Origin of the sequence: Chryseobacterium sp. BIGb0232 (assembly GCF_024810195.1) — a bacterium.
Classification (GTDB): Bacteria; Bacteroidota; Bacteroidia; order Flavobacteriales; family Weeksellaceae; genus Chryseobacterium; species Chryseobacterium pennae.
In genome coordinates this window covers 346,028-461,370 of record NZ_JANUEH010000002.1, presented here as the reverse complement: position 1 = coordinate 461,370, position 115,343 = coordinate 346,028, and the positions used below count along the sequence as shown (strand labels likewise).

Below are 115,343 nucleotides of genomic sequence, written 5' to 3'. Positions count from 1 at the left end.
CCAGATTCTGTCTTTTGTTTCGCATTTCTGCTGTTACAATACCTGTTGGAACTGCAATAATAGAATAACCGGCCAGCATCAGAACAACGGCGAAAAACTTGCCAAGGGGAGTAATAGGGGAGACATCACCATATCCTACGGTAGTCACGGTTACTACAGCCCAATAGATTGCCTGAGGAATGGTTTCAAATCCCTGCCGGCCTCCTTCCACCATAAACATAAGAGAGCCTACGATCACTGAAAATATAATCAGAAACAGCAGAAATATATAAATTTTTCTAGAGCTGTTTTTTAAAGCCCTTACAATAAGGTAGCCGTCATTCATGAAATCCAGCAAATTGAAAATTCTGAAAACTCTCAGCATTCTCAGCATTCTGAAGATCAGAAAATATTTGGTAACAGGAAAAAAGAAACTTAGATAAAAAGGAACTAATGCAAGGAAATCTATGATCCCGAAGAAGCTGAATATATAGTGCTTTTTATTTTTTAGTACTGCAATCCGCATGGAATATTCTGCGGTGAAAAAAATAGAAATAATCCATTCAAGAATGAGAAAAGTATAATGAAATCTTTTATCAAGCTGAGGCACACTTTCCATCATAATAATAGCAGTGCTCACAAGAATTAAGGACAATAAGATGATATCGAACAGTTTTCCGAGCCTGGTATCGGAACGATAAATGATTCGATAAAGGTATCTTTTCCAAAGTTTGTCTTCAGGAACAAGATTGTGTTCTCTTTCCATTCTGAATGTTTTTTAAAATTAACAAATTATCGTTATTTTCGTAGCAAACATACAGAATAAAATGACAATAAGAAAAGTAATCTCAGAAATAGACAGGCTCATTCCGTTGCAGCAGGCAGAAGATTTTGATAATGTAGGACTGTTATGCGGAGTTCCTGACCGTAACGTATCCGGGATTCTGATTTGTCATGATGCATTGGAAAATGTAGTAGATGAGGCCATTGAGAAAAACTGTAATCTCATTGTATGTTTTCATCCTATTATTTTTTCCGGACTGAAATCTTTAACCGGGAAAAACTATGTAGAAAGAGCAGTCTTAAAAGCAATTGAAAATAAAATTGCTATTTATGCCATTCATACAGCTTTTGATAATGATTTCTTTGGAGTGAATCATGGAATATGCAACCAGCTGGGATTAAAGAATATGAAAATTCTTCAGCCGAAAGAAAATAATTTAAAACAGCTGACGGTTTTCGTACCTAAAGACTATTCAGAAAAAGTAAAAGAAGTGATGTTCTCTGCAGGAGCAGGAAGCATAGGATTTTATGACGAATGTAGCTTTACTGTTAATGGAAATGGTACATTCAGACCTGTTGAAGGTTCAAATCCGTTTTCAGGGCAACAGAATATTCGGGAGAATGCCGATGAAGACATGATTTCTGTAATTTTTGAAGGATTTAGGCAGGGGCAGATTGTGGGGGCAATGAAAGAGGCACATCCTTATGAAGAAGTAGCTCATCAGATATACAGTCTTGATAATAAAAACCATCATGTAGGACTCGGGATGTACGGTGAGCTGGAGGAAGAAATGGATGAAAAGGATTTCCTGAGGTTTGTGAAAGAAAAATTCGGCATTGAAGTTATTAAACATTCAGATTTTACGAATAAAAAAATTAAAAGAGTAGGGGTTCTTGGCGGTTCCGGAGCCAGTGGAATACGATCTGCAGTTTCCAGGAAATGTGATGCTTACCTTACCGGAGATCTTAAATATCATGACTATTTTTTAGCAGAGTCTAAAATGTTGTTGTGTGATATAGGACACTATGAATCAGAACAATTTGTAAGTCAACAATTATTTGAAATTTTATCACAAAAATTTAGTACATTTGCAATTTCAAAATCTATTGAAAAAACAAACCCAGTAAATTATTTCATTTAAATATGGCAAAAACCAACGATATTTCAGTTGAAGAAAAATTAAGAGCTTTATACGATTTACAGATCATTGATTCAAGATTGGATGAAATCCGAAATACTAGAGGAGAATTGCCAATTGAAGTTGAAGATCTAGAGATCGAGATTGAAGGTCTTGAGAAGAGAGCTGAAAAATTTCATGCAGACATCAAAGATCAGGACGATCAGATCAAAACAAAGCATGAAGTGATTAACCATGCAAAAACTTTAATTGAGAAATACAAGTCTCAGCAGGATAATGTAAGAAACAATAAAGAGTTTGAAGCATTAGGAAAAGAAATGGAATTCCAGGATCTGGAAATTCAGCTTGCTGAAAAAAGAATTAAAGAGTTCGGAGCTAAAATCGCTCACAAAAACGAAACTTTAAGCGAACTTACTTCAAAGATCGACGATTTAAAAAGCCACTTGAAATTCAAGAAAGAAGAGTTGGATGGTTTGATCTCTGAAACTCAAAAAGAAGAAGAGTACCTTATTGAGCAGTCTAAAGAATATGCAGGTAAAATCGATGAGAGATTACTGGCTTCTTATAACAGAATCAGAAAAAGCTCTATAAACGGACTTGCAGTTGTAGGATTAGAAAGAGGAGCTCCAAAAGGATCTTTCTTCACTATTCCACCTCAAAAACAAATGGAAATTGCTCAGAGAAAGAAAATCATCATTGATGAGCACTCTGGAAAAATCCTTGTTGACGATGAGTTGGTAATGGAAGAAAACGAAAGAATGAAATCTGTAATTAAATTCTAATTACTAATTTTAAAAATATAAAGCTGTTTCAGAAATGAGACAGCTTTTTTATTTTGTTGAACCATGAATGACACAAATGTTTCACAAATGCCACAAATTACTTGGCTGTTTTCTTGTCATTACGACGAAGGAGGAATCTCAACATCGTAAGATAAATAAAAACAGCCCTCTATTTCTAAAGAAATGGTAAAGATTACGCTTGAAAATCTGCTAAATCTGAGAGTGAAAAATTCAATAGAAATGGCTTAAGCCTATTTAATAAAAATAAACAAATTCCATTGGCTTTAGCCAAAACCTAATTAGTTTATCAGATTAAAATCCACAAAAAAACCGCTTCAAACGAAGCGGTTATATTTTTATTTATTCATGATGATCATACATCTTATTGTACAGGGCAATAAACTTCTCTTTTACCGCCTTTCTCTTCAGTTTCAGCGTAGGAGTAAGAAGTCCGGATTCAATGCTCCATATTTCAGGAGTAAGCTCGATCTTCTTAATTTTCTCCCAGTTTCCGAGATGCTCATTGATACCTTCAATTTCTTTTTCAATCCTTTGTTTCAGTTCAGCGCTGTTTGCAATTTCAGCTGGATTGGAACCGATATTCAGGTTATTTCTCATCGCCCAGCTTTTTGCAAACTCAAAATCAGGCTGTACCAGAGCGCATGGCATTTTCTCACCATCACCTACCACCATGATCTGCTCGATGAATTTAGAGGCTTTTGCTAGGTTTTCAATCGTTTGAGGAGCAATATATTTACCACCGGATGTTTTGAACATTTCTTTTTTACGGTCTGTAATCTGTAGGAATCCATCAGTATCAATGTGGCCGATGTCTCCTGTTTTAAAGAATCCGTCTTGTGTAAATGCCTCTCTTGTCATTTCTTCATTTTGGAAGTAACCTTTGAAAACAGATGGTCCTTTTACCGTAATTTCACCATCTTCCTGGATTTTTACCTGTAGGTTATCCAAAGGTACACCCACGGTTCCCACTCTCATTTTTTCAAAACTGTTTACAGAAATTACAGGTGAAGTTTCCGTTAAGCCATATCCTTCCAAAATAGGAATTCCAGCATTCTGGAACATTAAATTCAGTCTTGTAGATAAAGCAGCAGATCCTGAAACTAATGTAACAATTTCACCTCCTAAACCTTCTCTCCATTTAGAAAACACCAACTTGTCTGCAATAAGTTCCTGAATTCCGGATGGTTTGGAAACAGATTTCTTTTTGGTGATCAGATTCAGAGCCCAGAAGAAGATTTTTGATTTTAAACCTCCGGCAGAAGAACCGGTATTGTAGATCTTATCATATACTTTTTCTACCAATCTTGGGACCACGGTCATGTAATGGGGTTTCACTTCCTTTACATTTTCACCCATTTTATCGATGCTTTCAGCAAAATAAAGAGAAAAACCATTGTATTGGTAAAGATAGAAAAGCATTCTTTCAAAAATATGACAGATAGGAAGGAAGCTTAATGCTCTTGTTTCCTTATAATCCAGACTTTTTTTCTTAGGAATTCTAGGAATAGAACCTAATACATTGGAAACAATATTATTATGGGTCAGCATAACCCCTTTAGGTCTTCCTGTAGTTCCTGAAGTATATATAATAGTAGCCAGATCCTCAGTATTGATGGCATTGGAAAGATCTTCCACCTCAATTTGAGTGGATTCATCCTCACCAAGATCCAGAATTTCGCTCCAGTTGGCAGCACCGCTTATTTTATCAAAAGTAAAAATTCCCTGTAAGCTGGGAATATTGTGTTTTACCTTCATTACTTTGTTGAGAAGCTCCTTATCAGAGACAAAGCAGTATTGTATTTGTGCGTTATTGAAAATAAATTCATAATCCTCCGGAGAAATACTTGGATAAACCGGTACCGAAACAACACCAATCTGGGAAATTCCAAAATCCATAATAGCCCATTCTGTACGGGAATTGGTGGTTATCAAAGCGATCTTATCACCCGGCTTTATACCTAGCTTCAGTAATCCTCTGGATATCTTATTGCCTTCATTAATAAACTCCTGTGTAGAAGTTTTTTTCCATTCACCATGATACTTCGTTGCAAACATATCCGTTTTAGGATATTTCTCTAAAGCGTAGTGCGGAATATCGAATAATCTCTTGATCGTCATGATTTTTTAAATAATTTATAAAGAAATCTAAATATAAGCATTTTTTTTAATTGAAAAAATTGAATGGTATGAATTCAAGATTATTAAAATGCTTAACATATTAATTTAAAATCCAGGCCGGAAAATATATTACTTCTTATTTCTTTTCAACTATTCATTAAGCCCATCTGTTTTTTATGAAAATATAATTTATTGATTACCTGAAAATTTTATTTCCCTGTTTCTATCAACCCAGCCGGCAAGGAAGAGGATAAGAGCCATAAGAATTACAAAAGATATAAATAAAACTTTCACAGAATCAGGAGGAGGTGGTCCAAATGTATTGGAAAGCGTTACGATAACAAGTAATACTGCCAGTCCCCAAAGTCCCCATTTACCTTTCTTATTTTTTGCAGTGGTTGTAGATATATAGACAGACAGGCCTCCAAAAAAGATAAGAAATTCAATAATGAGAGTAGCCGCAATATGATTCCATAATCCGAACCCCATTTTATAATTGCCGAATGGTGTAATGGGCAGATCTGTAGTGTGAACTATCAAATCAAAGAACCAATGGCTGAGAACACATAAACCAATGACCACAGCGCTTCTGATATCTTTTTTTATTAAAAAATAGATGAACGTGGCAAGGATTCCCCATACAATTCCCATCAAAAGACTGTGGGTAAACGGGAAGTAAAGAAAATCGTACGCATTGACTTTAGTATACCCGGGAACAACTGCTACTTTTTCTATATTAAAAATGAGCATAAAAGGCCAGAGGATATCTACAAACTGAGTAGCCGCGAATAAGGTAATTAATGAAACCTTTGGAGCTGCTTTTTTAGCAGCAAATGATAAACCGAAGTGTCCTATAAACATGATTGTATTGTTTTTACGTTTAATAACGAACACAAAGTTAAAATATAGAAGAAGGCGTACACTTGATAAAAATCAAGAATTACATAAGCTGTCTTTTTCTGATTCTGCTGAAAGTCTCAGGTGTCATTCCCAATATTGAAGCAATATATTGTAATGGAACCTGATTAAATAATTCTTTGTTGCTCTCAAAAAAAGAATTGTATCTCTCTTCCGCAGACATAGACAAATGGCTGAAAATTCTATCCTCCATATAAGTTACACATTGGATGATGAAATTCTTTTCCAGTTCATTCCATGTCGGAACTATATTGATGATTTTGTTATAGTCATTGTGGGTAATAAAATAGATTTCTGTATCGGATAGAGCCTGAATGGTCCAACGGGATGGAATTTTAAAATAAAAACTTGACAGGTCTGTTCCAAAATATCCTTTGGTTGCAATCCATTGGGTAACTTCCTTATCATATTTTGTTGTAAAGACTCTCAATAGCCCGGATTGAATAAAACATAATTTATCACATATCCTTCCTGCTCTTAGAAAGTTATCTCCCTTTTTCAAAATCTCTGATTTGAAAAGTGAACTTACCTGATTCAATTGCTCCGGCTGAATAATTTTAAAATGAGATTGGATATATTGTTCAAGTTCTTTCATCATGCAGAAATTAAAATATTCTTATGGCCAAATCTACACATTAAATCAATAGTTTATATGCTTTGTGCTTTAACCCAATAGTTGTTTTTTGGTAATATTTGTGCAGCCGGATAATTAATAATGGGCAATTACCAATTCTATTTTCAGATTTCGTTAAAAAGTGTAAATTTACGGCTATCTAATTATTTTTTTTATGGACTTTAATTTATCGGAAGAACAGCTGATGATTCAGCAGGCGGCAAGAGACTTTGCACAGAACGAACTATTACCTGAAGTTATTGAAAGAGACCGTGACCAGAAATTTCCTGTAGAACAGGTGAAGAAAATGGGAGAAATGGGACTTTTAGGAATGATGGTGGATCCAAAATACGGTGGTGCAGGTATGGACAGTGTTTCTTACGTGCTGGCAATGGAGGAGATTGCAAAAATAGACGCTTCTGCAGCTGTTGTAATGTCTGTAAACAACTCATTGGTTTGTGCCGGTCTTGAAAAATTTGCTTCTGAAGAGCAGAAAGTAAAATATCTTACACCATTGGCAAGCGGAAAAGTGATCGGAGCATTTGCATTATCTGAGCCGGAGGCTGGTTCTGATGCAACTTCTCAGAAAACTACTGCTGAAGATAAAGGAGATTACTATCTTTTAAATGGGATCAAAAACTGGATCACCAACGGTGGAACGGCAACTTACTATATTGTAATTGCACAGACTGATCCTGAGAAAAAGCATAAAGGAATCAATGCTTTCATCGTAGAAAGAGGATGGGAAGGCTTTGAAATCGGAACAAAAGAAGATAAACTGGGAATCAGAGGAAGTGATACACACTCTTTGATCTTCAATAACGTTAAAATTCCAAAAGAAAACAGAATCGGTGAAGACGGGTTTGGTTTCAATTTTGCAATGGCTGTATTGAACGGTGGTAGAATCGGTATTGCTTCTCAGGCATTAGGTATTGCTGCAGGAGCTTACGAATTGGCGTTGAAATATGCTAAAACAAGAAAAGCTTTCAAAACTGAGATCATCAATCACCAGGCGATCGCATTCAAATTAGCAGATATGGCAACTCAGATCACAGCAGCAAGAATGCTTTGCTTCAAAGCAGCTTGTGAGAAAGATGCAGGAAAAGATATCTCTGAAAGCGGAGCTATGGCAAAATTATACGCTTCTCAGGTAGCAATGGATACTACTATTGAAGCTGTACAGATTCACGGTGGATATGGATATGTGAAAGAATACCATGTAGAAAGATTAATGAGAGATGCAAAAATCACTCAGATCTACGAAGGAACTTCTGAAATCCAGAAAATCGTGATCTCCAGAAGTATTGCAAAATAAGAATTTATAAAACACACACACGCTATGAAAAAATCTTTGTGGATCACCCTCGGTGTCGTACTGCTGTTGTTAGGAGTATTTGTATGGTATAAGTACTTCTTCGTTTTCGGAGAAGGCGTGAAATCCGGATACCTGAACTATGCCATGAAAAAAGGCTATGTCTTCAAAACCTATGAAGGTAAATTGATTCAGGAAGGTTTCGGAAAAGGTAAAGCGGGAGGTATTACAAGCTATGAGTTTGAATTTTCTGTAGATGACCCTGAAGTTTTCAAACAATTGGAGACCAACAGTGGTAAAACCTTTGACCTCCATTACAAAGAATACAATGGTGCTCTTCCGTGGCGCGGAAATACAAAGTTTGTCGTAGACAAAGTTGTGAATATGAAATAATCTGAAAGGCTTCCGTTATGGAAGCCTTTTTTGCAGGGCAGGATGCTTTATTGTTTTCAAAACAGTTGTCATCATATCATTTTAATAGGGTTCTGTGTCTTTTGGTGCTATCTACGATCAAAGATTATTGTGTATTGAATAGTAAAAAAAATTAGATTTATTTATTGGTAATCAATAATTTAATTATATTTAATATCACAAATAAATCACACTATGATGAGAATTTTATCTCTATTGTTCCTTTTCGGAGCAGTAACATTCGTTAGTTCCCAGATTGGAATTAACACAGAGAGACCTACCGAAACACTAGATGTAAACGGTACGGTACGCATACGAAACATCAAACAAACTGGTCCCCGTACTTCAGCAAGAGATTCTATCGTTGCATTTGATAACGGTGGTGTACTTAAAAGAGTAACAGCTGCACAGATTGTTGCTGAGGGAAATGGATTAGTTTCTGTCGTAACGGCAAGTCCACTCACAGGAAATGGAACGGCTGCCAATCCTGTTGTTCTGGGACAAAATGGAGCATCCAACGAGCAACTTCTTCAATGGAACGGAACCACATGGATCCCTGTCTCTGCTTCTGCTTTAGGAACCATATCACTGAATGTGGGAACTTCCGGCAGCAATATCAATGTTTCCGGTTCACCAGCTTCTTTAGGAGGAAGTATGACACTTAATATTCCGGATGCAAGTCCCACGGCAAGGGGAGTGGTTACTACAGCCAATCAGTCGTTTGCAGGGGTGAAAATATTTTCAACAGTAGGTATAAACACTACTGCCCCTACTGCCTCTTCGAGATTAGATGTTAATGGTGCTTATAAGCTGGGAAGCACAGGAACAGTTCATAAAAATATGATTAGTTTCTCAACAACAGTCAATAGTTCCATTTCTTCCGGAGATTCAACATTCTTAGGCAATTTTAATTCTTCCGGAGTTTTGGATGTCAATGTGGCCATTCCTGCAGCAAGCAGGCCTGGGTCTTCACAGGCAGTAGTAGCAGTATCTCCAAATTTTGACCTACCCGGAGCTGTTTCAATAGCTTCTGCAAGGCTTACTTCACCCACCAATGTAAGAGTTCGCTTTATTAATACCGATAGAAATAATGGGCAAACCATTTCCGGAACACTGTTTATTACGATCAGTGAATTTTAATTTGGCTTTTTTCTTATCATCTTCCTCTTGGGAAATAACTTGTAAAAGTATGATCTTACTGAGAGGAAGGTGAGTTTTTAGACTGTTGGTTCTTATTTTTAATTCAACTTTTGAAAACTGATATTCTAAATACAATTAAATAAACTAAAAAATCCATCACACAGGTGACGGATTCAAGAATCTATTCTATTGAGAATCCCTATCAGGAGTATTGGAATTTCTCTTTTTATAGAAATAGTATCCAATGCCACCAATCAGAAATACAGGCCATAATGGAAGAAGGAAAAGAAAGATGGAAGTAATCACATCCCAGCCTGATTCAATAGCTGCCAATGATTTTCCGCCAAAAGTTTTAGGCTCCTTTTCCACTTCAGTTTTATCCGTGATATTGATATCAATACTGCAGATGGTGTTGTCTGTATAATTAAGTCCTGTAACCTGAATATCTCTGGTTTCAATATCCCCGATAGTACTGTTCAGGGCTTCCATTAATCCATCGAAATGCTGGATAGGTACTTTGATGTCCAGAGTGTATACTTTTTGATTTTCATCCCGTTGATTCGCTGATTCAATATAGGACTGGTTCTCACTTTTAATGTAACCATTATTTTTAATAGCTTCTTCTTTAATGATTTCTTTTACCGTTTCAATATTATCTGCTCTTATCGCAAGATACCCTGTTTTTACCATTTTATCTTTTGGCATATTCAGCTCATAGCTGTCATTTTTTTGCTTTTCCTTGTAAATGATTTTGGTCTCTTTAATAACTTTGGGAGCTGGAGTATTTGTGGCAATTTTCTCAGTTTTCTTTGCTGTAGAATCATTTTTCTCAACTTTTGATTCCAGTTTTGTAGATGCAATTTTATCAGATAGAGAATCTACCATTTTGGAAGTACGTTCTATTTTCTCCTGAATATCATTTTTGGCACCTTCAATATCTTTTATTCTTATACTGGCTGAATCAAGAGCCCGGTTTGCTGTTTTGCCTGCATTGTCAATAGCTTCTGAAGTAACAGTAGCAACACTGTCTATACTCTGGGCAGCATCCTCTATATTAGATTGAGAAGCTCCTCCTTTTTGACTACACGCAATAAAAGCGCCTGATATAGCAACCAGTAATATGTACTTTTTCATAACATTAATTTTTTGATGAAGTAAAATTAGTGACGAAGCAGCTGAAGTACTTGTAAATGGAATGTATTCTGGTCGTAAAGTTATAACTGTAATATTTTCAGTTGGTTGTATTTGTTTTACAAGAGATTTACAAAACGCCTTTTTTGTTCAACACAGCTAAATTTAAGCTGTATCAAGAAAAAGATTACAATGGGAAATGTGTAATTTCTATCCTATGGAGGGAGCAAAAAAATCCGCAGAAATTCTCTGCGGATCTATATCTTTAACAACTTCGCTGTTTAGCGATTTTGTCTGTTCATATTAGTTTTCTCTGAATTCACTGATAAAGTGAAGTTTCACATTTGGGAATTTCTCCTGTGTCATATGAATGGTGAAAGAGGAATCTGCCAAAAATACCAGTTGATTGTATTTATCTTTGGCAAGGAATCTCTGTTTTAATCTTGCAAACTCTTTAAACTCTTCTGATTTTTCATCAGCTTCCACCCAACATGCTTTATGCATTGAAAGTGGTTCGTAAGTACATTTTGCACCATATTCATGTTCCAGACGGTATTGAATAACCTCGTACTGAAGGGCTCCTACAGTTCCAATGATCTTTCTTCCGTTCATTTCCAACGTAAATAGCTGGGCAACCCCTTCATCCATCAGCTGATCAATACCTTTAGCCAATTGTTTAGCTTTAAGCGGATCATTGTTATTGATATAACGGAAATGTTCCGGAGAGAAGCTTGGAATACCTTTGAAACTTAGCTTTTCACCACCAGTCAAAGTATCACCGATTCTAAAACTTCCCGTGTCATGAAGACCAACGATATCTCCAGGGAAACTTTCTTCTACAACCTCTTTTTTATCGGCAAAGAAAGCATTAGGGGAAGAGAATTTCATCTTTTTACCTTCTCTTACCAACAGATAGTTTTCATTTCTCTTAAAAGTTCCGGAAACGATTTTTACGAAAGCCAGTCTGTCTCTGTGTTTAGGATCCATGTTAGCGTGGATTTTGAAAACAAATCCTGTGAAAGTACTTTCTTCCGGTTTTACCAAACGGGTATCACTTTCTTTAGGCTGTGGCATCGGAGCGATGTCAATGAACGCATTCAATAATTCACGAACTCCAAAATTGTTCAATGCAGAACCAAAGAACACCGGTTGTAAATCACCTTTCATATAATCTTCACGATTAAATTCAGGATAAACGGACTGGATCAGATCAAGCTCTTCTCTTAAAGTAGCGGCAGCTTTTTCACCAATAACATCATCTATTGAAGTATCATTAATATTATCAAACTTAATAGAATCTCCAACTTTCTGCTTTTTCTCTTCTAAGAATAACTGAATATTGTTTTCCCAGATATTATAAATTCCCTGAAAATCACTACCCATACCAATCGGTAGAGAAAGCGGACAAACTGTTAACCCTAATTTCTGTTCCACTTCATCCAAAAGATCGAAGGCATCTTTACCCTCACGGTCAAGTTTGTTGATGAATACCAACATCGGAATGTTTCTCATTCTACAAACCTTAACCAGTTTTTCAGTCTGTTCCTCAACTCCTTTTGCTACGTCAATCACAACAATTACTGAATCTACAGCGGTTAGCGTTCTGTAAGTATCCTCAGCAAAATCCTTGTGACCCGGAGTATCGAGAATATTGATTTTATGATCTCTATATTCAAAAGCCAATACGGAAGTCGCTACAGAGATCCCTCTCTGTCTTTCAATTTCCATAAAGTCGGAAGTAGCTCCTTTTTTTATTTTGTTGGATTTTACCGCACCTGCTTCCTGGATTGCCCCTCCGAAAAGAAGCAGCTTTTCAGTAAGCGTTGTTTTTCCGGCATCCGGGTGGGAAATGATCCCGAAGGTCTTTCTTTTTTGTATTTCTTTGATTAAGTCTGACATATCGTATTTTGAAGTTGCAAAAATCGTGATTTTTTACGAGGTTTTCAAATTTAAATTAATACAATACTGATTAGAAGAGAAAGCAGGTAGATAAGAAGGATTGAGAATACCCAATAAAAGGAATAAAAGCATCCTTGTAATTTATAATTATAAAGCTGGTAATAACACTGAAATGTACTATAAAATTCACAATCGCAGCGAATTGGCGATTAATTATTCACCATTGCGGTTTCCGGTTATCAGAAAAGAATTCTTACTAATAATATCAGGACATAAATCAATCCTAAACCCACAAGAAAAATAAATGCAGATATAAATAAATCAAACTTTTCATATTTTTTCATCGGTGGGGAATCTGGAGAAAGATCATACTCTTTAATGGTCTGCTGGCTTATTTTTAAGTCGGGACGAAAATATTGGATTCCAATTAGAAACTGACGATACATCTCAATTTGATTGCTAAGAAGAACATATTCAAAGTTGAAATCTATACTTGTCAATATACTTTCGCCTGCTTTATTTCGAAGAAAAACATTCAGATAGCTTTTGGGATATCTTGATGTAGTACTGTACATATAGGCGTCATGTGATAAGTTTATAGACTGTTGCAGTTCACTATATAAAATGGTATTGATAATATTATCCCGGCTGTCATAAAAAGTAACTCCTTTCTCATTAATAATGGCTTTCCGGATTTTTCCTTTTTTTCGATTGGTCAAGGCTAGAATCAGAGCTAAACAACAAAGTATAAGAAGAAACAGAGCAATAACAAGAAGGGAAAAAGTGCCAAGGTCGTTTTCGAAATACTGGCTGATATTGTTATACATATTTTCGAAAACAGTTCCGATGACCATAATAATCATGATAATAGCTATCCACATGATTCCCATCAGAGAATAAGTGGCCGTTTTATTGACTTTAGAGACTATGGTTTGAAACTTTTCCGTCATATCAGTTTTTTAATTCAGCTAATAAAAATACAAGGCCAAAAATGGCTGCACTGATCACAAATACTGCAAGAATTAAAAGCCAGCCTCCTAATGAAGTTCCTTTTCTATTGACTTTCCAAGTAGTCGGATCAATAGAAAAGCTACTGACAGCCATCGGATCTATTTTTAAATCCGGACGAAAAATAGTGATTCCATGCATAAAATGAGCATATAAAGTAAATTTATTCTTTACAACATGAAGAGGTAGGTTCATATCAATACGTCTTTTCGTTTCTTCTTTTTTTTCAGGTTTTAAAGTTACTTCAAGAAAAGGGACAATGCTGCCACCAACTGTTGTTACCGTATAAATATCAAAATCTTGCTTTGAAGAACGAAGCTCTGTGTACAATATCTGTTCTACGATTTCATTTTTTGAATTGTAAAATAAAAGTCCGGTATTATCAACAATGATCTTTCTTGAAATATTTTTTCTCTTTATGATATAGTAGCGTGTAGAAGGAATTAAGATAAGAAGCGAAATTCCCCAGCATATCAATGCGGGTGTTAACATTGCTTCAAATCCTCTTTTATAAATCCCATAAACGGGGCCAAGGACAAAAAGACTGAATAATAAAAACAGCATCCCGAAAAAAGTGGACTGAAGGATGAAAGTGGCCAGCCTGTTAATTTTAGATTCAACACCGGCGAAAGGAATTGCTGTATTTGTTTTGATGATATTCATGGTACTGGGGCTAATTTAAGTATTTTCTTTTTTAGTTGCCTGTAGCATTCAAAAAAATTATCTTTGTTTCAATAAATTTTTACAGAAAAAAGAATGGAAAATAGCAGGTATCCGAAGTTTACTTTCACATGGCTGGGCGCTGTTACTTTAGTGGTTGGATTGTTTGTAGGGACGATGGCTGTTTCTTTATTCAGTACCTTTTGGAAGGTGGCTTTCAAAGAAAATCTTGAATTGAAAGACTGGTTTCTGATGGTGGCCAATTCTGTAGGATTCGTCACATCCATTGCATTCTTCGATTTTTTCATTGTGAGAAGAACCACACAGCAGAGGCTTAATTTTAATCTTTCATCCGTTAATTTTTATACCTATCTCCTTATTTTTCCAATGATGGCAGGGATGATGTTTATTTCAGAGTTTACAACAACACTGATTCCTACATCAGGTCCTTTTTTCGGAGATTTCTACGAATATTTCATTCAGCTTATGAGCCAGCTGACCGATAATCCTGTGGTTATGATTATCATGACAGTAATTATGGCTCCCATTTTTGAAGAAATCATATTCAGAGGGATTATCCAGAAAGGACTGATCAATAAAGGAGTAAAACCATGGAGAGCTATTTTATATGCATCTATTATTTTTGGAGTAGTTCATGGAAACCCATGGCAGTTCATCAGTGCTGTGATGCTGGGGTGCGTGTTAGGATTGGTATATCACAAGACAAAATCTTTACTGATGCCGATATTGTTGCATGCATTTAATAACCTGACCTTGTCATTACTGGTACTTTATGGTAAAGATGAAAGTTTTGCAAAAGTTTTTAATGTTTCAGAATGGCTGATTTTAGCCATAGGAATTCTACTTTTTTCTTTGTTTTACTATCTTTTTATGAAGAAATATAAAGTACATTATTCTGAAATATAATCAACAGCAGTTAAAAAGTAAAATTGAAAATGAATATAGAAATGGAATTATTGGTAGCTACCCACAACGAGCATAAGAAAGAAGAGATTCAGCAGATTTTAGGAAATGACTGTACCGTTAAAAGTCTTACAGATTATAACATTCACGAAGAAATTATAGAAGATGGAGATTCTTTTCATGCTAATGCTTTAATTAAGGCGAAATATTGTTTTGAAAAGACTGGAGTTCCGAGTTTGGGAGATGACAGCGGGCTTGTTGTAGAATCTTTAGACGGAAGACCTGGGATATTCTCTGCCCGTTATGCCGGAGATCATGATTTTGCTAAAAATATTGAAAAGGTATTGGAAGAAATGAAGGGAGTAGAGAACAGGAAAGCTTATTTTGTGACTGTTTTATGTTATTATGATGAAAATGGGGCCCAATATTTCGAAGGAAGAGTTCACGGAAATTTACTGACTGAAAATAAAGGATTCAAAGGATTCGGGTATGATCCGATTTTTGTTCCGGAAGGATATGACAGAACTTTTGCAGAAATGGATCCCGCAGATAAAAACAAGATCAGCCACCGTAAGCAGGCATTGGATCTGTTTATGGATTTTTTAAAAGTAAAGTAATCAATACTAAAGATAAAAAGAACCACTTCTCTTTCCCGGAGAAGTGGTTTTTTTATGCTTTTCCTGCTTAAAAGTAAAGGTAAAATATATGTTTTAAAATTTCTGTCGTACATTTGTTACAATAAACAATTGATTTGAGTACTTATTTAACAATATTAGGTTTTAATTCAGCGATTCCGACGATCAATACCTCACCCACAGCCCAGCTGTTGGAAATGGAAGAAAGGCTCTTCCTGATCGATTGTGGAGAGGGAACACAGGTACAGTTGAGAAAAGCAAAAGCCAGATTTTCAAAAATCAACCATATTTTTATTTCTCATCTTCACGGTGATCATTGCTTTGGTCTTCCGGGGCTTATTGCCTCTTTTCGTCTTTTGGGAAGAGAAAACCCATTACATGTTTATGGTCCGAAAGGGATTAAGAAGATGATGGAAACTATTTTCCAGATTACGGAAACGCATCGTGGTTTTGAAGTGGTATATCATGAATTGGATAAAGATTATTCCGAAAAGATCTATGAGGACAATAGAGTGGAGGTATATACCATTCCTTTAGATCACAGAATCTACTGTAATGGTTATCTTTTTAAAGAAAAGCCGAAGGACAGACATCTGGATATGAAGGAAATTGCCAAATACAGTGAAATTGAAAGCTGTGATTATCATAATATCAAAGCAGGAAAAGATTTCGTTTTAAGTGATGGTTATGTTCTTAAAAATGAAGTACTGACTCTTGATCCGGCTCCATCTGTATCTTATGCATTCTGTAGTGATACCCGTTATCTTGAAAGTGTAATTCCGATTATTAAAAACGTGACGGCTCTGTATCATGAGTCTACCTTTTTGCATGATTTAAAAGAAATGGCAGATTATACAGGACATACTACTGCATTGGAGGCAGCAACCATTGCACAAAAAGCTCAGGTAGGAAAGCTTATTTTGGGGCATTTTTCCAACAGATATGCAGATCTGACGGTATTTACCGATGAAGCCAGAACCATTTTCCCTAATTCATTCCTGCCAAAAGCTCTGGAGAGTGTAAAAATTTAAATAAATATGTTGAAGTTTGAAGAGCTTAAAAGCTTTCTGGATGAAAAGGCCAACCAATACAACGCTCCTGATTTTATAGAAAATGATCCGATACAGATTCCGCATCGTTTCTCAGTGAAGCAGGATATTGAGATTGCAGGCTTTCTGGCTGCAACTATTTCCTGGGGAAACAGAAAATCGATCATCAACTCTGCCAATAAAATGCTGGATCTTATGGGGAATTCTCCCTATGATTTTGTGTTGAATTATTCTGAAAGAGATTTGAAAGACATTCAGGATAAAAGCATTCACAGAACTTTTAACGGAGAAGATTTTTCTTATTTTATCAAACAGTTCAACAGAATTTATAAAGATCATGAAAGCCTGGAAGAACTGTTTAGAGTAAAAGATTCGGAAACTAATTTCCAACACGCCATAGAAAGATTCAGAAGCAGTTTCCTGCAGGTGGAGAAACATAGAAGTCATAAGCATATAAGCTCACCGTATAAGAATTCCTCAGCCAAAAGAATCATTATGTTTCTGAGGTGGATGGTACGTAAGGATAAACGTGGTGTAGACTTCGGTATCTGGGAAAATATAGATCAGAAATACCTGTCTATTCCATTGGATGTGCATACCGGGAATATCTCAAGAAAGTTGGGGTTGGTGGAAAGAACTCAGAATGACTGGAAAACAGTGGAAGAACTGGATGTAGCCATTAGAAAATTTGATGAAAAAGACCCTGCAAAATATGATTTTGCTCTGTTTGGATTAGGCGTGACGAAAGAACTGTTGTAAAAAATAAAGGATGAAAAAATATAATGAAAAAGCAGAAGTTCTCGAAAAAATAGCAGATCGTATTACCTCATGGATAGGATCTATTCAGTCTCTGATTGTACATACTTTGCTGTTTGTTACTTCGTTTTTGCTTCCGATGCTGAAAATTGTTGATTTTGATAAGATGCTTCTGATTCTTACTACAGTACTTTCTCTGGAAGCTATTTATCTGGCAATTTTCATTCAGATGTCTGTGAACAAAAGCCACGAAAAAATTGAAGATATCCAGGAAGACATCGAAGATATTCAGGAAGATATCGAAGAAATCAGCGAAGATATTGAAGAGATCAGTGAGGATATTGAGGAAATTAATGAAGATATCGAAGATATTCAGGAAGACATCGAAGAAATCAGTGAGGATATTGAAGAGATTAATGAAGATGAAGAAGAAGAGGATCATAATGAAAAGGCTAAAAATGCTATCCTAAAAAGCAATGTAAGTTCAAATAAAAATGAAATAAAAGCTTTGAAGGACATTATTGCTCAACTTCGGGATGAAATAGATCAGTTGAAAAAAGATGAATAGGAGATTGGAAGATCTCTGAGAATATAAGAACAGGTCAGCTTTGCTGGTCTGTTTTTTTTATGATTGAGTATTGTTTTTTACAGTAAATTTAAAAATAAAAAGTATTTATTGTGAATTTTCATTAAAAACAGAGATGTAAGTGTCTTAAATACTGATAAGATATAATTATTTTTGCTACATTTGGGCAAAATGAAATCAAAATGTTGAATTATAGATTGAAACACTACTTTTTTCTTTTAACGTTTTTACTGAGTTCTATTTCTGTATTTTCCCAGGTTGTTCCTGAAAGAAAGACAACAAAGGTGAAACCTACGGGAGCAAATCTTAAGGCTGGCAACTTTATAGATGTAAATGTTCCTCCTTATCCACCTTCAGGTTTTACTCCTGAACAGCTGGTTAAACAAATTTTGATCAATGGTGGAAGTTCCTGTACATCAGCAAATGTTACCAATGTTACCATCTCTCCTAATCATGCCGTAAATAAGCCCGAAAGATTTTGGGGCTACTTTAATAGAGGAACTGCAAATTTTCCTTTTAAAGATGGAATTGTACTGACTACTGGTCATGCAAAAGATGCAGGAAATAGCTTTACTGATGATGTGAGCAAATCGGTAGGAACAGAAAGTGATCCGGATCTGGTGGCAGCAACTAATCCTCCTGTAGCCCTGAAAGATGCAGTAGCACTTGAGTTTGACTTTGTTCCAAGCTCTACCCTGGTAAAATTCAATTATATATTTGCTTCTCAGGAATATGATCCTGGTGGGGATTATCCGTGCGGTAATTACGCTGATGCTTTTGCGCTTCTGCTTAAAAAAGTAGGAGATCCTGCATATACGAATCTGGCTGTATTACCTGGAAGTGCAGGACCTGTAAGTGTAACGAATATTGTTCCGGGAGGAGTGGGCTTCAGTTGTGGACCCATCAATGAAACTTATTTTGGAGGGTTGAATATGCCACATATAGGAATTAATTATAACGGAAAAACTATTCCTTTAACGGCTGTTGCTAACGTAATTCCTGGAGAGACTTACCATTTCAAATTGGTTCTTGCAGATGCATCGGATACACAGTTAGACTCTTCTGTTTTTTTAGAAGGTGGATCATTTGATATCGGTGTGAAAATCGTTGATGAAACAGGAGCTGTTCTGCCATCTACAATTAATATGTGTGATAATACTCCTAAGGCATTAAAGGCACTGTTAGCCGACATCCCAGGGATGACTTATCAGTGGTATAAAGATGGCGTTGTGATTCCGGGAGCTACCAATTCTGTTTATACTGCTGTGGAACCAGGCGTATATTACGTAAAAGTAATGATTCCCGGAAACCAGTGTCCGGGTGAGGCTACGATTACCATTGTCGGAGGAACCAGCCCAACGGTCCAGGATGCAGTACTAAAGCTTTGTATAACGCCTACTGTTAAAACTTTTAACTTAGAGAGTGCAATCCCTATGATCAGTACAACACCAGGAATTGTAGTCCGTTTTTATGCGAAGCTTTCAGATGCTCAGGCTCAAAATAATAATTATATTAAGAATCTTTCCAATTACGATGGAACGGATGGTCAGATATTATATGTTCTTGTATCTAATGGAGCATTTTGTAGTAAAATTCCAACATTAACACTGAGAAAAGAAGAAACCCCTATTGCGGGTCTTAATGTTGCAAAGCTGAAGATATGTTTGGGAGAATCTGTGTTGATGACAGCAACCGGCGGGGTAACTTATGAATGGAGTGATACAACTTCTGTTACAGATGGAACAAGAACGGTGAGCCCTACCAAAACAACAACGTATTCCGTATATGCTGTAGGAGCTCTGGGATGTAAGTCTTCAAAACCGGCTGAAGTTACCGTTGAGGTAGTACCGGCTATTGTTTCTACACTGAAAGGCGGACAGATCTGTGAAGGTGACAGAATTCTTTTAGATGCCGGCTCAGGCCCCGGATATACCTATGAATGGAGTACCGGAGATAAAACACAGACTATTACAGCAAATAAACCTGGAGAATATAGTGTAACGATCAGTAATGGGGTGTGTTCTAAAGAATTTAAAACCAAAGTGATACAAGCCGTTATTCCTGAAATTATTAATGTGAACTATAATGACAAGGGAACCATGGTTCTTACAGCCACCAATCCTAGTAATGGTATATTGGAATATTCCGTAGATAATGGCCTTACATGGCAGAATTCCAATGTATTTACAAATGTGCCTAAAAATGAAGTTATTGCCATTCGTGTAAGAGTGAAGACTACAAGCTGTGTAGGATTCCTGGAGTACTTTACCTTTGTTATGAGAAATGTAATTACTCCAAACGGAGATAATATTAACGATATTATCGATTTTAGAGGAATCGTAAAATATAAAGATTTCAGCGGTAAGGTCTTCGACCGTTATGGAAAAGAAGTATTCCGGGCTGAAAGGTTCAGACCTTATTGGGATGGATACTTCCAGGGAAAACGATTACCGTCCTCATCTTACTGGTATCAGGTTACCTTTGAAGATCCGGCAAGCAAATTGCTTACCGTGAAAACGGGTTGGATCCTGCTTAAGAATATAGAATAATTCAAAAATATTATTGAAAGACTGACTGCCTTGTCAGTCTTTTTTTTTGATATTGAAATAAATTAAGTTGATATTCTACGATTAATAAATTTGAATTAGTAACAATGTAAATTATGTTAAACTGAATTTAAATCAAAAAAAATAGTATTTTTGTTTAAAATACTATAAAATGTTAAATAGGAGGAAAGGAAGTTTATTTTTAGTGTTGTTTTTTGTTTTTATGGGAAGCTTTATTTTTGCTCAGGAGAGAAGCAAAATAGGTGCGGCCAAAAAACCTAGCACTGCCACTATGAAAGCAGGTGCTTTTATTGATGTTAATACTTCCAATTATCCTGAGTCTTCCTATAGTATTACTCAGTTGGTGAAAGATGTTCTTATCTCAGGTGGGGGATGTGCTAGTAATAATATAAGTAATGTACTTGTTTTTCCCAATTTACCACCCACTAATCAGAACCGAAGCTGGGGTTACTTTAATAAAGTGGCAACGAATTTTCCTTTTTCTAAAGGGATTATTCTTTCTACCGGATTTGCTAAAAATGCAGGAAATTCTTATATACCCGACCTTAATGATGACTTGGGTACAGGAGGAGATGTAGATCTGGCAAATGCTTTGGGAATTAGTAATGCGAAGCTGACCAATGCTACCTATATTGAATTTGATTTCGTAGCTGTTGCCTCTGAGATTACCTTTAAATATTTATTTGCTTCAGAAGAATATCAGAAAACATTCCCGTGTAATATTACTGATGGTTTTGCTTTATTGCTGAAGAAAGTTGGTGATCCTAATTATACGAATTTAGCGGTACTTCCGGGAGGAGCAGGACCGGTAAGTGTAACGAATATCCACCCGGCTAATATTAATTGTGGTCCAAAAAACGAAATATATTATGGAGGAACCAATACTGCTCAGATTGAAACCAATTTTGAAGGCCGTACCGTTCCTTTGGAGGCAAAAGCAACCGTTATCCCTGGGCAGACCTATCATTTTAAGATGGTTTTGGCTGATTTTCAGGATGGGAACTATGATTCGGCTGTGTTTTTAGACGCAGGATCCTTTGATATAGGAGTGAAAATCCTCGGTCCGGGAGGTGTACAGCTGCCAAGCTCAGTGAATATGTGTGATAATACACCACAGACTTTCACCGCTTCAGTTCAGTATCCTAATGTGACATATCAGTGGTTTTTAAATAATGTACTGATCCCAGGAGAAACCAATGCCAGCTATACAGCAACACAACCCGGGGTCTATACGGTGAAAGTATTGATACCTGGTAGTACCTGTCCGGGAGAGGCAAAAATTACCGTTGTGGGAGGAACTTCTCCTACAGTGCAAAACGCTACATTGACAGCCTGCTACAGTGCAGGAAATGCGACATTTAATCTGCCTGCAGCACAACCTGCAATAAGTACAACAGCGGGAGCAGTCTTTACTTATTATACAACATTAGCAGATGCCAATGCAGGTGGTCCTGCTAATATAATTCCTAATCCTACAGCCTATCAGAGTGCCGGAGGAACGGTATATGTAAGGGTACAAAATGGCTTCTGTGCTAAAGTAGCTGAGCTGAATCTAGCTAAAGCACCACAGATGACAGGTTCTATTGTACCTCCTGCAATATTGACCTGTGCTAATTCGCAGATTACACTGGATGCATCAGCTTCAGTTTATCCTGCCGGAGCTACATTCAACTGGACTACTACAGGTGGAAATATTGTTTCAGGAAACACTACGCTGAATCCTGTAATCAATGCGCCGGGAACTTATACATTGACAATATCAAAAGCTTATCAGCCTGGAAATATCAACTGTACAGCGGTTGCAAACGTGACGGTGACAGGAAATAGTGCTCCGCCTAATACAACTTTAACAGCTCCTAAACTAAAAATCTGTAAGGGAGAATCTATAACACTTACAGCTTCAGGGGCGGCAACTTATAATTGGGGTGGTGGCCTTCCCGGAAATGGAAATACACAAACTGTAACTCCTACAGTTACTACAACATATACTGTAATCGGTGTGGGAGCTAATGGATGTGCATCTGCCAACCCTGCGACACTTACCATCGAAGTATCTGAGCCATTCACAGCACAGAATGCAATACTTCACAAATGCTATCAGCCAGGATTAACTTTTAATCTTCAGGAATCACAGGGCCAGATCACAACAGCAACCGGGGTTACTTTTGCATATTATGTAAATCAAACCGATGCTGATGCCGGTAATGGTAACGTTATAGCAACTCCTACAGCGTATTTACCTACTTCGGCAAACCAGACAGTCTATGTAAGAGTTAGCAACGGAGGTTGTAGCTATGTGGTTTCTCTGCAATTATTGAGAGCTGCAGAAACTACCTTAACGATAGTTGCTCCGCAGACTATTACCTGTACAACTCCCCAGATTACTCTTAATGCATCAGCTTCTGTAATACCGCCAGGATCTACCATTACCTGGACGACAGTTGGGGGTGTTATTCAGTCAGGAGGGAATACCCTTACGCCTGTAGTAAGTGTGGGAGGTACATATACATTAACTGTTACCAATATATCCCAGCCGGGAAATCTAAATTGTCCATATAGTTCAACAGTAACAGTAACTCAGGATAAAGTGGCACCTATTGCAGCTCTTGTATCGTCAGAAGCTCGTATATGCGTTGGTGAATCAGTAACATTAACTGCATCTGGTGGAGCTACCTATACCTGGGGGAATGGTCTTACAGGTACCGGAAATACTCAGGTTGTTTCACCTACAGTTACGACAGTGTATACAGTACATGCAGTAGGGGCTAATGGATGTGTTTCTGCTACACCTGCAACCGTTACTGTTAAAGTAGGACCTCCGATAGCAGGAGTTTCTGCAGATAAAGTGAAAATATGTGCCGGAGAATCTGTTACCCTTACCGCTACTGGTGGAGTTACTTATAATTGGGTGGGTCTTACGGGAACCGGAGATACACAGGTAGTAAGTCCTACCACCACTACCATTTATTCTGTGTTTGCATTAGGAGGGAACGGGTGTATTTCTGAGAAAGCTGCCGAGATAAAAATAGATGTAGTTCCTGCTATTGTTTCTACGTTAGAAAATGTATATGTCTGTGCCGGAGATAACGGTACTCTTGATGCCGGAGCGGGGCCTAATTATACCTACCTGTGGAATACCGGAGCTACCACGCAGACAATTACTACAAAAATTGCCGGAACGTATTCTGTAACAATAAGTAATGGGGTGTGTTCCAAAGTATTTACAGCACAGCTTGTCAATCCTGATCTTCCTGAGATCATCAATGTTGCTTATGATAAGAATATCATGACCCTTACTGCAACTAATCCTACAGGTGGGGTGTTAGAATTCTCCATAGATGGTGGGCTGACCTGGCAGGGATCAAATGTATTTAACGGTATCTTAAACAATACAATGTATCATTTGATGGTTAGGGTGAAGAATGCGAAATGTGGAACTTCAGTGGATTATTATACCTTCGTACTCAGCAACGCTATTACTCCTAATATGGATGGAATAAATGATACGATAGATTTCTCCGGAATTAGTGGATATAAGGACTTTTCTGCGTCTATTTTTGATAGATACGGAGCAGAAGTCTTTAAGGCAACAAAAGGAGATGTAATATGGAGAGGCTCTCTAAAAGGAATCAATCTGCCTACGGGCACTTACTGGTATAGAGTTCAGTGGGAAAACCCAGCGAGCAAAAAACTGGAGCAACGCTCAGGATGGATACTTTTGAAAAACAGAAATTAAGTTATAATATAAAATAAACAACAAAACCCTTCGTAATTGAAGGGTTTTGTTGTTTATTTTGGTTGATTTTGTTAATGTATTTTTTGAATTGTAGTGAAGTTTATAAATTGTGTTTTTATTTTATATTATCATTTTCTTAAAACACCTTTTATTACTATAAATATTGTTTTGTGCCTATAAATGTTGTTATTTTTTTATAAAAAATATAAATATGTGTATTAGATATTTAAAAAAAAATTAAATTTGTTGAAACAGAAATATTATGATAAGATACCTACCGATTTGTTTATTATTTTTATTTATCTCAAATTTTTCATTTTCACAAAGTCAGCAGCCCAGATCAGTGTTAAAGAAACAAGCGTCTATTCAGTCTAAAAAAGCAGGCGCTTTTATTGATGTGAATGCACCGGGATATTTGGAATCCGCTTATAGTATAGAGAAACTAGTAAAAGATGTATTGATTTCATCAGGAACCAATACCTGTATTACTCCCAATGTATCCAACGTAAAGATTACCCCTAATCATGCTGTAGGTGATGCAAACAGGGCATGGGGATATTTTCATAAGGCAACAACCAATTTTCCTTTTAAAGATGGTATTGTACTTTCTACAGGGTATGCAAGAAAGGCAGGTAATAGTTTTGAATCCAGTAATAGTGATACCAATGGTGGTGGGTCAGATGCTGATCTGGCACAGGTGCTTGGTGTTACTGAAAGCAAATTATATGATGCAGTACTTCTGGAGTTTGATTTTGTTCCTACAACTACTCAGATCAAGTTTAATTATTTAATTGCATCCGACGAATATACCGGGACATTTCCCTGTAATTATGCGGATGCCTTTGCTATATTACTGAGACCTACATCAGGAGGAGCAGCCTATACCAATATGGCGATACTGCCTGGAGGAGCTGGACCAGTAAGTATTACCAATATTCACCCTGCAATTGGATCCACTTGTGGAGCTGTTAATCAACAGTATTTTGGAGGGTATAATACTACTAATGTTGAGACGAACTTTAATGGAAGAACGGTTCCGCTTACTGCTGTAGCAGATGTAGTGGCAGGACAGGAATATCATTTTAAAATGGTAATCGCTGACTTCAATGACCATAGCTTCGACTCTGCCGTATTTCTGGAAGGAGGTTCTTTTAATATCGGGGTAGACCTTTTAGGACCTGGCGGAGCAAAATTACCTAGTGATATTAACGTATGTGATAATGTACCTCAGGTACTTACTGCTTCTGTAAGTGATCCGAACTTATTGTATCAATGGTATTATAACGGAACCCTGATTCCTAATGCAACAACCAATGTAGTTACTGCTGCACAGCCGGGAACCTATACAATTGAAGTAAGTGTACCCGGAAACCCATGTCCAGGTAAAGCATCGATAGAAATCCACGGCGGAACAACGCCTGAAGCATTTGATGCTACATTATTGCTCTGTACTACACCGGATATTACCACTTTTGATTTAAGTACCATTAAGTCATCAATCAGTACAACACCAGGAGCTATATTTAAATTTTATGAAAATCAGGCTGATGCCGTTGCTGAGAATAATAATTATATCAAGAATATCCTGAACTATAATGGTACAGATGGACAGATATTGCATGTAGTAGTTTCTAACGGGGGTTTCTGTAGAAAATTGGTAGAGTTGAAATTGTTGAAAGAAGAAACACCTACTGTCCAACTGAAAGCATCAAGCATTCAGGTATGCCCGGGAGAAACCGTAACCCTTACAGCAGAAGGTGGAAATACCTACCTTTGGAGTAACTTTCCGGGAACAGGCAATATGCAAGATGTTACTTTATACCAGAGTACAGTATTCACAGTGTATGCAATAGGAGAAAAAGGGTGTAAGTCTCTTAACCCTGCAACTATCAGAATTGAAGTTACTCCTGAAATCATAAGCCCGTTAGCAGATGTTGAAATGTGTGACGGAGACCGTGTTACCCTTGATGCAGGAGCTGGACCTAAGTATAAATACAAGTGGAGTACAGGAGCTACTACACAGAAAATAGACGTAGAAAAATGGGGGATTTATACCGTTGAAATTGATAACGGATACTGTAAAAAGACCTTTTCTGCCAAAGTGATGGGAGCTGCAATCCCTTATGTCATCGGAATAGATTACCAAACATCTAAAAAAACTCTGACGATTGCTGCAGAAAACCCTCCGATGAATAATACCCCAAGCAGTATTGAATATTCTATTGATAACGGAATTACATGGCAGCAGTCTAATATATTCACAGGGCTTTTAGATAATACCAATTATACAATCCAGGTGAGAAGAGTAGGAACGCACTGTATAGGAACATTTGATTTCTTTACTTTGCAGATCAACAATATGATTACTCCTAATAATGATGGAATTAATGATGTACTTGATCTGAAAGCTTTAGGTCAGTTTAAAAATTTCACAGGTTCTATCTATGACCGGTATGGAGTGGAGATGTTCAGATTCTCAAAAGACACTCCAACCTGGGACGGTACTGTATCTGGTAAGAGATTGCCTTCAGCGACTTACTGGTATAAGTTTACCTATGAATATCCAAAATCCAAAACCCAGATGAACTGGTCTGGCTGGATCATGCTAAAAAACAGAGAATAATAAAGAGTAAAGCCTTTCAGTCAGAAAGGCTTTATTTAAATAAATTTCATAAAAAAGCTCCTTAATGAGGAGCTTTTTGTTATATGTCTTATTGGTTTTCTTTCCATAGATTCGCAAAGTGGATGAAATCATACACGCTGAGTTCCTCTGCTCTTTTATCTAAAAATTCATGACCTTTCAAGGCTTCAGGTATAACCAATGACTTCAATGCATTGGAAAGTTTTTTTCTTCTCTGGTTGAAGCCTGTCTTTACTATCTGTTTAAAAAGAACCTCATTACCGGCCAGACCTTCTTTAGGATTTCTGGTAAGGCGGATTACTCCGGATTTTACCTTTGGTGGCGGATTAAAGACATTCTCATGAACCGTAAACATATAGGATACGTCATAGTAGGCCTGAATAAGAACAGAAAGAATACCATAATCTTTGGTTCTTGGAACCGCAGCAGTTCTTTCAGCTACTTCTTTCTGGAACATTCCTACCATTTCAGGAATCATTTCGTAATGGTCAACGATCTTAAATAATATCTGCGATGAAATATTATACGGGAAGTTCCCGATAATAGCAATCTGCTCATCCTTGATAAAATTAAAGTCCTGTTTCAGGAAATCCCCTACAAAAGTATTTTCCGTAACTTTGGAATAGTTGTTTTTCAGGTATTCGATGGACTCTGTGTCGATCTCTGCAAGATAAATGTTCTGTTCCTTTTCAAGAAGATATTTGGTAAGAACTCCCATTCCGGGACCTACTTCCATAATATTATTATAGTTCTCAAAACTAAGACCTTCTACGATTTTTCTTGCGATATTTTCATCTGTCAGAAAGTGCTGCCCAAGATGTTTTTTTGCTTTTACACTCAAAGTTTTTTATGATTTTATTAACAATGATTTTCTTTATTTCGTCCCAAATTTCGGAAGATTTTTTCTATTTTAGCCAAAAATTTTAATATTAATGGCTAAATCTGTAGATGAGTTTAATAAGAAAAGGCTTCGGTCCAGCAATATTACAGTAGTGATAAGTATTGCCTTAGTGTTATTTTTGTTAGGATTAATGGGGCTTATTTTAATTAATGCCCAGAAGTATTCTGACTATATCAAAGAGCAGTTGGTAGTGAACGCTTACTTTGATGAAAACTATGATGCTAAAGACTCTGTGAAAATTGCAAAACTAGAGGAAGAAACTTTTAAAAAGGTACAGACGTTAGCTCCTGTAAAAAAAGCAACCTATATTTCCAGAAGCATGGCTGCCACAGAAGCCAAAAAGAGTATGGGAATTGATAGTGACGCATTGTTTGAAGAAAATATCTTCCCGTCGTCTATCGAAATTGCTTTAAAACCTGAATATGTAGATCCTGCGAAAATTGATGAAGCTATCAAGGTGATCAAGTCGGTTCCGGGTATCATTGATGTGAAGAACGACAGTACTTTGATGGTGGATGTTTACAACAACCTGAGCAGAATCTTAAAATGGATTTTTGGATTTTCGTTGCTGTTTTTAGTATTGGCAGTGGTGTTGATCAATAACTCTATCCGTCTGAAAATTTTCTCCAAGAGGTTTATTATTAAAACCATGCAGCTGGTAGGAGCGAAAAGAAGATTTATCCTTAAACCTTTTATCATTGAAGCGATTATTTTAGGGGCCATTGGTTCTCTAATTGGTCTTATTGCTTTAGGTGGTATTTGGTATTATTTCACAAGCCAGATCGGATCGGCTTTTGTACAAGACAATAATCAGTATGTCTGGTTAGTAATTTTAGTATTAGGAGTAGGAATTTTTATTTCTGTCTTAAGTACTATCTTTGCTACATGGAGATTCTTAAAATCAAACGTTGACGATTTATATTACTCTTAAAAATGAGCAAAAAAACAAATAAACTTTCTGCTTCAGACTTCGGAAGTGAAGCGGAAGTACCACAGGAAAATGCTTTCTATTTCGGACAGCAGAACTTTAAATGGATGTTGATCGGGTTAGCTTTTATTGTGGTAGGATTTCTTTTGATGATGGGACCTGATGCTAATACCGTAGACGGTAAATTTGATCCTAACTCATGGAATGACGATATCTTCTCCATCAGAAGAATCAGAATCGCTCCGCTATTTGTTGTGATAGGTTTTGTAATAGAAGTCTACGCGATCTTAAAAAGGAAATAAATAGAAATTTATATTTAGAGATTAAGAGATTAAGAAATTTAAAGCCAGCTTTAAATCTCTCAATCTCTTAATCTTTTAATTTTTGTAAAAGAATATGGATTTAATTAAAGCAATTATTATTGCCATTGTAGAAGGACTTACGGAATATCTTCCTATTTCATCTACAGCACACATGGGATTCACTGCCAATTTATTGGGAATGCCTGATGATGAATTTTTGAAAATGTTTCAGGTATCCATTCAGTTTGGAGCCATTCTATCAGTTGTAGTCGCCTATTGGAAAAAGTTTTTTGATCTGAATAACATTCAGTTTTACTTTAAACTGGCCTTTGCCGTAGTTCCTGCATTGGTTTTGGGATATTTATTTGATGATAAAATTGAAGCTATTCTGGGAAATCAGATTGCAATTTCTTCAGTATTGGTTTTGGGCGGAGTTGTTTTATTATTTGCTGATCAATGGTTTAAAAACCCTACCATTGATGATGAAAAAGGAATTACGATAAAAAAAGCAATAACCATAGGATTCTGGCAGTGTCTTGCGATGATGCCGGGAACCAGCCGTAGTGCAGCTTCCATTATTGGAGGAATGGCACAGGGGCTTACAAGAAAAGCTGCGGCAGAATTCTCTTTTTTCCTTGCAGTACCTACCATGCTGGCGGTAACTGTATATTCGGTTTTTGTAAAGACCTGGGGAAAAGAAACTGCTAATCCACAGAAAGGATATGAGATGATTATGGCGTCACAGGATCACATTATGATCTTCGTAATCGGAAATGTGGTGGCATTTATCGTAGCATTAATTGCGATCAAAGCATTCATCGGGGTGCTTAATAAATATGGTTTCAAACCTTGGGGATGGTACCGTATTTTTGTTGGAATTGCTTTATTAATCTATTTTTATTTCTTTAAATAAAAAATATTCATATATCCATTCATGACGGCGGAAGAACTGAAATCAGGATACATATTTTTATTAGACAAACCTTTGGACTGGACTTCCTTTCAGGCTGTCAATAAAATGAAATATAAACTTAAAAGGGAGTTTGATCTTCCTAAAAAATTTAAAATCGGACATGCAGGAACTCTGGATCCAAGAGCTACGGGGCTTCTGATCGTATGTTGCGGGAAATTCACAAAGAATATCCCTGAAATTCAGGATGCACCTAAAGAATACTGGACAGAAATTAAAATAGGAGTACAAACTGAATCCTATGATACTGAAAAGCCGGAAATTCTTCATCAGGATTTTTCGCATATCACAGAAGATCAGGTGAAAGAGGTTTTAGAAAAATTTGTTGGAGAAATTGAACAGAAACCACCTGTATACTCTGCCATAAAGATTGATGGGGAAAGAGCCTATAATCTGGCAAGAGCAGGAGAAGAAGTGGAAATGAAATTCAGAAAGACAACGATTCACTATCTCAACGATATTAAAATAGATTTTCCTTTGATAAGCTTTACAGTTGGATGTTCAAAAGGAACTTATATAAGAAGTTTGGCTCATGATATAGGGCAGGAATTAGGAGTAGGTGCTTACCTTACTCAATTGAGAAGAACAAAAATCGGAGATTATAAAATTGAAGACGCTACAGATCAGTTTTTAAACAATGATTTCAGATTTCAAGGTGAATGAAAAATGATACCAATTACGGTAGAGACTAATGGAAAAGACACGTATTAATAAATATTTATCAGAAGTAGGATACTGTTCAAGAAGAGCAGCAGATAAGCTGCTGGAGGAAGGCAGAATAAAGATTAATGGTAAAGTACCTGAAATGGGAACCAAAGTTTCTGATGAAGATCTGGTGGAAGTAGACGGAAAACCTATCAGAGAGCCACAGGATAAGCCTGTTTATATTGCTTTTAATAAACCGGTAGGAATCGTATGTACAACCGATACAAAACGCGAACAGAACAATATTATAGAGTATATCAACCATCCTAAAAGGATTTTTCCGATCGGAAGACTGGATAAACCCAGTGAAGGACTTATCCTCTTAACCAGTGATGGAGACATCGTAAATAAAATTCTAAGGGCGAGAAATAATCACGAAAAAGAATATCTGGTGCGGGTAGATAAACCGATAACACCAACGTTTCTTCAAAAAATGAGAAATGGAGTTCCTATTTTGGACACAGTCACAAAGAAATGTGAGGTGGAAAAGATTGATGATATGAATTTCAGAATTATTCTTACTCAGGGACTCAACAGGCAGATCCGTAGAATGTGTGAATACCTTGGCTATGATGTAAAAAAGCTGAAAAGAATCCGCATCATGAATATCAAGCTTGATCTTCCCGTAGGAAAATGGAGAGATTTAACAGATGATGAGCTTAGCAATTTAAATTCTCTTTTAACAGATTCAACTAAAACAATCGATTAAGAGTATAGTATAAAATAAAAAAGATGGCAGGTAGAAAATTTCTTCTTGCCATCTTTTTTATTTGTTTTTCTGAACCAAAAGTAAAGCAGAGTATCTGTTTTATCCTATTTTGCATAGATTTTTATACGGATTATCATGCCCATTGCTGTATAGGAAGTTGGTTTAAAAGATCTTGAAAGGATTGTTTTTATTAATATTCACATATTAGTGTAATATTTTTAGTTTTTTAGTCAAATTGTATTATATTTATAATGAAAAATACTAAAAACCTGAAAACCATGAAATTAAAATTTAATCCCGTTTTTTTACTTGTCATTTTACTTCCATTTTCTAATTGTCAAAATGATAATCATAACCCAGAACTTCCCCATGATACTGCTTTTTATATCGATTATAGAAGTCTGACAGGACAATCTGATGGAATAGCGGTCATAGAGCTGGATCCGGAAGCTCCCGATTTCGGAAATATCAGCAGTAAACTTGAATTAGGTGCCGGTGTTCTGCCTCACCATCTTTATTATAACCAGAATGCAAACAAATTATATACAACAGCTTTAGGAGGAAGCTATCTCTATCAGGTGAAAACTGAAAAAGATAAAAACGGACAACCAAAATTAGTGAGTGCAACCCCAATTGACACAGGCGAAAATACGGTAGGCGAAAACTTATTTTTCACCAATGACGGAAGGTTTTTTATGACCTTTATGGGAGGAGCAGGAGGGCTGAAAGATGGAAGTGTAGGTGTTTTTAATGCTAATAACAATCAGCTTATCAAAACCATTAAAGCTCCAATTCAGGACAATCCCAATAAATTTATTATGTACCCGCATGGTATTTCTGTTAATGAAGAAAAAGGGCTGATGATGGTAACTTCAACTATTCATCCGGATCTTACCAGTGGTTTTGGAAATACCTGTACTTTGATAGATTTAAAAACGTATGAGTTAAAAGAGACCTATCAGGTTGCAGACTCACCAACTGATTTGTCAAGTCCTGTTGAGGTTTTATTGCTTCGTGGACAATTTCCACAATATGCTCTTGCTACAACCATGCTTGGAGGAGATATCTGGATTGCTCCATATAACGCTGCAACTAAGAAATATGATGCTTTTACCAAAATATTTGACGGAAGTACACAAGGCTTAGGCTGGACCCTCGAAATGTATATTGATGATAACAACAGGCTGTATGTAAGTTTTGCCGATCCCGGAAAAGTTCTGGTTTTTGACATCAGTAATCTTCCTCAACTAAAACTTTTAAAAACCCTTACTGCAGATAAAGGAGCGCATCATATGGTTTTCTTTAAAACCAAAAAAGGAAAAGAAGTGGTAGCCGTACAAAATAATCTGCTGGATATTCCAAACTTAAATTCCGGCACCATTAGTGTCATTGAAATTCAGACTGGAAAAACCTTGGGTACAGTTAATTTACGCTCCAAATATGGAATACTGCCCGAATCCATTGAAGGTACCAATGGGCCGAGTAATTATATGCATCACTAAAGTATAAACTGATATATCAGATTAGAAACTATCCGAAATAGAAGATCTGTTTTGGATAGTTTTGCATTAACCGATATGGTATTTTTGTTATTTTAAATATAATTTCATCCTTTCTTCATATTCTGGTTTTAATTTCAAAAATTTTAAAATCTTCTTATCATCAGGATAGGTAATCCTGTAGAAGATGATCTTGTCCGCAGAATATTTGAAATAAGGATGATCCTTCAGCCATTCTTCAGGGGCATCAGCTAAAGTATATTTAGGAACGCCGGAGACGTCCAACGGGGCAATATTGATTAACTTTTGAACTAAATCTTTATCAATATTATAAGTATCTAAAATCTGCTGTTTATTGACAAAACCTCTCAGCTTTTTTCTGAAGCCAATAATTGAACCTGAGCTTTTTTCGTCAAGTCCAAACTCAATAAGCTGTCTGAAGGTAATAGTATTGAGATCTGTTTTCGCAAAATCTGTTTTTTCCTGCTTAATTTCTTCTTTCTTTATTGCCTCAGGACTGAGCCTGATGAAAGATTTAATCTCTTGAAATTTTTCCGGAGAAATGACAAAACATTTTTGAAGATCTTCAGGACTTTTAAAGTTGCCCCGAAGGTTTCTGTCACGATAATTGATGATAATCTGAGCCTGCTTTTCCGAAAACCCAAGGTTTTTCCATCCGTTAACATCTAGGCTGTTAGGGTCAAAAGTATGATATTGCACCTTTATCTTTTCCGGATAACGAGTACCGACAGCTTTAAAACTTTCCGGAGTTTTCACAGGTAATAGTAAATAGGGCTCCAGTTTGCTGTAATTTTCAGGGGAAATAATAAAACATTCTCTGAATTTCTCTTTGCTGATGAAACTTCCGCCCAGATAATTTTTATACTTTATAATGGCTTCTGCCTGCCTTTCACTGAAACCCATTTTGATCCAGTCCTGAGCAGAAACAATATCAGGATTGAATTTCCCGTTAACAATGACTTCCTTCTTTACAAAACTGCTAAACTTTTTGGAATTATTTTTTTCAGCCGTTTCAGGAAGGAGAATAAACTTTTTTAATTCTTCAAATTTTTCGTTGGAAATTGCATAGCATTTTTTCAGCTGTTCCTTTGATGTAAATGTTCCGCCCACAATATCTTTATATTTAAGAATCGTTGTGATCTGTTTTTCAGAAAATCCGAGTTTTTGCCATTGTTCCTGATTCAGACTGTTAGGATCAAAATCAGATAGATTGGCTGAAACAGAAGAGTTGGCAATAAATTTTACTTCAGGAAAAGTGCCCTTGTCCTTGCTGGTGTATTTCTGGAACGCTAATAAAATAGTCAGTAAAATGACCATAAAAGCCAGTTTTTGGTAATAGTTTTTTCTCATCATGTGTATAAACATATTGATAAAAACCATGCATTGCAATAGCCAGAACTAAAATGGTTGATTTTAGAATATAAAAAATTGTAATTTATTTAAAATTAAACGTTTATATCCTTTGGTGTAGAAATATTTAAAGAGATATTTTGAAGAAAACGGCAACAGAAAAGCTCTTATTCAGAATCATTTTCACCCAGCGATTCTTTCAGTTTTAAAAGTTCAGCTTTTACAAATTCAAGACGGTCAATAATGGTAATGGTTTCTGAAATTTTACTGTTGGTAGTGAGAGCCACTCGTGCACCATCAAGTGTGTATCCTTTTTCTTTAACCAAATGATAGATCATCTGTAGGTTCTTGATATCTTCAGGAGTGAAGTAACGGTTCCCTTTTTTATTCTTTTTAGGTTTGATGATAGGGAATTCCTGTTCCCAATAGCGTATTAATGAAGTGTTTACATCGAATGCTTTAGCAACTTCTCCTATAGAATAATACAGTTTATCAGGTAAATTTATTTTCATTTTACAACTCCTAAACTTCAAAGATAAAAATTTTTTAAAGTTTCATCCAAATATATCTTGAAAAGTCCTGTCATAACCCCGTTTTTTTAACCGGGAATAAAATATCATGATGTTGTGAAAAAAATAAAAAAATGAATGGTTTTTTTTATAACTTAGTGAAACACAAAAAAATATAATGATATGAAGCAACATTTATTCATTTTTGCATTGATGATTCCTTTCTTTGGATTTTCTCAGTGGACAAGAACCGAAATTAAGAATCAAAAAGTTAAGAAATCACAGGAAAAACTTGAATTCGCAGGACTTTATTCACTCAATGCTGACCAGTTCAGACAAAGTCTTAAAAATACACCAGCACGCTTTTCAAGCCCCAAAGGAACAGTCATCTCTCTTCCAACGGCTAAAGGAGGATTGGAGAAATTCCAGGTTTGGGAGTATTCCAATATGGCTCCGGAATTGCAGGCAAAATATCCTGATATTAAATCGTATGTAGGAACTGCATTGGAGGATCCTTCCGTATATTTAAGATTCAGTTTGTCTCCGGTGGGGTTTTCCTCAATGATCACTCGCTCTGGAATTTCTGAATTTATAGAACCCTATACTGAAGACAGAACTGTTTATGCTGTTTTTGATTCCAATGCAAGAAGAGGTCAGGAAAAAGAACCGTTTGAATGCTCTACAATAGAAGATGTAGAAAAGAATGCAGCCGAAAAAAAAAACGATGCTGTAAATAAAAAAGCGGCAGGATTTAATATTTTCAGATTGGCATTATCCTGTACAGGAGAATATGCCCAGTATCATTTAACTGCTGCCGGAACTCCTGCTACAGCAACTGATATTGAGAAAAAAGCTGTAATTGTGGCTGCTATGAATGCTAGCCTTACCCGGCTTAACAGTGTTTTTGAGAAGGATCTTTCTTTTCATTTTAACCTGATTGCCAATAATGATAGTATTATTTTCTTAGATCCAGCGTCTGATCCCTATACAAGTGGTGGTCCCAGTGAAGCCCACGCACAGATATCAGCAAGAATCCCCGCTTCAGATTATGATATGGGACATCTGATTGATAAAGAAGGAGGTAACGGATCTGCCGGAGTAGGGGTTATTTGTAATAATAATTCAAAAGGAGCAGGGTGGACTGCCCACAATTTTCCGGAAGGAGATACATTTGATATAGACTATGTAGCCCATGAAATGGGGCATCAGCTGGGAGCGGGACATTCTTATACATACAGATCTTCACAGGCAGACCAAAAGGTAGAGCCTGGAAGCGGTAGTACAATAATGGCATATACCGGAATTACTACAGCATCTGATGTTCAGTTTAATTCCAATGATTACTATCATACCAATAGTATCAGCCAGATAAGAACTAAATTAAACAGCCTTACTTGTGGTACAAATACTCCTTTTGTAGATCCTTCTCCCAATATTAATGCCGGACTGGATTATACAATTCCTAAATCAACACCATTTGTTTTAAAAGCATCTACTACCGATGCGAACAATGCTTCTTATACATATATTTGGGAACAAACCGATCAGGCTGCAGCAGCTCAGATTGGTGCGGGTGATATTTCTTCAGCTTACCCCGCAAAACCAACAGGACCTACTTTCAGATCATTTGCTCCTGTAAATTCATTGGTAAGATATTTTCCGGATTTTAATAAAGTATTGGCAGGTGTTTTATCAACCCGTTGGGAAAGTGTATCAAGTGTAGCCAGAAACCTTAATTTTGCAGCTACCGTAAGAAATAATAATCCTTTGCAGCCTCAAGTCTCGAAAGATGCAATGACAATAACAGTAAATGCTGTGTCAGGACCTTTTCAGGTAACAGCACCTGTATTTGGCCAGTCATTAAGCTCAGGAGCATCTGTAAATGTTACCTGGGATGTTGCCGGTACAAATGTTGCACCGGTAAATACTGCTAATGTAAATATTAAACTATCTACAGACGGTGGCAAGACATTTAGTGTTATTTTGGCCAATACTCCCAATGACGGGAGTGAAGAAATCGTGATACCATCCGGCTCTAAGTCTGCCAATGCCTATATTCTGATTGAGGCGGTTGATAATATTTATTATACAGTGAGTCCTAGTTTTGTAATTGATTATAATGTAACTGGTGAAAACTGTAATACCTATACATACAGTGGAGGACCTGTAGCGGTTACAGACGGCCCTGGCGGCAGCGGTATATCAGCACCAAGAATAACAATCCCTTTAATGGTTAATAATAATGGGACTATTACGAAAATAAAAGTGACTCCAACTGTTGTTCATCCAAGTGTAAGCCAGTTGGCTATTGGTATTGAAAGTCCGGTAGGATCATCAGCTCTTTTCTGGAACAGACAGTGCTCAGGGCAATCGGGAATTACAGCTTCATTCAGTGATTCCGGAGCAGCGGTGAACTGTATTTCTCCAGTTCAGGGAAATGCTAAATCAAATGAATCTCTGGGTATATTTAAAGGTCATTCGGCACAAGGAGAATGGAAGCTTTTTGCAACAGATAATAATGCAGGTAATGCCGGAACCATCAATGGATGGTCACTCGAAGTATGTACAAGGGAAACTCAGACTCTTGCCACCAGAGAAGTCTCTTCTCCATTAGCAGAGAGTATTAAAGTATACCCTAATCCGAGTGATGGTAATTTCTTTATTAAATCTCAGAATATAAAAGGTGAGGTGAAAGTTACTTTATTTGATTCAAGCGGAAGACTGATCTATTCATCGGCTTATCAAAGTGAAGGAAATAATACCAAAGAACTGAATGTTAATGTACCGAAAGGAGTATATGTCATCAGCATCAGCTCTTCGAAAGGAGTATACAACAGTAAACTGGTTATAAAATAATTATTTATAAAATATTATAAGGAGGATCGGCAATAGCCGGTCCTTTTTTGTATCGGATTTGTAGCTTGGCTTTATTTATAGTATTTTTATCATCCATTTACTAATCCGTTTTATAGGATGAATTCTATTTCTGTTCTTCATATTGATCTTTTTCAGGGTAAGAATCTTTCAGATTTTTATTTTAATACCATGAAAAACCATTTGGTTGTGGGACATCAGCACATAGAAAAGCCTCACAGGCATGATTTTTATGCTGCTGTACTTTTTACCAAGGGAACCGGTATTCATGAGATTGATTTCCAGAGGTACGATGTGTCGGAAGGAAGTCTGTTTTTTCTCTCACCAGGACAGATTCACAGTTGGGAACTGTCAGCAGATATAGATGGTTATATCTTCTTTTGTTCTCAGGAATTTTATGAAATGCATTATGTGAATCAGAAACTGAGAAATTTTCCTTTTTTCGGATCCGTATCATTTCCCAGAAAACAGCAATTGGATGAAGTAGAATTGGCGAAGAATATTCAGTTATTTCAGGAATTGGGAAATGAACATCAGTCTGACAGTTTGATGAAAAATGGGCTTATTCTCTCATTAATGTCTCAGATTTTTATCAACTCCACCCGGTTATTTTCAAGGGATTTTGATACACTTACTTCTTCTGCCGGGCTTTCTTATTTTAAGCATTATCAGGATTTTGAAAGTCTTATTGAACAACATTTTACGGAGCATAAATCAATTGCCTATTATGCATCGTTATTAGGGATTTCTTCAAAGCACCTGAACAGAACTGTGCAGGCTGTAGTACAGAAAACAGCTACAGAAGTGATCACCGAACGGGTAGTATTGGAGGCCAAAAGAATGTTGATGTACCTTGATGAGAACCTTGTTGATATTGCTTTCAGACTGGGGTATGAAGAATATTCCTACTTTGTAAGAGTCTTCCGGAAAAGTTCCGGAATGACCCCTACTCAGTTTATGAGGAAATATAAGGCCTGATTTGTTTGAGATTCAAAGTTCAATATTTAAAAGCTGGTTATTAGTTTTTATCACGTCTGTCACAAATATTTGAACCTCTTGTTTTCCTAATCTATTACAACGCCAGTTGAAATGGTCCTTCAAACGTAGTATCAAATGAATCTACCAATTCTCCTTTCTCGTCAAAAACACCAATAACCATATTCTGCTTGGAAAATTTGATTTTATCTTCAGGGAAAGAGATATTGATATTTCCTTTTAAGATCTGGTCGCCTTTCAGAATAATTTTCTCAGGGCCGAAGTAAGTAATTTCAGCATTATCAGGGGCTATCACTTTAATGGTGAGTGTTTTTTTCTCATTCGATTTATTCAGAAGGGTATAAATAAAAGTATTGGTGATTTTACCGTCTTTAATGAAGAAAGTAGAGCCTGCTGGCTTAATGAACTTAGCTTCCATAGATCCACGGTCATACATTAAAAAGCCAAGGAACCCGACTAATAGAGCCAGAATGGCAGTAGTAGCCTTCATTCTCGAAGTGAATTTGAATTTCTCACGATTTTCAATTTCAGATTCAGTGGCATAACGGATTAATCCTTTTGGCAGGCCTACTTTATCCATTACTTCATCGCAGGCATCAATACATGCTGTGCAGTTTACGCACTCCAATTGTTGTCCATGTCTGATATCAATTCCCGTAGGGCAGACTACAACGCATTGATTACAATCTATACAATCTCCTTTACCAGCCGCTTTTCTATCTTCATTATTTCTCCACTTTGAACGGCCTTCTCCTCTTTTAAAATCGTAATATACGTTGATCGTCTGCTTATCAATTAAAACTCCCTGAAGTCTTCCATATGGACAAACCAGAGTACATACCTGCTCACGGAGCCATGCAAAAACAAAGTAGAAAGTCATCGTGAAAAAAATCATGGTGACAAACTTTAAAGGATGTTCTGCCGGTCCTTCAATCATAATCTGAAAAACCTGTTCATAACCTACTATATACATGAACATAAAAGTAGAGATGACCATAGAAATCAAAATAAATACAGACCATTTTGTAATTCTTTTTCTGATCTTTTCGGCATCCCACTCCTGTCTGTCGAGTTTCATTTGTTTGTTTCGGTCACCTTCAATCCAGTATTCTATTTTACGGAAAACCATTTCCATAAATAAAGTTTGCGGACATAGCCAGCCACAGAATATTCTTCCAAAAACTACGGTGAACAGCATAACAAAGATAACAGAGGTAACAGCTCCAAGGGCAAGGATAAAAAAGTCCTGAAGATAAAACGGCTGTCCAATAATAAAGAATTTCCCGTCGATAACATTAAATAGGAAGAAAGGATTGTTATTAATCTTTAGAAAAGGCAATCCAAAGAAAAGGGCAAGTAAAGCGTAACTGGTATAATTCCTGTAATTGGTATATTTACCTTTGGGCTTTCTGGGGAAGATCCATTTTCTTTTTCCGGTCTCATCCATTGTTCCTACCGAATTTCTAAAATCTTCATTTTCAATTTCCAGGGATTTGATGTTGTTGGACTCTGCGCTCATTATCGTATGCTATAAAAGTATTTTGGTAATATTTTTCATCCGAACCAATACCTGTTTTCCAAGCTGAATCTCTATAGATAAACGGTATTGATTCCTCTACTGCAAAGCTCTGGATTATATCCTTCAACTACTAATATGATCTACTTCAAAAATAGTACAATTGGGACATTTTAGATTTTGATTAATCATAAATCAAAGGATGAAAATATTTTTGAAATCGATAAAGCATATCGTAAATTGCATATCTAAAAATGAAGTATGAAGAATATCTGTAAAGTTGGCCTGATTGGTTTGGTTTTCGCATTAGTAAACTGTCAATCAGTAAATAGTAGTAAAATGTTTTATGAAGGTGTACAACCACAAATGGTTTCTGATAAGTTTAGCTTTACAGAAGGCCCGTCAACCGATGAAGAAGGAAATGTATATTTTACCGATCAGCCTAATGATAAGATCTATTACTGGGACTGGAAAAGGAATCAGATCATTGAATTTTTAGATAAAACAGGAAGGGCAAACGGAACTCATTTTGATAAAGATGGTTTCCTGATTACCTGTTCCGATGATAATGGAGAGATGTGGAAGATCTCAAAAAATAGAAAAGTAGAAGTCCTGTTTAAAGATTTTGAAGGGAAAAGATTAAATGGTCCTAATGATGTTTGGAATGATGTTTTTGGGGGAATGTATTTTACCGATCCTTTATATGAAAGAGATTACTGGATAGATTTCAAACAGGAATTACCTAATAAAAGTCTTTATTACAGAAATAAGAATGGAAAGATTAATAAATTAGACACTTTCACACAACCCAACGGAATTGTAGGAAGTGAAAAATTAAGAAAACTGTACCTTTCAGACATTGATGCCGGAAAAACCTATGTATATGATATTCTGGGAGAAGGAAAGTTATCAGAGAAAAAACTCTTCTGTGAAATGGGTTCGGATGGAATGACATTGGACAAACACGGAAACCTTTATTTAACAGGAGACGGAGTACATGTTTTTAACCGTGAAGGAAAGAAAATTTATCACATTTCCATTCCGGAAAAATGGACTTCCAATGTGACATTCGGAGGAGAAAATAACGATATTTTATTCATTACCGCTTCAAAATCGGTGTATACTTTTCCAATGAGAGTGAGAGGGATCAAATAAAATATTGCCACGAACGCATAAATATTATTCGTGCATTCGTGGCAATTTAAAACAACTCTTATTAGCAGTATTCAATTTATCGAAGATAAATCCTGAGCTTATCCTTTAATAAGCAACTTCCATTTTTACTTTTTTCCCTTTCAGTTTTTCATTCTGAAGCTTTTTCAAAACAGTATTCACCTTATTTCTGGCAACCGCAACATAGGAAGTAGTGTCTTTTACTTCAATAGTACCTACATCTTCTTTTTGTAGTTCTCCTTTTTTAAGCAGATACCCTACGATATCAACTTTATTTACTTTATCTTTTTTTCCTGCGCTGATATAAATAGTCTGGAAAGGTGTTTTTTGCGGAACCTGGGTGAATCCGGCAACACTTTCTTCAGGCGTATCATTTTTGATGAACGGGAAATTTTCCTCTTCTGTCATAATCAGGTAGACAAAACCTTTAGCATTCATTCTGGCAGTACGTCCGTTTCTGTGGATGAAAGCATCTTCTTTTGGAGGAAGCTGATAATGTACGATAGATTCCACTTCAGGAATATCCAGCCCACGGGCAGCTAAATCTGTTGTGATAAGGATTCTTGCAGAATCGTTTCTGAATTTCAGTAATGCACGTTCTCTTTCATCCTGTTCCATACCGCCATGGAAGGTTTCTCTGTCGATACCCATTTGATTGAGAAGTTCAGAGATACGGTCAACAGCATCACGGTGATTACAGAAAATCAGAGTTCTCTTGTTTCCGATTTTACAAACCAGATTGAAGAGAGTATCCAGTTTTTCCTCAGAAATAGTCATTACTTTTCTTAACTGAATATCCGGTTTTACTTCATTCTCTTTAAGGAAGCTGATGATTTTTTCATCTTTCAAGCCTGTAAATGCAGGAATTTCATCCATTGCTGTTGCAGACGTTAAAATTCTTTGAGAAAGTCCTTTTAAAGAATTACAGATAAATTCCATATCATCATGGAAACCTAGCTCCAATGCCTTGTCAAATTCATCCAGAACCAATGTTTTGATCGTTTTAGGATCAAAATTATTATTTCTTACGTGATAAGTAACTCTACCCGGAGTTCCGATTAAAACAGCCGGAGCTTCAATTAAATTATTGACTTCAATTTTTTTATCATGTCCACCATAGCAAACGGAAACTTTAAAATCTGTTCCCATCGATTTGAAAACCTGTTCAATCTGTAACGCCAGTTCTCTGGCAGGAACTAATATCAATGCCTGAACTCCCTGAACATCTTTTTTCAGATTTCTGAGAACCGGAAATAGAAAAGCAAGGGTTTTCCCTGATCCGGTAGGAGAGAGCAGTACAATATCAGTATTGTTTTCAGACGCTTTATAAGTAGATTTCTGCATCTGATTCATATCCTGAATCTGCAGCTTTTGATAAATTGATTGTAGTTCCATGGCGCAAAGATAATGAATTTTAGAGTTTGAGAATGTTAGAGTTTGAGTGTTTTAGGCTGATAGAGTCATAGTCTGTGCTTCTGTCATTCTGAATGGAATGTAACGCAGTGAAGAATCTCAAAAGCAATAATGGTCTGCAACATCATCTATACTTATTGAATTATTAAGACTTTTTTCTTTCTTTCAATTATAGATGCTTCAACTTCGTTCAGCATGACAGCTCTAATGTTATGCTGTTTAATTATACATTCTCAGACTGAGCGGAGTCGAAGCCTTTTAATATAGAGGTAACAGATTTTTAAATAATAGACAATCCGCTGACTGAATAATAGACAATTCACTTGCGAAGCAAAATTAACTATTGACGTTTTATGGGAAACCGTAAGTGTTTAAGTTTTAGAGGGGATAAATTTGAAGCAACAAAACTTACTGCTATGAAACTCTATCAAACCTTAGAAAATCAAATTAAGAAAGAACCTAACTACGTTTCCGATAACGGAGAAATAAAAAAATGGGTGGTACTCAACAAAGCACAAAACTTCGATGAAGAACTGATTGGATTGTTATTAGAAGACGCAGACTTAAAGGAGAAATTTTTCATACAAATAAAAGAGGTCTGGGTATTTAAACAAAATCTTTTCATCCAGTTTCTTGAACAGAAGAATTATCTCAACGACAGTTATACCCAGTTTAAAAATAAAGTAGGATTAACCATTGATGGCAAGCATCTGAAACAGCGTAACGAAGTATCATTGGTCTGGCCATTTAAAGACTGTATTCTGGAGGGGGGTCAAAGCCGTGAAGAAGATAAAAGAGAAGAAATTTTCTTTAATGAAACTCTTGCACAGGATGAAATTACCGAATTACTGGATCCAAAAGTATTGACGAATGCCAAACGGTTTGATAAAGACGGGGAACATTCTTTTGATCAATTCAATAGAAATGAAAGTGGGATCATTACAGATAACCTGATCATCAAAGGAAACAATCTTTTGGCACTGCATTCTTTGAAAAAAGAGTTTGCGGGAAAGGTGAAGCTGATTTATATAGATCCGCCTTATAATACGGGAAATGATGGGTTTAAATATAATGATAGTTTTAATCATTCTACCTGGCTGACTTTTATGAAGAATAGGTTGGAAATTGCTAAAACATTGTTAAAAGAAGACGGTGTTATATTGGTACAATGTGATCACCATGAAATGGGATATTTAAACATTCTTTTAGATGAAGTTTTTGGAAATGAAAATAAAATTCAACAAATAGCAGTTAAAGTGGCTTCAGCATCTGGTTTTAAGGCTGTAAATCCAGGGCCAATTGATGTTTTGGAGAATATTCTTTTCTATGCGAAAAATAAGAAAAAAGTGCAGTTTAAAAAGAATTATGTAGTAACAGGGTATCATAAAAATTATAATCAATATTTAGATAACAGTGATCTTGAAATTGAAAAATGGAGACTAACTCCTCTAAAAGAAAAAGTTATTAAAGAAAATGGTTATTATAATGAGAAAGATATGAAAAGTAAATTGGGAAATAGTTATTTAGCATCATTGGAGCTAATGATAGAAGAATTTGCTTATAAGAATGCTGAAAATGTGGTAAGTGTTAGGGATTTACATAAGCCAACACAACATGTGAGAAATTTACAACAAGTATCAAAGATAGATAGGAATAAAATATTTGTCTATGATAAGCAAGATGGGGATAAAACATATATTATTAATGGAGGAGCATTAGCTTTTTACTCTACAAAAATTAGAGAAATTGATGGAGAAATGAAGGTAACCGAATTATTAACTAACTTTTGGAATCACATCTCATGGGCTGGTATAGCAAACGAAGGAGGTGTAAAGTTAAAAAATGGCAAAAAGCCTGAAAAGCTTATCAAACAAATATTTGAGCTTAATACAAATGAAAATGATATTATTCTGGATTATCACTTAGGTAGTGGTACCACAGCAGCCGTTGCTCACAAGATGAACCGTCAGTATATCGGTATTGAGCAATTAAATTATGGAGAGAATGATAGTGTTATTCGATTAAAAAATGTAATTGAAGGTGATAAAACTGGCATCTCCAAATCCGTTAACTGGCAAGGCGGTGGCTCTTTCATCTACCTCGAACTCAAAAAATACAATCAAACCTTCATTGAAAAGATAGAAGAAGCAAAAGATGAAGAAACCCTTCTTCAGGTTTGGGAGGAAATGAAAGCAAAATCTTTTCTGAACTATAATGTAGACATTCAAAAACAGGAACAATGTATTGAAGATTTTAAGACATTAACCCTACAGGAACAGAAACAACATCTTTGCGAGCTGCTCGACAAAAATCAATTGTATGTCAATCTTTCTTCCCTTAATGATGGGAATTTTGAATGCACACCGAAAGAGCAGAGTGTAACCAGAGAATTCTATCAACTTAAAAACTAAGCAGATGGCATTTTTACACGAAATATTCAATAATCCGTTTGCCCGTAAGGCTTTGGCAGATGTTGTTTTGCCTAATGTGATTGCTGATAATCTGAAATTTGGGATTCGTCCTTATCAGGAAGAAGCCTTCAGACGTTATTTATATACTGAAAGGGAAGATTTTGACGGCAAACCTAAGAAACCCCTGCATCTCCTTTACAATATGGCAACAGGAAGCGGGAAAACAATGGTGATGGGTGGTTTAATGCTTCATCTTTATGAAAAAGGATATCGTGATTTTCTGTTTTTTGTCAACAGTAATAATATCATTCAGAAAACGAAAGATAATTTTCTTAATCCACATACGTCCAAATATTTATTTAAGGAGAAGATTGTCGTCAATGGGAAAGAAGTTTTTTTGAAACAGATCGATAATTTTGACGAGTCAGACCATGAAAACATCAATATCAAATTTACCACAATCCAGCAGCTTCATATTGATTTAAATAATACCAAAGAAAACAGTGTTACCTATGAAGATTTCCAGGATAAAAAGATCGTTCTGATAGCTGATGAAGCCCATCATCTGAACAGTGGGACAAAGAGCGGAAACCTTTTTGGAAGCTGGGAAGAGACCGTTCTGGAGATTCTGCGGCAGAATTTTGAAAATATCCTTTTGGAATTTACTGCCACCTTAGATTATGAAAGCCGGGAAATTGCCGAAAAATACAAGGATAAAGTCATTTATAAGTATGATCTTGCCCAGTTCAGAACTGATAAGTTTTCCAAGGAAATTAATCTTGTCCGCTCCATGTATGATGAACAGGAAAGAATTATTCAGGCATTGATTTTAAATTTGTACCGTCAGGAATTGGCGGCCATTCATCATATTAATCTAAAGCCCGTTATTCTTTTCAAAGCTAAAAAAACGATCAAAGAATCGGAACAGAATAAAGAAAATTTCCATAAGCTGATTGATGATTTTTCTGAAAAACTGATAGAAAAGATCAGAAAAACTTCCACAGTTTCTATTATTCAAAAGGCTTTTGATTTTTTTGAAGCCAGAAATATTTCGAAACATGATATTGTAAAAAGGATACAGGCTAACTTCAGAGAAGAAAATTGTCTGAGTGCCAATAATGATTCAGAAGCAGAGAAAAACCAGATTTTACTCAATACGCTGGAAGAAGAAAATAACCCGATCCGTGCCGTATTTGCGGTCCATAAGCTCAATGAGGGCTGGGATGTACTTAATTTATTTGATATTGTACGATTGTATGAAGACCGCGACGGGAAAGATGGAAAGCCAGGAAAAACAACCCTTTCCGAGGCTCAGTTAATTGGTCGTGGAGCAAGATATTATCCGTTTGCTGTGGAAGAAGGAGAAGATAGATTTGTACGGAAATATGATGATGATATTTCAAATGATCTGAAGATTTTAGAGGAACTGTATTACCACACCAAAGAAGACAGCCGTTATATTTCAGAACTTAAAAAGGCATTGGTAGACTCTGGGATATACGAAGATGAGACCAATCTTGAGACAAAGCAGCTAAAATTAAAACCTCTATTTAAAACCTCAGAATTATATAAAAATGGAGTGGTATTCTCTAATAGAAAAATTCCCAAAAATTTTAATCAGATAAAGTCCTTTAAGGATCTGGGAATTATTAAACCCAGGTTTAGTCATCAGTTATCTTCAGGAAGTGGAAGAACATCCAATGTCTTTTTTGAATTAGAGAAACCGGTTCCTTCTGATGAAGGAATAAAGTCTGAAGGAATCAAAATTCAGGATATTCAGAAGCATGTAGTCAGATATGCCTTAAGCCGGAATCCTTTTTACTACTTTGATCATCTTTCGCGTTATTTTCCCAATATAACATCTATCTGGGATTTTATAGTGGATGAAAAATATTTGGGCGGAATGGAAATCATATTCTATGGAACTCAAAACCGTCTCCAGGAAATTTCACATTTTGATTACCTGCAGGCACTGAACGGATTGTTGCAGAATATAGAAGCGGATATTAAGCATAATGCTCCGGATTATGAAGGGTCTTCATTCCAGGCACAGCCTATTCGTGAAGTTTTCAGAGATAAAGAAATCAGGGTTAAAAAAGATAGTGAAAGAGCAAAAGGGCAGGAAAGTGTGGTTTTAGATGAACCTTGGTATGCCTATAACGCGAATTATGGAACCAATGAAGAAAAAAGATTTGTAGAATTATTTGCCAGACGCTTCAAAGGTCTAAACCAAAAGTTTCAGGATATTCATCTGATCCGTAATGAAAGGGAAGTTAAGATCTTTGATAAGTCAGGACGTGCTTTTGAACCGGACTTTATTCTGTTTTGCAGTCAGAAGAAAGATAAGCAGCTTACTTATCAGGTTTTTATAGAGCCTAAAGGGACTCATTTAATTGATTATGACAGGTGGAAAGATGATTTTTTGAAAGAAATAGGAGATGAAAAAAACACCATTACCATTCATACTGATCATTATTTAATTACCGCTGTACCATTTTACAACCACGAAACTGAAAGAGAGTTTGAACAGGCTTTGGAAAAAATATTTATATAATCTCTGAATGTTCTTTTATTATTAAATGTTGACAATCAATTGTTTGTAGAGTAAATTAGCGAATTTGAAAATATTGTTTATCTCAAATAAAATTTCTATCTTTGCACCCACTTTTGTGGCGAAAAGGTTTGAAAGGTAAATTACTTACAATTAATTACTTCCGTATTTTTTAATCCTCATTTATTCAAACCGTTAAAAAAGAAGGAATACAAATTTTATTAGAAAATGTCAAAAGAGACAAATTCAGCAGAGGTTTTATTAAACCACAACGTAGCACCAGAACAATTTGATTGGGATTCTTTCGAATCAGGTCTTGATGCAGATGCGAGAAAAGAAAAAAGCGATTTAGAAGAAATCTATAACGGATCTCTTAACAGCCTAAACGATAATGACGTTTTAGTTGGTAGAGTTGTAAGATTAACTGATAAAGAAGCTATCGTAGACATCAACTTCAAATCTGAAGGTGTTATTTCTCTTAACGAATTCCGTTACAACCAAGGCCTAAAAGTAGGTGACGAGGTAGAAGTAATGGTTGACAAGAGAGAAGACAAAACTGGTCAGTTACAATTATCTCACAGAAAAGCTAGAACGCTTAAAGCTTGGGATAAAGTAAACGAACTTCACGAAACTGGAGAAATCGTTAACGGTTTTGTTAAATCAAGAACTAAAGGTGGTATGATCGTTGACGTTCACGGAATCGAAGCATTCTTACCTGGTTCTCAAATTGACGTTAAGCCAATTAAAGATTACGATCAGTTCGTAGGAAAAACTATGGAGTTCAAAGTTGTGAAAATCAACCCTGAGTTCAAAAACGTAGTTGTATCTCACAAAGCATTGATCGAAGCAGATATCGAAGGTCAGAAAAAAGAAATCATCGCTCAGCTTGAAAAAGGTCAGGTTCTTGAAGGAACTGTTAAGAACATTACTTCTTACGGTGTATTCATTGACTTAGGAGGTGTTGATGGATTGATCCACATTACAGACCTTTCTTGGTCTAGAGTGAACCACCCATCTGAAATCCTTGAGGACGGACAAACTGTAAAAGTTGTAATCCTTGATTTCGATGATGAGAAAACAAGAATCCAATTAGGTATGAAGCAATTAGAAGCTCATCCTTGGGATGCTCTTTCTGCTGACATGAAAGTTGGTGACAAAGTAAAAGGAAAAGTAGTAGTTCTTGCTGACTATGGTGCATTTGTAGAAATCGCTCCAGGTGTTGAAGGATTAATCCACGTTTCTGAAATGTCTTGGTCTACTCACTTAAGATCTGCTGGAGATTTCGTAAAAGTAGGTGATGAAGTAGAAGCTGAAGTATTAACTTTAGATAGAGAAGACAGAAAAATTTCTCTTGGTATCAAGCAATTGTCTAAAGATCCATGGGAAAACATCGAAGCTAAGTATCCACTAGGATCTAAGCATGTAGGAACTGTAAGAAACTTCACTAACTTTGGTGTATTCGTAGAGTTAGAAGAAGGTATCGACGGATTAATCTACATCTCTGATCTTTCTTGGACTAAGAAAATCAAGCACCCATCTGAGTTCTGTGCAGTAGGTGATAAATTAGATGTTGTAGTTCTTGAATTAGATATCCAAGCTAGAAGATTATCTCTAGGTCACAAGCAATTGACTGAAAACCCATGGGATAAATTCGAAACTAAATATGCTGAAGGAACTATCCACGCTGGTAAAGCAGTAGAAGTTCACGATAAAGGAGCTTCTGTACAATTCGAAGATGCTGAGGTTGAAGCTTTCTGCCCTTCAAGATTATTAGAGAAAGAAGATGGATCTAAAATCAAGAAAGGTGAAGATGCTCAATTCAAAGTAATTGAATTCAACAAAGAATTCAAGAGAGTTGTAGTTTCTCATACAGGGATCTTCAGAGACGAAGAAAAGAAAAACGTTAAAGAATCTTCTTCTAGAAACGTATCTTCTTCTTCAAATAACGAAGAAAGATCTACTCTTGGAGACATCGATGCATTAGCAGAGTTGAAAAGAAAAATGGAAGAAGGTAAATAATCTTTGAACCATTTATAAATAAGGAGCCGCTCATTTGAGCGGCTTTTTTTGTGCTGTATTTTCAGGAGCTGTTTCCCACTATCCACCCATACTCCTCACGCCACCCATTCCTATGCTCAAAACCCTTAAACTCTCCAACGCATGCTGCGGGATAACCGTTGCTATCGGGGCTAGGAAGAGGCCGGGTAGTGGGTGTTTGTTATTTTATATATTTACTTTGCTTTTTATTTATATTTTTCTGTTTATTATTTAATTATGTTAAAATATTTCACTAAATAAAGAAAAAGTGTTATTTTCATCACACTAAATTTAAAACTTTAACTATGAAAAAAACATGTTTGTTTTTCTTCATGATATTTCTGATGTCATGGAGTAATCTTAGCGCACAGCGTGACTATATCATTATGGTGGATAATGGCGGTTCGATCAATAAACAGGATTATGTCCTAATGAGGCGCGGTGTTATTAAGTTAATAGAGCAGCTTTTAGCCTGTAATCCAGAAAACAGAGTAGCGGTAGTGCAATATGGAACCGGTATATTGGATAATGATACCGGAATATATAAGCCCTTAATTTATATTGAGTCTGATTTTACCAACGATTTTTTTACTGCACAGAATTTTGAACGCCGTTTGGATTTTGGAGATTATTTTCAGCAATCTCTGGGGTTGATTAGAAATGCTATGTTGGGGATTTCGAACCCTGATATTGTAAGCCCTCAAAAAACACTGAATATAGAAAAGGACCCTAATTTTATTGTATTTACTGATGCAGAGAGGGCGTCAGGTGGTCTCAGTTCTTATCTTGTAGATCCTGCTTATGCATCCAATTATGGTTCTTATGATGCATTTGCTGATGTGATGGATTTTAAAAAAGGACTTTCTGTAGCTTTTCCGATGAGATTTACTGTAATTCATGCGAATATAAACAATGATGCCATTAAGGCTGCAGCATCTATTGCAGACGGTGACGGGCCGTATTCTGGCCCTCTTGAAGCGGTTCCTGGAGATCCAAGTAATGGTCATTCAAGATTGTATTTTAATAGGGATAATGGGTTTCATATGGTGCCAAGTGAAATTAATTATTGGAAGAATATTGCGGAAAAGATATGTCATTCTGGTAATATTGGAGCCTTAGATTTTCTTTACGAACCAGGGCATTGTATATACCAGGCTGGTACTATTGTTGGAAGTTATTATCTTCCGTCTGGTGCTACTTTGCAAGAGCTTAAGGTTGATATGATCAATTTGGAAACTGGTGAAGTGTATCCTGTAGATTCTCATCCTGTGTTTGAAGCGGGAAATCATTTTAAATTTTATTTGAATCTTAATAGTTTTGACAAGGCGGTAATTGCAGGTGCAACAGGCTGGTATAAGCTCAGGCTGACGATGATTTCCAATGCTTCCACTTCTCCAATATATAGCTGGAATAGATATCCGTACTTCTTTTATGATGTTGATATGGATTTAGGTATGGATTGTCCGGGACCTATGGTAGCAAAATCTTTATCAGAAGAAAAGCTCTTCAAGCTGACTCCAAATCCTACCAATGGATTGTTTAAAGTAATGATAGATAAAGAAGTGAAATCAGGAACATTGGAAGTAAGAGATCTGGTTGGAAATACCGTTTACAATAAAATATTACGTGGAGAAAAAGAAATAGAGGTAGATCTGAGCTCCCGAAAAGAAGGAGTTTATATTGTTAATGTAACAACAGGTAAAAACGAAATTTACTCAGAAAAGATCATCAAGAAATAATTAAAATTAAAAACTGTCTCTCGAGGCAGTTTTAATTTTAATAAAGCAATTTTATTGTAAAAATTAAATTAATTTCAATGATTATGTGAAAATTTTAAATCATTTTAATAAAATTAAATTTAAAACTTTTAACTATGAAAAAAACAATTTTATTTTTCTTCATGACATTGATGATGTCGTGGAGTACTCTTAGTGCGAAGGCTGACTATATCATTATGTTGGATAATGGAGGTTCTACAACTAAACAAGAATATATCAAAATGAGAAGGGGTGCTATTAAGTTAATAGAACAGCTTTTAGCTTGTAATCCTGAAAATAGAGTAGCGGTGGTGCAATATGGAACCGGAGTTTTTGATAATGATACCGGGGTGTATAAACCTTTGATTTATATTGAATCTGATTTTACTAACGATTTTTTTACCGCCCAGAATTTTGAACGGCGTTTGGATTTTGGAGATCATTTGCATCAGTCTTTAGGGTTGGTCAAAAATGCAATAATGGAAGTTCCGGATCCTGATATTATAAGTCCTCAAAAAACACTCAATGGGAATAATATTGAAAGGATTATAGTGTTTACTGATGCAGAGAGGGCTTCAGCTGGTCTTGATTCTTATCTTGTAGATCCTGTTTATGCATCAAATTATAATTCCTATGAGGCATTTGCCAATGTAATGGAGTTTAAAACGAATACGACAATGGGTGGCTCAATAAGATTTACTGTAATTCATTCAAATACAAATAATGATGCTATTGAGGCTGCAGCAGCTATTGCGAGCCCTGATGGGCCCTATTCCGGGCCACTTGAAACGGTTCCTGGAGATCCAAGTAATGGTTATTCAAGATCTTATTATAATAGGACTGCCGGATTTGGTTTGCGTGATTATGAAATAAATTATTGGAAAGATTTGGCTGCATATATATGTTATTCCAATAGTAGAGGAACTTTGGATTTTCTTTATGAGCCAGGGTGGTGTACATATCAAGCTTATAATCTTATTGGGAAATATAATCTTGCGGCTGGAGTTACACTGCAGGAGCTTAAGTTGGAGTTAATCAATTTACAGACTGGTGAAATATATCCTGTGGAATCTGATCCTGTGTTTGGAGCTGGAAATTCGTTTACTTTTAATTTCTCTCCCTATAGCTTTTCTCATGTATTGAATGCAGGATCGACAGGTTTGCATAAGTTCAGGGTAACGATGTTATCCAATTCTTTAAATGGCCCTGCAGCATATAGTTGGAATGGATATCCGTATTTTGACTATGATATTAATATGGATTGTCCAGAACCAATAGACAGAAAGTCTTTAGCAGAAGAAAAGATCTTTAAACTTACCCCTAACCCTACAAGTGGTTTGTTTAAGGTAATGTTCAATAAAGAAGTTAAATCAGGAATTATGGAGATCAGGGATTTAGTTGGAAATACTGTATGTAACAAAGTACTTCGTGGAGAAAAAGAAATAGAGGTAGATCTGAGTTCCCACAAAGAAGGAGTGTATATAGTGAATGTAAGAACAGACAAAAACGAAACCTACTCAGAAAAAATCATCAAAAAATAAATAAAAAATTAAACTGTCCATCCGGGCAGTTTTTTTTCTGGATTTATTAATGAAAAAAAATAGTAATTCTCGCAAATAAGGTTGGAGAGCATGATAGCAGAATCGAATTCTCTACTTTGAGAAAAAAATAAATTATTAATTAATTTTTTTTATGCTTTGTTTATTTATTTTTAAATTTTAACATAAAATATTTGTAGATTAGCGCTTTTAATAATGGATATGAAAAATAAAACTCTACCTCTTCTATTTGCGGTGTTTTCTGTATTTCCGGCTATTGCTTTCGGACAAGATAATGAAAAACTAATTAAGGATTATATTTCTCAGAATAAAATGAGAGAATATAAGAAGTCTGATCTTAATAACTTTATTGTTGATAATGTAGATTCGTCAAAATCATTAAATGGTAATGTTGTGAAGTTTATACAGACTTATAACGGCTTACCGGTATACAGTTCAGTAGGAACGGCACTTATTAAGGATAATAAAGTGGCATATTATACAGATAACTTTATCAAAGACTATGTGACGGTTTCTGCTAAAAATGCATCAATAAGTGAGAAAGCGGCACTTCAGAATATTGCAGCTGATCTGGAGAATAATAAAATTTCAGACCTTCCAATCATAGGTTTCTTTGAAAAAAGTGAAGCTAAATTACTTTCAGCAAAGCAAAGACTTGTCTACATCAGTAATGAAAATAAAGAGCTTCGTTTAGCCTATGAATTTGTTTTTAAAGAACCGAATGCTGTTAATTCATGGGATATCCTGATAGATGCCAATACTGGGAAGATCATCAGTAAAATGAACCTGAATCTTTCATGTAACTTCCACGACGATGCTTATGGGCATGATCATAGTAACAGTCAGGTGAATATGATGCCACAACTGCAGGATTTTTATATCCATGATAATATCCAGAAAAAGAATATGATGTTTCTTGCTCCGGATAATGCATCATACAACGTCTTTGCCTTACCGTTGGAATCACCCACTTTTGGCTCACGTTCTTTAGTTAATAATCCTTGGAATCTGACTTCTTCACCTGAAGGCTGGCATTCTAACGGAACTACTCATTATACGATTACAAGAGGTAATAACGTATATGCTTACGATGATAAAGATAATAATGAATCTACTTTCGGAACTTCACCTGATGGAGGAGCCACAAGAAATTTTAATTTTACATATGATGCCAATGCGCTAACGTATAATAATTTGCCGGCAGCAACCACCAATTTATTCTATATCAGTAATATGGTACATGATATTTTTTATAAATTCGGGTTTACGGAGTCTGCAAGAAATTTCCAAAGTAATAATTTTGGTAATGGAGGGCTAGATGATGATGAGGTTTTTGCTCAATCCCAAGATGGAGGAGGTTTTAATAATGCAAATTTTGCAACTTATATGGATAGTTATAATCCGATAATGCAAATGTACCTTTGGTTAGGTTCTAATAGAAAACTTTGGTATAATGCCCCTTCAGATGCTACTGCCAGAGTTGTAAATGCTGGAATAGCACAGTTTGGTTCTCAGCTTAATGATATAGGAATTACAGGTGATGTTAAATTATCAAGTGTTTTAGAAGGCTGTACAAGTATTCCTGCAGGTGAATTAACCGGTAAGATCGCTTTAATTCAAAGAGGAACATGTGGCTTTGCTATTAAAGTTAAAAATGCTGAAACAGCTGGAGCTATAGGAACTATTATTTATAACAATGCTGCAAACGGTGCTACAATTGGTAATATGGCAGGAGATGGAGTGGTTTCTCCAACTGTTACAATACCTTCTATATTAATTACTGAGGCTGAAGGATTGTTTATGAAAGGTAAACTTGATGCCAATACAGTAGTAAATACTACGTTGAGAGCCGATACAAAATACGATGGAAGCTTTGATAATGGTATTGTTACGCATGAATATGGTCATGGAATATCCAACAGGTTAACAGGAGATGGCTATACCTGCTTAAATGCAAGACCTTATGGTACAAATACAACCTATTCTACAGAACAAATGGGTGAAGGATGGTCTGACTTCTTTGCTTTGATGCTGACCAACAAACCAGGAGATAACTCTACTGTTGCCAGAGGGATAGGAACTTATCCAATGGGACAGCCAATAACAGGTAACGGGATCAGACCTGCAAAATATTCTCCGGATTTTACTGTGAATGATTTTACTTACGGTGATACAAACGGAATGGAGTATTCGGATAACGGGACAATGGTTCCGGATTCACACTCTATTGGCTTTATCTGGGCATCTATGTTATGGGATCTTCATTGGAAGTATGTTGAAAAATATGGGTATTCATCTGATGTAATGGCGAATGCTACAAACGGAAGTTCGAGAGTATTACAATTGATTCTTAACGGACTTAAACTGCAAACTTGTGATCCTAGTTTTATTGAAGGTAGAAATGCAATATTAGCAGCTGAATTGGCAGCAACAGAAGGTCAGGATAAATGTATGATCTGGAAGGTTTTTGCAAAAAGAGGATTAGGGGTAAATGCATCAGCAGGACTTAAAACGAATATCAACGATCAGGTGCAAAACTTTGATGTACCTTCAGACTGTGCTTCACTAGGTACAGATGAGCTTACTTCAATTAAAGATAATAAGATTTCTGTTTATCCAAACCCTGCAAAAGATGAGTTTTATATTAATTTCCCAAGCAAAACCCTTGGAAAAGTAAGTGTAGAACTGTATGATATGTCTGGTAAACTGGTTTCTTCTGAAGATAAAATTTCACCTGAAAACAAAAAGGCAATCTCTACAAGCAGTTTAGTTAATGGAACTTATATTGTAAAAGTAAAAGGACTTGGTTTTGAAGCCAATTCTAAAGTGATTGTAAAAAAATAACCAATTTATATAATCAATATAACAGATCGCCGCAAGCAAAGCTTGCGGCGATTTTATTTATATATCATGATAAGACTTCAAAGTACTTTAATTTATATGTCGTAACTTTGCAGGCTGTTAAAAAAATTATGAAGAAGAAAAATATACTAAAAGGTGTTTTATTTGTAGGGATTGGAGCTAGTATATACGGTATGTTGGCCACTTTTGTGAAAATGGCTTATCATGATGGTTTTACAACGTCTGAAGTAACAACATCCCAATTTGTACTAGGTTTAACCGGACTTTTGATCCTGAATCTTATTCAAACCCTGACATCAAAAAAGAAATTATCAATGCCCAGTTCCAAAGAGGTCAGAATGCTGATGCTTGCCGGAACGTCATTGGGAGGAACAAGTTTGTTTTATTATATAGCGGTTCAGTATATCAACGTTTCCATTGCTATCGTATTGCTGATGCAGTCGGTTTGGTTTAGTGTAGTAGTAGAAAGTATTATTACCAAAAAGTTTCCGAATGCAAGGAAAATTGTTGCTGTAATGATCGTATTGCTGGGAACGGTTTTAGCGACCAATCTTATCAATATGGAAATCGATCTTGATTGGCATGGAGTCTTCTGGGGACTGATGGCGGCAGCTTCATATACATTAACGATGTTTACTTCTAATACATTGGCTACCCATTTACCTGTTTTCAGAAAAAGTATTATTATGTTGGTAGGAGGTTCCATTGTGGTTTTTGCATTCCTGTTTTTTGCACAGATAGGACCCATGTATTTTGATGGATTAAAAGCTTTTTATCTGAATTTTACAGAAAATACAGAGCATATCCACTCTTTCAATTATTCGATATTTTTAACATATGGTTTTGTTCTGGCTTTATTCGGAACTATTATTCCCCCAATTCTGTTCAATGTTGGTTTCCCGAATGCAGGATTAGGTCTGGGAAGTATTGTTTCTTCCTTGGAACTTCCGGTTTCCGTAACCATGGCCTTCGTTCTGTTAGGAGAACAAGTGTTTTTAATACAATGGGTAGGGATTGCGCTAATTCTTTTTGCAATTGTTTTAATGAATCTTCCATCCAAAAAAGAAAAAGAAGTTTCTATGGCAGAAGTATCTTAAAAGATAATATTTAACTAAAAATAACAGTTGAAAACCGTTCCTTTTGGAGCGGTTTTTTTAATTTTAAAAGCTTAAAATAAAGTACCATGAGATATTTCAGAAATATAGCCTCAGCAATAGTATTCGTGGCCGGATCAGGATTATTGTTTTCACAAATAAGACCGTTGGATGCGATGCTGTCTGATTATCAATATCCTTACGAAGTTCATTTTTTAGAGTTAAAATCCCAGGATAACAATCTGAAGATGGCCTATATGGACGTAAAGCCACAAAAGACTAATGGAAAGACAATCCTCCTTCTTCACGGAAAAAATTTTAATGGAGCTTATTGGGAAAAGACCGCCAAAGACCTTTCGGAGAAGGGATTCAGGGTGATTATTCCGGATCAGATCGGGTTTGGGAAATCATCAAAGCCTCACAGTTACCAGTTTTCCTTTTCACAATTGGCAGAAAATACAAAAGCAGTTCTGGATCAGTTGGGAATTGATAAAACCATTGTTCTGGGACATTCAATGGGCGGAATGGTGGCTGCAAGGTTTACTTTGCTTTATCCTGAAAAAGTTCAGAAGCTGATCCTTGAAAATCCTATCGGACTTGAAGACTATAAAGTATTTGCTGCTTATCAGACTATAGATCAGGCCTACCAGTCTGAGCTTAAAAATACTGCTGAAACCTATAAAAACTATCAGCTGAAATTCTATTATGACAACAAGTGGAAAGAAGAGTATCAGCCCTGGCTTGATCTTATTGCAGGGTGGACTGTTCATAAGGATTATCCACAGGTAGCTTGGGATGCAGCCCTTACTTCCGATATGATCTATAACCAACCAGTCTGTTATGAATTTAAAAATATAAAAACTCCCACCTTACTTATTATAGGGACCAGAGACAGAACAGCGATTGGAAAAGACAGAGCTCCAAAGGAACTCCAATCTAAAATGGGACAGTATCAGGAGCTGGGAAAGAAGACACAACGTGAAATTCCCGGGTCCAAACTGGTGGAAATTGAAAATGTAGGCCATCTTCCCCATATTGAAGTGTATCCCAGGTTTTTTGAAGCTTTGTATGATTTTATAAAATAATCTGATGAATCTGAAATATATCAAACGAATGATGGTTGGGAGCAGGAGTTTATTATAGGAATATACCTTTTCAAATAGAATATTGGTGTAATGGCAGAGAAAAATAGATGAAGAAAATTTTTTAACTTGTAACAATGATGAAACTTGTTTTTTGTACTGTATTATTTTTTGGTTCTATCAATAGTTATGCTCAGAAGCCGCATAAAATAATAGAATATCAAAAAAATGGGCTGCAGTTTGATTTGAAATATGAGCATGGTGATTGTTCATATGAAATTTTAATCAATGATATGCCTGTGATTACTTATTTTGGTATAGGGGGAAGATCCGGGCAGACAATAGATCTTAATCCCTATATCCTGCAGCCGGGGAAGCAGGATATAACGATAAGAATGTCTCCCTCAAAAAAAGAAGAAAATGCTTTTGCTTCATCCCTCACTACAAATTCTTTTGTGAAGATAGAGCTTTCAAAAAATAAAAAGCCAATGTCTATGCTTGATCAGCTCAATGCAAAAGATAAAGGAGAGCAGTATAAATGGATGTTGCTGTCGTACCAGACGCCAGCATTGAAAAAAAATGCCTCTTATGCGGAATACAAAACCTCATTTGAAGTAGAAGCTAAAGATATTAATTGGAAAATAATAGGATGGAGTGAAAGTAAAGACCTGAAAAACGATCCGGATATAAAAAAAGAAGTTGATGCTTTTTACGAAGATTTCAAGAAAACCCTGGAAACCGGAGATGGGTCGAAATACCTTTCTATGTTGAAAAATAACATCTATGAAGAGGCTGCATCTGTTCCCTGGGATAAAACTGCTGAATCACAGATAGTTCAAAATAAGGCTGAGTACGCTGTAGAAAAAAGGAATTTCATTTATCCGTGCAGACAAACAGAGTTAAAGTTTTTTGGAAATGGAAAAGTGGTTACTCTGGTATGTACGGATAGCCTTACCTTCGGGTACTCTCCATTGATATCGAAGACATCTAAGAATATGATGCCTAAAGTACATACTTTCTATCTGCATAAACCCAAAGGAAGTGATCAATTAGAAATTATCCGATGATAAAAGATTATTTTTTTATCTCAATCTAATTTGCAAAATTCATATTCCAGGTAATATCATAAAAAACGAGTTCATTTTGAAATTACCAGAAAATAAATTTGTCAGGACAATAGGTTCCTTTACTCCGGTATTTAAATATATTGGAATTGTTTTCACGTGGATCAGTCTGATCAATGAAACAGACGCTCAAACCTTTCTTACGGTTTTTGAAAAAAAGATAGGATTGGAAATATTTCTCTTGTCCGTCAGTTTCTTCCTGATTGGTCTGGGACAAAATACCAAGAGAAAAAAAGATGCTGCAGATTTTAAAGTGTATGTTGTTCTTTTCTCTTTATTTACAATAGGTTCTGTGATTGCGGTTGGGGACAATATTCAATTATTATTATCTGTTCTTATCATCATGGTGTCTAATTTTGTAGGTTTTATAAGCCGGTCAGGTGAATATGGGGTAACTGCCAATGATATATTCATCAGTGGAAGAGGAGCTGTCTTCTGTTTTGTTTTGGCTGTAATCTATGGAATTCCTGTCGGACTGATGCTGAAACATTTTAATATATCGGGAAATACAGTTATTTTAGGAGCTGCAGTTATCGGATACTATGTGATCCTCTTATTTTTTGAAATCCGGTTTTTACTAAAATCAAGGTGATAAATAATTAAAATCTAATAATTGATGTATGTTTTATAAGTTCTCTTTAAATGATTCTTTTCTTGTTATTGAAAATACCTTTCTTTCAGAAAAAATAGATATCAACTCAATTGATGATATTGTCATTTCTAATGAATTTCCTGCCAAAAAGTATTCTTTATATATGTTTTTCACCAAGCCAATACAATATGAACCGAAGAAAGGATGGCTGAATAAAATGATCTTTTTAATCTCTAATAACAATAGTAATCCCTATGAAATCAAGAGAACCTATTATGATCATGAAATTGAACCCCTGCTTATATTGATAAAAAAAGGAGTGCCGGATGCCGATCTTCCCGAACTGAAAAATAGCCTGTTCTGGAGAACAGATGACGGAACAAATGTATTTTCCAAAATGAAAGTGATGTACAGCAGAGAAAAACGTTCTTTGACCGATATCTTTAAAAAACATGGAATGATGATGGAGTAAAGTAACTGGGCTTATTCTATAGATACGGAAAATTTGTTACCTCCGGAACAAAATGAATTTACAGAGTATATCTTAAATATTATATCCATGTATTATTCAGAAGACAGGACCGTTTATAGTTAAACAGTCTTATCTTTTGAATAAAATACCAGCAAAGTCAGGACCCCAATTCCTGAAAAAATTAAACATGAGATCCCCAGATTCTGAATAAATCCTATAGTTGCCAATCCGGTTCCTATCAGTATATAGTAAATGAGACCCAACAAAGCTCCGGCACTTCCTGTTTCGTTTTTATAATGAATCAATGCAGTACTTAGAATATTAGGAATAGCGATACTGAAAGCCATGACGATAAAGAAGTAAGGGATCAGAAAATAAATTCCATAACCGATTAGCATCCACACAAAAACAGAAGCTATAAATGCACCTATTACACTTGAAGTCACTAAAATCTTAGGTGCAATATTCCTTAAAAGCAGAAATCGGTTAAGTTTAGCCCCGGCAAAAGTTCCGGCAGCCAGTATAATGCTGCTGTACCCGAAAATATAAGATGAATATTGCTGTTGCTTGAAAATAAAAGGAGCCAGTGAATAATAAGAAAATAAGAGCACATTAAAGCTCATGATCAATAAACAGCATCTGATGATTTCCCAGTCTCTTAGCATTCGTTTTAATAAACCGGTCAGTATTTGGAAGTTGATTTCTTTTACCGAATGATGAGTTTCAGAAATGTTTCTCCTGGAAAGAATATAAAATACAGCTGCCAGCAGATACAAAGTAATAAAAACTCCCTGGTGACCTGTTAAAGCTGCCAGTACTGAGCCGGTAGTCATGCCAATGACCGGGCTGATGGATAAGCCAATTCCGATCCATGAAAATACCTTGCTGATATGGTCTTTGTCATAAGTGTCACGCAAAATAGTCTGGGTGACAATGGATCCTACGGCAATTCCAAAAGCCGAAATAATTCTGGCAGCAATCAAAACCATGAAACTAGGAGCGAAAACCGCCGCAAAAGTTCCGATTCCATACGTGATCAACCCATATTCCAGAGACTTCTTTCTTCCGATTCTGTCACATTGTATACCCCAAAATGCTACGCCCAGAGCGAAAGCAATAAAATACATACTTATCGTTAAAGTGGCAGATTCTTCATTTACCCCAAATTTTTCCTGAACCATTGGCAAAACAGGACTGTAAATGGTTTCCACAAACTGAGGAAGCATTACAAGTAATGTCAACAGCCAAAGAGGATTTGTCTTTTTCATTTTTTTCTGCAAAGGTTTGAAAAAATAAGAGTATATTTATAATGATATAAAAACAAAAAATATCAAAAATAAGACATGGCAATATTAAAACAGAATGATGAATTTAATGCAGATGCTCTTAAAGAAAAAATTATTGGAATAGCCTCCGATATGGTTATGCATGATTCCGGATTTCATGACCATAAAATCAAGGCGCAGCTGCTGTACGCACCTTCCGGTTGTATGACGGTAACTACTTCTGACAGGCAGTTTGTACTACCGCCGTTCAGGATGTTGTGGATACCAGCTAACGAGATTCACCGGGTGAATTTCAGGAATATTGTAGCCTACAGATCTGTTTATTTTGACAATGAATATGCTGAAAAATACATGGACTCAAGCCTTAAGGTTTTGCATGTCAACTCTTTGTTGAAAGAAATTATCGAAAGAATCTGCTTCTGGGAATGGACTGCTTTGAATACTGCTCAAAAGAGTCTTTTAAACGTTTTCTGGGACGAAATAAAACAAGCTCCTGAAGAAAAATTGAAACTTAGAATGCCCACTGACAGACGTTTTAAGAGGATTGTGGAAGAGTGGACAACCCGAACTTCCATACCTCCCATGCTGAAAAACCTGGCAGAAAAAACCGGAGCTGTTGAAAAAACGATTACCCGAATTTTCAAAAAAGAAACGGGTCTTTCTTATCAGGAATGGAGGCAGCAATGGCGTCTTCAGCGGTCAATAGAACTTTTGGTAGATGGAAACTCAATAGGAGAGGTGTCCCATATCTTAGATTTCTCCTCAGACAGTGCCTTTATTGAATTTTTTAAAAAACATACCGGATCTACACCACTACAATATCTCATGAAAAACGAATAAATATGCAAATTATTCCCAATATCCCAATTGAAGACGTAATCATTTCCCGCTGGAGGGGTGTCAAAAATTCTTTGAATTTTTGACGGGGTGGTTAACTTATTACCCTTGATCCCATTTCTTACCCTATGCAAAGTCCTCTGAGAAATAATTTCCATAAAATTGTATACACCAACCAAAATAGATAATATGGAAAATTACACCAATACAATAGAAGTAAAATCTACTGCAGATAAAGCATATGAGGCTTTAACTCATCAGGTTCCGCTTTGGTGGACTGAAATGTTTGAGGGATCTTCCGTACAAACAGGAGATGTATTCACGATAAGATTTGGAGCTGCTATTCACAAAACGATGCGGGTGAAGGAATCAATCCCCAAATCAAAGATGATCTGGTATGTTGAAGATTCACTCATTGCTCTTCCTGAATTAAAGAACCAGAAAGAATGGATTGGAACAGGAATCGTTTGGGAAATAAAACAAATAGAAGAAAATACTCGGATAACAGTTATACATATCGGCTTGAGCCCGGAAATTGAATGTTACGATATATGCTCCAATGGCTGGATACAATTTCTGGCCAGTCTGAAACTCTTCCTGGAAACCGGAAAAGGGACTCCATACAAAGAATAATGAGTATTCAAAAATGATAATAAGCCATACTTTGAACACTTAGGATACAAAACTCCATATATAGAATATTACTGATTACTCATGTCATTAACTACAGATGACATAAATTTTCATAGATGTTTGAGAATAGAAGTAAACTGGTTCTTTAATTGACCTAGGAATTAGGAGCGTTAAGAAAATTTGAATGTAATCCGTTAAGAAATTTCCACTGTCTGAGCATGGTCTTCAATTTTGAATCAAAGCAGTACCAACTGATCCATGCGAGTTTGGAAATTTTAGGAGTACATTTAAATTTTTAGCGGATAATTCCAGTCTTGAACTTTTGTATACTTTTGTTTCAAGACAAAAGTATAAGTGAGATAAAAAGAAAAATATTGTACATTAAAAGTATGACAAAACTTGTAGGAAATACAAAACCTGTATATAGAATATTGCTCGTTACAGATTACCCATAAAAAAAGAAGCTGTTTACATGTAAACAGCCTCTTTTTGTATTTATTGTTGTCTGAATTATTTCTTCTTGTAAGCAGCGTCTTTAATTCTCGCTTTTTTACCTCTAAGATCTCTGAAGTAATAGATTCTAGCTCTTCTAACTCTACCTCTTCTGTCAACCTCGATTTTTTGAAGTGCAGGTAAGTTGATAGGGAATACTCTTTCTACACCTACATCACCAGACATTTTTCTGATCGTGAAAGTTTTTGTAGAACCAGTACCTCTTAATTGGATAACTGTTCCTTTGAAGAACTGAGTTCTAGTCTTTTGTCCTTCTTTAATTTCGTAATACACAGTAATTGTATCACCTGCTTTGAATTCAGGGAATTCTTTTTTCGCAATGTACTTGTCTTGAACGTACTTTAATAAATCCATTATTAATAAAATAAAATGTTAAAGCTAAGCAACTTACACGCTTATCGTCAGAGGTTGAATAACAGGTTGCAAATGTACAAAATAGTTTTTGAATACACCAAATATTTAATGTGCTAAAAACTATAATTTTTTCATTCAGGTTTTGGTGAAAAATTAACAGATTCTTTAAGATTCCATCAGATTGAGTTTATACTGGAATTATACTTTTGCCCAAAGTAAAAATTCAATAAACGTTTTTCACTTATTTTTGAATTAATTATTTGTTACTTTGTATTTAACTACTTAAAATTTAACTATATATGAAACATTATTTCTTCTTTTTTTGTTTCGCGGTCCAGATGGCATTCGGGCAGGTTTTGTTCCCATATCTGCAAAACCCAACTCCGAGTTCCATGATCGTCAATTGGAAGACAGCTTCCGATAACGAAACTACCGTAATCTACGGTGATTCCCCAACCAATCTGAATGTGACGGTAACCGGTACTACAAACATCTTTTCAGATACAGGATACAACAACAACTACTATTATCACACGGCAAAAATTGCCAACCTGCAGCCGAATACCAAATACTATTATAAGATAAAGACCGGAACTAATGAATCTGCGGTATATAATTTCAGAACGCTTCCTTTACCGGGGCAGCCTGTAACAGCCAATGGAAAGATCCGTTTCCTGATCATGGGAGATAACCAGATCAAAGCAGAACCTAGATATGACAGTCTTACTTTGAATGCTTTTAAAAAATTAAAAGAAAAATTCGGAGCGACCTCAGATCCATCGGATAATATTGCCCTTACTTTCATGGTTGGAGACCAGGTGGATGTAGGAACATTGGACCATTATGAGAATGTTCACTTCAAAAAGAACATCAAATTATCACCTTACCTGCCCATCCAGACCACTGTAGGAAACCATGAGACGTATGGAACTCTTGGAATGAATTCTTACTATGCACATTTCTATATCGATGAGATTAAGTATAAAGGGATAACTTCAGGAAATGAGAATTATTATGCTCAGCAGGCAGGAAATGTACTGTTTATCAGTTTAAGTTCTGAGCATACAGGGGCTGCTCAGCAGACCTGGCTACAACAGGTTTTAAACGAAGCCAATAATGATTCTACAGTAGACTGGATCATCTCATTAAGCCACAGACCTTATCAGGCCGAACAATATGTAGGGGATATTTCCACTTGGGTAAGAAACAATGCAGTTCCACTTTTGGTAACGTCTGACAAATACCTGATGCACGTTGGAGCCCACCATCACTTGTACCACAGGGGACAGTTGAAAAACACGCCGAATTACCAGATTATTTCAGGAGGAACAGCCTGGGATCAGTATTGGGGAATGTCTAATGAACAGGATTTTGACGATGTTCAGAAGACCCTTACAGATTGGACCTATCAGATCGTTGAAGTAGATATTCCAACCGGAAAAGTAGATATAGAGTGTTACTCTATTGGTGGAAAATATACCAAGAAAAATAATGAACTGGTGGATTCATTCCACAGGTATAAAAATCAGCCAAAGCCTGCAAAACCATCTATTACCAATACATTTTCAGGTCCAACCACGTTGCCTTTAACATTGGATGGGAGTGCTTTCTCCTCATCTAATGGAGAACTTTTAAATACAACGCAGTTTCTGATCAGTAAAGCAGCCGATTTTTCTGTGATTGAAAAAGAATTCTACCGCGATTTTGAAAACTGGTTCGGAAAAGATGGAAACGGAAATCCGGATAAAGCCAAGAATTTAAATGAAGGCGTAGATATTACCAAGGCAAGTTTAGCCGCAAACTCAATTCCGAACGGAATTTATTACGTGAAAATCCGCTATAGAGACAGAAACCTGGAGTGGAGCGACTGGAGTGAGGTAAAGCAGTTTGAAATTACAGGAAGCGTGGTTTCAAACCCTACCTTTACTTTAGATAAAACGGAATATACCCCAAATGAACCTATTGTTGCTACTTATACAGGAGGTCCTGGAAATCAGCAGGATTGGGTAGGGATCTATAAAAAAGGACAGACACCAGGAGGTTCTACCACTTCACAGACCTACGTTTACACAAACGGACAAACCGCTGGAACAGCTACTTTCAATAATGGTTTGCCTAATAAAGGACAGTATTTTGCAGGATTTTTTGCCAACAACGGGTATACAGATATTACTTCAAGAAAAAGTTTCTATGTAGGCCCGAAAGTACAATTACAGGCTACAGCAGATACCTATCCGGTGGGTGGAACAGTAACGATCAACTTTACGAATGCTCCGAGCCTTCAAAAAGACTGGATCGGAATTTATAAAATGGGACAGACGCCGGGAACAACTACTTCCATAAAATGGAGTTATGTAACTACAGCATCGGGAACTCTTAATTTTACAGGTCTTCCAAAAGGGTATTATTATGCTCAGTACTTACTGGAAGATGGCTATAACGGAATTGGAGAAAAAGTATTCTTTAAAGTAGGGGATATTGTTACTGAGTTATGGATCAACAAACCTGTATATTCATTGGGAGAGAATATCACTGCTTCATGGACAGATTCTCCGGGAATTATTAAAGACTGGTTAGGAATCTATCCTCAGAACATTCAGACACCTGATGATAACTTTGTTTCATATACTTATTTTGATGGAGTAACACAAGGAACCAAAGCTATTACAGGAAATGTAAATGGCGTACCAACTACCCCAGGAAACTATTATATGGTGATGTTTACCAACGATTCTTATACTGAAGTTTCAAACAGAGTACAGTTTCAGGTAAGCTCAGGGTCTTTAGGAGTGGAAGAGGCGAAAAGTACAGAGAAAAACGTTATCCTCTATCCGAACCCTACAAAACCGGGTGAACCAACCTTTATTAAGAGTGATTATCCAATTGAAAAAATAGAATTGGTATCAGCAGCAGGAGAATTATTATATGAATCAAAAAATATTCATAACCAACGGTTCTCTTTAGTGAATGAAAGCCTTCCGAAAGGATTGTATTTTGTAAAAGTTCACGCAAGAAAACTATTTACTTTAAAACTGATTATCCAATAACAGAATAAAAATAACCATGAAGTAAACAGGCTGTCAGAAATGACAGCCTGTTTTTTTGTCTGGTATTAAATTTCCCACAGATTACACAGATTTAAAATGTTACATTTAAAACATAAAAGCTTTACGTTTGAGCCTTGTCAAGGTTTAAAACCTTGACAAGGCTGCACCATCTGCAAAATCTACATCATCTGCGAGAACAAAATAAAAAAGCAGTTTCGAAAACTGAAACTGCTTTTTGATATTATCAAATGATCCTATTATTATTCAAAATCGCTGTACAAATTATCTTCCTGAATGACAGTGTCACTATCAGAAGAGAAGTAGCCATCTCCGGTATCAATCAAAATTTTAGAATCCTGAATCAGTTTTCCCTCTATGTTATATATCTTTAACAAGATCCATTTACCACTACGTTCAAGCTCTTTTGTTCCGTTGTAGGTTTTTATTTTTATTTTTCCGTTTTGAAGAATACCTTCTTTTACAGAAGATTTGTTGGTAGGTTTCCCTTTTACATACTGTACAATCTGCGCAGTGAAAGCGTAATCATCTTCACTTACTGGTTGGTTATAAGTGTATAAAATACCTCCTTTATTATCGTAGATTGTTGCATCATAAGCGTTTTGTTTAGCGTTTAATTTCTTCTCAAACTTTAGCTTGTTCTCTTCATGAAATTTTCTGGTATTAATCAAAACTCCGTTTTTATAATGCATTTCGTCAAGACCATCATAAGAAATACCGTTATAAGGACTGTCTTCCTGGTAAGTTAACGTAGATTTTAGCTTTCCATCCGGAGCATAATATTTAATCTCCTGAATTGCTTCATCCTTTAGAGTTTTCTCTGTAGAAAGTTTTCCTTCTTCGTTAAATTCTTTATTCAGGATAACTGAACCATTTTTATAAACATCTATGGTTGAAATATGGGTGTAATCATAACTAAGCTGATAATCTTCACCATCCATTGGCTTATACATATCATTTTCTTTATCATATTGATAAATCAAATGGGCAATTTTCTTTCCGGATTCATCATAAGTGGTTTTGAAACCGTCCTTTTTTCCTCTCTTCTGTTCCTGTAAAAGATTGCCGTTTTTAGCATAGATAACACCTTCCTTGATGGTGCCATCGCTCTTATACTTTTCAATTTTGGAAACCCTCATAGGGTTATAGTAATATTCTACCTGAATACCTTCACTGTTACCCTCTGAGCTTACACTGCCAATAAATTTACCTTTATCACCATAGTATTTGTTTTCGTAGCTGCCGTTTTTACCGGTAACACTTTCTGTTCTGATTCCTTTGATATCCTCATCATAAATAATCGTCTGAGAAGGGCTGGAGTTTTCATATACGGTGATTGAGTTATAGTAATACTCGCTTTCCGGATCTTTATAAGTAAACATTTTTCCGGAAAAAGTACCATCAGCTTTATAAACCATATCTTCCATCAATCTGCCTGTAGTATCGTAAGACTGAGAGACTCCAACCTGTTTTCCGTTAGAATAAGTAACAACACTCATTGTCTTTCCTTCAGGAGTGTACCATGTTACTTTCCCATCAAAAACCTCATTGCTCGGAGTGGTATCAGAAGCAAGCCCCTCCATTTGAAGTTTCCCGTTTTTATAAAAATCTTTGATTAGGATAAGTTTACCTTTTGGGGACGTTTCACGGTAATATTCCATGTTTTCTTTGGTCGTCTTTTCCCAGTTTTCATCAAAATAAGTTTTTTCCTGTGCACATACGTTGATGCTGAGTACCAGTGCAAGCAACGCTGATGTAAATAATTTTTTCATGTTTTATATTAAGTTCTGATTTTAAGTTTGTGATGATTTGCTTTTGTATACCAATAGGGTGAAAGGAAAAGGTAAAAGCGTTGAAGAGACAGCAGCTAGACTGTCAGAAATAATTTTACATTAAGATTGTGTTTATATCAATTATATCCGAAGATTAAATAATATGTAGTTTTTTTGAATTTAAGCCCCAAATATAAATCAATTTTACGAGATTTATAGAAAAAATGAACCGGTTTGTTCACTTTTAGCTGTAAAAATCTGACTATAAAAATCTTAATACATAAAATCAGGTATTCAGAATAGGATAGGCATCAGGATCTTTTTCCAGCCATAGCAGATACGATAAATTTTTATTAAATTTAGCCAACAGAAAAATCTAATATTTCATGATAGATAAAAGAGTAAAAAATGCAAAGGAAGCCATCGAAGGAATTAAAGATGGAATGACGCTGATGCTAGGCGGATTTGGACTTTGCGGAATCCCTGAAAATTCAATCAACGCCTTAGTGGAAAGTGATGTAAAAGATCTTACCTGTATTTCAAACAATGCCGGTGTAGATGATTTCGGATTAGGATTACTGCTTCACAAAAGACAAATCAAGAAGATGATCTCTTCCTATGTAGGGGAAAATGCCGAGTTTGAAAGACAAATGCTTTCAGGAGAACTGGACGTTGAACTTACTCCACAGGGAACATTAGCTGAAAAATGCAGAGCTGCTCAGGCAGGAATCCCGGCTTTTTACACCCCTGCAGGATATGGAACAGAGGTGGCGGAAGGAAAAGAAGTGAAGGAATTCCACGGAAAACCTCACATTTTGGAACATGCCTTTGAAGCAGATTTCTCAATTGTAAAAGCATGGAAAGGAGATCATGCCGGAAACCTTATTTTCAAAGGATCTGCAAGAAACTTCAATCATCCGATGGCTGGAGCAGGAAAAATTACTGTTGCTGAGGTAGAAGAACTGGTAGAACCAGGAGAGCTAGACCCCAACCAAATCCATATTCCGGGCATCATGATTCAGAGAATTTTCCAGGGTGAAAAATTTGAAAAAAGAATTGAACAAAGAACAGTAAGAACTAAAGAATAATTTCTGAAGAGATACGATTAACCATAAAAAATAAAGCGCTGAATATATTTTCAGCGCTTTATTTATTTTTATGATGGTAAAACTGTTGTTTTTCTTTCTCCGATCTGCTGTCTCCACATGGCGTAATACAGACCTTTTTCGGCAATCAGATGATCGTGGGAACCTGTTTCTACAATTTGCCCGCGTTCCAATACATAGATTTTATCTGCATGCATGATTGTACTTAATCGGTGGGCAATAAGAACTGTAATTTGCTCTCTTTCCTCTGAAATACTCTTGATTGTAGAGGTGATTTCTTCCTCGGTGATGCTGTCCAGTGCAGAAGTGGCCTCATCAAAAATCAGTAAATGAGGTTGTCTTAAAAGTGCCCTTGCAATAGCGATTCTCTGTTTTTCTCCACCACTAAGCTTCAGTCCGCCTTCACCAATGACGGTTTCTATTCCCTTTTCTGCTCTTTCCAGCAATGCAGTACAGCTCGATTTCTGTAATGCAATTCTGAGCTCCTCTTCAGTAGCGTTAGGATTCACAAAGAGAAGATTTTCTTTGATGGTTCCTGCAAAAAGCTGCGTATCCTGTGTGACAAAGCCAATCTGATTTCTTAGCTCATCAAAATCAAATTCCTTTCCGTTAATTTCATTGTAAAAAATATTCCCTTCTTGAGGTCTGTAAAGTCCAACCAATAACTTTACCAGTGTACTTTTTCCAGATCCGCTTGGTCCTACAAAAGCAATGGTTTCTCCATTTTTAACATCAAAAGAAATATTATTCAATGCTTTATACTGAGCCGATTGATGTTTGAAAGAAACATGTTTGAATTCCAATTCTTCAATCGCACCAATCTGTTTAGGATGAAGCGGTTTTTCTTCCACATCTTTTTTCATTAAACGGTGGAAATTCTGAAGGGATGCTTCTGCTTCTCTATAGGAAATAATAATGTTTCCTATCTCCTGCATAGGCCCGAAAATAAAGAACCCATAAAACATCAGCGAAAGGTATTGTCCCGGAGTTACAACATTTTTAAAAATTAAATACAGAAGAGTCAGGGTAATCATCTGTTGAAGAAAATTAACCATCGTTCCCTGAATAAAGCTTAAAGAACGGATACTTTTTACCTTTCTGAGCTCAAGTCCAAGAATTTTATACGTATTGTTGTTCAAACGGCTGACTTCCTGATTCGTTAATCCTAAACTCTTAACGATTTCTATATTTCTAAGGCTTTCCGTAGTACTTCCTGCCAATGCTGTCGTTTCCGAAACAATATTCTTCTGAATACCTTTTATTCTTTTACTCAATAAATTAGTAATAAAAGCAATTAGGAAAATTCCACAGATATATACCGGCATAATGGACCAGTGCAGTCGGATAGCATACACCGAAACGAAAATAATACTTACTAAAATCCCAAAGAAAATATTAATGAAATTGGTTATAAACTTAACCGAATCCTCTCTTACTTTAGTTAAAATAGATAAGGTTTCACCACTTCTCTGATCTTCAAACTCCTGATAAGGTAAAGCCATTGAATGCTTTAAACCATCTGTGAAGATTTTAGCCCCAAATTTTTGAGTAATAACACTCACTACATAATCCTGAAAAGCTTTGGCTATTCTGCTTATCATAGCAGTTCCGATAAGCAAACCTAAGAAGTAGAAAGCGCCATGATACACTGAAGTTCCGTAAAGATATTCATCAATATCTCTTGGTAAAAGTTTTTCCTTATCGAAAAAATTGGGGTGAGTGACCAGCTGGTCCAGGATATTCCCTGTGATAGCCGGAGCAAATAAAGAGAAAACCTGATTAACGGTTGCCAGCAGTAAAGAAATGACAATCAGCCATTGGTAAGGTTTAAGATATCTTAAAAGTATTTTCATTCTGTTAAATAATGATGCAAAATTAATGATATTATTTTTACTAACGATGTTAATTATTAATGGCAATGATCTGCAGTTGAGGAAGATTGGAAACCATATTCAGATATAAAGCATATGAGTAATATTAGGGTAGTATACTAGTTCTTAGACTAAAACTCACTCCCAGCTTCCTTCTTCCAGCTCCACCTCTTAGAAATCCCTTTTGTATTCGACTGAAAATAATTAAATTGCAGTCTAAGTTTTTATTATGCTTACAAAAGAACAAATTGCCAAAAGAATTTCAAAAGAACTGAGAGACCGTTATTATGTAAACCTGGGAATCGGAATTCCTACTTTGGTTGCCAACTATGTACCGGAAGGTATTTCCGTAGAATTCCAGAGTGAAAATGGAGTACTGGGAATGGGACCTTTCCCTTTCGAAGGTGAAGAAGATGCTGATGTTATCAATGCCGGGAAGCAAACGATTACTATTTTAGATGGAGGTTCATTCTTCGATTCTGCCTTTAGTTTCGGGATGATCCGCGGACAGAAAGTAGATCTTACCATCCTTGGAGCTATGGAGGTTTCAGAAAACGGAGATATTGCCAACTGGAAGATTCCGGGGAAAATGGTAAAAGGAATGGGTGGAGCTATGGATTTAGTAGCTTCTGCAGAAAATATCATCGTTGCCATGATGCATGTGAACAAAGCAGGAGAAAGTAAGATCCTTAAAAAATGTACCCTTCCTCTGACTGGAGTAAACTGTGTGAAAAAAGTGGTTACCGAATTAGCTGTACTGGAAGTAACTCCAAAAGGATTCAAACTTCTGGAAAGAGCCCCGGGAGTTTCAGTAGAAGACATCATCAAAGCAACGGAAGCAGACCTTATCATTGAAGGTGAAATTCCTGAAATGCAATTCTAAATACAATACAAACCTTGCCATCCGCAAGGTTTTTTTTATCTCATATCAAAAAATATGTGGATTTTTAATGCCATGAATGCACGAATAACCTTATTCTATGTGACCATGTGGTGAAAAAAATTAAACAACATAGGTTTTACATAGGCTTGTAAAGTATCTGTAATTATTTTATTCGTGCATTGGTGGCCAAAGAAATAAAAACAGAAAAAGGTTGCTTCACACCTGAAACAACCTTTTATATTTTATCTAAACCTGGTTTTTAATCTATCTATTCCCATCCTGAGCTCCGAAAACCTTCTGCAAGATGCTTGTAGTTCTCATTGCCGGACTATTTCTGATTCCACTTTCCTTATCAGCTACCATTTTAAATACTCCGTTAATGGTTTCTGTAGTCACATATTCATTAAGATCTGTGGTTACAGCTTGGCCTGTAAAGGTGTTGTATTTTGAAATCAGATTTTTCCAAACTGTATCAGCGCCTACTTTTCCTAGAGAAGCCTTTACTTTTGGCTGAAAGGCTGTAAATAGCTGAGATTGGGTTTTACCCTGTAAATAACTTGTTGCCGCATTATTGCTCCCTAACAGGATATTTTTAGCATCCGTGATCGTCATGGAAGTAATAGCGTTGGTAAAAATTGGTGCGGCTTCAGTCACTGCATCTTCAGCAGCTCTGTTTAATAATTTTACCCCTTCATCAGCAAGGCTGCCTAATCCTACAGAACGTAATGTTGCATCAACCTTTCTTAATTTTTCAGGCATTAGAATTTTTACCGCTTCATTTTTCAAAAAACCGTCTGTTAATGCCAGTTTCTTCACTCCATCCGTTACTCCGATACTTAAAGCTTCCTTTAATCCGGAAGAAATCTGTGTTGAGGTAAGACTTCCAACATTGAGAGGAGTTGTTTTCGTAGAGGTTGGAGTCGTGGTAGTGGCAGGCGTTGTTGCCGTTGCCGTGGAACCTTTAGTTGCCTGTGGATTATTAAGATCAATTCCTGTTTTATCTTTAACTGTTGATTTTAAAATATCAAGAAGTTGTGCCTGTGTAGAAATTGAAAGGAATAATCCGGCTGCTATAAAAATGCTTTTTCTCATTGTATTTTTTAGAAATTTAGATATTTAATCTTTTAAGTGATGTAAGCTTATCAAAAAATAAACCACATTTTTTTTTGAATTTAAAAAAGATGATATTGTAGGCTTAAGTATTTGATTTTTAATTTTATGTAAAGTTAAATAAATATTGTGCATTCATTGAGTTATTTCTGGATATTAATAAACTTTCAAAAAATAGAATATCCTTTTTACGCAATTAAAACAATATTTTTTTATATGGTTGCAAGATAGATTCTGGATTACTTAAAAGTTTTGAAAAATAAGTATATTAGTATCAACTTAATCTGATTCCATGACCCGTATTTTATTGACTCTGCTACTGGTAATTTCGAATATTGTTTTATCTCAAAATAAATTGAATTTGATTCCTTACCCTCAAAATGTACAGCTTAGCGAAGGAAGCTTTATAATTCCTGATATCTTAAAACTTGGTGCTAACTTGCCTAAAAATGAGACTGGATATTTTAAAAAGCGGTTAAATTCTACATTAAAGTTCCAGGATTCAAAGCAAAGTGAAGCCGAGTTGGTGTATGTACCGCTATCCAAAGCTCAAACGGAAAATAAAGAATTTTATAGCCTTACTATTAATTCAAAGCAGATTCTGATCCAATCGCATACTCAGCAGGGATATTTCCTTGCGCTTCAGACTTTGATCCAGTTGTTTGAAGAATATAAAGAAGTTGGGGAAATTCCTGCGATGAAGATCGAAGATCATCCAAAATTTGCCTGGCGCGGAATGCATTTGGATGTTTGCCGTCACTTCTTTACAGTAGATGAGGTGAAACAATACATTGACTATCTGGCGATGTATAAACTGAATACTTTTCACTGGCACTTAACCGATGATCAGGGGTGGAGAATTGAAATCAAAAAATATCCGAAGCTTACGCAGATTGGTTCAAAACGTAAAGAATCCATGATTGGAGCTTATGTGGATAATACCTTTGATGGAAAACCTTATGGACCGTATTTTTATACTCAGGAACAGATTAAAGATGTGGTGAAATATGCTCAGGAAAGACATATAACAGTAGTTCCGGAGATCGAAATGCCGGGGCATGCTTTGGCAGCATTATCTGCTTATCCCGAATTAGCCTGTACCAAAGGACCTTTTGAATCTGCTACTAAATGGGGTGTTTTTGATGATGTCTTCTGTCCTAAAGACGAAACATTTAAGTTTCTTGAAAATGTGCTGGATGAGGTTATGCAGTTGTTTCCGTCTCAGTATATTCATATCGGAGGAGATGAGTGCCCTAAAACAAGATGGAAAGAATGCGCCCATTGTCAGGAATTAATCAAAAAGAATAACTTAAAGGATGAACATGGGCTGCAAAGCTATTTTATTCAAAGAATTGAAAAATATATCAATGGTAAGGGGCGTAAAATTATCGGTTGGGACGAGATTCTGGAAGGCGGATTGGCTCCTAATGCTGCTGTAATGAGCTGGACAGGGGTAAACGGAGGAATTGAAGCCGCAAAAGCGAAACATTTTGCTGTAATGACACCGGGAGCATATTGTTATTTTGACCATTATCAGGGCGATCCACAGTCTGAACCTAATGCATTCGGAGGATTTACTCCATTGGATAAAGTGTATTCTTATAATCCGATTCCTGCTGAACTGAATGCTGAACAAGCGCAATATATCCTTGGTGTTCAAGCTAATTTATGGACAGAATATATCCTGGATTTCAAGCAGGTGCAGTATATGATTTTTCCAAGATTGATGGCACTTTCTGAAGTAGGCTGGGGAACTTCGGATCCTAAAAATTATAAAGATTTTGAAAACAGGGTCATCAGCCATTTCAAAATTCTGGACAAAATGAATGTTAATTACGCGAAAAGCATTTACAATATTTCAGGAAAAGTAATTCCTTCAAACAACGGGATTGCCTACGAACTTTCTACTTCTCAGAATCCAAACGGAATTCGGTATACACTGGATGGGAGTACTCCAACAATAAATTCAAAGACCTATCAGAATCCTGTTTCTATACCTGGCTCATTAACGATTCGATCTGCTTATTTTGAAGCGGGACAGTTAAAAAGTGCTGTTTCTTCACAGCAGTTTACCATATCAAAAACAACCGGAAAAAAAATTACCCTTGAGCAGCAGCCCAGTGAAAATTATTCATTTGGCGGAGCTTTTACGTTGGTAGACGGAATTATCGGAAACGTAAAGCAATTGGGTAAAACATGGTTGGGTTTTCAGGGAAAAGATGTAACAGCAACAATAGATCTCGGACAGAAAACAGACTTTTCAGAAGTTTATTTTAATACACTGGAAAACAAAGGAAGCTGGATTCATCTCGCAAAATCTGCGAAAATTTTTGTTTCTGATGACAATACGAATTTTAAAATGATCAAAGAAACAGGAAAGGAGGAAATTCAAAATACCAAAGGAAAAATAAAATTGAATCTGGGAAAACAAAATGCAAGATACCTGAAAGTTATTATTGAAAATGCAGGAATTATTCCAGCCGGAAATCCCGGTGCAGATTCTAAAGCGTGGCTGTTTGTTGATGAAATTGGCGTAAATTAGCCCTATTCAATGTAACAAAATGCAGGATACAATACTTTCTACCGAATTCTCCTCTTCACCGGATCTGGTTGAAAAATTATACCAGTACGGGATCACTAAGAATTATCATGAGGGAGATATTATTTTAGATGAAAACGCTTCTATACGCTCTATTCCTATTGTGATGAAAGGAATGCTGAAGGTCATCAGAACAGAGGAGGATGGGCGTGAAATTCTATTGTACTATATCAAGGCAGGAGAAAGCTGCATCATGTCTTTTCTGGGCGGGATGCATAACGAAAAAAGTATTGTAAAAGCAGAAATAGAAGAAGATGCTGAGATTCTTTTCCTTCCCGTAGACAAAGTTTCTCTATTCATTAAAGAACATCCGGAATGGCTGGATTATATTTTCAGACTTTATCATAAACGATTCGAAGAATTACTGGATATTATCAATGCAATCGCTTTCAAAAAAGTAGACGAAAGACTATTGAATCTTCTCCAGAAAAAATCAGAACTTACAGAATCTGATCTGATTACGATCACTCACGAACAGCTTGCTAACGAATTGGGAACTGCCAGAGTAGTGGTATCTAGACTTTTAAAACAATTGGAAGAAGACGGAAAGGTAAAGCTTGGAAGAAACAAAATCACCCTCCTGAAAACTACAAATTAATTCAATTTCTCCTTCTATTCAATAAAAAACGCTCATACTCCCATCCTCCGGAGGGGTGGCGAAAATTCAATGAATTTTTGACGGGGTGGTTTAACATAAACTAAAACCACAAAAGATTCATAATACTTAAGTGTTAGAAAAAAAACTTTTGTGATTAAAAAATAGGTAAGCATTAGCATTAAAATTCTGTTATGTAACAAAAGTAGCTGTAGTTCTGCCTAAACATTTCCATTTTTGTATCAGAATAATTTGAATAATGGAAATCATAGGATATATAGCATCTGTTTTAATCGGTATTTCTTTAGGATTAATAGGCGGTGGCGGAAGTATTCTGACTGTTCCGGTATTGGTGTATCTTTTTGGGATTGATGCTTTGCTGGCAACAGAATATTCTCTTTTTATTGTTGGAGTGAGCAGCGCAGTGGGCTCAGTAACCTATTTTAAAAAAGACCTGGTTGATTTTAAAATGGCTTTGATTTTTGGAGTTCCCTCTATTATTTCAATCCTTTTAACCCGAGTCTATTTGCTGCCGTTAATTCCGGAAGAACTTCTTAAAATAAAAAACTTTACAGTTACAAAAAATATTTTTTTACTGTTGATTTTTGCTGCTTTGATGATTCTCGCTTCTTATAAGATGATTAAAAATCAGACTTCAGAAAATACAGATAGAAATGAACTGAACAGAAATAAAGCTTTGCTGGCTGCCGGAGAAGGAACGGTAATAGGTGTTTTAACCGGATTGGTAGGTGCGGGAGGAGGTTTTATGATTATTCCGGCTTTGGTAAATCTTTTAAAAGTTCCGGTAAAAAGGGCCATAGGAACTTCACTGGTCATTATTTCCTTCAACTCCCTGATCGGTTTTTCCTCTTCCATCAACAATATAAAAATAGAATGGAACTTGCTCGTTTCTATTGCGGCAATTGCCGTAGTTGGAATTATCATAGGCTCTCAAATTTCAAAAAAGATTGATGGTAAAAAACTAAAACCTGCCTTTGGATGGTTTATTCTTGTGATGGGAATTTATATCATCACCCGGGAAATATTCCTCTAGGTTTTTATAGTAAGGTAGAAATTATGAGATAACGCTTAAGTAATGATAAGTTATTATGTATGCTGTTGAAAAGGACACTTCAGTTTTTATGAAAATCTTTGATTTTCATCTTCTGTGAACTTTTATGCAGTAATTTTTTAACTTTTTAAAGTGAACTAAAGTGTTATAAAAAATAAACTTTTATGCCTTTTGTATTTTAGAAAAAGTAAATATTAACAATGTCTACACTCAAAATGCTGTTATGTAACAAAAGTAGCGGTAGGGGAAAATAGAAATCAGGAAATTTGTATATGAAAATCAAAAATAAATAAAATGAAAATAGAACAGATATATACAGGGTGTTTAGCCCAAGGTGCTTATTATATTACTTCAGCAGGAGAAGCTGCTATTATTGATCCTTTGCGCGAAACCCAACCTTATGTGGAAAGGTTAAAAAGAGATGGAGTACAATTAAAATATATTTTTGAAACCCATTTTCATGCTGATTTCGTCAGTGGACATGTTGACTTAAGCAAAAAAACAAATGCTCCAATCGTTTATGGACCAACTGCAAATCCTGAATTTGCTGCGATTATTGCTGAAGACAATCAGATATTTGAAGTAGGAGATATTAAAATAAAAGTTCTTCATACACCAGGGCATACCTTGGAGAGCTCATGTTATCTGTTGATTGATGAGCAGGGAAATGAAAAAGCATTATTTAGTGGAGATACTTTATTTCTGGGAGATGTTGGCCGTCCGGACCTTGCACAGAGATCAGCTGATATGACACAGGAAGAGCTGGCAGGGTTACTGTATGATAGTTTATACAATAAAATTTTACCTTTAAATGACAGTGTTATTGTATATCCGGCCCATGGAGCAGGTTCAGCCTGTGGCAAAAATATGCAGAAGGAAACGGTTGATACATTAGGGAACCAAAAGAAAACAAATTATGCGCTTAATCAGAACAGAAAGGAAAGCTTTATTCAGGTTGTAACAGAAGGTCTTTTACCGCCGCCGGCATATTTTGGAATGAATGTAATGATGAATAAAAAGGGGAATCACAGTTTTGATGAAATATTATCAAGAGGGCTACAGGCTCTTACCCCTAAACAGTTTGAAGAGGCAGCAGAAATTTCCGGAGCTTTGATATTGGATGTGAGAAACAATAGTGAATTTGCCAAAGGATTCATTCCACAATCAGTCAATATAGGATTGGACGGTGATTTTGCGCCTTGGGTCGGTACCTTGATTGCAGATGTTAGCCAGTCCATTTTATTGGTAGCAGAACCAGAAGATGAAGAAGAAGCGGTAACCCGGTTAAGCAGAGTAGGATTCGATCATATTCTGGGGTTTTTACAAGGAGGTTTTGAAGTCTGGAAGAACAGTGGAAAGGAAACCGATTCCATCAACCGTATTTCTGCCGGAGAGTTTGAAAAAGAAATAGAAGGCAGGGAAGTTAAAATTATAGATGTAAGGAAAGAAAGTGAATATGCTGCAGAGCATGTAAATGAAGCTTACAGCAAACCTCTGGCTTATATTAATGAATGGATAGATGAGATCCTTCCGGATGAGCATTTCTATCTGCATTGTGCAGGTGGTTATAGAAGTATGATGGCTGCCAGTATCCTTCAGGCAAGAGGATACAGAAACTTCACTGAGATTGAAGGTGGTTTTAAAGCTATTATTTCTACAGAGATTTCCAAAAGTGATTTCGTATGTCAGACTAAAGTTTTAAAATAAATTAATAAAAATAGATATGTTGGAGATTATAAAACAACCGTGGCCATGGTATATAGCGGGACCTTTGATTGGATTAACTGTCCCTGCTTTGCTGATCATGGGAAATAAATCCTTTGGAATCAGTTCTTCACTGAGGCATATTTGTGCAGCCTGTATTCCCGCTAATGTTAACTTTTTTAAATATGACTGGAAAAAGGAAGCCTGGAACCTGTTTTTTGTATTGGGTATTTTCTTCGGTGGAATGATTGCTGCTCATTTGTTGCTTAATCCCGCTGAAATAACGATTAATCCCAATCTGAAAGCTGAATTGGCAGGGTATGGAATTACAGATTATTCTAACCTTGTTCCCACTCAGCTTATGAACTTTGAAAGTCTTTTGACCCTAAGAGGATTCATCATGATGGTTGTAGGTGGATTTTTGGTAGGCTTTGGAACCCGATATGCCGGTGGATGCACCAGCGGACATGCGATCATGGGGCTTTCCAATCTGCAATGGCCTTCTTTGGTTGCTACTATTTGCTTTATGATCGGTGGATTTTTGATGGCTAATGTTATCCTGCCTATGATCCTTTCCTTGTAAGTCTAATTTTTTAAGAATCAAATCAATGATAAAAGAACAAGAAGAAAATGTAGTTTGTATCAATGAAACTAACCCGGCGCATCCATGGTATTACAATTTAAAATATCTGGCAGCAGGAATCATATTTGGAATCATCTTTGTGAAAGCTGAGGTTATCAGTTGGTTCAGAATTCAGGAAATGTTCCGTTTGCAATCATTTCATATGTACGGAATTATTGGGAGTGCAGTTTTAGTAGGGATGATTTCAGTGTGGCTGATTAAGAAATTCAATATCAGGACAATCTATGGTGAACCCATAACATTAACACCCAAAAAATTCAATAAAGGCCAGATTTATGGAGGATTGATTTTCGGTTTTGGCTGGGCCATTACCGGAGCCTGTCCCGGACCATTGTTTGCTCAGATAGGAACAGGAGCTTTGGCTGTATCTGTCACTCTTTTAAGTGCTGTTGCCGGAACCTGGGTGTATGGATATTTCAGAGATAAACTCCCATATTAAGGCTAATTTAACTGAATAAATAAAGACTGTTGATGATATTTCAGCAGTCTTTATTGAGTATAAAATTATGAAAATATGAAGTCTTTTGCACCCAAAGCCATATAAAGGTTAATGCGTTCCATTTTGTCCTGAAGCTCCAGATTGATGAGGTTCATCTCATTTTTAAGAAGATCCCGTTGCTTCCGGATCAGCACAAAACTGTTATTGGTTCCTACTTTAATTTGTTTTTGAGTAAGATTAATATTATTTTTCAGTTCATTGATGGCCTTACCGTTAAAATCGCTCTGCTTTTCAATAGAGTTCAGATTCGCTAATGATGATTCCACTTCATTCAACGCATTCAAAACTGCCTTTGAATATTCTTCTACAACCTGCTTTTGCTGAGAAGTTTTTATTTCTACATTCTTTTTCAGTTTTCCGTTATTGAAAATAGGAGAGACCAATCCACCACCGACTCTGAGCAGAGGATTGGAAAATATAGAATTGATAGATTCTACATTACTGCCTGCTGCCCCTAAGGAAGAGTTTATAGTTAGAGAGGGAAGCCTTGCTGCCTTGGACTGCTGTACTTCATAAAAAGCTTTTTCTATCTGAAAATGATAAGCCTGTATATCCGCTCTGCTTTCCAAAAGCTCTAATGGAAAAGAAGAAGGAATAGTATGATGTACAGGATTGAAAAAGTTTTGGGTCGTCAGCTTTCCTTCAGGATATTTTCCGGTGAGAAGCTCAAGAGATCTTCTGGATTGAGTATTGGCATTTCTGATCTTTTCAAGATAACCCTCCAAAGAAATAATTTCAGCAGCAATATTAGATAAATCCAGAGCATTGGCTGTTCCTACTTTTTTCTGAACAGCATATATTTTCTCAAGCTCCTTTGTCTTCTGAATATACCCTTTAATCATATCTTCCTGAATGTTTCCGGTAATATTGAGATAATACGCCTTTGCAATCATAGCAGCTATGGATTGATGCAACAGTATGTTTTGATGTTTAGCCGAAAAATAATCGCTGGTGCTGGCCATCTGTGCGGATTTATTTTTACCCCACAAATCAATTTCCCAATTGGCTTTCAATGCAAGACGGCGGATCTGGCTTTCACTCACCAGATTATTGGATGTATTGGCAACAGCACTCACACTCGGATAAAGATTGCTTCCTGCAATTTCCATAGCCAGCTCAATCTGATTGAGCTTTTCTTTAGCGATAATAATATCTGCATTATATTGCATTCCTTCATTAATAAGAGCTTCCAGCTGAGGAGTTTTAAGATCTGTAACCCAGTCATAAGAAAGCGACCTTGCATTAGCATTCCGGTCAAAAATCCAATCATCAGGAATGGTAATGTGAGATGCCACTTCACTATTTTCCTTTAATTGGGCTATATTTTCTTTGGTAGGTTCTTTGTAGCCTATGCATGAGCTTACACTTAAAACAAGAATTCCTGCCATGATGAATCTTTTATACATATTAATGAAGTTTTGGGATCAGGAAGTTAATTTTACTGTTGATGCGTACCATTACTTTTCGGATAAGATGTAAAGGTTTAATATGATCCGAGTAAATAACAGCCGTTCCTCTGGCTCCAACAGTTAATTGTTTTTGATTGTCCTCCAGTATAAACTTAGCAATCAGTTTTCCGTCTGTTTCCGGTAATTGTCTGGCAGTATCAGGAAGTCCTGCAGTAGACCCATTTCCACCAAGCATTCCTCCGGCATTGTTCATGATTCCCTGGCTGGTAGCGTCAATAACGTATTCTAGTTTAGCCTTAACCACTTTTCCCGGTTCCGTTTTAAGAGCCAACTCTACTTCATCTCCGTCTTTTACAGCTTCAAGTTCATTTTGTGCAAAGAAACCAATTACAGACTGTTGTTTCTGAATCAAAACAAAGGCAGATTTAAAAGGGGCCATTATTGCTCCTTCATTAAGCTGAACATTGGGAATAACACCATCTGTAGGAGCTAAAACAACCGTTTGTGACAGATTCCATTTTGCCTGATCCAGTTTTGCCTGAATTTCAGATACTGAAGAGTTTTCTCCATTGTAAGAAGCATTAGACTTTGTTTCAAGAGACTGTTGCTGTGACTGTGCAGCACTGATACGGGATTGTAAATCCTGAACATTGGTCATTGCCTGTTCAAGATCAAATTTGTTGGCAGCACCAGCTTCCACCAATTCTTTATATTGGCTGACTCTTTTATTAGCCAAGTCAAGCTGTGACTGCAAACCCGTAATGTTTTTTCTGGAAGCAGAAATATCTGTATTGTAAGAGCTCACCGTAGCTTTCATATTGCTGAGTTTCGCTTCCAGTGATTTAATTTCTTGAATATAAGGTTCTCTGTCCAGTACAAATAAGGTATCACCTTTCTTTACTTCCTGATTGGTCTTTACATATACCTTTTTTACCTTTCCCAGAACCTGAGTGGTAATATCTACACTTCTGTTTCCTACTTTCACATCGGAAGTAATGGGACAGTAGTAGTTAAGACTTAATATTAAAGCTATAGACCCAAAAATTGGAAGAGAGTATACCACAACCTGAGTGGTAAACGTCCATGGAATTAATTTTAATTTTTTGATGAGAAGCCAGCAAATCCCGGCATATATGGCAATGAGTAGTTCTAGCATATCGGTTAATTTTCAATTGTGTTTAGTTCTTTTTCTTCTTCAGGAATGTCAGGGTCATTTTTGGATTGCTTTTGATTGTCATAATCATAATTGGCCCAGATTAAAGCAATCGGCCATAAAAGGCCTCCAAAAACAAGGGAAAGGAGGCACATACTTTTTATGGCGTTGAGCTGAGGGTGATTCTTTTTTTCGGCTACTTTCTCCGGATAAATGTGAACTTTCCAGAAAAGATAGATCCCGGCAAAAGGTAAAACAAGTAGAATGAGCCAGGATGCACCATCAGCTATATGGTCTTCTATGCCGCCTGTAGAGGCCTGAACAAAATTGCATGAAAGTAACAGGCAGAGAAGGATGAATATTCTTTGCATAATATAATTGTATAAGGTATAATGAAATGTAAAACAACATGGTAACCGAGCCGTTAATCAATATCAGCCGGCTAGCTTAAAGTCCTCGTAATGTTTCTATAATAGGTAATGTTTTGTAAATAATATCTTTCTCATTTTTGCTTTTAATGATTTGTGTAACAGTATTTTGAGTAAGCAAAAATAAATCGAATAAAGTGAGAAAAAGTATTCCTAAGTTATTTTTTTCTTTCGTTCCTTTTTTTATGAACCCTTGCAGTCATCCTTGAAAGTGAGTTGGGAGTAATGCCCAGAAAATTAGCAATATACTTTCTGTTGGCATTTTGAGAAGTGAAAGGACGGGTTTCCAGAAAATCTTCATATCGTGAATGAGGAGAGGTAGAGCAAAGCTGTTCGGTGCGTACCTTTAATGTGTTGATGATCTGTTTTAAAGATTTCAGATAAGCATTATAAATTCCCCTGTGTTGGAATGCCAATTCTTCAAATTCAGTTTTGTTAAATAAAAAGATCTGAGATTCTATAACAGCTTCAATCGTATATTTTCTTTCACTTTCTCCCGAAAAGGATTCCGGACTCTCCATAATGGCAACTTCTTTTTCTGAGGGTAAAAAAAGGTTAGTCTCAATACCGTTTTCGTCATCAAAGAAAAATCTCAGTAATCCGTTGGAAAGGATAAATAAGTGATTAAAAGACTGCCCAGGCTCTGCCAGTTTTTCTTTTTTTTGAAGAAGTCTGGGAGTGCTGATGCTGATCAAAACATTAATTTCCTCATCAGATAATTCCTGAAAGAAAACAATATTCCTGAAAGTCTTAAATAGGTCCATTACAGCAGTAAAGATAATTAAAAATTGAATACAGATATTCGTTAAGCTATACCAAGGTTTTCAAAGAAGTTTTTTTTAGATTTGTTGATACTATAATTTTGATATACAATGAACAATAACCGAAGAAGTTTTATCAAAAAACTGGGAATAGCAACCGCAGCATTGGCTGTAAATCCATTGGATTTAATGGCGAAAGAATTACCTGAAAATATTACAGTTACCAATCAGCCCATTGTTCTTTCAACATGGAACTTTGGAATAAAAGCCAATGAAGAGGCCTGGACAATCCTTGGAAAAGGAGGAAAGGCCCTGGATGCTGTTGAAAAAGGAGTTCGGCTTGTAGAACTTGATCCCAAAGAAAGGAGTGTTGGTTATGGTGGACGCCCAGACAGAGATGGCAGGGTGACATTGGATGCCTGTATTATGGATGATAATTACAATATCGGTTCAGTGGCATGTCTGGAGCATATCAAAAATCCGATTTCCGTAGCCAGGGCAGTGATGGAAAAAACGCCTCACGTCATGTTGGTAGGAGACGGAGCATTACAGTTTGCCCTTTCACAAGGTTTTAAAAAAGAAAATTTATTGACTCAGGAATCCGAAAAAGAATGGAAAGAATGGCTGAAAACAAGTCAATATAAACCCATTGCCAATATCGAAAATCATGATACTATAGGAATGATCGCTCTTGACGCCCATGGAAATCTTTCCGGAGCCTGCACCACCAGCGGAATGGCTTTCAAAATGCATGGGAGAGTAGGAGATTCTCCTATTATTGGAGCGGGTTTATTTGTAGATAATGAAGTAGGAGCGGCAACAGCAACCGGACATGGTGAAGAGGTCATAAGAACCGTGGGAACACATCTTGTGGTAGAACTGATGAGACAGGGAAGAAATCCGCAACAGGCCTGTAAGGAAGCGGTAGACAGAATTGTGAAGATCAATCAGAGAAGAAATAAAAACCTTAAGGGCATTCAGGTAGGTTTTATTGCCATCAATAAAAAAGGAGAATATGGTGCTTATTGCATTCAGGACGGATTTAACTTTGCGGTATACGACCAGAAAGGAAACCGTCTTGAAACTCCGGAATTTGCAGTGAAATAATATGCAATTTTCTTATGGCCACGAATGCACTAATGAATTTATTCGGGCATTCGTGGCTGAAAAAAACAGGAAATCTTTGATTTACCTGCACCTTTATACAAACCAATACATTGAAACTAAATATAGGTGGCACCGCCAAAAAAATAGACAGATAGAATATGAAAAGAACGATTATCGCTTCCCTGTTTTTAATAATAGGATGTAAAGAAGAAAAGAAAGAAGCAACAACCCAACCGGAACCGGAAGTAAAGGAAAATGTAGTTCAGGAAACTAAGCCTCAGGTCAATGAAGCAGAAGAAGCGAAAAAATGGGTAGAAAAAAGTATTGAAGAGTATTTTAAATCAGATCTTGGCAATCTGGATAAGAATATGCAAAAGATAACAACCAAGGAATATTACGATTATAAAGGTGATGCCATGAGTGTTGATATGGATGTTGACGGAAGCCTTACACAAAAAGAATTCAATGATAAATGGAAAGGAAAGTTCGATACTCAAAAAGCGGGTGTAGGCGTTGGATTTTTAATCGCAGGACAGGATTGGGATAAAGTACAGGTAACTAAATGCCAGCTGATTTCTGAAAATGAAAACAATTATTTGTTTGATATTGTTCTTAATGATAAAGCATTAAAAGCTGTATATCCTGTCAAAGTTAGGTTGAGTAAGGAAAATAACACCTTCCTGATTGCCGATGTACTGCAAGATACTCCTGAATTTAATTAAAAGATAAAAAAAGACCATGTCAAAAATAGAAATAGCATGCTTTAATCCTGAATCAGCGATCATTGCTTTTGAAAATGGAGCTGACAGAATAGAATTATGTTCCGGATTGAGCGAAGGAGGAACAACTCCTGATTTTGAATCTACAAAAAGCTTAAGAGAGAAAATAAATATTCCAATATTTGTGATGATCCGCCCAAGAGGAGGTGATTTTACCTATTCAGATACTGAATTTGAGCAGATGAAAACCGACTTAACTGCATTGAAATTATTAAATGTTGATGGTTTTGTATTCGGTATTCTGGATGAAAATGATGATGTGAATAAAGCGCAGAATAAAATTCTCGTAGAATTGGCATCCCCGCTTCCCTGTACATTCCATCGTGCCTTCGACAGAGCAAATGGTTTGGAAGAATCTTTAGAAAAAGTAATTGAGTGCGGTTTTACAACCATTCTCACATCAGGCCAGAAACCCAATGTTTCAGAGGGGAAAGAGAACCTGAAAAAATTAGTTGCTCTTTCTAATGGTAGAATTGAGATTCTTGTGGGTGGTGGCCTGAGATCCTCAAATATTGAAGGAATCAGAGAAGCTACAAAAGCTGGATATTTCCATTCTTCAGCAATTACAGACGGCGGATCTTTTGCAAATCCTGATGAGGTGGTAGCATTGAAGAATAAATAATCATTATATAGTTAATTTGTCATTCTGAATGGAGCAAAACTGAATGAAGAACCTCAAAACATTGCAGAGATCCCTTGTTCCTCAGAATAACAAACTTCTATTATCTTCTTTTGAAGACTAAATGGTATTAGAATTAATTTAAACGCAAAGTTTTATTGGGTATATCATTATATCTTTAAGGAAGCAAAGTAATGTGGCAAAGCCGCTGAATAAGCTGTGGATAACATTCGCTTCATCATAATCGATTGCAAATCGATTCCTTCTTTGCCCACTTAAAATAATGCATTCTCAAAATAAAAACTTTGCGTTTAATAAAGCACACACACAAATGACCGAAAACGAACTATCTTACAAAATAATAGGTGCAGCTATATAGGTTCATAAAAATTTAAGAGTTGGATTATTAGAAAGCGCATATGACACAGCTTTGGCTTACGAATTAAGAACTTTAAACCTTAATGTAAAACAACAAGTTGCATTACAATACAAAGAAATATCAATAGAAAATGCATATAAAATTAATCTTATTGTAGAAGACAAGGTAATTGTTGAAGTTAAATCTGTATTGGAATTACATCCAATTTTCAATACTCAGGTATTAACTTATTTAAGGCAGACTGATCTGAAACTCGGACTTCTTATTAATTTTAACAGTGAAATCATTAAATATGGAATCCATCGAATTGTAAATAAAATTATTGATGCATAAAAATCTACTTTTTGCCTTTCTTCTCATTCAGAATGTTCTTTTTGCACAGTATGCTGAAAGAAGTCTGTCTTCTGAAAAGTGGCAGTTCAGAAATTCAAAAGATAAAAACTGGCTTCCAGCGACGATCCCGGGAACGGTACATTTGGATCTGATGAATAATAAGCTTATTCCGGATCCTTTCAAAGACGAAAATGAAAAGAAAGTTCAATGGGTGGAGAATGAAGATTGGGATTATCAGACCAACTTTGAAATCTCCCCTAAAGAATTTGATTTTACTAATATTGATCTTGCTTTTAATGGGTTAGATACATTTTCAGAAATCTATCTTAATGGAAAACTGCTGAAGAAAACAGATAATATGTTCAGAAAGTGGGAAATCCCGGTGAAAGAATATGTAAAGCTTGGAGATAATCTGCTACAGGTAAAGTTTAAGTCTGCTGTTCATGAAGGTAAAGAGCTGGCAAAAAAAGTTCCGTTTACGATGCCTGAATCACCACGAAGTTTTGTAAGAAAAGCTCAATATCAGTTTGGTTGGGATTGGGGACCAAGATTGGTGACAGCTGGAATCTGGAAAGATGTAAAGCTGGAATTCTGGGGAAATGCAAAGGTTAAGAACATTCAGGTTCAGCAAAAATCTCTCACCAATACATTGGCTGAGGTATCATTTAATATGAACATTTTTGCTGAAGAAGAAGGCGAATATTTTACATGGTTTAACTTAAATAGAGGAATGCATAAATTCCACCTTAATAAAGGTTTTAATACCATCAAACTTCCTTATAGTATTAAGGATCCAAAGAGATGGCAGCCTAATGGAAGGGGGAAGCCTCACCAATATGCAACAAAAATTACTTTGTATAAGAAAGGAGGTCGAATTATTCGTGATATTAATGTTACTTACGGGCTTAGGGATATTGAACTTGTTCAGAAAAAAGACGAAAAAGGAAAATCATTCTCTTTTAAAGTCAATGGAGACCCTTTATACATCAAAGGTACAAATTGGATCCCTGCAGACAGTTTTTCTCCAAGAATCACGAAGGAAAAATACCAGCAACTGATTAAAGCAGCCAAAGATGCCAATATGAACATGATCCGGATCTGGGGTGGTGGTATTTATGAAGACGAAGAGTTTTATAGAGCCTGCGATGAAAACGGAATTCTGGTGTGGCAGGATTTTATGTTTGCAGGAAGCTTTTATCCGGCAGACAATGAGTTTCTGGAGAATGTAAAAGAAGAAGTAAAAGATCAGGTCAACAGACTGCAGAACCATCCGTCTATTGCGTTATGGTGCGGAAATAATGAAATTGATGAAGCCATCGTCAATTGGGGATACCAGAAGCAGTTTAAATATTCAAAAGCAGATTCACTACAGGTCTGGAAAGATTATAAAAAATTATTTCATGAAGTTATTCCCAATACATTGAAAGAAAATCTTAGTCCGGATAAAAATATATATTGGCCAAGCTCTCCGTCAATAGGATGGGGGCATAAAGAAAGTCTTACAGAAGGAGATTCCCACTATTGGGGGGTCTGGTGGGGAGAACAGCCCTTTGAAATTTATAATGAAAAAGTAGGCCGTTTTATGTCTGAGTATGGTTTTCAGGGAATGCCCACTCTGGAAACTACAAAATCAATGTTTTCAGGTGTTCCGGATCTGAGCCTTAAAAACTCAACCATTAAAGCTCATGAAAAACATGCAAGAGGCTGGGAGATCATCAATAAATACATGGAAAGGGACTATAAAGCCCCAACCGATTTTGTAAAATACAACTACGTTTCCCAATTATTGCAGGCGAGAGGAATGCAGACTGCAATAGAAGCGCACCGCCGAGCAAAACCTTATAATATGGGAACTTTATATTGGCAGCTCAACGATTGTTGGCCCGTGGTTTCATGGTCTTCGGTTGATTATTCAGGAAATTGGAAGGCATTTCACTATCAGGCAAAAAGAAGTTACGAGCCTGTGTTACCATCAGTAGTAGAAACAGAGGAAACTTATGATATCTACTTTATTAATGACCTTATTGAAGAGTATGAAGGCGTTTCCGGAGCTGAATTATTTGACTTTAATGGTAAATTTCTGTGGGGAATAGATGCTCTTGACAAATTGCCAGCTAATTCGAGCGAGAAACATTTTGATATTTCGAAAAGAGAGTTTTCAGAATTCGATTTGTCAAAAACTGTATTAAAGGTTTATTTCAATAACAATTCAGCAAAGCACGAAAAGTTGTTTTTCTTTAAGAGTCCAAAAGATTTGAAACTTTCAAAACCTCAAATCACAATTAACAAGGTATCCCCAACGGAAATTGAAGTTTCTACAGATGTTCTGGCAAAAGACGTATACCTGATTGGCGACACTCATTTCAGTGATAATTTCTTTGATCTGTTACCGGGAACTTCAAAAAAGATCACCCTTTCCAGATCTTTGGATAAAGTTGAGGTAATGAGTCTCTTTGATACTTTTTAAAAAAAATAGAATGAATTACCAAAAGCAGGTGACTTTGATGATCTCTTTGCCATTCGGATCTGACAGAAATTTTACTCAAAAAAGATAAATTTTACCCTTCCAACTCAAAAATCAGCCGTAAATTTGCATCATATTTCGTTATAGTTATGGTAAATTTTGTTCTGATTGCAGTGTGCATTATTGCAGGAATGATATTCAAAGCAACAAAATCTATCCACCCGGATGCCCACAAGGGGATCAATACCTGGATTCTTTATCTTGCTCTGCCGGCAGTTTCATTTAAATACCTGCCCAAAGTACAATGGACAACGGAAATGCTTTTTCCGATTGCTGCCACCTTTTTAATTTCTGTATTCTGCTTCTTTTATGTAATGTTTTATAGTAAAAGCCGGGGATATTCAAGGCGCTCGAGGAGTACTTTGGAATTAGCCAGTGGATATAGTAATACCTCTTTCATCGGATTTCCATTAATCAGTGCTTTTTATGGTGAAGGACTTTTAAGTATCGCTATTATTTGTGACCAAACTATGTTTTTTGCCCTTTCAACATTAGGAATTATCGCTGCTGTAAAAGGTGGAAGTAAGTCCGGAAAGGTGAGTGCAGTATTTATCCTTAAGCGTTTGATTACATTTCCACCATTAATAGGCTGTATCTCTGCATTGGTGTTGTCTCAATTTATAGATTTAACTTTTGCTGAACCCCTTTTTGATAAACTGGCAGCTACTGTGAGTCCGTTAGCTTTGTTTTCGGTAGGATTACAATTGAAATTTAATGGCTGGAAAAAGCTTATTCCTCAGATGTCAGCCTCTATGCTTTATAAACTGATTCTGGCTCCTGCTATCGTTTTAGGAATGGCTTTATTATTCGGAATAAAAGGAGATGTGGCTAAAATCACAGTTTTTGAAGCAGCAATGCCAACGTTAGTGACTTCCAGTATCATTGCAGAACAGTTCAGGCTCAATACAAAACTTACGAACCTGATTATCGGTGTCAGCATTATTGTAGGATTTTTTACCTCTGCGATGTGGTACGAGATTACGCAAATTCTATTTTAATCCTGCAATACGAAATCATATAGGAAAATTGAATCAATATTATTTTGCCATTGTTCTAAAGAAATAGCATTATTGACAACGGGTATAATAGATGTTGATGAGTATAAAGGACTTCCTTTTAATCTTATTTTAGCTTTAAAGGTCATCTTTTTACCTGTTTTCTGTATTGTTTTAAGAATGAAATACGGGGTATTCATCATTTGTGCCTCTGAAAAAATAAATTCAATGCTATTATCAGTAATGTTATCCTTCTTAAAGTTTTTTAACAGATCCATCATATCCACTTTATCAGTAATGCTTTGTTCATCTGTAATTTCAAAGTTTACTATTTTATTACCTTCTGTTTGAGGGTTCAGCATTACTTTTTTGCCAATAGGAATGGTTATTTCATTTTTCTTTATCATTATTTTTTCCTGAGCCTTAACAAAAAATGCTAAAAATAATGAGAAGATGAACAATAGCTTTTTCATGGTAGTTTAATTGTAATTGGAAAATTCCTGCTTTTCAAGGAGGGATAAAGATATAAATTTTTGCAGTTCTCTAAAGAAAAATCTAATTTTACACTTTAAATATTTCCCTTGCAATACGCTCAAATTGTTTTACCGCTGAATTTAAAAGGATCCTTTACCTATAAGGTTCCACAAGAACTGATCTCTGAAATTCAGCCGGGAATGCGGGTTCTGGTTCCATTTGGAGGAAAAAAGATCTATACCGGAATCGTTTTGGAACTTCACAATAATGCTCCGGATGATTTTGTAGCAAAGGAAGTGATCAGTATGTTGGATGAAAAGCCTATTCTTCCTGAAGAGCAGATTCGATTCTGGAACTGGCTTTCCGATTATTATCTGTGTAATCTTGGAGAAATTTACAGGTTAGCTTTTCCGTCTTCTTTAAAGCTGGAGAGTGAAACCTATTTGAAATTAAAACCGGGGATAACTGTTGATTTTGAAAATCTGGATGTCAATGAAATGTATCTTATCCAGGCACTGGAAGTAAGACAGCTGGTAAATCTTACAGATATTGAAGCCTTTATTCCCAAAAAAGAAATTATTAAAACCATCAATTCATTAATTGATCTTCAATATATAGAGATTGATGAAAAAATTGCAGAAAAATATAAGGCTAAAGAGGTAGCTTATGTAAGAATCAATGGTGAGGTTCTCAGCAATCAGAATCTTACAGAAATTCTTTTAAAATTAAATAAAGCCCCTAAACAGAAAGATCTGTTCCTTCTCATTTTGGAGAAACAAACGGAAAAACCTGATCTTCATATTAAAAAAGCCGAATTGTTTGAAGATGGCTATTTTGGAAGCTCTCATTTCAAGGCATTGGCAGACAAAGGTCTTGTGGAGGAGTATTATATGCAGAAAGACAGGATTGAAAGTTACGAAGGGGAGATTGAAGAGATTGAAGAACTTTCCGAAGAGCAGAAAATAGCAAAATCCGAAATAGATGAAGCATTTGAAGAAGGGAAAAATGTACTGCTTCATGGCGTAACATCATCGGGAAAAACCCATATTTATTTAGAGAAAATTGAAGAATGCATCAGAAATGGAAAAAACGTTCTGTTTTTGCTTCCTGAAATTTCACTGACCAAACAGATTACCCAAAGACTGGAAAAAAAATATGGCAGGCAGCTAGGTTTCTATCATCAGAAACTTACAGATTTTGAAAGAGTTGAAGTATGGCGGAGAATTAAGCAGAATGATATTAGTATCCTGGTGGGAACCAGAAATGCTTTGTTTTTGCCGTATAAGAATCTGGGATTGATCGTAGTGGATGAAGAACATGATTCAGCCTATAAGCCACGAGAGGTAACCCCTTATTTTAATGCTAAAGATGCTGCACTGGTTTTGGGAGGTTTGTATAAAGCCGGAGTGATTTTGGGATCTGCAACACCTTCAGTTGACAGTTATTACCGGGCCCGAAAAGATAAAATGAAATATATTTTCCTGAATGAAAGGTTCGGGAATGTAAATCTACCTGAATATGAGTTGATTAATTTCAAAGAAGCTCAGGAATCTAAAAATGTATCCGGAAACTTTTCTTTGAAACTTATTGATGAGATCAAGAAAACAATTGATGAAAAGAAGCAGGCTATTGTTCTTCACAACAGACGTGGCTATGCCAATGTTATAGAGTGTGAAACCTGTGGCTATGTTAATTATTGTTCCAATTGTGATGTGGTAATGACGTATCATAAGGCTGCCAATGAAATGAAATGCCATTACTGTGGTCAGAGAGCTTCAAAACCGAGAACCTGTCCGAAATGTAATTCTGAGAACCTGAACGAAAGAGGAGTAGGCGTAGAGCAGATTCATGAAGAAGTTTCCAAGCTGTTTCCGGAAAATGAGGTAGACAGAATGGATGTGGATTCCATGCGTAAGAAATTTGCCTACGAAAAGCTGTATGAAAAAATTGAAGATGGAGAAACTGATATTGTGGTAGGTACACAGATGATCTCCAAAGGGCTAGATTTCGATCATATAGAACTGGTAGCCATTCCTAAAGCTGATTCTTTATTATATGTACAGGATTTCAGAGCGGAAGAACGGGCATATCAATTAATTACTCAGGTTTCAGGAAGAGCAGGAAGAGTTTCCGGGAAAGGGAAAATCCTGATTCAGACCTATAATCCAGATCATTCTGTTTTCCAGTTGATTAAAATGAATAATCCGGCAAAAATCTATAAATATATCCTTACCGAACGTCAGAAATTCCACTATCCGCCGTTTACCAAGCTTATTATGATCGAACTGAAACACCGGAGAGATGATAAGGTAGACCGTGCCTCTCAGTTTCTGGGTTCAATCCTGAGAAAATATCTTCCTGAAGAATGTATTTTAGGACCGGAAAGAGCTCAGATTGCCAGGTTGAATAATTTATATCAGTTCCAGATTTTATTGAAGTTACCCCGTGGGAAAAACTATGAAAAGTTTAAAAGCCTGGTTTTAATAAGTTTGAAGGAATTTGATGAAATTACTGCTTATCAAAGCATTAAAAAAGATGTTTTTGTTGATTTTTAACAATTTTTAACAAACTTTACAGTCTTTTATAAGACGTCTGTGATCCGTTTTATAACAATAATTTCTACTTTTGGTCGTTGATTAAGTGTTTGGCTTTTTAATTGAATGATTTAACTTATCATTTTTTATAGGCTCAAACTATAGAACAAAAAAAGGATAGATGGTAAATTTCAGAAAATATATTTCAAGTGCAGCGGTGTTGGCTTCCGGTTTCTTCCTGGCTCAATCTACCGTTTCTACTGTTCTTTACTCTCAGAATTACGACAATCAGAAAAACAGCTTAAACCTTCCGTCGCCTGCAGGCTCGATGGAGAGAAGCGTTTTGTCGGCTAAAGAACTTGTAGACATTAATGTAAACACAATGATGGCGGATCCTGTGCTGAAAAATGCAACCTGGGGATTCGTAGTGTATGACCCGAAAACGAAGAAAGTAATCTCTTCGTACAATGAAAGCTCGCCGTTGGTTCCAGCTTCCACTACAAAATTACTGACCACAGAAACCGCATTGAATCTACTGGGAGAAAACTACCGCTGGATCACTCAGCTGGAGTATGCAGGAACTGTAGATGAAAACGGAACGTTAAATGGTAACCTGTATGTGGTTGGAAGTGGAGATCCATCTCTGGGAACAAACAAAGCAGGAGCAGGATCTTACAGGGATATTATTTCAGACTTCATAGGTGGGCTTTCACGTGAGGGAATCCGAAAGGTAAATGGTGATATTATCATTCAGACAGCGCTTTTCAAAGGCAATATTGCAATGCTTCCGGAAAATGTTGTATGGTTAGAGAACAATAATTATTATTTGCCAGCTGGAACCACTCGTGCAATTAACCCGGCCAATGAAAAGCTGATTGTAAAGAAATCCGGTTTTTCTACAGAAAAGAAGTTTTTCTATGTTTCACCATATGCCCACCAAATGGTATATGCAGAAAAGTATGACGGAGATGGGATCTTAACAACCAAACTTCCGGACGCACCAGCGTATCTTGCAAATTCTTTCAGAACGACGATGGTGAAAAGCGGAATTTCTGTTACCGGAAAAGTAGTTGCAAAAATGACAGATCCGACTCCGGAGAACAGAAAAATGATATCTGCCTATAAATCTCCTACATTGGCTGATATTATATATTATACCAATCAGCATAGTGATAACTCTTTAGCAGAAGCTTTATTAAGAACAGTTGGATTCCAGAGACTGGGAGATCAAACATCGGAATCCGGAAGAATTGTAGTGACAGATCACTTAAAGGATGCCGGTTTTGATATGTTAGGCCTTAACTATATAGATGGAAGCGGACTTTCAAGAAGTAATAATGTAACTCCAATTTCTCAGGTGAAGTTTTTGACTTCTTTAATGGATGAAAAATATTACAGATCTTATTTAACGTCTTTACCTATTGGCGGACAGTCCGGAACATTAAAAAGAATGTTTCTGGGAACTGGAAACGGGCAGGTTTTTGCAAAAACAGGAACTTTAAATAAGGTGAAAACATTAGCAGGATATCTGAAAACAAATTCAGGAAAAACCTTAGTTTTCTCTCTGATGGTAAATAATTATTCAGGATCAGTAGATATGGTTAAGAAAAGAATGGAAAAGATTCTTGAGCCGGCTCTGGATCTTTAAAAATAGCTTATTTTATATATTATAAAAACCTTTTAATCAATGATTAAGAGGTTTTTTTTATATTTGGGAAATACAATATCACGGCATATGAGAAAATTTTACTTTCTGATAATGAGTTTTTTGATTGTTCAGCAGCTTTACAGCCAAAAAAAGATTTCTAATATCGACATGAAAGGTCTTACCGAAAAAGAAATGAAGTCCTTCACAAAGAAAATGGGTATCGGAAGTGTGAATCCCAATACTCTGAATTACGATTTGCAGTATCAGAGAATGGATCTCAGTATAGATCCGGCATTCCATAATGTTTCGGGATCTGTGACTTCACATTTTAAGCCTAATCAGGCCATGGGAAGTATTTACTTTGATCTTACTAATCTTCTTACGGTTTCCCAGGTACAGTATCATGGGAACAGTATCCCTTTCCAGCAACTGTCTGCCAACGAAATTAAAATAGATTTTCCCGCTTCTGTTCCAGCCAATACTTTGGATTCATTAACGATTCATTATTCCGGTTCACCTGCTAACAGTACAGTTGTTGCAGGAACTCAGGGGCCCGGTATACCTGCTATTTCTACCTTAAGCGAGCCGTACGGTGCACAGGATTGGTTTCCTACCAAGCAAAGTCTTAATGATAAGATTGAAAAGTTTGATTTTAAAATTACTACCCCACCACAATATAGTGTAGCCGCCAATGGGAAATTGATGTCTGAAATAATATCACCCGTTACAGGACAAAAGCTTACTTTTTGGAGAACTATGTATCCTACTGCGGCCTATCTTATTGCATTGTCCATTACAAATTTTGCTAAACATCTTACAACCATCGGAAATCCTCCGTTCCCATTTGTAAATTATGTCTATCCTTCTACAGCGGGAGATGCTTCTTTAATATCTAATATAGAATGGACGAAAGAGGTGATGGATGTGTATGAAACCTATTTTGGAGCTTATCCTTTCCGTAATGAGAAATATGGACACATGGAATACCTTAATACCGGTGGAATGGAACATCAGACGATGTCTTCCATGAGAGGGTGGAGCAAACCGCTTATTGCCCATGAACTTGCTCACCAATGGTTTGGAGATAAAGTAACCTGTGGCGTATGGAATGATATCTGGCTGAATGAAGGTTTTGCCACCTTTGGAGAACATGTCGCCAATGAAAAACTGATTATGAACAATGCTGAGTTTATGGATTACCTTTCCGGGCAGATAGATTATATTACCAGTAGTGCAGGAGGGAGCATTTATGTTCCTGATTCAGGATTGAACAATATCTATAGAATTTTTGACAGCAGGCTGACCTATGCCAAAGGAGGCTATACTTTAAGAATGATAAAATGGATTTTAGGAGACAATGCATTTTATCAGGCGCTTAAGGAATATCATGCAAGGCCTGCACTTGCTTATAATTATGTGAGAACGGCAGATTTTAAGACCTCATTACTTCAGTCTACAGGAAAAGACTTTACAGAGTTTTTAAATGATTGGGTGTATGGAGAAGGATATCCTACCTATATGATAAAATGGAAACAGACAGGTAGCCAGTTGGTTTTTAATGTATCCCAGACACAAAGCAGTCCTGCAGTAAGCTTTTTTGAAATGCCCTTGCCCGTAAAAGTTACCGGAACCGGTGGCCAGACTGCTTATTTAGTATTGAATAACAGTTTCAATAACCAATATTTTACTGAAAATATATCGTTTCCTGTAGCCAATGTCCAGTTTAATTATGAATATCAGATTCTGGAAAAGAACTCCACTGTTATGCAGGATAATACTTTAAGTGTAGCTTCTGTAGAGAAAGAGGTGTTTGATTTATATCCTAATCCTGCCAAAAATGAACTTTATTTAAAAGGAGTAGATAAGACAACAGAATTTTCTATTCATGCTATAGATGGAAAATTGGTGAGAAAGGCTGTTTATCATCCGGGAAAAGCCGTACAGATTGGAGAATTAGTTCCCGGGACCTACATTTTTACACTGAAAGAAAAGAAGATTAAATTCATGAAACATTAAATAACGACTTATTTATTTACTATAAAAGCTTTCAAATCAGAAAGCTTTTTTGTTTTCTGAAAGCTTTTGCTCCTCTTTTTCTTGCTGCTCTTACCTTGTATCTAAACCATTTTTCTTTAAAGATATTTCGCATAATGTTATCAAAATTTCTTGTAATGACTAAATTCTTAAAACCACGCCATTTTTCAAGGAGACTTGAAGGCAGCGCTCTAACCGACACAGAATATCCGCCGGTTTCATATTGTATATAATGCCACCATCCGGACGGAATATAAAGTGTTTCACCCGGATGAAGGATGGCTTCATACCCTTTTAGATATAGCAGGGCAGGGTATTGGCTGTAATCAGGGGTCTTTATATTAGGCAGGCTGTGGAAATTAAAAGGAAATTTATACATAAGATCAGACTGCTCCCAGGGGAATAGCCAGATCCGTTTAATTCCCTCAAACTGGGTAATGAATACATGGGACATATCAATGTCAATATGATTTCGGGTCGCAGAACCCTGGCCCCCGAAAAACATAAAAGGTAGCCATTTTAATAGTTTGCCGTTGGTAACATCATTATAGATAATATCATTTTTCAGTTCAGGTTGTATACTCAGTAAATTAAATAAGAAAAGCCGATGTTCAGTAGGAGTGGAGTCTATAAGGTCGAGATACTCTGAGAAAGTGCTCTGTGCAATGGGCTGGCTTGCTACTCGATCCATAGAATCCAGTTCACTGCCATAGATGTCTACCTTTTGATTTCCTGCTATTTCTTTGAAATATTCATAATTCCATTTCTGAAATGCGGGGCTTTCAGCGTCTACAAAATCTTCGATAATAATAGGGATTCGAGGTTTCATGTGGTTGGCTATAAAGTTTCTTGAAATAAGTTTCTTCGTTTTCTTTACCGGGATCAATTGCATATTCAGAAATTTTAAACAAATATAAATATTATCCTACTAAATTTATAGACTAATAGTGTTAAAAATGAATCTAAAGGTCAAATTTTAGAATTAAGCTTATAAAAGGTTTTATTTTACTGCCTTTTTATTAAATTAGCACATCTAAAAAATTACTAAAAATGATTTCTGAAAAATACCTTCAACATTTACAGAACGAACTTCAAAATATTGAGAATGACGGACTTTTCAAAAGAGAAAGAATCATCACATCTCAGCAAAGTGCAGAAATTGAAGCCAACGGGAAAAAGCTTTTGAACTTCTGTGCCAATAATTACCTTGGATTATCAAACAATCCGGAGGTAATGAAAGCTTCTCAGGAAATGATCCAGTCTCATGGATATGGAATGTCTTCCGTACGTTTTATATGTGGAACTCAGGATATTCACAAAGAATTAGAGAAAAAAATTGCTGATTTCTTAGGACTTGAAGATACGATCCTTTATGCAGCTGCTTTTGATGCGAACGGGGGAGTTTTTGAACCTCTGTTCACTGAAGAGGATGCAATTATTTCTGATGAACTGAACCACGCTTCTATTATTGATGGTGTACGTCTTTGTAAAGCGGCAAGATACCGTTATAAGAACAACAATATGGCGGATCTTGAAGCACAGTTGATTGCTGCTTCAGAAAAAAATCACCGTTTCAAAATTATCGTTACCGATGGAGTATTCTCAATGGATGGTATTGTAGCAGACCTGAAAGGAGTTTGTGACCTCGCTGATAAATATGATGCGTTGGTAATGGTTGACGACTCTCATGCAACAGGATTTATCGGAAAAACAGGAAGAGGAACTCATGAAGCTAATGAAGTAATGGGTAGAGTAGATATTATTACTTCTACGCTAGGAAAGGCTTTAGGTGGAGCTTTAGGAGGATTTACATCCGGTAAAAAAGAAATCATCGATATGCTGAGACAGCGTTCACGCCCTTACTTATTCTCCAATTCATTAGCGCCAGGAATTGTAGGTGCTGCTTTAAGAGTATTGGATATGATTTCTGATGATACTTCTCTTCGTGATAAAGTAATGGAAAATGCAGAATATTTCAGAACAGAAATGAAAGCTAAAGGCTTTGATATTCCAGAAGGAGATGCTGCAATTGTTCCGGTAATGCTTTATGATGCACCGCTTTCTCAGAAAATGGCGGAAAAACTGATGGACGAAGGAATCTACGTAATTGGATTCTTCTATCCGGTAGTACCAAAAGGAAAAGCAAGAATCAGAGTTCAGCTATCTGCTGCTCACACGAAAGAACATTTGGATAAAGCCATTGCTGCTTTCGAAAAGGTAGGAAAAGAATTGGGAGTGATCTCTTAATTTCTGAGTTGATTAAGATCAATGAAAATATAATCTTCGGCTCGGGGCGGCAAAGCCGCCCCGAGCCGAAGTGTTTTTATGTATATATCGTGTGATAAATGTTTGAAAACAGTTAAAAGATTTATAGTTTGTAAACATTTTTGTCCATTTGTTATTTACATTATCTTTTCCCAATCAAAAGAAAATTATTTTTAAAAATTATATAATAAGCTTATCTTTGCTGTTAATTTTTTCTGAATGCTTTATACAATCATCAAAGCGCTGCACATCATTTTTATGGTAAGCTATTTTGCGGGAATTTTTTATCTCGTGAGACTCTTCGTTTACTATAAGGATACCGATGAATTTCCTGAAGAAAAAAAGAAAATTCTGAGGGAGCAGTATACATTTATGGCCAGAAGGCTATGGAATATTATTACCGTTCCTGCCGGAGTGATCATGGCAGTATGCGGATTGGTTATGATCTTTAAAAATCCCGGACTGATGAAGATGGGGTGGTTCCATTTAAAACTTACATTTCTGATCGGACTTGCCATTTATCATTACTGGTGCTGGAAAAAAGTGCTTAAACTGAAAGCATTAAACGGAAATACACTGGAAACAGCCAACATCAAACTTAGACAGGCCAACGAAATCGCTACGTTTATTTTATTTCTGGTCGTGTTTACCGTAATTCTGAAATCTATGGCTCTTGAATATTGGTGGCAATTAATTGCAGGATTTTTCGTTCTTGTATTTCTGATCATGATGACCGTAAAACTTGTTAATAAGAATAAAAAAAAGAAATAATGGTTTAAGTAAAGAAATCTTCATACAGCTTTACTTTTTACATTTTACTAAAAAACTATGATTGCAATTTTAAAGAAAGAACTTTGGAGTTACTTTGGAAACTGGAGTGCATGGGTAATTATTGCCGCCTTCAGTTTGATCGCTACTCTTTTCCTGTTCTTTTTCGACAACGATTCAAATATTTTTGAGATCGGAGCAGCTTCGCTGCAGAGCTATTTTGTGTTGGTTCCATGGCTTCTAATGTTTATTATTCCTGCACTTTCCATGAAAACTTTTGCTGAAGAGCAACAGACAGGAACATTAAATTGGTTGTTTTCACAGCCGTTAAAGGTTTCAGAATTGGTAGGAGGGAAATTTCTGTCAGTCTGGATTGTCGGGATTTTATGTCTGATACCATCATTAATTTACCTTTACACAGTGTATGTTCTTGGAGTTCCTGAAGGAAATATTGACCTTGGGATGACCTTGGGAAGCTATATCGGACTGGTTATTTTAATCGCTGCTTTCTCAGGCGTAGGAATTTTAGCTTCTTCATTATCACAGAATCAAATCATGGCTTATCTGCTAGGTGTTTTCATGTGTTTCATCATGTATTTTGGAATCGAACAGCTGGCAAGCTATAAATTACTGGGCGGAGCAGATTTTATTCTTCAGAATATAGGTTTCTATCAGCATTTCCTTGGCTTTACAAGAGGTCTTATAGATCTGAAAGATGTTGCCTATTTTATTCTGGTGATCAGTGCGTCATTAGTATTGTCTAATCATTTTATTAACAAAAAGAAGTAGATTATGAAGAAGATCAATGCTAAATCCCCACTGGGAATTTTCTTAATGGTAATTATCCCTTTGGTAATTATCCTTATCTATTCAGGAATCAGACTGGATCTAACCAAAGAAAAAAGATATACCCTTTCAGAAAACACTGTTAAAGTGTTGGAATCCGTTAAAAAACCTCTGACAGTAGAAGTTTATCTTGAAGGTGATTTCCCGGCGAGCTTTAAACAGCTTCAGGGGGAAACAAAGTTCATGCTGGAGGAATTCAGAAAAATTAACCCGAAGATCGATTTTAAATTCATCGACCCTATTAAAACAAAGATGTCTCAGGATACCTTGATGGCAATGGGAATGCAGCCTTCGGTTCTTCCAGATATAAAGGATGGAAAAATTTCACAGATTACCCTTTTCCCGTATGCTGTTATAAAATATGATAAAGATGGAGTTTCTATTCCGTTGGTTGTACAGCAAGCAGGTATTGATGCAGACCAGCAGCTGACCAGATCCATTGAAGGACTTGAATATAATCTGGTTTCGAACATTAAGAATATTGCAGCTGCTAAAAGAAAAAAAATTGGGATCTTGGTCAATCAGGATGAACTGAGTCCAGATGAATTCCAGGGATTTGTACATCTTGCTATGGAAAATTATGACGCAGGGCCTATTATTCCTAAAAATCAGACTGAACTTAGCGCAGCAGATGTTCCATTATTAAAACAAATGAGTGCTCTCGTGATTGCAAAGCCAAGAAAAGCTTTTACAGACAACGAAAAGGTAATTCTTGACCAATATATTATGAATGGCGGGAAAACGCTCTGGATGATTGATGCAGTAAATGCTGAAATGGATACGCTGACAAGATCTAAAAAAGTAATGCCTTTCCCTGTGGATATCAATATGACTGATTTTTTCTTCAACTACGGATTAAGAATCAATAATGCACTGGTAAAAGATGTGAAGAAATTTGCTTTATTAAGACTGGTAACAGGAGAAGTGAGCGGAAACCCACAGTATACAAGCTTACCATGGCCTTATTTTCCTCTTGGAATTGCTGAAAATAATAATCCAATCACTAAAAATATCAATCCTGTAAAATTCGAATTTCCTACTTCTATTGATACATTAGGGGGAAGAAAGAATATCAAAACAAAAGTTCTTTTCGAATCCAGTGAAAGAACATTACTGAAACAGGTTCCAAATTATGTTGATCTGAAAGAGATCGCCACTGTAGACAGTCTTGGACAAATGGAGAAACCAAGCACTCCGAAGATCTTTGCAGTAGCACTGGAAGGTAAATTTAATTCTGCTTATGCCTCAAGGATTGAAAGAAAATCTTATCCTGGATTTAAAGCAGAAAGTCCTGAGAATAAAATGATCGTGATTGCAGACGGAGATATAGGACGAAATAAAGTCATCAAAGGAAAACCGCTTCCATTAGGAGTAGATATGCTGACAAATGAACAGTTTGGAAATGAGCAGTTCCTTAGAAATGCTTTGGATTATCTGTTGGATGACAGCAATCTGATGGAATTGAGAAACAGAAATATCGAAGAAAGACTTCTCGACAGACATAGAATAGAAGAAGAAAGAACCACTTGGCAATGGCTGAATTTATTGCTCCCATTGATTATTATTGGTCTTATCGGAGGATTGTTCTTCTGGCTGAGAAAAAAGAAATTTGGATAAAATAAAAGAGAAGCTTTTCAGCTTCTCTTTTTTATTTTAATTGTTTTAAATTTCTTAGTCTTAATTAAGATTACCAAGGTAATTCATCAGTGTATCTTTCTTCCTCTTCTATGTATTCATGATAATTATTATTAACAACATCATTGATCTTATTAATAACAACTGGGGGAAGGTCTAGCATTTCTAATGTTATTTCATCTTTAAATTTTATTTCCTTGGGATTAGCTGAAGAAGTTATAGCGGAAACCTCTGTAAATCCTCTTAATTCGAATCTTTTTATGACACTTGGATAGTTTTGAGAAAGTAAATTTTTTATATTATTTAATTTTTCCCATTCTTTAATATTAAATATTTCTTGTGATTCTTGCCATCCTGTCATTAATTTAAAGCGACCTGTTTCTATTATATAATGTAAAAGTAATACCTCCTCATTTTTTAGTTTATTATCTAAAACTAAATTAATTAATTTAATATATAAATTTTTAGTAGAGCTCCCATCATTCTTCTCTACTTGTTTTGTATTAGTTGTTATATTGTCTTCAACTAAAGAATTGCTTAGTATTATGCTTTCTGTATTAAAAAATGTTTGATTTTGAATAACCTTATCTTGTTTGAAATTTTTAATTTGTTCAAGAAATTTTTTAACATTTTGAGAAATGAGAATTGGGTTTTTTGTAATTTCAAATTTTGTAGACAAATGATGTATAAAAGCTAAAATTCTCTCTTCATCATTTATATAAAATCCAATTTCTCTAGGATCTAATGCTCCACCTTGGAATTCTTTACTTGATAAATCAAAATTAGGTGTGAAAATCGCAGCATGTTCATTTTCTATTATCCATGCAGCCCCCATTTCATTTAAACAAGCAACACTTCTATAGTATTCTTCAGAAAGTAGGTATATTACAAAGGGATTTTCTGTAATTTGTGATTTTAGCCATTTGAAAATGTTTTGGCCAATAGGAATTCCATATGCTGTATTACTAGTAAATGTAATTTCATTTTCTTTCACTCCTAAACTACGAAGTAATTCTACAAGAGAGTTACCAAAATTCTTGTCTTTTGAGGAGTGTGAAATAAATATTTTCATACTTAGTTATTAGTTTTGTTATTAGAAATGTGTTTTTTTGTACAAATAAATTAATTGTTATTTTTTTAACTTTTTATTCTCTTCTTTCAAAGTTTCAATTTGTTCTTCTAAAACCTTAATATAACTTTGTAAATTTTCTACGATAGAATCCGGAATACTATGGAAGTGGTTAAAGTAACTACCGGCATTATCATTGAAAGTAGTATTGTCATGGTTGTTATGAACGATTGCTGTTTTCCTTTCTTCTTTTATCTCTTCTACAGGAACATCAAGTGCTTTTGCAAGCTTTTCCCATTCATCATCATATATTCTTACTTCGTCATTCTCTTTTCGAGAGTAGTTTGAAACATCTGTCGAGATGACTTTAGACATATATTCCTGTGTGTAACCTCTTTGCTTTCTTAGACTTTTTAGCTTTTCCATAACGACCTTTTTATTTGTGTCTTTATACAAATATAAAAAAATGGAGTAGAACTTTAAAATCTATTTACTGAATGCACTTTGATATTTCTCCAACACATTCCATATTCCATAAAAAGCATCATTCCCTTTCTTATCCGAGAAATTGGTATTGAAGATCATAATTCTTCCCAGATTATTCTTAGGATCAAAAAATAGCATAGACATTACGCCCGGATCTCCACCCGTATGGCCAATATAGCCTGTATAGCCAAATCCCATAAATATTCCCACATTATAAGATTCACTGTAAGGATTTTGAGTATTTCTTTCTTTAAAATTAGTGGCAGAAAGTTGTGGCGTGAAGTATTCTTTATAGCTTTTCTGGTTCAAAATTGTTCCTTTTCCGTTATATCCTTTAATCAGTTCAGTTAAATATTTACTAAGGTCATTAATACTGGTAATAAATCCTCCATCAGGATAGGTTGCTGAAAGATAGTAGGGAAGTACCGTCTTAGGGCTTTCATAAAGTCTGGAGAATTTCGAAAACTGAATATCCTCAAACTTCCATCCTGAATCGTTCATCTGCAAAGGATTCAGAATGTATTCTTTTGTAAATGCACTGAACTCCTGCCCGGTTGCCTGTTCAATAATAAATGCAGCTAAAGCAGTTCCCACATTGGAATATTCATATATTGTTCCTGGCTTATGCAATGAAAAACTATTCTTATTCCACTTTCCGTTTTCTGCCAGAACATTTTTAAGGAATGCAGCCATGGTGATGATCGAATCAGAAGTATTAAATACCTGCTCGTCATCAAAGTTAAGCTTTGCACCACTCAGATTTTGATTCGGCTTTAGAAAATAACTTTTAGATAAATAAAATTCAGTATCCAGAATAGAAGAAGTATGAGTGGCTAGTTGACGTATAGTAATGGATGTTTCTGGAAATTTTGGATTGATGACTTTAAATGGTAAATATTTCTGTATTGGATCATCCAAATTCAATTTTCCCAGCTCCTGAGCTTTCAGAAGAGCAATTCCAACCAATGTTTTAGAAACAGAAGCAATATTTTGAATGGTATTGATGGTGTAGGGTTTCTTTTCTTTTATATCTGAAAAGCCAAATCCTTTCTGATAAAGTGTTGATTGGTCATTAACAATAGAAACGGAAAAACCGTTAAAATTCCCCTGTTGATATATTTTATTGATTTCCAGATCTAAAGAATCGTTTGTTTTATAGGAAACAGGATGTGAATTGGTTTTCATAGTCTGACATGAAATCAATGATAGAGAAGTCATAAATAAGATGAAATACTTTCTCATAAGCTTTTAATAATAAGACATTTGTGTAGAGTGTTTTGTTACATTATGATTAGAGAATCATATGAGAAGTTAAGAAAATTTTCCAATCTTACTTATTAGAACTATAAAACTCATGTGTCTTTTGTAGTTTCAAAAAATAGGTAATAAAAAAAGAGAAACATTCCAGTTTCTCTTTTTTTTTTCTCCAGTGAAGAAGTCTTTTTTTAATTGTATTTCTTCCGTTATTAGTTTTCCAATACCGGAATAATATGTCCCCAATTCAGCTGCTTTGCATAATCCAATGCCGTTTTTCCGGTTTTGGATTGAAGGCTTTTATCAGCGCCAGCTTCCAATGCAGCCTGTACTGTGGTTAAGTTTCCGGCAATGGTTTCCCGGTGAAGAAGAGTCTGGCCGTTTTCATCTACAAGTTTAATCTCATCAGGATATTCTTGCAAAAATTTCACAAAATCTTCTTTCATATTTCTGCTCATCGGATGCTCTACAAGATTTTCAGGCTCCTCATTCTGGTTGTTAACCAAAAGAATATCGTTGAAATCTCCGAAATCCAGCTGCCAGGCATTGTCATGATCATTTCTTTCCGGTGCTGACATGTCTGAACGCATTTTTTGAATCGTAAATCCACCGTAAGCTTTTGGAAGAGGGTCTGATGATGAAGAGAATAATTTCGAAATACCTTTAGGTTTCTTTACATGGGGAGTAATCGCAAAAAGCCAGTCACTGATTTCAGTAAGAGGAATGTCGATATAATCACCCACCTGAACATTGCCAAGGGTATTGGGTTCATTGATCAGGTATCCGGTTACACGGTCACCATCAAAATTAACATCATTGATCCACATATGTTCAACATTGTTTTCTCCTGTTTCTGTTTCTTCCGAAAACATTACTTTTACGCATGAGACATTAAGCCCGGGGATAATTCTTCTGTATTCCCAGGATTGTTCACGCCAGAAATATTTAAAAGTTTCCTGTGCTTTCTTATAGGCTTCGATCATTTGCGGATCATCTCCATCCGCCCAAAATATAGGATTGTCTTCCATAGAATAAATTGTGGTTTGTTTGATGTATTGTAAAAATATTTCTAATCCTGATAGGCTTCTTTCGGAAGTAATGCAGCTGTTTTATAATAGGAAATATCTGTGTGAAAATGATCCTGAAGCTCATGGAATGTTTCGTAGTCATAGTGAGCCCAGTTCTGTTCATTATCAGGATCTGAAGTTTTATCAATAGCGAGTTCCAGTTTTCCGTCTTCCTGATAGCTGCACTCTATAGCTGCATATTTTTCTCCATTTTCATCAGTTGTATACCAGCATTTTACAGTTCTTTCAAGCTGGGGTTCCTGCGTTTCATTGTCAATAACCTGAGAGCATATGAAATTTTCAGGATCATCAGCTTTGAAAACAGTTTTGGAAACCAGAGGCAGGTCGTCTACAGACAGTGAATAGAGTTTACTGGTGGAAATAATAAATCCGTCAGCAATTTCCTTTTTTTCGATGTCAAAGAAATCTGATTTTTCTTTTAGATATTCCAACGTTTTCTCTTCATTGTCGCCTTCATGTAAGAAATAATTAATATTGTATATACTGTCTTCGTTGATGAATTCAATCTCTTTCAGTATATCAGAATCACTTTCGTAATAATACAGGTGATATTCGTCAAGCTTCATAGCTTTACTTTTGGAGATAACTTCTCCAAAAATGTTTTTGTACACTTTTCTCATTTTTAATCATGTTTAGTTTCATTATTAGTTTAAGTGGTATAAAGCAAAGATAGTTTTCTTTTTTATCTTTACCTAAAGTGTAAAACGGTATTTATTTCGTAATTATTTTATATGTCCTTTATAAAATCCTCATACTCATAATAAAATCTTTCAAATCCATCCATTTTGTCCACGAAGAATTCAAAAATTTCCTGCCATGTATTTCTGTTGAAAATTGAAACACCATTTTTTTCCACCCAAATCCTGCTGATGACTTTCCCATTTTCCAAGGTGAAATATTCGTCTTTCTGAAAATCTCCGATAAAGTCTTTTAAAATATCTTCCAAAGACCATATTTTCTCATAATAAGCATTACGGAACACCTCGTCTTTCATTTCTATATCAAAAGAAACCTCTACTTTTTTGTTATCTGCAGAGAATTTAAATGCCATATCCTTTACCTTAGTGTCATAAAGGATCCATTTTCTTGGAAAGGATTTTCCAAAAGCTGTCCAAAATTCCTTTTTTATTTGTTGCGCTTCTTGTTTACTGAACATAGGGCAAACATAATGATTTAATAGGAAAAAGGCAAAACTGTAGAGCTGTAAAAAGGTGAAAATAAAAGTCGGTTATTAGTCTTTTTGCAATTTTGCCTTTTACCTTAAACATATTAAACAATTTTCTTATTTTTGCTGTGATGCTATCAAAAAAATCTCAATATGCGTTTAAGGCTCTTTCATATCTTGTAGAAAAAAGAAATGAAGGCCCAATTCTTATTTCCGAAATTGCGGAACACAAAAAGATACCTTTAAAGTTTTTAGAAAATATTCTGCTTGAACTGAAAAAAGCGGAGATCCTTGACAGTAAAAAAGGAAAAGGGGGTGGATATTTCCTTAAAGAAAACCCTGAGAATGTGAAACTGGCTAAAATTATCCGTCTTGTGAATGGGCCCATTGCCATGCTTCCATGTGTAAGTCTGAACTTTTATGAAAAATGTGAAGACTGCAACGAAGATCACTGTGGCTTGCATGATGTACTGATTGAAGTTCGGGACGCTTCACTGAATATCCTGGAGAGTAAAACTTTAATGGATCTGGTCGATTGACCTGGTCCTTTTTTTTGAATAATTAGTCTACTTGTTTTGTAGGATAATATTTTTATTGGATATTTGCATCACTTCAAAAGAATAAACTATGATTCCAAAAGAAGATGCCGATAATATGGAGCCATTGATGGCAGGAGGGATGCTGAGTAATACAATTATTCTGATCACCGATATAGGAAGTATTAAAGAATATAAATTTAAAATTCCGGAACTATGGTGATTTCAAGAAAGATTCAGATAAGGCTCAATGTATTGTTTGTTACACTTGCTATTGTATCGGTTGCTGTTTTTTCCCTGTATGAATTGGGCTACTTTGATGAGCTGCAACAGATTCTGGCGAAAGATCATTATATTTTTTACTGGATGCTTCTTGTAGGTGTTTTTGCAGAAATTGTAGCTGGGTCAATGGGAATGGGATATGGAGTGATCTGTACAACCACACTGCTGCTCCTGAATATTCCGCCTCATATTGTAAGTGCAAGTATTCACTCCGCAGAAAGCTTTACTACAGCTGCGGGAAGCGTAAGTCATATTAAACTTAAGAATGTAAGCAAAAGCCTGGTCAAGAAATTGGCTGTTCCTGCGGTTATTGGAGCTGTTATCGGAGCGGTGAGTCTTACTTATCTCGGAGAATACTATGCAAAAATCACCAAAACAGGTATTGCTTTCTATACTCTATATCTTGGATTTCAAATCCTTTCCAATGCTTTTAAAGAAAAACAGAGTAAAGCCCTTAAAAGAAAGACCAACCTGACAAGGCTGGGAGTGATCGGAGGATTTATAGACTCTTTTGCAGGTGGAGGATGGGGACCTTTAGTGACCGGAACCCTTATTAAAAATGCCTTTACCCCAAGATTTGCAGTAGGAAGTTCAACTGTTGCGAAGTTTATTCTGACCGTTACAGCTGCTGTTACCTTTTTCCTAACCCTTGGAATCCAGCACTGGAATATTATTCTCGGGCTTCTGATTGGAGGAATTATAACAGCTCCTTTCTCAGCCATGCTTACCGCAAAGCTTCCGGTGAAGAAAATGTTTCTTGTAATTGGAGTATTGGTAATCGTGATGAGCTCTATAACTATTTATAAATCAGTGTTCAGCTAAAAATATGCTTTAATAGGTGAAAATAAAAGGGCCAAAAATAAATTTGATTTTGAAAATATTTTACTTTTACATCAATAAATATTAGAATATGAACTTACATATCATTGCACTTTTTAAGTTTAATGAAAATTATCTGATGGAAGCGGTGGAGCTTTTTCAAAACCTGGTAAAGGAAACGAGAAAAGAAGAAGGCTGCCTGCAGTACGACCTTGTTGAAGATAAAGATAACAAAGGAACATTCTTCCTGATCGAACTTTGGGAAAGTGTAGAACACCACAACAGACACAACGGGCAGGATCACCTGCTGGATTTCCGTAAGGATGCTTCCAGAATTATGGAAAGTGGAGTAGAGGTTTACAAAGGCTTTAAAATATATTAAATAATATGAATTTGTTTAGTTTAAAGTTGTAAGCCGGAAGAAAGAGGCTGGAAGTTACTTTTAGTCATATAACTACCGATTGTCATTAAGACTTCTTAAAAAGAGGAAAATCAAAAGGCAGTTCTTTGTTTAAAGCCTTAGATTTCTTTAGTTTAGCTTTATACTTGGCAAAATCAGGAATTTTTACCTGATCTCAGATAGAATAATACAATAAAAGGCGGCTTCAGTATTCTGAAACCGCCTTTTTATTAGAAAAAATAGAAAGTATTTGAGTAAAATATTATTTCACAATAAGTTTTTTCGTTTCCGAAGTTCCTCCGTAGGTAATTTTTACCATATAATTTCCTGAAGGAAGGTGAGACAGATTCAGGTCTTTTCTGTAAAATCCGGTTTGATTGCTTAATTCAGCAGAATGCACCTTTTTTCCGGTAAGGTCATATACTTCTACACTCCCTTTATTGTTTGCCTTTTCTTTTACATCAAACAGAACGGTTACTCTTTTATCTGCCGTTGTCGGGTTAGGATAAATCCCAAAAGATGCTTTTTTGCTTACTTCAGTAATCCCTAACGTTCCTGTGATTTTTTTGTATTTGAAATACATGTTTCCAGTGCTGGAACCATCACTTTGAGTAAAGTACATTCTGTAGTAATCATCTCCTTTTTTCACATAATAAACAACATTATTCTTTAAAGTTGTAATTACCTTCCATGAGTGGCCGATAGAAGTGATATTAGATGAAAAGCTATTAGCAGCAGGAATATTTCCATTAGCAACTTCCTGAGTTTCCGGGTCTACCTTGGCAACTTTAAGGCCTGGGCTTTGGATTGCTCCTGCCACAGGATACATCTGAAGACCGTTATAGAATGTAAAATATTTTGTAAATACTAAGTCCCATGCAGTTTTTGAAGGCTCCATATTAGGAACTTTAGCTCCGGTATCAAATGAAAAATAATTGAAATAAGAATCATCATTTCCATTAGCTAATGTTCTTGTTTCTGTTGGACTCCATGTTGTACCATCCCACTTAGAGTATTTGAATGTATATCCAGCAAATGCATCTTCGATAGCAAACTTAATATAAGTTCCTGAAGCATACTTTAGGACAAAAATGGCTTTTCCTTGAACATGATGGGTCACTGAATTATAAACTCCCCAACCTGTAGCAGGAACATTAGGAGTAGGCCCTGTAATAGGTCCTTGTTCAAAAGCTCCCTGGCTCCAGTCCGTAATTTGGTCCGGGTTATAAAGAGGAGCTCCCCAAGAAGCTTCATTATTAATATTGATGTTATCCCATTCAGTTAAGCTGGTAGCAGCAGTATATACTTCAATATTTTTAGCATCATTAATTCTTGTTCCTGTCGAATAAGGAGACGTTCTATAAAATGCTACATCCCATATATTGGCAGGCTGAGAAACAATATTCCCATCTGTGAAATTAAAGAATGAACGATTTTGATACCCATTTCCCAACGTCATATTTGCCTGTGTGTATCCTAATGCATCGGTCTGCGCTAACACTGTCTGTTGAACAGTAAGAGCAAGCAACGATGCCAATAATAGTTTTGTTCTCATAATTTATTTTTAAAATTCTTATTTAGAATGATTCAACAAAAGTATGTATTTATTTTTAATCATTCTAAATAAAAACATGATTTTTATCGTGTTTTATAGAATGATCTTAGAAATCGGGGTATAAAAAAACCGAAAGGAATGGTCCCTCCGGCTTTATTAAAGGCAAATAATAGTCTAATAAACCTTATTTTTTGATGAACTTTGATTGAATGGTTTTCCCTTCAACCGTTTCAATGGCTATGAAGTAAACTCCTGTCTGAAGTCCATTGATATTAAATTTTTGTCCGTTTAGTTTTCCCTCTGCCACTTTCTGACCTGCAGATGAGTAGATTTGGATGTTTTTAGGATCTTTCTTCGCTACAAAGTTAAGGGACGTATTGTCTGCATTAACAAAGAATTTCACTTCATTTTGTGCAAATACTTTGTCACTAACCCCCAATGAACCTGTTGTATCATAGACAACATCATCAATTTGTACAGCTACGTGCATAGCTGAAGGCGTAAATTTAAATACGATATACGAAGATGTAGACGCTGGTATAGGTATATTTATATTCAGATTCGTTCCAATTACAGATACTGTAATTGGATTTCCAACAGGAACAAAGGTTGACATATCCGTAGGGTTAGATGCTAATCCTATCTGAATAGTTCCAGGGCCAGGAGATGGAGATATTAAAGTTGTTGTAAACTTCAGTGTTTTGTCTCCTGCAGGAGCCTGAATCTGTGGAGAAATTAAATAAGATGGATTTGTAGGATTCGTCCCTGAATATGACTGAACAGCTCTATTAGCATTAGTGTTCGTTACGATCATTCTTGGCGGAACAGGGAAAGGGGCTTCATTCATAACCAAAGGAGCTACCACTGTAGACCAGCCAAACTGAGGAAAAGTGGTATTTCCTGCAGTGAAATTATTGAAGTTTTCGTTGATAGTTGGTACTTGTGCCTTAGCTGTAAAGGCTGTAAGCATCAATGCTCCTAAAAGTAATTTTAGTTTCATGCTATTATATTTATTTAGAATTATTACACAAAAGTATATATTTATTTTTAATCATTCTAAATAAAGTTTTATATTTGTCGAAATTTTTACCCTTATGAAGAAGAAGGTGCTTTCCATTCTATCATTATCCATTGCTTTTTGGATGAATGCACAAGAAAAGGATTCTCTTAATCAAAAGAAAATAGAAGAAGTTGTCATCACAGGGCAATTTACACAACGATCCATTAACAAATCTATATATAAGGTTGAAGTAATAGATGCTGAACAGATCAAAAACATGGCGGCAACCAATGTAGCTGATGTTTTAAATCAAAGTCTTAACATTCAAATCACTCCGGATACCCGTTCAGGAAATTCTACAGCTAATATGATGGGATTAGATGGAAGTTATGTTAAAGTTCTTATTGATAATATTCCGGTAGTAGGAGATACAGGTTTAGGAAGTAATATAGACCTTACCAAACTATCATTGAATAACATCGAAAGAATTGAGATTGTTAAGGGAAGTATGGGTGTAGAATACGGAAATGGAGCACTTGCTGGGGTTATCAATATTATTACTAAGAAAGGTAGTTCAAAAAAGATCAGCGTAAGAGCTTCTGCTCAGGAAGAGACTGTAAGAAACAATTATGATCTCAAGAAAAAAGGAAATGGAAGACACATCCAGAATGTAAATATTGATTATAATATTGATAATAATTGGTTTGCGAATATCAACTTTAACCATAATCAGTTTATGGGCTATGAAGGGAATAAAATGGGCTATAAATATTTAGAAACTGATCTTAAAAGAGGCTATGAATGGAATCCTAAAGACCAGTATGATGCATCTGCTTTGATCCGATATTCAAAAAATAAAACTTCCTTTTATTATAAACTTTCATATTTGAATGAAAAATTCAATTTCTATAATCCTGAAGTGAACGTAGAGTCACTTAATGACGGAAATGGAGGTGCTTTGTATCGAAGTATGGATAGAAAATATAATACAAATCGATGGATTCACCAGTTTAATATTCAGACAAATCTGGGGCATATTCAGTATATGGGAGATTTTTCTTACCAAAATCAGAATAGAAAGTTTCAGGATTATAATTATGATATCCCAAACAGATCTATTCTCAATAAAGAAGAAGAACTGTCTTACTACAAAACGAATGTAATCTATTCAAGAGGAATGTTCAGTAATTTCCTAGATAATAAAACGTTCGATTTTCAGTTGGGGTATGAATTAGATTATACAGATGGTTATGCATCATTAATTGCCGGTAAATTTTTTACAAAAGCGATCAACAGAACTCTTTTTACCTACTCAAACTTTATTTCTGCAGAATGGAATATTTCTGATAAATTCTCTGTAAGACCGGGTGCAAGGCTTTCAGTAAGTGAAAAATTCAATAATCAGTTTAATTACTCTCTTTCTGCAAGATATAAAACTTCTGAGAATTCAAACTTGAGATTGGTGGCTGGTACAGCAAACCGTTTTCCTACTTATGAAGAGCTTTATACATATTTCGTAAATCTGAATCATAACATTCAAGGAAATCCTGATCTGAATCCGGAAAAAGGTTTCTCTACAGGAGCATTTTGGGATCAGAACTTTACAACAGGAAACGATTGGAAGATTGCCTATAGTATCAGTGGTTTATATCTTGATGTAAGGGACAAGATAGAAATGCTTCTAATAAAAGATCCTTCTACTTACCAGTTTAGAAATATGGATAAATATAGAAATATGTTATTCTCAGCAAATGTTGATTTCAGAAAAGACCAGTTGGCACTTTCCTTAAGAAGTGCTTTAGGGGGAACTTCAGTATCCATGAACTCAATGTATCATACTTCACCTACAGACTATCAGTATCAGGTACAGGCAGGAGCTACAGTCAATTATAAACTGAAGAATCCGGGAACTTCATTTGCTCTTTATTATAAATATACAGGTCCTGGAAGACTTTATGTGTTTGAAAATGAAACGAGTGGGTTTAAGCTTGGAAGGACAGATGGTTTTCATATGATGGATTTTATTGTAAGTCAGCCGTTCTGGAAAGATCATCTGGAACTTTCAGCGGGAGTGAAAAATATCTTTGATGTTACCAGCATTAATTCTACAGCGATGAAGGCTGAGGCTCATGCTACAACAGCTCCTACAGGTATTGTGAATTTATATTATGGCAGAAGCTATTTTGCCAGATTAACATTTCAATTTTAAATAAAAGTTACTATGAAGTATTTAAAAATATT

General features: G+C 35.9%; 94 protein-coding genes and 1 pseudogene (2 of these 95 running past the window's edge). 63 read left to right on the top strand and 32 right to left on the bottom strand.

Annotated elements, in window-relative coordinates:
- A protein-coding gene (locus M2372_RS08185) for an ion transporter (RefSeq protein ID WP_123319847.1) crosses the window boundary here: on the bottom strand, positions 1-745 show its 5' portion. It extends 83 nt beyond the left edge of the window; the window shows 745 of its 828 coding nt (coding positions 1-745); the start codon lies at positions 743-745; its stop codon lies beyond the left edge, outside the window.
- A gap of 61 nt (positions 746-806) precedes the next feature.
- Between M2372_RS08185 and M2372_RS08180 the strand changes: the two genes are divergently transcribed.
- Complete coding sequence (locus M2372_RS08180) at positions 807-1,904, top strand: Nif3-like dinuclear metal center hexameric protein (RefSeq protein WP_123319846.1); 1,098 nt, start codon at positions 807-809, stop codon at positions 1,902-1,904.
- A gap of 2 nt (positions 1,905-1,906) precedes the next feature.
- Positions 1,907-2,683 carry a zinc ribbon domain-containing protein gene (locus M2372_RS08175; RefSeq protein ID WP_115973492.1) on the top strand — a complete coding sequence of 259 codons (777 nt, stop codon included), beginning with the start codon at positions 1,907-1,909 and terminating at the stop codon, positions 2,681-2,683.
- 360 nt (positions 2,684-3,043) lie between these two features.
- On the opposite strand, the gene M2372_RS08170 is transcribed toward M2372_RS08175, so the two are convergent.
- The 3 genes from M2372_RS08170 to M2372_RS08160 form a co-directional block, all read right to left on the bottom strand.
- Entirely contained in the window at positions 3,044-4,822 is a 1,779-nt protein-coding gene (locus M2372_RS08170) for a long-chain fatty acid--CoA ligase (RefSeq protein WP_123319845.1), read from the bottom strand.
- A 189-nt stretch (positions 4,823-5,011) separates the two neighbouring features.
- The gene (locus tag M2372_RS08165; RefSeq protein WP_123319844.1) at positions 5,012-5,683 is read right to left on the bottom strand and encodes a hypothetical protein; all 672 of its coding nucleotides are present in this window, start codon (positions 5,681-5,683) and stop codon (positions 5,012-5,014) included.
- Between the two features lie 79 nt (positions 5,684-5,762).
- On the bottom strand, positions 5,763-6,338 hold the full coding sequence (locus M2372_RS08160) for a Crp/Fnr family transcriptional regulator (protein ID WP_228455728.1): 576 nt from the start codon (positions 6,336-6,338) through the stop codon (positions 5,763-5,765).
- A 190-nt stretch (positions 6,339-6,528) separates the two neighbouring features.
- On the opposite strand from M2372_RS08160, the gene M2372_RS08155 reads away from it, so the two are divergent.
- The 3 genes from M2372_RS08155 (at position 6,529) to M2372_RS08145 (ending at position 9,216) form a co-directional block, all read left to right on the top strand.
- Positions 6,529-7,668, top strand: coding sequence for an acyl-CoA dehydrogenase (locus tag M2372_RS08155; RefSeq protein ID WP_115973488.1), 1,140 nt, complete (start codon positions 6,529-6,531; stop codon positions 7,666-7,668).
- A gap of 24 nt (positions 7,669-7,692) precedes the next feature.
- Positions 7,693-8,058 (top strand): hypothetical protein, encoded by a 366-nt coding sequence (locus M2372_RS08150; RefSeq protein ID WP_047485689.1) that lies wholly within the window; start codon positions 7,693-7,695, stop codon positions 8,056-8,058.
- 213 nt (positions 8,059-8,271) lie between these two features.
- A complete protein-coding gene (locus M2372_RS08145; protein ID WP_123319842.1) occupies positions 8,272-9,216 on the top strand; it encodes a hypothetical protein in 945 nt (314 codons plus the stop codon).
- Between the two features lie 186 nt (positions 9,217-9,402).
- Here M2372_RS08145 and M2372_RS08140 read toward each other — a convergent pair whose 3' ends face one another.
- The 4 genes from M2372_RS08140 to M2372_RS08125 all read right to left on the bottom strand — a co-directional run bounded on the left by M2372_RS08140 (position 9,403) and on the right by M2372_RS08125 (position 13,917).
- On the bottom strand, positions 9,403-10,350 hold the full coding sequence (locus tag M2372_RS08140) for a DUF4349 domain-containing protein (protein ID WP_123319841.1): 948 nt from the start codon (positions 10,348-10,350) through the stop codon (positions 9,403-9,405).
- A 300-nt stretch (positions 10,351-10,650) separates the two neighbouring features.
- Complete coding sequence (locus M2372_RS08135; RefSeq protein ID WP_115973485.1) at positions 10,651-12,246, bottom strand: peptide chain release factor 3; 1,596 nt, start codon at positions 12,244-12,246, stop codon at positions 10,651-10,653.
- A 239-nt stretch (positions 12,247-12,485) separates the two neighbouring features.
- A complete protein-coding gene (locus tag M2372_RS08130; RefSeq protein WP_123319840.1) occupies positions 12,486-13,196 on the bottom strand; it encodes a hypothetical protein in 711 nt (236 codons plus the stop codon).
- Between the two features lies 1 nt (position 13,197).
- Positions 13,198-13,917: a hypothetical protein gene (locus M2372_RS08125; protein ID WP_123319839.1), complete on the bottom strand. Its 720-nt coding sequence runs from the start codon at positions 13,915-13,917 to the stop codon at positions 13,198-13,200.
- A gap of 93 nt (positions 13,918-14,010) precedes the next feature.
- On the opposite strand from M2372_RS08125, the gene M2372_RS08120 reads away from it, so the two are divergent.
- The 8 genes from M2372_RS08120 (at position 14,011) to M2372_RS08085 (ending at position 26,790) form a co-directional block, all read left to right on the top strand.
- The gene (locus M2372_RS08120; protein WP_115973482.1) at positions 14,011-14,841 is read left to right on the top strand and encodes a CPBP family intramembrane glutamic endopeptidase; all 831 of its coding nucleotides are present in this window, start codon (positions 14,011-14,013) and stop codon (positions 14,839-14,841) included.
- Positions 14,842-14,870: 29 nt separating this feature from the next.
- The gene (gene rdgB / locus M2372_RS08115) at positions 14,871-15,455 is read left to right on the top strand and encodes an RdgB/HAM1 family non-canonical purine NTP pyrophosphatase (RefSeq protein WP_409013132.1); all 585 of its coding nucleotides are present in this window, start codon (positions 14,871-14,873) and stop codon (positions 15,453-15,455) included.
- A 134-nt stretch (positions 15,456-15,589) separates the two neighbouring features.
- Complete coding sequence (locus M2372_RS08110) at positions 15,590-16,504, top strand: ribonuclease Z (RefSeq protein ID WP_115973481.1); 915 nt, start codon at positions 15,590-15,592, stop codon at positions 16,502-16,504.
- A gap of 6 nt (positions 16,505-16,510) precedes the next feature.
- Positions 16,511-17,281 (top strand): TIGR02757 family protein, encoded by a 771-nt coding sequence (locus M2372_RS08105; protein WP_394337828.1) that lies wholly within the window; start codon positions 16,511-16,513, stop codon positions 17,279-17,281.
- Positions 17,282-17,291: 10 nt separating this feature from the next.
- The gene (locus M2372_RS08100) at positions 17,292-17,846 is read left to right on the top strand and encodes a DUF1003 domain-containing protein (RefSeq protein ID WP_115973480.1); all 555 of its coding nucleotides are present in this window, start codon (positions 17,292-17,294) and stop codon (positions 17,844-17,846) included.
- A 200-nt stretch (positions 17,847-18,046) separates the two neighbouring features.
- The gene (locus M2372_RS08095; protein ID WP_123319838.1) at positions 18,047-20,413 is read left to right on the top strand and encodes a choice-of-anchor L domain-containing protein; all 2,367 of its coding nucleotides are present in this window, start codon (positions 18,047-18,049) and stop codon (positions 20,411-20,413) included.
- Positions 20,414-20,582: 169 nt separating this feature from the next.
- Positions 20,583-24,167, top strand: coding sequence for a choice-of-anchor L domain-containing protein (locus M2372_RS08090; RefSeq protein WP_123319837.1), 3,585 nt, complete (start codon positions 20,583-20,585; stop codon positions 24,165-24,167).
- A gap of 343 nt (positions 24,168-24,510) precedes the next feature.
- Positions 24,511-26,790 (top strand): choice-of-anchor L domain-containing protein, encoded by a 2,280-nt coding sequence (locus M2372_RS08085; protein ID WP_310473119.1) that lies wholly within the window; start codon positions 24,511-24,513, stop codon positions 26,788-26,790.
- Between the two features lie 88 nt (positions 26,791-26,878).
- Here the strand turns inward: M2372_RS08085 and rsmA are convergent, their stop codons facing one another.
- Positions 26,879-27,649, bottom strand: a complete 771-nt coding sequence (gene rsmA / locus M2372_RS08080; RefSeq protein ID WP_115973476.1) for a 16S rRNA (adenine(1518)-N(6)/adenine(1519)-N(6))-dimethyltransferase RsmA — start codon at positions 27,647-27,649, stop codon at positions 26,879-26,881.
- A gap of 91 nt (positions 27,650-27,740) precedes the next feature.
- On the opposite strand from rsmA, the gene M2372_RS08075 reads away from it, so the two are divergent.
- From M2372_RS08075 to M2372_RS08050, 6 genes are all read left to right on the top strand, one after another.
- Entirely contained in the window at positions 27,741-28,640 is a 900-nt protein-coding gene (locus M2372_RS08075; protein WP_115973475.1) for an ABC transporter permease, read from the top strand.
- A 2-nt stretch (positions 28,641-28,642) separates the two neighbouring features.
- Entirely contained in the window at positions 28,643-28,939 is a 297-nt protein-coding gene (locus M2372_RS08070; RefSeq protein WP_115973474.1) for a DUF3098 domain-containing protein, read from the top strand.
- 94 nt (positions 28,940-29,033) lie between these two features.
- Positions 29,034-29,852 (top strand): undecaprenyl-diphosphate phosphatase, encoded by an 819-nt coding sequence (locus M2372_RS08065; protein ID WP_123319835.1) that lies wholly within the window; start codon positions 29,034-29,036, stop codon positions 29,850-29,852.
- A gap of 21 nt (positions 29,853-29,873) precedes the next feature.
- A complete protein-coding gene (gene truB / locus M2372_RS08060) occupies positions 29,874-30,572 on the top strand; it encodes a tRNA pseudouridine(55) synthase TruB (RefSeq protein ID WP_123319834.1) in 699 nt (232 codons plus the stop codon).
- 28 nt (positions 30,573-30,600) lie between these two features.
- Complete coding sequence (gene rluF, locus M2372_RS08055) at positions 30,601-31,323, top strand: 23S rRNA pseudouridine(2604) synthase RluF (protein ID WP_115973471.1); 723 nt, start codon at positions 30,601-30,603, stop codon at positions 31,321-31,323.
- A gap of 278 nt (positions 31,324-31,601) precedes the next feature.
- Positions 31,602-32,825, top strand: coding sequence for a YncE family protein (locus M2372_RS08050; RefSeq protein WP_123947433.1), 1,224 nt, complete (start codon positions 31,602-31,604; stop codon positions 32,823-32,825).
- Between the two features lie 87 nt (positions 32,826-32,912).
- Here M2372_RS08050 and M2372_RS08045 read toward each other — a convergent pair whose 3' ends face one another.
- Together M2372_RS08045 and M2372_RS08040 are read right to left on the bottom strand one after the other, a co-directional pair.
- Positions 32,913-34,196 carry a helix-hairpin-helix domain-containing protein gene (locus M2372_RS08045; protein ID WP_123319832.1) on the bottom strand — a complete coding sequence of 428 codons (1,284 nt, stop codon included), beginning with the start codon at positions 34,194-34,196 and terminating at the stop codon, positions 32,913-32,915.
- A gap of 164 nt (positions 34,197-34,360) precedes the next feature.
- Positions 34,361-34,705: a MerR family transcriptional regulator gene (locus M2372_RS08040; protein ID WP_115973468.1), complete on the bottom strand. Its 345-nt coding sequence runs from the start codon at positions 34,703-34,705 to the stop codon at positions 34,361-34,363.
- 180 nt (positions 34,706-34,885) lie between these two features.
- Between M2372_RS08040 and M2372_RS08035 the strand changes: the two genes are divergently transcribed.
- Together M2372_RS08035 and M2372_RS08030 are read left to right on the top strand one after the other, a co-directional pair.
- Complete coding sequence (locus tag M2372_RS08035; protein WP_123319831.1) at positions 34,886-37,558, top strand: reprolysin-like metallopeptidase; 2,673 nt, start codon at positions 34,886-34,888, stop codon at positions 37,556-37,558.
- 117 nt (positions 37,559-37,675) lie between these two features.
- Positions 37,676-38,554 carry an AraC family transcriptional regulator gene (locus M2372_RS08030; RefSeq protein ID WP_115973466.1) on the top strand — a complete coding sequence of 293 codons (879 nt, stop codon included), beginning with the start codon at positions 37,676-37,678 and terminating at the stop codon, positions 38,552-38,554.
- A 94-nt stretch (positions 38,555-38,648) separates the two neighbouring features.
- On the opposite strand, the gene ccoG is transcribed toward M2372_RS08030, so the two are convergent.
- Complete coding sequence (gene ccoG / locus M2372_RS08025) at positions 38,649-40,091, bottom strand: cytochrome c oxidase accessory protein CcoG (protein ID WP_115973465.1); 1,443 nt, start codon at positions 40,089-40,091, stop codon at positions 38,649-38,651.
- A 258-nt stretch (positions 40,092-40,349) separates the two neighbouring features.
- Here ccoG and M2372_RS08020 point away from each other — a divergent pair, with 258 nt between their 5' ends.
- Entirely contained in the window at positions 40,350-41,243 is an 894-nt protein-coding gene (locus tag M2372_RS08020) for an SMP-30/gluconolactonase/LRE family protein (RefSeq protein ID WP_123319830.1), read from the top strand.
- A gap of 105 nt (positions 41,244-41,348) precedes the next feature.
- Here the strand turns inward: M2372_RS08020 and M2372_RS08015 are convergent, their stop codons facing one another.
- The gene (locus tag M2372_RS08015) at positions 41,349-42,656 is read right to left on the bottom strand and encodes a DEAD/DEAH box helicase (RefSeq protein WP_115970965.1); all 1,308 of its coding nucleotides are present in this window, start codon (positions 42,654-42,656) and stop codon (positions 41,349-41,351) included.
- Between the two features lie 434 nt (positions 42,657-43,090).
- Here M2372_RS08015 and M2372_RS08010 point away from each other — a divergent pair, with 434 nt between their 5' ends.
- From M2372_RS08010 to M2372_RS07960, 11 genes are all read left to right on the top strand, one after another.
- Positions 43,091-45,085: a site-specific DNA-methyltransferase gene (locus tag M2372_RS08010; protein WP_123320121.1), complete on the top strand. Its 1,995-nt coding sequence runs from the start codon at positions 43,091-43,093 to the stop codon at positions 45,083-45,085.
- Between the two features lie 4 nt (positions 45,086-45,089).
- Positions 45,090-47,639, top strand: coding sequence for a DEAD/DEAH box helicase family protein (locus M2372_RS08005; protein ID WP_123319829.1), 2,550 nt, complete (start codon positions 45,090-45,092; stop codon positions 47,637-47,639).
- A 225-nt stretch (positions 47,640-47,864) separates the two neighbouring features.
- Entirely contained in the window at positions 47,865-49,655 is a 1,791-nt protein-coding gene (gene rpsA / locus M2372_RS08000; RefSeq protein ID WP_115970967.1) for a 30S ribosomal protein S1, read from the top strand.
- Positions 49,656-49,978: 323 nt separating this feature from the next.
- Complete coding sequence (locus M2372_RS07995) at positions 49,979-51,412, top strand: T9SS type A sorting domain-containing protein (RefSeq protein WP_123319828.1); 1,434 nt, start codon at positions 49,979-49,981, stop codon at positions 51,410-51,412.
- Positions 51,413-51,546: 134 nt separating this feature from the next.
- Positions 51,547-52,971: a T9SS type A sorting domain-containing protein gene (locus M2372_RS07990; RefSeq protein ID WP_123319827.1), complete on the top strand. Its 1,425-nt coding sequence runs from the start codon at positions 51,547-51,549 to the stop codon at positions 52,969-52,971.
- Positions 52,972-53,190: 219 nt separating this feature from the next.
- Entirely contained in the window at positions 53,191-55,833 is a 2,643-nt protein-coding gene (locus M2372_RS07985) for a T9SS-dependent M36 family metallopeptidase (RefSeq protein ID WP_228455727.1), read from the top strand.
- Positions 55,834-55,961: 128 nt separating this feature from the next.
- Entirely contained in the window at positions 55,962-56,948 is a 987-nt protein-coding gene (locus M2372_RS07980) for a DMT family transporter (protein WP_123319825.1), read from the top strand.
- Between the two features lie 86 nt (positions 56,949-57,034).
- On the top strand, positions 57,035-58,030 hold the full coding sequence (locus tag M2372_RS07975) for an alpha/beta fold hydrolase (RefSeq protein ID WP_123319824.1): 996 nt from the start codon (positions 57,035-57,037) through the stop codon (positions 58,028-58,030).
- Between the two features lie 134 nt (positions 58,031-58,164).
- Complete coding sequence (locus M2372_RS07970) at positions 58,165-59,094, top strand: hypothetical protein (protein ID WP_123319823.1); 930 nt, start codon at positions 58,165-58,167, stop codon at positions 59,092-59,094.
- A 76-nt stretch (positions 59,095-59,170) separates the two neighbouring features.
- Positions 59,171-59,743: a hypothetical protein gene (locus tag M2372_RS07965; RefSeq protein WP_123319822.1), complete on the top strand. Its 573-nt coding sequence runs from the start codon at positions 59,171-59,173 to the stop codon at positions 59,741-59,743.
- A 28-nt stretch (positions 59,744-59,771) separates the two neighbouring features.
- Positions 59,772-60,215 carry a hypothetical protein gene (locus M2372_RS07960; protein WP_123319821.1) on the top strand — a complete coding sequence of 148 codons (444 nt, stop codon included), beginning with the start codon at positions 59,772-59,774 and terminating at the stop codon, positions 60,213-60,215.
- A gap of 119 nt (positions 60,216-60,334) precedes the next feature.
- Here M2372_RS07960 and M2372_RS07955 read toward each other — a convergent pair whose 3' ends face one another.
- On the bottom strand, positions 60,335-61,483 hold the full coding sequence (locus M2372_RS07955; RefSeq protein WP_123319820.1) for an MFS transporter: 1,149 nt from the start codon (positions 61,481-61,483) through the stop codon (positions 60,335-60,337).
- Positions 61,484-61,558: 75 nt separating this feature from the next.
- On the opposite strand from M2372_RS07955, the gene M2372_RS07950 reads away from it, so the two are divergent.
- Both M2372_RS07950 and M2372_RS07945 read left to right on the top strand, forming a co-directional pair.
- Positions 61,559-62,341 (top strand): helix-turn-helix domain-containing protein, encoded by a 783-nt coding sequence (locus M2372_RS07950; protein WP_123319819.1) that lies wholly within the window; start codon positions 61,559-61,561, stop codon positions 62,339-62,341.
- A 186-nt stretch (positions 62,342-62,527) separates the two neighbouring features.
- On the top strand, positions 62,528-62,971 hold the full coding sequence (locus M2372_RS07945) for an SRPBCC domain-containing protein (protein ID WP_123319818.1): 444 nt from the start codon (positions 62,528-62,530) through the stop codon (positions 62,969-62,971).
- A gap of 510 nt (positions 62,972-63,481) precedes the next feature.
- Here the strand turns inward: M2372_RS07945 and rplS are convergent.
- A complete protein-coding gene (rplS, locus tag M2372_RS07940) occupies positions 63,482-63,838 on the bottom strand; it encodes a 50S ribosomal protein L19 (protein ID WP_068942389.1) in 357 nt (118 codons plus the stop codon).
- A gap of 299 nt (positions 63,839-64,137) precedes the next feature.
- Between rplS and M2372_RS07935 the strand changes: the two genes are divergently transcribed.
- Positions 64,138-66,885 carry a fibronectin type III domain-containing protein gene (locus M2372_RS07935; protein ID WP_123319817.1) on the top strand — a complete coding sequence of 916 codons (2,748 nt, stop codon included), beginning with the start codon at positions 64,138-64,140 and terminating at the stop codon, positions 66,883-66,885.
- Between the two features lie 260 nt (positions 66,886-67,145).
- Here the strand turns inward: M2372_RS07935 and M2372_RS07930 are convergent, their stop codons facing one another.
- Entirely contained in the window at positions 67,146-68,675 is a 1,530-nt protein-coding gene (locus tag M2372_RS07930; RefSeq protein ID WP_123319816.1) for a membrane-binding protein, read from the bottom strand.
- Positions 68,676-69,061: 386 nt separating this feature from the next.
- Between M2372_RS07930 and M2372_RS07925 the strand changes: the two genes are divergently transcribed.
- On the top strand, positions 69,062-69,763 hold the full coding sequence (locus tag M2372_RS07925) for a CoA transferase subunit A (protein WP_115970981.1): 702 nt from the start codon (positions 69,062-69,064) through the stop codon (positions 69,761-69,763).
- Positions 69,764-69,831: 68 nt separating this feature from the next.
- Here M2372_RS07925 and M2372_RS07920 read toward each other — a convergent pair whose 3' ends face one another.
- Complete coding sequence (locus M2372_RS07920) at positions 69,832-71,634, bottom strand: ABC transporter ATP-binding protein (protein ID WP_123319815.1); 1,803 nt, start codon at positions 71,632-71,634, stop codon at positions 69,832-69,834.
- A 247-nt stretch (positions 71,635-71,881) separates the two neighbouring features.
- Between M2372_RS07920 and M2372_RS07915 the strand changes: the two genes are divergently transcribed.
- The gene (locus M2372_RS07915) at positions 71,882-72,535 is read left to right on the top strand and encodes a CoA transferase subunit B (RefSeq protein WP_115970983.1); all 654 of its coding nucleotides are present in this window, start codon (positions 71,882-71,884) and stop codon (positions 72,533-72,535) included.
- 264 nt (positions 72,536-72,799) lie between these two features.
- Here the strand turns inward: M2372_RS07915 and M2372_RS07910 are convergent, their stop codons facing one another.
- On the bottom strand, positions 72,800-73,627 hold the full coding sequence (locus M2372_RS07910) for a DUF4197 domain-containing protein (protein WP_185018827.1): 828 nt from the start codon (positions 73,625-73,627) through the stop codon (positions 72,800-72,802).
- Between the two features lie 310 nt (positions 73,628-73,937).
- Between M2372_RS07910 and M2372_RS07905 the strand changes: the two genes are divergently transcribed.
- The 6 genes from M2372_RS07905 (at position 73,938) to M2372_RS07880 (ending at position 80,697) form a co-directional block, all read left to right on the top strand.
- On the top strand, positions 73,938-76,187 hold the full coding sequence (locus tag M2372_RS07905; protein WP_123319814.1) for a family 20 glycosylhydrolase: 2,250 nt from the start codon (positions 73,938-73,940) through the stop codon (positions 76,185-76,187).
- A gap of 19 nt (positions 76,188-76,206) precedes the next feature.
- On the top strand, positions 76,207-76,842 hold the full coding sequence (locus M2372_RS07900; protein ID WP_115970985.1) for a Crp/Fnr family transcriptional regulator: 636 nt from the start codon (positions 76,207-76,209) through the stop codon (positions 76,840-76,842).
- A gap of 256 nt (positions 76,843-77,098) precedes the next feature.
- Positions 77,099-77,893, top strand: coding sequence for a sulfite exporter TauE/SafE family protein (locus tag M2372_RS07895; protein WP_123319813.1), 795 nt, complete (start codon positions 77,099-77,101; stop codon positions 77,891-77,893).
- Positions 77,894-78,205: 312 nt separating this feature from the next.
- Entirely contained in the window at positions 78,206-79,618 is a 1,413-nt protein-coding gene (locus M2372_RS07890) for a rhodanese-like domain-containing protein (protein WP_123319812.1), read from the top strand.
- A 16-nt stretch (positions 79,619-79,634) separates the two neighbouring features.
- Positions 79,635-80,198 (top strand): YeeE/YedE family protein, encoded by a 564-nt coding sequence (locus M2372_RS07885; protein WP_123319811.1) that lies wholly within the window; start codon positions 79,635-79,637, stop codon positions 80,196-80,198.
- 25 nt (positions 80,199-80,223) lie between these two features.
- Positions 80,224-80,697, top strand: coding sequence for a DUF6691 family protein (locus M2372_RS07880; protein ID WP_123319810.1), 474 nt, complete (start codon positions 80,224-80,226; stop codon positions 80,695-80,697).
- A gap of 65 nt (positions 80,698-80,762) precedes the next feature.
- On the opposite strand, the gene M2372_RS07875 is transcribed toward M2372_RS07880, so the two are convergent.
- The 4 genes from M2372_RS07875 to M2372_RS07860 form a co-directional block, all read right to left on the bottom strand.
- Entirely contained in the window at positions 80,763-82,163 is a 1,401-nt protein-coding gene (locus tag M2372_RS07875) for a TolC family protein (RefSeq protein WP_123319809.1), read from the bottom strand.
- A gap of 1 nt (position 82,164) precedes the next feature.
- Positions 82,165-83,322 carry an HlyD family secretion protein gene (locus M2372_RS07870; protein ID WP_115970991.1) on the bottom strand — a complete coding sequence of 386 codons (1,158 nt, stop codon included), beginning with the start codon at positions 83,320-83,322 and terminating at the stop codon, positions 82,165-82,167.
- A 5-nt stretch (positions 83,323-83,327) separates the two neighbouring features.
- On the bottom strand, positions 83,328-83,690 hold the full coding sequence (locus M2372_RS07865) for a DUF3302 domain-containing protein (protein ID WP_123319808.1): 363 nt from the start codon (positions 83,688-83,690) through the stop codon (positions 83,328-83,330).
- 215 nt (positions 83,691-83,905) lie between these two features.
- Entirely contained in the window at positions 83,906-84,511 is a 606-nt protein-coding gene (locus M2372_RS07860; protein ID WP_123319807.1) for a Crp/Fnr family transcriptional regulator, read from the bottom strand.
- Positions 84,512-84,619: 108 nt separating this feature from the next.
- Between M2372_RS07860 and M2372_RS07855 the strand changes: the two genes are divergently transcribed.
- The 6 genes and pseudogenes from M2372_RS07855 to M2372_RS07830 all read left to right on the top strand — a co-directional run bounded on the left by M2372_RS07855 (position 84,620) and on the right by M2372_RS07830 (position 91,247).
- Entirely contained in the window at positions 84,620-85,615 is a 996-nt protein-coding gene (locus M2372_RS07855; RefSeq protein ID WP_123319806.1) for an isoaspartyl peptidase/L-asparaginase family protein, read from the top strand.
- A gap of 158 nt (positions 85,616-85,773) precedes the next feature.
- A complete protein-coding gene (locus M2372_RS07850; protein ID WP_123319805.1) occupies positions 85,774-86,337 on the top strand; it encodes a hypothetical protein in 564 nt (187 codons plus the stop codon).
- Positions 86,338-86,353: 16 nt separating this feature from the next.
- A complete protein-coding gene (locus tag M2372_RS07845; protein ID WP_123319804.1) occupies positions 86,354-87,016 on the top strand; it encodes a copper homeostasis protein CutC in 663 nt (220 codons plus the stop codon).
- Positions 87,017-87,404: 388 nt separating this feature from the next.
- Positions 87,405-87,725: pseudogene (locus tag M2372_RS07840) on the top strand (GxxExxY protein); the annotation flags it as partial.
- Positions 87,718-90,192 (top strand): glycoside hydrolase family 2 protein, encoded by a 2,475-nt coding sequence (locus M2372_RS07835; RefSeq protein WP_123319803.1) that lies wholly within the window; start codon positions 87,718-87,720, stop codon positions 90,190-90,192. The pseudogene M2372_RS07840 and the gene M2372_RS07835, both read left to right, overlap by 8 nt.
- Before the next feature lie 146 nt (positions 90,193-90,338).
- Positions 90,339-91,247, top strand: a complete 909-nt coding sequence (locus M2372_RS07830; RefSeq protein ID WP_115970999.1) for an AEC family transporter — start codon at positions 90,339-90,341, stop codon at positions 91,245-91,247.
- On the opposite strand, the gene M2372_RS07825 is transcribed toward M2372_RS07830, so the two are convergent.
- Positions 91,244-91,717: a hypothetical protein gene (locus tag M2372_RS07825; protein ID WP_123319802.1), complete on the bottom strand. Its 474-nt coding sequence runs from the start codon at positions 91,715-91,717 to the stop codon at positions 91,244-91,246. The genes M2372_RS07830 and M2372_RS07825 overlap by 4 nt on opposite strands.
- Before the next feature lie 108 nt (positions 91,718-91,825).
- Between M2372_RS07825 and priA the strand changes: the two genes are divergently transcribed.
- From priA to M2372_RS07810, 3 genes are all read left to right on the top strand, one after another.
- Positions 91,826-94,273, top strand: a complete 2,448-nt coding sequence (priA, locus tag M2372_RS07820) for a primosomal protein N' (RefSeq protein WP_115971001.1) — start codon at positions 91,826-91,828, stop codon at positions 94,271-94,273.
- Between the two features lie 160 nt (positions 94,274-94,433).
- Positions 94,434-95,900 (top strand): D-alanyl-D-alanine carboxypeptidase/D-alanyl-D-alanine-endopeptidase, encoded by a 1,467-nt coding sequence (dacB, locus tag M2372_RS07815; protein WP_123319801.1) that lies wholly within the window; start codon positions 94,434-94,436, stop codon positions 95,898-95,900.
- A gap of 111 nt (positions 95,901-96,011) precedes the next feature.
- Entirely contained in the window at positions 96,012-97,916 is a 1,905-nt protein-coding gene (locus M2372_RS07810) for a M1 family aminopeptidase (protein WP_228455725.1), read from the top strand.
- A 31-nt stretch (positions 97,917-97,947) separates the two neighbouring features.
- Here the strand turns inward: M2372_RS07810 and M2372_RS07805 are convergent, their stop codons facing one another.
- The gene (locus M2372_RS07805; protein WP_115971004.1) at positions 97,948-98,826 is read right to left on the bottom strand and encodes a cupin-like domain-containing protein; all 879 of its coding nucleotides are present in this window, start codon (positions 98,824-98,826) and stop codon (positions 97,948-97,950) included.
- 158 nt (positions 98,827-98,984) lie between these two features.
- Here M2372_RS07805 and kbl point away from each other — a divergent pair, with 158 nt between their 5' ends.
- From kbl to gldG, 4 genes are all read left to right on the top strand, one after another.
- Positions 98,985-100,181, top strand: a complete 1,197-nt coding sequence (gene kbl, locus M2372_RS07800; RefSeq protein ID WP_115971005.1) for a glycine C-acetyltransferase — start codon at positions 98,985-98,987, stop codon at positions 100,179-100,181.
- 237 nt (positions 100,182-100,418) lie between these two features.
- Positions 100,419-100,970 (top strand): CopD family protein, encoded by a 552-nt coding sequence (locus M2372_RS07795; protein WP_123319799.1) that lies wholly within the window; start codon positions 100,419-100,421, stop codon positions 100,968-100,970.
- Positions 100,971-101,027: 57 nt separating this feature from the next.
- Positions 101,028-101,756 carry an ABC transporter permease gene (locus tag M2372_RS07790; protein WP_123319798.1) on the top strand — a complete coding sequence of 243 codons (729 nt, stop codon included), beginning with the start codon at positions 101,028-101,030 and terminating at the stop codon, positions 101,754-101,756.
- 3 nt (positions 101,757-101,759) lie between these two features.
- Positions 101,760-103,430, top strand: a complete 1,671-nt coding sequence (gene gldG, locus M2372_RS07785) for a gliding motility-associated ABC transporter substrate-binding protein GldG (protein ID WP_123319797.1) — start codon at positions 101,760-101,762, stop codon at positions 103,428-103,430.
- A gap of 70 nt (positions 103,431-103,500) precedes the next feature.
- Here gldG and M2372_RS07780 read toward each other — a convergent pair whose 3' ends face one another.
- From M2372_RS07780 to M2372_RS07755, 6 genes are all read right to left on the bottom strand, one after another.
- On the bottom strand, positions 103,501-104,520 hold the full coding sequence (locus M2372_RS07780; RefSeq protein ID WP_123319796.1) for a toll/interleukin-1 receptor domain-containing protein: 1,020 nt from the start codon (positions 104,518-104,520) through the stop codon (positions 103,501-103,503).
- Positions 104,521-104,577: 57 nt separating this feature from the next.
- Entirely contained in the window at positions 104,578-104,943 is a 366-nt protein-coding gene (locus M2372_RS07775; protein WP_123319795.1) for a helix-turn-helix transcriptional regulator, read from the bottom strand.
- Positions 104,944-105,003: 60 nt separating this feature from the next.
- Entirely contained in the window at positions 105,004-106,245 is a 1,242-nt protein-coding gene (locus M2372_RS07770) for a serine hydrolase (RefSeq protein WP_123319794.1), read from the bottom strand.
- Between the two features lie 224 nt (positions 106,246-106,469).
- Positions 106,470-107,285 (bottom strand): DUF2314 domain-containing protein, encoded by an 816-nt coding sequence (locus M2372_RS07765; RefSeq protein ID WP_123319793.1) that lies wholly within the window; start codon positions 107,283-107,285, stop codon positions 106,470-106,472.
- A gap of 41 nt (positions 107,286-107,326) precedes the next feature.
- On the bottom strand, positions 107,327-107,965 hold the full coding sequence (locus M2372_RS07760; protein WP_123319792.1) for a hypothetical protein: 639 nt from the start codon (positions 107,963-107,965) through the stop codon (positions 107,327-107,329).
- Positions 107,966-108,072: 107 nt separating this feature from the next.
- Positions 108,073-108,501 (bottom strand): DUF4268 domain-containing protein, encoded by a 429-nt coding sequence (locus tag M2372_RS07755; RefSeq protein WP_123319791.1) that lies wholly within the window; start codon positions 108,499-108,501, stop codon positions 108,073-108,075.
- A gap of 140 nt (positions 108,502-108,641) precedes the next feature.
- On the opposite strand from M2372_RS07755, the gene M2372_RS07750 reads away from it, so the two are divergent.
- From M2372_RS07750 to M2372_RS07735, 4 genes are all read left to right on the top strand, one after another.
- The gene (locus tag M2372_RS07750) at positions 108,642-109,049 is read left to right on the top strand and encodes an Rrf2 family transcriptional regulator (protein ID WP_114820611.1); all 408 of its coding nucleotides are present in this window, start codon (positions 108,642-108,644) and stop codon (positions 109,047-109,049) included.
- 88 nt (positions 109,050-109,137) lie between these two features.
- On the top strand, positions 109,138-109,269 hold the full coding sequence (locus tag M2372_RS07745) for a hypothetical protein (protein WP_259080688.1): 132 nt from the start codon (positions 109,138-109,140) through the stop codon (positions 109,267-109,269).
- Entirely contained in the window at positions 109,263-110,150 is an 888-nt protein-coding gene (locus tag M2372_RS07740; RefSeq protein ID WP_123319790.1) for a sulfite exporter TauE/SafE family protein, read from the top strand. The genes M2372_RS07745 and M2372_RS07740 overlap by 7 nt, the downstream gene beginning before the upstream one ends.
- Before the next feature lie 88 nt (positions 110,151-110,238).
- Positions 110,239-110,529 (top strand): putative quinol monooxygenase, encoded by a 291-nt coding sequence (locus M2372_RS07735; RefSeq protein WP_115971017.1) that lies wholly within the window; start codon positions 110,239-110,241, stop codon positions 110,527-110,529.
- A gap of 280 nt (positions 110,530-110,809) precedes the next feature.
- Here the strand turns inward: M2372_RS07735 and M2372_RS07730 are convergent, their stop codons facing one another.
- Positions 110,810-112,102 (bottom strand): T9SS type A sorting domain-containing protein, encoded by a 1,293-nt coding sequence (locus M2372_RS07730; RefSeq protein ID WP_123319789.1) that lies wholly within the window; start codon positions 112,100-112,102, stop codon positions 110,810-110,812.
- A 184-nt stretch (positions 112,103-112,286) separates the two neighbouring features.
- Positions 112,287-113,102 (bottom strand): T9SS type A sorting domain-containing protein, encoded by an 816-nt coding sequence (locus M2372_RS07725; protein ID WP_123319788.1) that lies wholly within the window; start codon positions 113,100-113,102, stop codon positions 112,287-112,289.
- A 94-nt stretch (positions 113,103-113,196) separates the two neighbouring features.
- Here M2372_RS07725 and M2372_RS07720 point away from each other — a divergent pair, with 94 nt between their 5' ends.
- Together M2372_RS07720 and M2372_RS07715 are read left to right on the top strand one after the other, a co-directional pair.
- Positions 113,197-115,311 carry a TonB-dependent siderophore receptor gene (locus tag M2372_RS07720; RefSeq protein WP_123319787.1) on the top strand — a complete coding sequence of 705 codons (2,115 nt, stop codon included), beginning with the start codon at positions 113,197-113,199 and terminating at the stop codon, positions 115,309-115,311.
- 12 nt (positions 115,312-115,323) lie between these two features.
- Positions 115,324-115,343, top strand: partial view of an HmuY family protein gene (locus M2372_RS07715; protein WP_123319786.1) — the 5' portion only. Its footprint extends 1,114 nt past the window's final position; only the first 20 of its 1,134 coding nucleotides appear in the window; the start codon lies at positions 115,324-115,326; the stop codon falls past the right edge of the window.

What these genes read in the sequence shown, in the direction of transcription:
- M2372_RS08180 (WP_123319846.1), top strand. Translation starts at nt 807, where the DNA reads ATGACAATAAGAAAAGTAATCTCAGAAATAGACAGGCTCATTCCGTTG.
- M2372_RS08175 (WP_115973492.1), top strand. Translation starts at nt 1,907, where the DNA reads ATGGCAAAAACCAACGATATTTCAGTTGAAGAAAAATTAAGAGCTTTA.
- M2372_RS08170 (WP_123319845.1), bottom strand. Translation starts at nt 4,822, where the DNA reads ATGACGATCAAGAGATTATTCGATATTCCGCACTACGCTTTAGAGAAA.
- M2372_RS08165 (WP_123319844.1), bottom strand. Translation starts at nt 5,683, where the DNA reads ATGTTTATAGGACACTTCGGTTTATCATTTGCTGCTAAAAAAGCAGCT.
- M2372_RS08160 (WP_228455728.1), bottom strand. Translation starts at nt 6,338, where the DNA reads ATGATGAAAGAACTTGAACAATATATCCAATCTCATTTTAAAATTATT.
- M2372_RS08155 (WP_115973488.1), top strand. Translation starts at nt 6,529, where the DNA reads ATGGACTTTAATTTATCGGAAGAACAGCTGATGATTCAGCAGGCGGCA.
- M2372_RS08150 (WP_047485689.1), top strand. Translation starts at nt 7,693, where the DNA reads ATGAAAAAATCTTTGTGGATCACCCTCGGTGTCGTACTGCTGTTGTTA.
- M2372_RS08145 (WP_123319842.1), top strand. Translation starts at nt 8,272, where the DNA reads ATGATGAGAATTTTATCTCTATTGTTCCTTTTCGGAGCAGTAACATTC.
- M2372_RS08140 (WP_123319841.1), bottom strand. Translation starts at nt 10,350, where the DNA reads ATGAAAAAGTACATATTACTGGTTGCTATATCAGGCGCTTTTATTGCG.
- M2372_RS08135 (WP_115973485.1), bottom strand. Translation starts at nt 12,246, where the DNA reads ATGTCAGACTTAATCAAAGAAATACAAAAAAGAAAGACCTTCGGGATC.
- M2372_RS08130 (WP_123319840.1), bottom strand. Translation starts at nt 13,196, where the DNA reads ATGACGGAAAAGTTTCAAACCATAGTCTCTAAAGTCAATAAAACGGCC.
- M2372_RS08125 (WP_123319839.1), bottom strand. Translation starts at nt 13,917, where the DNA reads ATGAATATCATCAAAACAAATACAGCAATTCCTTTCGCCGGTGTTGAA.
- M2372_RS08120 (WP_115973482.1), top strand. Translation starts at nt 14,011, where the DNA reads ATGGAAAATAGCAGGTATCCGAAGTTTACTTTCACATGGCTGGGCGCT.
- rdgB (WP_409013132.1), top strand. Translation starts at nt 14,871, where the DNA reads ATGAATATAGAAATGGAATTATTGGTAGCTACCCACAACGAGCATAAG.
- M2372_RS08105 (WP_394337828.1), top strand. Translation starts at nt 16,511, where the DNA reads ATGTTGAAGTTTGAAGAGCTTAAAAGCTTTCTGGATGAAAAGGCCAAC.
- M2372_RS08100 (WP_115973480.1), top strand. Translation starts at nt 17,292, where the DNA reads ATGAAAAAATATAATGAAAAAGCAGAAGTTCTCGAAAAAATAGCAGAT.
- M2372_RS08095 (WP_123319838.1), top strand. Translation starts at nt 18,047, where the DNA reads ATGTTGAATTATAGATTGAAACACTACTTTTTTCTTTTAACGTTTTTA.
- M2372_RS08090 (WP_123319837.1), top strand. Translation starts at nt 20,583, where the DNA reads ATGTTAAATAGGAGGAAAGGAAGTTTATTTTTAGTGTTGTTTTTTGTT.
- M2372_RS08075 (WP_115973475.1), top strand. Translation starts at nt 27,741, where the DNA reads ATGGCTAAATCTGTAGATGAGTTTAATAAGAAAAGGCTTCGGTCCAGC.
- M2372_RS08070 (WP_115973474.1), top strand. Translation starts at nt 28,643, where the DNA reads ATGAGCAAAAAAACAAATAAACTTTCTGCTTCAGACTTCGGAAGTGAA.
- M2372_RS08065 (WP_123319835.1), top strand. Translation starts at nt 29,034, where the DNA reads ATGGATTTAATTAAAGCAATTATTATTGCCATTGTAGAAGGACTTACG.
- truB (WP_123319834.1), top strand. Translation starts at nt 29,874, where the DNA reads ATGACGGCGGAAGAACTGAAATCAGGATACATATTTTTATTAGACAAA.
- rluF (WP_115973471.1), top strand. Translation starts at nt 30,601, where the DNA reads ATGGAAAAGACACGTATTAATAAATATTTATCAGAAGTAGGATACTGT.
- M2372_RS08050 (WP_123947433.1), top strand. Translation starts at nt 31,602, where the DNA reads ATGAAATTAAAATTTAATCCCGTTTTTTTACTTGTCATTTTACTTCCA.
- M2372_RS08045 (WP_123319832.1), bottom strand. Translation starts at nt 34,196, where the DNA reads ATGATGAGAAAAAACTATTACCAAAAACTGGCTTTTATGGTCATTTTA.
- M2372_RS08040 (WP_115973468.1), bottom strand. Translation starts at nt 34,705, where the DNA reads ATGAAAATAAATTTACCTGATAAACTGTATTATTCTATAGGAGAAGTT.
- M2372_RS08035 (WP_123319831.1), top strand. Translation starts at nt 34,886, where the DNA reads ATGAAGCAACATTTATTCATTTTTGCATTGATGATTCCTTTCTTTGGA.
- M2372_RS08030 (WP_115973466.1), top strand. Translation starts at nt 37,676, where the DNA reads ATGAATTCTATTTCTGTTCTTCATATTGATCTTTTTCAGGGTAAGAAT.
- ccoG (WP_115973465.1), bottom strand. Translation starts at nt 40,091, where the DNA reads ATGAGCGCAGAGTCCAACAACATCAAATCCCTGGAAATTGAAAATGAA.
- M2372_RS08020 (WP_123319830.1), top strand. Translation starts at nt 40,350, where the DNA reads ATGAAGAATATCTGTAAAGTTGGCCTGATTGGTTTGGTTTTCGCATTA.
- M2372_RS08015 (WP_115970965.1), bottom strand. Translation starts at nt 42,656, where the DNA reads ATGGAACTACAATCAATTTATCAAAAGCTGCAGATTCAGGATATGAAT.
- M2372_RS08010 (WP_123320121.1), top strand. Translation starts at nt 43,091, where the DNA reads ATGAAACTCTATCAAACCTTAGAAAATCAAATTAAGAAAGAACCTAAC.
- M2372_RS08005 (WP_123319829.1), top strand. Translation starts at nt 45,090, where the DNA reads ATGGCATTTTTACACGAAATATTCAATAATCCGTTTGCCCGTAAGGCT.
- rpsA (WP_115970967.1), top strand. Translation starts at nt 47,865, where the DNA reads ATGTCAAAAGAGACAAATTCAGCAGAGGTTTTATTAAACCACAACGTA.
- M2372_RS07995 (WP_123319828.1), top strand. Translation starts at nt 49,979, where the DNA reads ATGAAAAAAACATGTTTGTTTTTCTTCATGATATTTCTGATGTCATGG.
- M2372_RS07990 (WP_123319827.1), top strand. Translation starts at nt 51,547, where the DNA reads ATGAAAAAAACAATTTTATTTTTCTTCATGACATTGATGATGTCGTGG.
- M2372_RS07985 (WP_228455727.1), top strand. Translation starts at nt 53,191, where the DNA reads ATGAAAAATAAAACTCTACCTCTTCTATTTGCGGTGTTTTCTGTATTT.
- M2372_RS07980 (WP_123319825.1), top strand. Translation starts at nt 55,962, where the DNA reads ATGAAGAAGAAAAATATACTAAAAGGTGTTTTATTTGTAGGGATTGGA.
- M2372_RS07975 (WP_123319824.1), top strand. Translation starts at nt 57,035, where the DNA reads ATGAGATATTTCAGAAATATAGCCTCAGCAATAGTATTCGTGGCCGGA.
- M2372_RS07970 (WP_123319823.1), top strand. Translation starts at nt 58,165, where the DNA reads ATGATGAAACTTGTTTTTTGTACTGTATTATTTTTTGGTTCTATCAAT.
- M2372_RS07960 (WP_123319821.1), top strand. Translation starts at nt 59,772, where the DNA reads ATGTTTTATAAGTTCTCTTTAAATGATTCTTTTCTTGTTATTGAAAAT.
- M2372_RS07955 (WP_123319820.1), bottom strand. Translation starts at nt 61,483, where the DNA reads ATGAAAAAGACAAATCCTCTTTGGCTGTTGACATTACTTGTAATGCTT.
- M2372_RS07950 (WP_123319819.1), top strand. Translation starts at nt 61,559, where the DNA reads ATGGCAATATTAAAACAGAATGATGAATTTAATGCAGATGCTCTTAAA.
- M2372_RS07945 (WP_123319818.1), top strand. Translation starts at nt 62,528, where the DNA reads ATGGAAAATTACACCAATACAATAGAAGTAAAATCTACTGCAGATAAA.
- rplS (WP_068942389.1), bottom strand. Translation starts at nt 63,838, where the DNA reads ATGGATTTATTAAAGTACGTTCAAGACAAGTACATTGCGAAAAAAGAA.
- M2372_RS07935 (WP_123319817.1), top strand. Translation starts at nt 64,138, where the DNA reads ATGAAACATTATTTCTTCTTTTTTTGTTTCGCGGTCCAGATGGCATTC.
- M2372_RS07930 (WP_123319816.1), bottom strand. Translation starts at nt 68,675, where the DNA reads ATGAAAAAATTATTTACATCAGCGTTGCTTGCACTGGTACTCAGCATC.
- M2372_RS07925 (WP_115970981.1), top strand. Translation starts at nt 69,062, where the DNA reads ATGATAGATAAAAGAGTAAAAAATGCAAAGGAAGCCATCGAAGGAATT.
- M2372_RS07920 (WP_123319815.1), bottom strand. Translation starts at nt 71,634, where the DNA reads ATGAAAATACTTTTAAGATATCTTAAACCTTACCAATGGCTGATTGTC.
- M2372_RS07915 (WP_115970983.1), top strand. Translation starts at nt 71,882, where the DNA reads ATGCTTACAAAAGAACAAATTGCCAAAAGAATTTCAAAAGAACTGAGA.
- M2372_RS07910 (WP_185018827.1), bottom strand. Translation starts at nt 73,627, where the DNA reads ATGAGAAAAAGCATTTTTATAGCAGCCGGATTATTCCTTTCAATTTCT.
- M2372_RS07905 (WP_123319814.1), top strand. Translation starts at nt 73,938, where the DNA reads ATGACCCGTATTTTATTGACTCTGCTACTGGTAATTTCGAATATTGTT.
- M2372_RS07900 (WP_115970985.1), top strand. Translation starts at nt 76,207, where the DNA reads ATGCAGGATACAATACTTTCTACCGAATTCTCCTCTTCACCGGATCTG.
- M2372_RS07895 (WP_123319813.1), top strand. Translation starts at nt 77,099, where the DNA reads ATGGAAATCATAGGATATATAGCATCTGTTTTAATCGGTATTTCTTTA.
- M2372_RS07890 (WP_123319812.1), top strand. Translation starts at nt 78,206, where the DNA reads ATGAAAATAGAACAGATATATACAGGGTGTTTAGCCCAAGGTGCTTAT.
- M2372_RS07885 (WP_123319811.1), top strand. Translation starts at nt 79,635, where the DNA reads ATGTTGGAGATTATAAAACAACCGTGGCCATGGTATATAGCGGGACCT.
- M2372_RS07880 (WP_123319810.1), top strand. Translation starts at nt 80,224, where the DNA reads ATGATAAAAGAACAAGAAGAAAATGTAGTTTGTATCAATGAAACTAAC.
- M2372_RS07875 (WP_123319809.1), bottom strand. Translation starts at nt 82,163, where the DNA reads ATGTATAAAAGATTCATCATGGCAGGAATTCTTGTTTTAAGTGTAAGC.
- M2372_RS07870 (WP_115970991.1), bottom strand. Translation starts at nt 83,322, where the DNA reads ATGCTAGAACTACTCATTGCCATATATGCCGGGATTTGCTGGCTTCTC.
- M2372_RS07865 (WP_123319808.1), bottom strand. Translation starts at nt 83,690, where the DNA reads ATGCAAAGAATATTCATCCTTCTCTGCCTGTTACTTTCATGCAATTTT.
- M2372_RS07860 (WP_123319807.1), bottom strand. Translation starts at nt 84,511, where the DNA reads ATGGACCTATTTAAGACTTTCAGGAATATTGTTTTCTTTCAGGAATTA.
- M2372_RS07855 (WP_123319806.1), top strand. Translation starts at nt 84,620, where the DNA reads ATGAACAATAACCGAAGAAGTTTTATCAAAAAACTGGGAATAGCAACC.
- M2372_RS07850 (WP_123319805.1), top strand. Translation starts at nt 85,774, where the DNA reads ATGAAAAGAACGATTATCGCTTCCCTGTTTTTAATAATAGGATGTAAA.
- M2372_RS07845 (WP_123319804.1), top strand. Translation starts at nt 86,354, where the DNA reads ATGTCAAAAATAGAAATAGCATGCTTTAATCCTGAATCAGCGATCATT.
- M2372_RS07835 (WP_123319803.1), top strand. Translation starts at nt 87,718, where the DNA reads ATGCATAAAAATCTACTTTTTGCCTTTCTTCTCATTCAGAATGTTCTT.
- M2372_RS07830 (WP_115970999.1), top strand. Translation starts at nt 90,339, where the DNA reads ATGGTAAATTTTGTTCTGATTGCAGTGTGCATTATTGCAGGAATGATA.
- M2372_RS07825 (WP_123319802.1), bottom strand. Translation starts at nt 91,717, where the DNA reads ATGAAAAAGCTATTGTTCATCTTCTCATTATTTTTAGCATTTTTTGTT.
- dacB (WP_123319801.1), top strand. Translation starts at nt 94,434, where the DNA reads ATGGTAAATTTCAGAAAATATATTTCAAGTGCAGCGGTGTTGGCTTCC.
- M2372_RS07810 (WP_228455725.1), top strand. Translation starts at nt 96,012, where the DNA reads ATGAGTTTTTTGATTGTTCAGCAGCTTTACAGCCAAAAAAAGATTTCT.
- M2372_RS07805 (WP_115971004.1), bottom strand. Translation starts at nt 98,826, where the DNA reads ATGCAATTGATCCCGGTAAAGAAAACGAAGAAACTTATTTCAAGAAAC.
- kbl (WP_115971005.1), top strand. Translation starts at nt 98,985, where the DNA reads ATGATTTCTGAAAAATACCTTCAACATTTACAGAACGAACTTCAAAAT.
- M2372_RS07795 (WP_123319799.1), top strand. Translation starts at nt 100,419, where the DNA reads ATGCTTTATACAATCATCAAAGCGCTGCACATCATTTTTATGGTAAGC.
- M2372_RS07790 (WP_123319798.1), top strand. Translation starts at nt 101,028, where the DNA reads ATGATTGCAATTTTAAAGAAAGAACTTTGGAGTTACTTTGGAAACTGG.
- gldG (WP_123319797.1), top strand. Translation starts at nt 101,760, where the DNA reads ATGAAGAAGATCAATGCTAAATCCCCACTGGGAATTTTCTTAATGGTA.
- M2372_RS07780 (WP_123319796.1), bottom strand. Translation starts at nt 104,520, where the DNA reads ATGAAAATATTTATTTCACACTCCTCAAAAGACAAGAATTTTGGTAAC.
- M2372_RS07775 (WP_123319795.1), bottom strand. Translation starts at nt 104,943, where the DNA reads ATGGAAAAGCTAAAAAGTCTAAGAAAGCAAAGAGGTTACACACAGGAA.
- M2372_RS07770 (WP_123319794.1), bottom strand. Translation starts at nt 106,245, where the DNA reads ATGAGAAAGTATTTCATCTTATTTATGACTTCTCTATCATTGATTTCA.
- M2372_RS07765 (WP_123319793.1), bottom strand. Translation starts at nt 107,285, where the DNA reads ATGGAAGACAATCCTATATTTTGGGCGGATGGAGATGATCCGCAAATG.
- M2372_RS07760 (WP_123319792.1), bottom strand. Translation starts at nt 107,965, where the DNA reads ATGAGAAAAGTGTACAAAAACATTTTTGGAGAAGTTATCTCCAAAAGT.
- M2372_RS07755 (WP_123319791.1), bottom strand. Translation starts at nt 108,501, where the DNA reads ATGTTCAGTAAACAAGAAGCGCAACAAATAAAAAAGGAATTTTGGACA.
- M2372_RS07750 (WP_114820611.1), top strand. Translation starts at nt 108,642, where the DNA reads ATGCTATCAAAAAAATCTCAATATGCGTTTAAGGCTCTTTCATATCTT.
- M2372_RS07745 (WP_259080688.1), top strand. Translation starts at nt 109,138, where the DNA reads ATGATTCCAAAAGAAGATGCCGATAATATGGAGCCATTGATGGCAGGA.
- M2372_RS07740 (WP_123319790.1), top strand. Translation starts at nt 109,263, where the DNA reads ATGGTGATTTCAAGAAAGATTCAGATAAGGCTCAATGTATTGTTTGTT.
- M2372_RS07735 (WP_115971017.1), top strand. Translation starts at nt 110,239, where the DNA reads ATGAACTTACATATCATTGCACTTTTTAAGTTTAATGAAAATTATCTG.
- M2372_RS07730 (WP_123319789.1), bottom strand. Translation starts at nt 112,102, where the DNA reads ATGAGAACAAAACTATTATTGGCATCGTTGCTTGCTCTTACTGTTCAA.
- M2372_RS07725 (WP_123319788.1), bottom strand. Translation starts at nt 113,102, where the DNA reads ATGAAACTAAAATTACTTTTAGGAGCATTGATGCTTACAGCCTTTACA.
- M2372_RS07720 (WP_123319787.1), top strand. Translation starts at nt 113,197, where the DNA reads ATGAAGAAGAAGGTGCTTTCCATTCTATCATTATCCATTGCTTTTTGG.